The sequence below is a fragment of the Bacillus sp. 2D03 genome (assembly GCF_003946765.1).
In the GTDB taxonomy this organism is placed as follows: domain Bacteria; phylum Bacillota; class Bacilli; order Bacillales; family Bacillaceae_G; genus Bacillus_A; species Bacillus_A cereus.
Window position 1 is genome coordinate 230,686 of record NZ_RPSJ01000005.1, and the last position, 115,343, is coordinate 346,028.

The following is a 115,343-nucleotide window of genomic DNA, read 5'->3' on the forward strand; positions in this document are numbered from 1 at the left end:
AGCAAAAGAAGAATTAACAAAATTAGGTGTGAAACTTCCAGAGAAAGAGAAGCATGAAGATATATTTGCAGGATTAGATGAGGCAACAAAAACAAAAGCAAAAGCGATTTTAGACAATGAAAAGAAACAATTAGAGGCATTGAATGTTGATTTACCGCACCATAAGTTTTTTATGAAAAAAGATGAGAAATAATTGAATGAAGTCGTATCTTTCGTGTGGGCAACCGAAAGATACGTGAGAGGACCGATTTCTGTTAGCAGAAATCGGTCCCTTTTAATGATTTAATAAAATTTTTTTCATTGTTAGTATGTATCCGAAGACGCAGTAGAAGATTGCAAAACCGATAAACACTTCCGTATATTGATATTTACCCAATACGTAGAAGGAAACAGCTGGTATAATAGCTACCGCTAAAATGCTATAACCAGGATACTTGTGCCGATGCATGATAGCGAATAGAACAGAGAGAAACGTAGCGATGATACAAAAGACAGCAATCATTATTGGTGCACCTCCTAAATGGATTATACCATTTTTAGGGAAATAGAGAAGTTTTGTATCTTCTGTTATAATATAAGAAGATAAATATTTCCTATGTTATATAAAAAACATATTGATTTTTTCTAACAATTCAATATAATGAACAATAACTACAAAATTCGACATCAAGAAGTGATGATGAGGACACGATCAATTTTTTACGATTTCCAGAGAGGGAAGCCTTTGGCTGCGAGCTTCCTAATACGGAAAAATGGATTACCACCTCTGAACTGCAGCAGTGAACGAGCATCTAGTAATTGCTTGCCGGCAAAAACCGTTATTTAGACTTGAGAAATTGGTGAAGTGTGTTACTTTACGAATTGAAACAAGGGTGGAACCACGAATACAACACTCGTCCCTTTTTTAGGGAGGAGTGTTTTTTTATTTCATTTTTGCATCACACTAGGATTGGAAGGAGGATACGCAGCATGCATCATGATGAGAAGAACAAAATTGGTTTAACAGTAGCACTTTCTATCGTAGTAGGAACGATTATTGGATCTGGTGTGTTTATGAAACCAGGGAGCGTATTAGATTACTCGGGGAGTTCTAATATGGCCATTCTTGCTTGGGTAATTGGTGGTCTGTTGACGCTAGCAAGTGGTTTAACAGTTGCTGAAATTGGAGCGCAAATCCCGAAAAATGGTGGGTTGTATACGTATTTAGAGGAGATTTACGGAAGTTTTTTGGGATATTTATCAGGTTGGATGCAAACAATTGTTTATGGACCTGCTATTATCGGAACATTAGGTTTATACTTTAGTTCTTTAATGATTAATTTTTTCTATTTAGATAAAGTGTGGAATTTACCAATCGCAATTGGAACGGTTGTGTTCCTTGGCGTTGTAAATAGTATGGGAACAAAATACGGAGGTATCGTTCAAACAATCACGACAATTGGGAAGATGATTCCGATTGTGTTAATTGTTGTGCTAGGTTTCTGGAAAGGGAATAGCGATATTTTTAACGTAGTTGTGCCGATATCGGAAAATCAAAGTATCGGTATGGCAATTTTAGCAACGTTATTTGCTTATGACGGCTGGATTTTACTTGCTTCGATTGGTGGAGAAATGAAGAATCCAACAAAGTTATTACCGAAAGCAATGACAGTAGGGATTTTAATCGTAACGGCTGCTTACGTATTAATTAACTTGGCATTATTAAATGTATTACCAGCAGCGAAAATTGTAGACCTTGGAGAAAATGCAACAGCGACAGCTGCAGGCATGTTACTTGGAGAATATGGCGGAAAAATTATTAGTATCGGTATTATCGTTTCTATTTTCGGCTGTTTAAATGGAAAGATTTTAACGTTCCCACGTATCCCAATGTCTATGGCAGAGCGTGGACAACTTCCATTTTCTAAGTTTATTGCAAAGGAAAGTCCGAGATTTAAAACACCAGCAAATGCGATTACTGTTGAAATCATTTTAGGAATTATTTTAATGATTATTAGTGATCCAAATAAGCTGTCTGAGATTTCCGTATTCATTATTTATATTTTCTATGTAATGACGTTTATTGGTGTCTTCATTTTAAGAAAACGTAATAAGAATAAAGAGCGTGCATATAGTGTACCGTTATTCCCAATCGTACCAATCGTAGCGATTTTAGGTTCGTTCTTTGTAATTGGTAGTGCGATTATTAACGATCCAGTAAGTTGTTTCTTATCGATTGGAATTGTATTTACGGGACTTCCGGTGTATTGGTGTTTAAATAAGAAGAAAGAAACAGAATGATGAAAAGGTAGGCGTATTATACGCCTACCTTTTTTACTGTAAAAAAATTGTACTTGCGTCTATTTTCTGTTTTGGTTACTATAGTCGTAGTAACCAAAACAGAAAGCGTGGGGAAAGACTTGAATTTTCGTGTTTATATTTTAGCTATCGCGGCTTTTGTAGTCGGAACGGTTGAGCTAATTATAGGAGGAACGCTCGATTTAGTTGCCAATGATTTAGGAGTATCTATTAGTGCAGCTGGTCAGCTTATAACAATATTTTCGGTAGTATTTGCTTTGTCAGGTCCAGTTTTATTAGCTTTGACAGGGAAGTTTGAAAGAAAAACATTGTATGTTGGAGCATTATCGATTTTCTTAATCGGAAATATTATTTCGGCATTTAGTGTGAATTACGGAATGCTGATGTTCTCAAGGGTTATTTGTGCGGCGAGTGGTTCATTAATTATTGCACTATCGGTAACACTTGCTTCTAGTGTAGTAGAACCGCATTTTCGTGCGCGTGCAATTGGAATCATTTTTATGGGAATTAGTGGATCACTTGTGCTTGGAGTACCGCTTGGTCTTGTACTCGGAAATGCATACGGATGGCGTGCACCATTTGTATTAATTTCGGTATTAACAGTTATGGCAATTGCTTGTATTTCATTATTCTTAACGAAAGTACCACCGACATCGGTATTATCAATAAAAGAACAACTTGCTACTTTAAAAGATAAAAAAATTGTAAGTGCACAGTTAACATCATTTTTGTTTTTAACAGGGCATTTAACATTGTATGCATATTTAACACCGTTTTTAAAAGATGTCATGCATGTTGAAGCAAACTGGATTAGTGTGTTTTACTTTATTTTCGGAATCGCAGCAGTAATTGGTGGCGGCTTTGGTGGCTGGCTTGCTGATAAATGGGGATCGAAAAAAAGTATTATTTCCATCATTATCGTATTTGCGTGTGCAATATTCATACTGCCATTAATGACATTCTCATTCCCGCTCTTCATCATTATGATGGGACTTTGGAGTATGCTGAGCTGGGCGATTTCACCAGCGCAACAAAACTATTTAATTGAAATTGCACCAGAATCAGCTGGTATTCAGCAAAGTTTAAATAACTCTGCCCTTCACTTAGGAATTGCACTTGGTTCAACAGTAGGCGGAGTTGTTATCGAAAAATCATCTGTTATATATAATGCTTGGGTAGGCGGTGGCTTTATTGTATTAGCACTGCTTTGCGCGATTTTCTCGATTACGAGAGGACGCTCTACTCAGTTCGTGAAAGAAGAATCTATCGTTTGATAGGTTCTTTTTTTATTTGTAAAAAATTGCAGGTTTTAGTAGAAAGGTGGAGAATTTATATGTAGCGAGGTGATGTATATGTATACGAATTTTTCAATTATTGGTCTTCTAATTTCAATGCTCCCTTTGTTTCTTATTATTCTTGCACTTAGATGGGTTCGTTTCATCTATAAAAATTCAGAGAAACAGGTAGAGCAAAATGAGAAAATCATTGAGCTGTTGATGGAGATAAAGGAACAAAACGAAAAGGAGTCTAAGTGAAAAACTAGACTCCTTTTTATTATTTAATTAGTATCTTAATTTCATTAACAAACTCTTAATTTCCTCATCTTCCATAAAGAGGTCATGGTGTTTCTGGGTAATCTTTGCAAGTGCAACGTCATGATAGAAAAATTCTGTAAAGAACTTTACGAAAGGTTGTGACATTGTTTTCATCGCTTGCCATGACTCTTGTTCTACGCCAGCAAATAAAATTTCACGATCGTCAACGATGAGTAGCAAGTAGCGCTCTAATGCATTAGGTTCTTCAGCTGGGATTAGAAAATGCATGTTTTCTAAGTCTGTTTCTACTTCTCCAACAATAAGGGATTCAATTTGAACACCTTGTTTTGCTTTTTGTTCTAGTAAAGGAAGATATTCTAAAAGAGTATCATTCCAAGCTGAAATACGGATTGATTCTTTTGCACTTTCAATGAGTTCTTTACTTTGAACTCGAATAGAAGATTGCATCTTTAAGCTCCACACACGGTCATCTGTAAATGATTTTTTTGATATATTTGTTTCCAGTTCTTTAATATTTGATTGGAATTCTGTCGTTAATTTTTCAATTGCTAGCTTTAGTGGTAATGCTGTATACAGTTTTTTCTTTTCTGAAACAGAATCCATTACCATTCCTTTATCGATTAGGCGTGCTAGCACTTCATATATTTTTGCTTTTGGAACACCTGAATGCTTCACAATCGTTGTAGCATCTAATGGTTCATTGCTTGATACGACAACTTCGTAAGCTTGGCTTTCATATTGTGAGAAACCGAATTTTTGTAACATAGTTACCTCCGAACGAATGAGATTATATTTTAAGGATAATGAACTATTTGTTTTTGCACAAGTGGTAGTCCGTTTTCTAATTGTATTAAGGTGAGAATTAATTTCAATTTTTTAATTTTATCTATTATACTTAATATAATGATTAATAAGATTTAAATTTAATGCGAAGGGGATGCTTGGGGGAAGATGTTAAGAAGTTTACGATTAAAAATTGCGGTAGTGTTTTCAGTTCTTATTTCTATGATGTTCGTAATATTGGGTACAGCTGTGTATCAATTACAGAAAGAAAAGGAAGTGCGTTCCTTAGACGAGTATTCTCAAAATGCGATGGATCTTGTGACAGAGCAACTTACGACATTTGTTCAAAGAACGGATGAAGATATGGGGTATTACGCGAACAGTGAGATGATTCGTAATATGCTTCAAGGTGGGGTTACTCCAGAAGAGGAAGCGTTTTTAACGAAAGAGTTTGCAGAGTATAAAAAGAATCATCCTGGTATTTTAGATTTATATATTGGTACGAAAGATAAAAAAACATTAAGTGCCAATCTTGCTGAAGGTGGGCAAGTGCCAGAAGGATATGATCCAACGACAAGACCATGGTATAAAGATTCAGAGGCTGATGTAAAAAAGGTCCATTGGGGACAACCTTCTTATGAAATTGCAACAGGAAAGTTAAGTGTAGGTGTTTCTAAAGCAATTACAGCTCAAGATGGGTCTGTATTAGGCGTTGTTGCGATGGATGTATCGCTTGGGACGATTCAGAAGTTGCTTCACAATATTCAATACAATAATGACGGAGAAATGTTTATTATAAATGATAAAAATATGGCTCTTGTTTATCCAGAAAAGATAGGGAAAGATGTTTCTAAAGAGCCACTTATAAAAAGCTTAAATAAAGAGGTAACAAAATATGCGGTCACTACAATAAAAGGTGAAGATGTAGTTGTTTATAGTCAATCATTTGATACGATGAAATGGACGATAGGAATCTTTTATCCGAAAGAAACGATCGATGGGCTATTAAATAGTACAAGAAATACAGTTATTATAATGGCATGTATTAGTTTATTAGTTGGAATCGTAGCTTCCTACTTGTTCTCAAGAAGATTAGCAAGACCACTGCAACTATTAAAGAATCACGTGCAAAAAGTAGCAGAAGGCGATTTAACGCTGCGAATGAAAGTGACAAGTAAAGATGAAGTTGGAGAGTTGACTAAGCACTTTAATGATATGGTTGAACAAATGAATGAAATGGTAAGTAAAATTAAAAACAGCGTATCAACGGTACAACAATCAACGAATAGTTTACATTATTTAACGAACGAAACAGTAGCGGCTAGTAGAGAAGTTTCAGGAGCAATGGATGATGTGAGCGGAGGAGCTTCTACTCTTGCGAATAGTGTGGATGAAGTTTCAGCTCAGCTCGAGAATATGGCGGAGTCAGTGGAACAAATGAATAGCTCCGTTGGTGAAATAAAAGGAGTGGCTGGCAAAGCGGAAGAGGCATCTAAGCAAGGATTAAATACAATGAGGAATTTAATCCGTACGAGGGGACAATCATCTTCGATTGTTGTTCATACAGAAGAAGCATCGGATAAGTTAGAACAAAGAGTTGGATCGATTCAAAATGTTGTTGAACTTATAAAAGGCATTTCGGATCAAACAAATTTACTTGCTTTAAATGCATCGATTGAAGCTGCCCGTGCAGGTGAGCAAGGTAAGGGATTTGCGGTTGTTGCTGAAGAGGTGCGGAAATTAGCAGAACAATCAAAAGAGGCAACCGGAGAAATCACAACGATGATTGGTGATGTACAATTAGAAGTAAAAAGGGTTGTAGAAGTTGTAAGTAAATTGAAAGACATTGCAGATGTGCAAAATAAAGTGACGACAGAGGCGGAAATGGAGTTCCGCACAATTATGTCAGTCGTAAATACGATTAGTACTTCAGTTGAAAAAATTGTAGAAGAGGTACATAACATAGGTTACGAGCAGGGGGAAATTACAGCGGTAATGAATACAATTGCTGGTACGAGTCAAGAAAGTGCAGCTGTTTCTGAAGAGGTACATGCTGCAACGGAATCACAGGTGAATCATTTAGAAAAGGTAGCTCACACGATGGAAAGTTTGACAGAACATATGAGAGATTTAGAAAGATTAGTCGAGCAGTTTAAAGTGGAAGAGTAACATATTAGTAAAATGATGAGGATTTCGGTAAAATAGACAATGGATATATAAGAAACGATTATAGGAGGAAGACTACTATGGCAATTGTTGATGTATCGATTATTCCAGTAGGAACAGGTAATCCAAGTGTTAGTGAATATGTAGCAGAAGTACAAAAGGTGCTAGAGAAAAATGCGGATCGCGTGAAGTATCAATTAACACCGATGAATACAATTATTGAAGGAGATCTTCCTGTCATTCTAGAAGTAATTCAACAAATGCATGAAGTTCCATATACGAAAGGTGCACAGCGTGTTGCAACAACAATTCGTATCGATGATCGTCGTGATAAAGTAAGCACGATGGAAAAGAAATTAAACTCTGTTCGATCAAAATTATAAGGAAAAGCAGCGATTTTCGCTGCTTTTTTCATATAGGAGGTAGATAAGATGAGTGAAAAGTTTAATGAACAATTTGACGGGTTACTAGAAAAATACACGGAACTATTACTTGGAGAGAGCAATGAAGAGAGAAAAGAACAGGTGCAGAAGTGGGCACTGTATTCTTACATAGCGAAGACGATGCCGGCTTTAGTGAAGCATTGGAATGAGACATATCCTGATGCGAAAGAAGAGATGGTACAGTTAATTACAGATATTAAAAGGCTGAATGAAGAGAAGCGAAATGAGCAATAAAAAAACTTGAGGGAAATATAATCGTAAGTTTTCTGTATTAATATCCTTATATAATTTACATGGAGTATAAAGGATTTTATAGGCATGTCGAATATTTTCGACATGCCTATTTTATGCCTATTAAACTCCATTTTTCTAAATGTCGAAAAATATTTCAGGTATATTTATAAGCAGAAATATAGGTTTTTAAATGTTTTTATAGTATTTTATAAATTATCTAAATAATTATTTGTATCCAATAATTTTAAACAATGATATAATTTTGAAGAGGGGTAAAAAACAGATAAATTACAGTCATAGGGGTGAATTACATGGAACAATTAATGCGAAATTCGTTTCTTTTCTTATCTAAAAATAAAGCGCTAACAAAACTGGCTAAAAAGTACGGTTTACGCTTTGGTGCAGGTCGCTTCGTCGCAGGGGAGACGATTGAATTAGCGACAGCTGCCATTCAACAATTAAATAAGCAAGGTCTTTGCGTAACAATCGATTATTTAGGTGAATTCGTTGATAATGAAGCGGAAGCAAATGAAATGGCTAACCAATCGATTGAAGCGATCCGTGCAATTGGAAGAGAAGGTCTTGATTCGCAGCTTTCTTTAAAGATGACTTCTATGGGATTAGATATCTCTGATGAAATCGTAATGAACAATATGCGCCGTATTTTAGAAGCGGCGAAAGAAAATGGTGTGTTCGTTACCATTGATATGGAAGACTATACACGCTGTGGTAAAACAATTGATATCTTTAAACAATTAAAATCTGAATACGATAATATTGGTACTGTTATTCAAGCTTACCTATATCGTACAGAAAAAGATATTGAAGATTTAAATGCTTATAATCCGAATTTACGTCTTGTAAAAGGTGCTTATAAAGAACCTGAAGAAGTGGCGTTCCCAGACAAGAAAGATGTAGATGACAATTATAAAAAAATTATTAAAATGCACTTATTAAATGGAAATTATACTGCAATTGCTTCACATGACGAAGCGATTATTGAATATACAAAAAAACTTGCTGAAGAACACAATATTCCAAGGGATCAATTTGAATTCCAAATGTTATATGGTATTCGTAATGAGCGTCAACTTGAGCTAGTAAAAGAAGGATACAAAATGCGTGTTTACGTACCTTATGGAAACGACTGGTATGGATATTTCATGCGTCGTTTAGCAGAACGTCCAGCAAACGTTGCGTTCGTATTAAAAGGTATGGTTAAAAAATAACCAAGGAGAAAATACTCCTTGGTTATTTTAATTGCTGAAATGCATAATGTGCCATTTTCTTCGTATCAGGATATAGTTGCGCACGAGTAGAAGATAATACGACGTTAATGACGCGTTTACCGTCTTTTTCATCCACTGTTACGACTGTATATTTGCCAAGTGCTGATAGACCGCTTTTACTTCCAATCGCATATGGATCATCATATAGTTCTTCTCGTCCGTAGTTTGCGATGTTTGGAGAGCGTTCTGAAGTATGTAGAGTTGTACGTGTTGAATTCATATATTCTAAAACAACTGGATACTTTAATGCTTCTTTCGTAATAATAGCAATGTCATATGGCGATACTTTATTTCCAAGTGCATCAGCACCACTTGCGTTCTTGAAAGTCGCATGCTTTGTACCGAGTTCCTTCGCTCTAGCATTCATCATTTTCACAAATTCATTTTTTGATCCTGCGATATGTTCTGCAATTGATTCAGCTATTGGATCTGCACTAATGATAAGCATAAGTTTTAATGCCTCATCACGCTTTAATTTTTCTCCAGCACGAAGTTTAATTTTCTTACTTTGACTTTCTGTTTTAATTGCGTTTTCTGTAACTGTAATTTCTTCATCTTCTTTTACATTCTCTAGTAAAAGAAGGGTTGTCATCATTTTGGCTATACTAGCCGGATAAGAGCGTTCGTCTTCACGTTTCCCATACAAAATTTCACCTGTGTCTGCATCGATTGTAACTCCGTATTGCCCAGTAATATTAGGTTGATTAGCTCTTACAGATTGTTGCCTTTGTGCATAAGAGAAGAAAATCATCCCTGTAAATAGTGTGGCAATCATTACAATCATAACTATTGTTCGTTTCATTATAATTCCCTCATTTGTTACAAATAAATTGGGCAGAAAAAGCAGCCATTAATCATTATGCCACGTTCTCTGCCCAAAAATATAGCGTTATTTTTCGCCCATATTATGCTTTTTATATTGTTGGTTATTACCTTGACTTCCTTTTTCCACGCCGTGGTTATGCGGACCTGCGTTTCCAGTTACACTAGCTGCACTAATTCCAGCCTTTGAAGGGTTCTTCTTAAGTTTTGCCATATATATTCCTCCAGTTTCGTCAGATTATAAAAAGGGAAAGTGTATTTTAGTGAAGAAAATACATATATAGCATGGCCAAATGAAAGAAAAATATTTATTTCAGAAAATTTTATCAATAAATATATTGCGAAAATTTAAACAGTATCATATATTTATTAGTAGAGGCTCACTCATTGATTGCGACTTATGTCGAAAAATTGAATGAGCATTCATTCAAGAATAGGGGGAGAATTGGATGTTCCAAATTAAAAAGGCTGCTGTTCTAGGTTCAGGCGTAATGGGTTCGGGAATTGCGGCACACTTAGCTAATATTGGTATTCCGACATTATTGCTTGATATTGTACCACCTGCGCTTACGAAAGAAGAAGAAGCGAAGGGACTTACATTAGAACATAAAAGTGTGAGAAATCGTTTTAGTAATACGGCTGTGCAAAAACTATTAAAGCAAAAACCAGCTCCTCTGACAGTGAAAGGAAATCTAGCACTGATTGAAGCAGGTAACTTAGAAGATGATCTTGAGCGTCTAGCTGATGTAGATTGGATTATTGAAGTAGTAGTTGAAAACTTAGATATTAAAAAGAAATTATTTGAAAAAGTAGACGCTGTTCGTAAACCGGGCTCAATTGTAAGCTCGAATACGTCAGGCATTTCAGTTGAAAAAATGGCAGAAGGTCGTTCAGACGACTTCCAGAAACACTTCTTAGGCACACACTTTTTTAACCCACCACGATATTTAAAACTTCTAGAGGTAATACCGACGAAAGAAACAGATCCACAAGTATTAAGCTTCATGAAACTATTTGGCGAAGACGTTCTTGGAAAAGGCGTTGTTATCGCAAAAGATACACCAAACTTTATTGGAAACCGCATCGGTACGTACGGTTTACTTGTTACTCTTCAAGAGATGGTAAAACGCGGCTATAGCATTGGGGAAGTTGATTCTGTAACAGGCCCACTTATCGGTCGTCCGAAGAGCGCAACGTTCCGCACATTAGATGTTGTCGGTTTAGATACATTCGTACACGTTGCAAATAACGTATATGAAAATGTGCAAGAAGAAGAGCGTGATGTATTTAAAGTACCAGCTTTCATGCATGACATGCTTGATAAAAAATGGCTTGGAAGCAAAACAGGTCAAGGCTTCTTCTTAAAACAAGGAAAAGAAATTTTAGAACTAAATCCTGAAACGATGGAATATGAAGCGCGTAAAAAATTAAAAGCTGCATCCGTAGAGTTAAGTAAACAAGAAAAAGGATTAGCGAATAAATTGAAAGCGCTTGTATACGCAAAAGACCGCGCAGGAGAGTTGTTATGGAACATCATTACACCAACTCTTTTATACTCTGCAAAACTTCATAAAGAAATTGCTGACGATATCGTTGCAATTGACCAAGCGATGAAGTGGGGCTTCGGCTGGGAGCAAGGACCGTTTGAAGTGTGGGATGCAATCGGCGTTGAAAAATCTGTTCAAAAGATGGAAGAAAACGGCGTAGTTGTTCCTACTTGGGTGAAAGAAATGTTAGAGAAAGGTTTCACTACTTTCTATAAACATGATAACGGCGATAGCTACTATTACGATAATGGCGAATATAAGCTAATCGAGCGTAATAAAAAAGCAATTTCTCTTAAGCAATTAAAAGCGAAAAATGGTGTATTAAAGAAAAATAGCGGAGCGAGCTTAATTGATTTAGGCGACGGTATCCTTTGCTTAGAGTTCCATTCGAAGAGCAATGCAATCGGTATGGATATTACGCAAATGATTAACTACGCTGTTGATGAAGTAGAAAAGAATTATAAAGGTCTTGTTATCGGTAACCAATCGAAGAACTTCTGCGTTGGTGCGAACCTAGCAATGATCTTAATGGAAGCACAAGACGACAACTACTTTGAAATTGAGTGGGTTGTGAAAAACTTCCAAGATGCAATGACGAAAATTAAGTACTCTTCTAAGCCAGTTGTAGCAGCACCATATGGTATGACGCTTGGCGGAGGTACAGAAGTTTGCTTACCAGCAGCGAGCATTCAAGCTTCTAGTGAAACGTATATGGGCTTAGTAGAAGTTGGTGTTGGCTTAATCCCTGGCGGAGGCGGTAATAAAGAGCTATACATTAAACACTTAAACAAAATGGCAAACGGTGTAGAGTTTGATCTGCAAAAAGTTGCAAATAAAGTGTTCGAAACAGTCGCAATGGCGAAAGTTTCAACTTCAGGACAAGAAGCAGTTTCTCATAACTTCTTAGGTGATAAAGATGGTATTAGTGTGAATGGTGATCACTTACTATACGATGCGAAACAGAAAGCACTTGCTTTATATGAAGCTGGTTATAAAGCGCCGATCCGTAAAAAGATACCAGTTGTTGGGGAAACAGGATATGCAACTCTTGCACTTGGTGCGGAAGCAATGCATTTATCTGGTTACATTTCAGAGTACGATCTTCACATTGCTAAGAAACTTGCATATGTCATTGCGGGCGGAAAAGTGCCGTACGGAACAGAAGTTGATGAGCAATATTTATTAGATGTAGAACGTGAAGCATTTATTAGCTTAGTAAGTGAGATGAAATCACAAGCAAGAATGCAGCACATGCTTGTAAAAGGAAAGCCATTACGTAACTAATAACGAGGGGAGATATCGTTCATGAGAGAAGCTGTCATTGTTGCGGGAGCAAGAACACCAATTGGAAAAGCAAAGAGGGGTTCGTTAAAAACAGTTCGTCCTGACGATCTAGGGGCGTTAGTAGTAAAGGAAACGTTAAAGCGTGCAAATTATGAAGGACCAATCGATGATTTAATTTTCGGTTGTGCGATGCCAGAAGCAGAGCAAGGTTTAAATATGGCTCGTAATATCGGCGGATTAGCAGGACTTTCTTACGATGTTCCAGCTATTACGATTAACCGTTACTGTTCTTCAGGTTTACAAAGTATCGCTTACGGAGCTGAGCGTATTATGCTTGGTCACTCTGAAGCTGTATTATCAGGCGGAGCAGAATCAATGAGTTTAGTTCCAATGATGGGACACGTTGTTCGTCCGAATAGTCGCCTTGTAGAAGCGGCTCCAGAATATTATATGGGTATGGGACATACAGCAGAGCAAGTTGCTGTGAAATATGGAATTTCTCGTGAAGAGCAAGATGCATTTGCAGTAAGAAGTCATCAACGCGCTGCGAAAGCATTAGCTGCAGGAAACTTTGCTGATGAAACAGTATCTGTAGATGTGACGTTACGCTCGGTTGGATCAAACAATAAACTGCAAGAAGAAACAATCACTTTCGCACAAGACGAAGGTGTAAGAGCAGAGACAACGCTAGACATTTTAGGGAAATTACGTCCAGCATTTAACGTTCGCGGTTCTGTAACAGCTGGTAACTCTTCACAAATGAGTGATGGTGCAGCATCTGTACTATTAATGGATCGCGAAAAAGCAGTGAGCGATGGCATGAAGCCACTCGCGAAATTCCGTTCATTTGCAGTAGCTGGCGTACCACCAGAAGTAATGGGAATCGGTCCAATCGCTGCAATTCCGAAAGCGTTAAAACTAGCTGGTTTAGAGCTATCTGATATCGGCCTATTCGAACTAAATGAAGCATTCGCTTCACAATCAATCCAAGTTATTCGTGAACTTGGTTTAGATGAAGAAAAAGTAAACGTAAACGGCGGTGCAATCGCACTTGGACATCCACTTGGCTGTACAGGAGCAAAACTAACACTATCTCTTATTCACGAAATGAAACGCCGCAACGAACAATTCGGTATCGTAACAATGTGTATCGGCGGCGGAATGGGAGCAGCGGGAGTATTTGAATTACTATAAAAAAAGTGGAATCGGCTTGTTCAGAATGTGAGGGGGATGGAGCTTCAGACGTAGAGGCGCTCTTTGCCTCGTAGGAAGAAGCGAAGCCACCGAACATTCTAGCCGCTGGAACTGGACTATAAAAAAAGTGGAAGTGGCTTGCTCAGAACAGGAGGGCGTTGGAAGCCCTGACGAAGAGGCGCTTTTTGCCTCAAAGGAAGGGGTGAAACGACCGACTGTTCTAGCCACTGAAACTGGATTATAAAAAAAGAATGGAAGCAACAAAGGTTTATAAAAACAAAAGGGAGAGCCAGCTTCTTTCAAAAAGAGAGAAGCGGCTCATGAAAATATGAAGGAGGAAATTTTCATGGAAAAAACAGTAGGAAATGCGGTTAAAGGCGGTAGCTTTTTAGTAGATGAGATTACGATTGATCAAGTGTTTACGCCAGAAGATTTTTCATCTGAGCATAAAATGATTGCTAAAACGACAGAGGACTTTATCGTAAATGAAGTTCTTCCAGAGCTTGAATATTTAGAGCAACATGAGTTTGATCGTTCAGTTCGTCTTTTAAAAGAAGCTGGAGAACTTGGTTTATTAGGCGCTGACGTACCAGAAGAGTACGGCGGAATTGGTCTTGATAAAGTAAGCTCAGCGTTAATCGCAGAGAAATTCTCTCGCGCTGGTGGTTTTGCAATTACTCACGGTGCTCACGTAGGTATCGGATCTTTACCAATCGTATTATTCGGTAACGAAGAGCAAAAGAAAAAGTATTTACCATTACTTGCAACTGGTGAAAAATTAGCTGCATACGCATTAACAGAGCCAGGTTCAGGATCTGACGCATTAGGCGCAAAAACAACTGCACGTTTAAATGCAGAAGGTACACATTACGTATTAAACGGTGAAAAACAATGGATTACAAACTCTGCATTCGCTGACGTATTCGTTGTATATGCAAAAATAGATGGCGAGCACTTCTCAGCATTTATTGTAGAGAAAGACTACGCTGGCGTATCTACAAGCCCAGAAGAAAAGAAAATGGGTATTAAATGTTCTTCAACTCGTACGTTAATTTTAGAAGATGCGTTAGTACCGAAAGAAAACTTACTTGGTGAAATCGGTAAAGGTCATATTATCGCATTCAACATTTTAAATATCGGTCGTTATAAATTAGGTGTTGGTACAGTTGGATCTGCGAAACGTGCAGTAGAAATTTCAGCACAATATGCAAACCAACGTCAACAGTTCAAACAACCAATCGCTCGCTTCCCATTAATTCAAGAGAAACTTGCGAATATGGCAGCAAAAACATATGCAGCTGAAAGCTCTGTATATCGTACAGTAGGTTTATTCGAAAGCCGCATGAGCACATTATCTGAAGAAGAAGTAAAAGACGGTAAAGCAGTAGCAGCTTCTATCGCTGAATATGCAATCGAGTGCTCTTTAAACAAAGTATTCGGTTCTGAAGTATTAGACTATACAGTAGATGAAGGTGTTCAAATTCACGGTGGTTACGGATTTATGGCAGAATACGAGATTGAAAGAATGTACCGTGATTCTCGTATTAACCGTATTTTTGAAGGAACGAACGAAATTAACCGCCTAATCGTACCAGGTACGTTCTTACGTAAAGCGATGAAAGGTGAATTACCACTTCTTCAAAAAGCACAAAAATTACAAGAAGAGTTAATGATGATGATGCCAGAAGAAGTGGGTGATGAGCCATTAGCACTTCAAAAATATTTAGTAAGTAACGCGAAGAAAATCGGCTTAATGGTAGCTGGATTAGCAGCTCAAAAATATGGTAAAGCATTAGATAAAGAGCAAGAAATTCTTGTGAATATCGCTGACATCGTAAGCAACCTATACGCAATGGAATCAGCTGTTCTTCGTACAGAAAAAGCGATCAAAACAACTGGTCTTGAAAAGAATAAACAAAAAGTGTTATACACTGAAGTATTCTGCCAAGAAGCATTCAACGAAATTGAAGCAGATGCGAAAGAAACACTTATCGCAGTTGAAAACGGCGACATGCTGCGCATGATGTTATCATCATTACGTAAATTAACTCGCCACACACCACTTAACGTAATTCCGAAGAAACGTGAAATCGCTGCGAAAATTTTAGAAGATGAGCGTTACACAGTTTAATAGCTGTACAGAAAAGTAGTCGTATAAACGGCTGCTTTTCTTTTTTTTTGGAAAAAATGAAATTTTTAGTGACATAAAACTAATGACATTAGTATAATAAAACTAATAGTATTAGTTTTCGTGAAAAGGGAGATGGAAATATGAGAATGATACATGAACAAACGGTATATCAATTGTCATTTTTGCCAAGAGTGTTTCCTGTGAATTGTTACTTTGTGGAGGAAGAAGATGGTTTAACTTTAATTGATGCGGCTTTGCCATATAGCGCAAAAAGTATTTTACAGGCGGCTGAGAAAATAGGAAAACGAATTACTAAGATTGTATTAACACATGCGCATGATGATCACATAGGTGCATTAGACGCATTAAAGGAAGTACTCCCTCATGTTCCAGTCTATATTTCTAAGCGGGACGCAAAGCTGTTAGAAGGAGATACGACGTTACAAAAGGATGAACCAAATATACCGATAAAAGGCGGTGTACCTAAAAAGGTAAAAACGGTACCTGATGTTTTATTAGAAGATGGCGACCGAGTTGGATCGCTTCTTGCGATTATGACACCGGGACATACGCCAGGATCCATGTCGTTTCTTGATGTACGAAATAAAGCTCTTATTGTTGGGGATGCATTTCAAACAAGAGGAGGTATGGCTGTTTCGGGACAAATGAAATTTTGGTTTCCGTTTCCTGCGATGGCAACGTGGAGTAAAGAAATATCAGTACAAAGTGCAGAGAAGTTAAGCGAATATGAGCCTTCCTTGCTTGCGGCAGGACATGGGAAAATGATAAAGAATCCAGGCACTGCCATAGAGCTTGCTATTAAGGAAGCGAAACGGAATATAGAAAGTAAGAAAGAGGGTTAATTTATGTCACCGAGAATCGGACTTACATTACAGAAAATTGTAGAAACAGCTGCAGAAATTGCAGATGCAAATGGAATACAAGAAGTGACATTAGCTTCATTAGCGCAAAGGTTAGGGATACGTTCGCCCTCACTATATAATCATGTAAAAGGGTTACAAGATGTACGGAAAAATCTTGGTATTTACGGAATCAAACAGCTGCATAACAAACTGGAAGAAGCGGCCGAGGATAAACGTATGGATGAAGCAATTCATGCATTAGGAGAAGCGTATGTAGCATTTGTCCGAAAACATCCTGGACTATATGAAGCAACTTTTTTACGAGATGAAGAAGTAAGAAAAGCAGGTGACGGAATTGTAAAGCTTTGTCTTCAAGTATTACAACAGTATGGCTTCGAAGGAGAGAATGCACTTCATGCGACACGCGGATTCAGAAGTATTTGTCATGGATTTGCTTCGATTGAACAGCAAGGCGGATTTGGTTTGCCGTTAGATCTGGATACAAGTTTACATGTATTATTGGAAACGTTTATTAAAGGGTTACGTGAATAAGAAGCGAGGCAAACAAAAACCTTAGAAGTGATTCTAAGGTTTTTTAGTGCATATGATTCGAAAAGAGCGGTAGGCTTTTTCTCATTACATGATATTATTTAGCAGGTTTGAAAAATGTGTATATAGCTACGGAAAGGCAAACGAAAATAAAAGCAATAGGATCTTGATATGGACTAGGCTCAGAGCCCTTCTGGATTTCTGTAAGGAAGTCATGTGTTTTCATGTTCATTGCTCCTTTAACTAATAAGTTTTATATGATGCGAGGGTTATAGTGGATAGGGAGTATTTTTTGAAATTTCATATAATAATTATTGCATAGCAATTCTATTCCTAAAACTATAAAATATAAAGTTTTCATAATATGTAAAATTGCATATTATTCTTTTTGTAAAATTCGTTATATTATATTATATTTATATTTATATTTATATTTATATTTAAATTAAAGGATTTTAATGAGATAAATGAGAATAACTGGAGGGATACTGTGGGTAAAACAGTGTTAGAAGCGTATAGTGTGGAAAGAAAAATCGAGAATATAACATATAAAAATCTATTTGTAATGATAGCAATGATTATAGGGATTTCACTCCTAGGAGGATTATTTCTTGGTTTAGCCTTTGAGATTTATGGAGAAGAAGCATTAAGTACTAAATTAGAAGGATATTACTTACTCTTATTCGATGCAATTGTTGTTGCTATCGTTTTATTAGCTTATAAACCAGTTCTTCATTTTATTAAATACATTTGGGATGTATCCGTTTTGAAGAATGGGAAGACATATTTATATCTATTAATTGGTTTTATTATCATTGCAGTATCACAATATTTAATGTTACATGTGTTTAGTTTTGAAAGTGCAGCAGAACAAAAGGAACAATTAGGAGGTTTAGGACTTCAAAATAACATACAAAGTATTATATATGTGTTAAGTATTGCTATCATTACGCCGGTTAAAGAAGAAATTCTATTTCGAGGTATTTTATATCGATTTTTAGAAAAGAAATATAATTTTTTAGTTAGTATCATTATTTCTTCCTTCATTTTTGGAATTCTTCATGGAGGTCTTCTAATTACAGCAACGATTATGGGAATGGTATTTGCAATGTTATACAAAAAGACGCAATCTATTATACCTAGTATTATTTTACACATTGTATGGAACTTACTTGTGAGTATAAGTATGATTGTATCTCTATAAAAATAAATACATAACCAGTATAAAAGATGAATGGCTTAGCTATTCATCTTTTATTTTGTATGCACGTGAAAAAGTTAATTCATGTATACAATCAAAAAATAGCTAAATACTAACAGTGAACGAATAAAGAAAGGTAGGAGTATTCCATGCAAAATTTAACAGAGCTTGAAGTAGAAAACTTACGTCATTTAATTGGTGGACACGCAACAATTATTAACAAGTTGGAGCAGTATGCACAAACGTGTACAGATCCACAATTGAAACAAATGTTACAAAAGGATGCGCAAGATGCACGAAATACGAAACAGCAATTAATGACTTTCCTAGGATAGGAGGAAGCGGAAAATGAATGAAAAAGATATGGTAAATGATTATTTAGCAGGATTAAATGCAAGTTTAACAAGCTATGCAAATTATATTGCTCAGTCTGATAATGAGCAGTTACATCAAACGTTAATTCAAATTCGTAATCAAGATGAGATGCGCCAACGTAATATGTATGAGTACGCAAAGCAAAAAAGTTATTACAAACCGGCAGCACCTGCTAATCCAATGATTGTGCAGCAATTAAAAAGTCAATTAAGTGCGGAATAACGGGATGACAAAAAACGGGCGAATGAAGTCGCTCGTTTTTTGTTTTGAGCATGTCAATAAATATAAAATAAATATTTTTCCAGTTGTAACAAATATGACGAAAATGGAATATAACAATTCACAAAAAGGACAAATACTTTGTTCAATATTTCACAAAGTATCCATGGTTTCTATCGTGGGAACCTCTATAATTAGGAGTGTAAAGAGCAAAAGAAATAGATTATATGATCAATTAGGAGAGATTGCTATGAAAAGACATACAAGAAAAATTGCAATTATCGGTACTGGATTAGTTGGATCAAGTTGTGCGTATTCCATTGTAAATCAAGGAATTTGCGAAGAACTATTATTAATTGATATAAATCATGAACGTGCAGTTGGGGAAGCGATGGATTTATCACATTGCATTAACTTTACAAATACAAGAACAAAAGTATATGCAGGAAGCTATGAAGACTGCAAAGATATGGACATTGTTATTATTACAGCAGGGCCAGCACCAAAACCTGGACAAAGTCGCTTAGATACTTTAGGAGCGAGTGCGAAGATTATGGAAAGTGTTGTTGGCGGCGTAATGGAAAGTGGATTTGATGGTATTTTCTTACTTGCATCGAACCCAGTTGATATTATTACATATGAAGTGTGGAAATTATCTGGATTACCTAGAAATCGCGTAATCGGTACTGGTACATCATTAGATTCTTCTCGCTTAAGAACAATTTTATCTGAAATGCTACATGTAGACCCTCGTAGTATCCATGGGTATTCATTAGGAGAACATGGTGATTCTCAAATGGTTGCTTGGTCTCATGTAACTGTTGGTGGAAAGCCAGTTCTGCAAATTTTAGAAGAACAAAAAGAACGATTTGGTGAAATAGATTTAGATGAAATTGTTGAGAAGACTGCAAAAGCTGGCTGGGAAATTTATAAACGAAAAGGTACTACTTATTACGGAATTGGAAATTCTCTAGCATATATTGCGAGTTCAATCTTTAATGATGATCACCGTGTTATTGCTGTATCAGCCATTTTAGATGGTGAGTACGGTGAATATGATATTTGTACAGGAGTACCTGCTATTATTACTAGAGACGGTATAAGAGAAGTTGTAGAACTCAATTTAACAGAGGATGAAGAATCTCGATTCGCAAAATCAAACGATATTTTACGTGATTATATGAAAACAATTGGTTACTAACTTATAGAAGAAGGTGAAACGAATGAAGGAATATATAATGTCTCGTGTATTTAAAGCATCTGCTGGAATCGCACAAGGTATTTTCGTATCCCTCGGAATTGGTTTACTGATCGAAAATATAGGAAGAATTGTTGATATACCATTACTTATTACAATCGGAGTTGTTGCAAAATCCCTTATGGCACCGGCGATTGGTGCCGGCATTGCTTTTATGCTCGGTGCAAACGGTCTTGTAATCTTCTCGGCGATGGTAGCCGGAGCAATTGGTGCCGGATCCATTTCAATTACTGAAGCTGGTCTAATTATTAAAACAGGTGAGCCAATCGGTGCATTATTAACAGCAACTTTAGCTGTATATATTGGTAAACGTTTAAGCGGAAAAACTGCGTTAGATATGATGCTCGTTCCATTTGCAGCAATATTAGGTTCTGGTTTAGTTGGTATTTGGTTATCTCATAATATTACTCCTGTTTTAAATGCAGTTGGAGCGTTTATTAAAGATAGCTCAGCTGGTAGTCCGTTTATTGCTTCTATCGTCATTGCAGTAGTTTGGGGACTATTACTTATCTCTCCAGCTTCATCAGCTGCGTTAGCAATTGCACTTAGCTTAGACGGTGTTGCAGGTGGTGCTGCTCTTGCCGGATGCGTCGCTCAGTTTATCGGATTCTCTGTCATCTCAGCGAAAGAAAACAATTTAGGTGGCATATTAGCTCAAGCACTTTGTACTCCGAAAGTACAGTTGCCAAATATCACTAAAAACCCAATGATTCTCGTTCCAACTGTCGTCGCCAGTGCTATAGTCGGTCCAGTATCAGCATTAATTTTCCAACTGGAAGCAGGAAAGGAAATTGCAGGTCTTGGATTAAGTTCTCTTATCGCACCAATTAATTTAATTTCCAGCCAAGGGTGGGAAGTTCTCCCGGCGATGGTAATTACTTATATCGTCATTCCAGTAGCTGTTTCTTATATACTTTACATTGCTCTTAAAAAAGCAGGTCGTATTCACTCTGGTGATATGACTGTACCGCAATCTTAAGTTGAAAATCTCCTTACTAATAGATAAAAGCAGACTGAGAAGCCACAGTCTGCTTTTTTGTCATGCTACATTCTATGATTTTGTTTTACTGGAACTCTTATCGGTTCTTTGGCCAATAAGAGCTGAACGCCGAAGTAAAGTATACTTGCAAGCGTCATTCCAGAAACGGCATCTACAAAGGCATGCTGCTTCGTAAATAGCGTTGATAAAATAATAAGTGTACCGAAGAAAGTAAGGATGTAATATTCACAAGCATGCTGTTCTCTACGCTTAAAGGCAGCTAACATAATTACAAATGTAGTAAGAACGTGAATGCTAGGGAAACAGTTTACAGGTTGATCGATACTATAAATATAGCGAACTAGTTCAGAAAATACATCTGTCCCAACGACAGTCGGACGCGGTACAGTTGTTTGCCAAAAATAATAAATAGAAAAACAAGCAAGCTTTCCAAAAATAATACTACTTAAAGTGACATAATATTGCTTTCGGTCTGCAAAGCAGTAATAAATAAGTGCGCCGTATAAGTATGGAAACCAAAGTAAATAAGGAATAATAAATGCTTTTACAAATGGAATCCAATCATCTACTACAGTTGTAACGTCTACTGCGTGAACAGTCGATTTATTTAATACGTCGTAAAGGGGACTTACGAGTACGAGTAGAAGTATATAACTTAACGGAAGAAAAGATGAAAGTTTAAATTTCTTCATGTTGATCTCCTATGTTTAGTAATGTAAGTAAATTCAATTGATTATAATATAGAAACGTGAATTGGGCTATCGATTTTACTTACATTTTCTTGAATTAACCTTACGTTTTTGTCACTTGACTAAAAAGAAGGGAAGGGTGCTAAATGAAGCGTTTATCGTATTTCTTATTTTTTATATTGATATGCCTAGTCGGTGCTGGGTGTGCAAAGGATAAAGAAGGAGAGAAATTAGAATATAACGGAAGAGCACTCGTAATTGGAGTTGTTGGAGAAAAGCCGAAAGATACGTTTAGGAATGTAAAGTTTGAGGAAATGAAGTTAGAGGCACTGGAAAAGAAATCTAAGGAAGTGGATGGTTTTCTAATAATGAAAGATCACTTTCAAGAAGCCTCAACAGAGCAGTATAAAAATGTATTTTCATCGCTAAAGAAACCAGTGTTTTTTATCGGTTTACAAGATAAATCATATTCAATTTTTATTACAAAAGGGATAGAGTATAACAGTGCACGAAAAGATGTAAATGCGATGTATACGCAAGGTTTTGCGAATATCGGAAGTGGTGAAGGGCAACAATGGGCAATTGGTTTATCAAATGGTGGAAACACAGAAGAAAGTATTCATAATATGTATATCGTAGTATTTCAAACAATTGCAGATTATTTGAATAGATGATGAAGGAGCCTGTAAAAGAGGCTTCTTATTTTTTAAAATAAACGTTTGTTTAAGCTGTATGTTCGGTAGGAAGAAACCGATGTAACTCAAGGGTTAACAAAGAGAAATGGAGAATTAATCAAACGTTTGTTTAAGCTGTATGTTCGGTAGGAAGAAACTCCTGTAGTTCAAAGGTTAAGAAAGAAAAATGGAGAATTAATCAAACGCTTGTTTAAGATATATGTTTGGTGCAGAATCTAAAAAATTTATATATTTATTTTTTTCTTAACAAATGGCGGAAAAATAAGAAAAATTCGCAGGATTATTAAAAATTATCACGAAATAAGTAAAAGTTTAGCGAATAATGGTTTGAAATAATAAAACGTTTTCTATATGATAAAGGTAAAGGTTAGTAAAAAAGTAGGTGAATTTATGACAGTAACATTTTATTCATATCCAAAGTGTGGCACATGTCAAAAGGCAAAGAAATGGTTTGAGGCAAACGATGTAGCATATGAGATGATTCATATTGTTGAAAATCCACCATCAAAAGAAGATTTACGTAATTTACATGAAAAAAGTGAATTACCATTAAAAAAATTCTTTAATACAAGTGGAATGCGTTACCGTGAACTTGGTCTAAAAGATAAGTTGAAAGATGCAAGCGAAGACGAAATGTATGAGCTTTTAGCATCGGATGGCATGTTGATTAAACGTCCAATTGTAACAGATGGAACGAATGTAACACTTGGTTTTAACGAAGAGCAGTTTGAAAGTGTGTGGAAAAAGTACCAATAAGGTATTTTTACATAATTAATACATTCACTGGAGGTACAGTCATGAGCATTCCAAATAATTTACGTTACTCTGAAGAACACGAATGGGTAAAAACTGAAGGTAATGAAGTTGTTATCGGTATCACTCACTTTGCACAAGGTGAGCTAGGCGATATCGTATTCGTTGAACTTCCTGAAGTAGGTGCAACAATCGAAGCTGACGAGCCATTCGGAAGCGTAGAATCTGTTAAAACAGTTTCTGAGTTATACGCACCTGTAAGCGGTAAAGTTGTAGCAGTAAACGAAGAATTAAGTGACCAACCAGAACTTGTTAACGAATCTCCATACGAGGGTGCATGGATGGTTAAAGTTGAACTTTCTGATGCAAGCCAAGTTGAGAAGTTATTAACTGCAGAAAAATATGCAGAAATGACAAACCAAGACTAATTATAGTCGACTAAAGGACAGCCTTTGTGCTGTCCTTTTTTATTTTGTGTGAAATAATGAAATTCAAGTTATATGTAAATAAATAAGCTATTATGAGAAAAACTGTTTTGTGGTAAGGTTTCATAAGTCTTCACAATCTAAACGAGCCGCTTGCGCTTTTCATTGTCCAGCTCCAGCGGCTAGAACAGTCGGTCATTTCACTCCTTCACTTGAGGCAAAAGGCGCCTCAAGTGAAGGAGTTCGGGTGCCCTCCTGTTCTGAAAGAGCCGCTTGTGCTTTTCATTGTCCAGCTCCACCTCCTAGCCCTTCATGTCTAAGAACCTTCCGTACGAAGAAGACAAAAAGCGTCTTCTGTACGAAAGAACCTTAGCCAACAGGGCTAAACAGTCGGTTCTGCTTTTCTTTATGATCCAGCTCTAGCGGCTAGATTGTTCGGTGGCTTCGCTTCTTCCTGCAAGGCCAAAAGCGCCTTTACGTCAGAAGCTCCATCCCCCTCACAATCTGAATGAGCCGCTTCCGCTTTTCTTTGTGATCCAGCTCCAGCGGCTAGAACAGTCGGTCATTTCACTCCTTCACTTGAGGCAAAAAGCGCCTCTAGTTCAGGAGTTCCAATGTCCTCTTGTTCTGAGCAAGCCGCTTCCGCTTTTCTTTTGCAAAAATAAACAGGAAACAACATGAAAATAACGAATATACTATATACTAAGTTCAATGTTATATAGTATATGGTGATCGGGTGATGACATATGATTTATGTAGAAAAAGTCATTATTGTAGAAGGTACATCAGATAGAAGAAAGATTGAATCTATTATTCGTGAACCGGTGGAAATTGTTTGTACAAATGGTACAATTGGTTTGTCGAAAATGGATGAGCTCGTTGATCAGTTTTTTGATAAGGAAGTGTATGTGCTAGTGGATGCTGATGCTGCTGGAGAAAAGTTAAGGAAACAATTTCGAAAAGAATTTCCGCAAGCCGAGCATATCTATATTGATCGCTCGTACCGAGAAGTGGCAACTGCGCCATCTACACACTTAGCAAATGTATTATGGGGAGCCGACATTGACGTTTATACAGAATATTTACGGTAAGGAATGATAGAAGTGATTGATTGGACAGGAGCCGAAGCTACAGCCCTAATAGAGAACGAAGAAAAAACAGTATTATATGTATATACTCCAATGTGTGGAACATGCCAATTAGCAAAAAAGATGTTAACAGTCGTTGAGATGACAATTGAAGGCCTCAAAATTGGGATGTTAGATTTAAATTATGCTCCGTATTTAGCGAAAGAGTATGGGATTGAAAGTGTACCTTGTTTACTTGTTTTTGAAAATGGGAAACTGATGAAGAAGATATACGCATTTCATTCGGTTGAATATTTATATACGGAATTAAAGTAGGCGGCAAAATTTTTGCCGCCTCGACATATTTCTTGGGAAATATGTCGAGATGCAGGGTGGATACAGTATTTGTCGAGCGAAAATAACAGGATTGCTCTTTAGTGAGAGGGAATGGTATGTAATAGAAAGTGATATGAAGGATGTGATTTAGGATGAGATTATATTCTTTGCTTCAATCATTTGTAAATTACGCTAATGGTCAATATCATTTAGAACCGCTTTTAAGACAAGAGGAAAAAACTGTTAATTTTCGTTTTGGAGATGAAAGTTGTTCGTTACAAATTTCAAGAGATTATATAGAGCTGGTACATGAGGAAAGAGGAACGGAACAAATCATTTGCTTAGATGAAAAGGATATAGAACAATTGGTGAATGGAAATGTACGATTGCAAATGTTAATGAACGATGGACGTGTACAATATTCGGGAACGTATCGAACGATGTTATTAGTGGAATCGATGTTTCATATATGTAAACCGATGTCAGTAGGTGCTTAAAATTCTGAAGTTTCATTTTTTACGAAAATTTCTGTTGACATGGTGAGTGTATATTGATACAATTCAAGTCATAAAATATAGACAATTTAATAAATTTCAAATCAGACGAAAATTGAATCTGATTTCTCTTATCAAGAGAGGTGGAGGGACTGTGCCCTGTGAAGCCCGGCAACCGTCAACTTATGTTGAAATGGTGCCAATTCCTGCAAAGCGAATGCTTTGAGAGATGAGAGAGGGATAATGTTGTTATATACGCATATAAACCTTTCTGCTTCTCTAAAGCAGAAAGGTTTTTTTATTGTTTGAATGTGGAGGACATTCAAATAATAAAGGTAGTGATAACGGTGGACTACACGCATTAAACATAAAAAATTGCAGAGTCGACCTAAAATCTTTATGAAATCTAGCTCCAGCGGCTAGAACAGTCGGTCGTTTCATCCCTTCGTATGAGGCAAAAAGCGCCTCTACGTCAGGGATTCGGGCGTCCTCTTGTTCTAAACGAGCCGCTTGCGCTTTTTATTTAAAAAAGGGGTGAACATCATGATTCTATTAGAGAACGTAAAGAAAATATATAAGGCGAAAAGCGGTGATGTCACTGCTGTAGATAACGCCAATTTAAAAATAGACAAAGGTGAAATCTTTGGTGTTATCGGATATAGTGGCGCTGGAAAAAGTTCTTTAATCAGATTGTTTAATCAGTTAGAGAAACCGACTTCTGGCCAAATTACAATTGCGAATCGTGTTATATCAGCAATTACAGGAAGTGAACTTCGTAAGGCAAGGCAAGAAATCGGAATGATTTTTCAGCACTTTAACTTACTTTGGTCACGAACTGTACGTGAAAATATAGAGTTTCCACTTGAAATTGCAGGTGTTGATAAAGCGCAGAGAAGAAAACGTGTTGATGAATTAATTCATCTCGTTGGATTAGAAGGGAGAGGAGACGCGTACCCATCTCAGCTGAGCGGAGGACAAAAGCAACGCGTCGGGATTGCAAGAGCTTTAGCTAATAATCCACAAGTGCTTTTATGTGATGAAGCAACGTCAGCTCTTGATCCAGAAACGACAGATCAAATTTTGGATTTACTATTAGACATTAATAAGCGCCTTGGTTTAACAATTGTACTCATTACACATGAGATGCACGTGATTCGAAAGATATGTAACCGAGTAGCGGTAATGGAGAGAGGAAAGATTGTAGAAACAGGTCCAGTACTTGATGTATTCCGTAATCCGAAGCAAGATATTACGAAACGATTTGTACAGCAGTTAACAGATTCTGAAGATACAAATGAAACAATTGAAAGTTTAATTGAAAAATATCCAGATGGAAAAGTAATTCGTTTGCAGTTTATCGGTGAGGCTGTAGAAAGACCAGTGCTTCAACGATTAATGCAACGCAGTGATATAGAAGTTAGCATTTTGCAAGGAAATATTGCACAAACGAATAACGGTTCTTACGGTAGTTTAGTTGTTCATTTAAATGGTGAGGAAACAGCGATCCAGCAAGCAATAGAAGGAATTCATCAAGATCAAGTAGAGCTGGAGGTGATTGCACATGGATAAGTTACTCGCAAATGTTGATTGGAATCAAATGTTAGAAGCAACTGGTGAAACGTTATATATGACGGCAATCGCAGCTCTTGCGACATTTGTTTTAGGACTAATTTTAGGATTGTTACTCTTCATGACAGCGAAAGATAATTTATGGGAAAACAAATCAATTAATACGGTGATTGGAGCATTCGTAAATATATTCCGCTCTATACCGTTCATCATTTTAATTATTTTATTAATCCCATTCACAAAGATTCTTCTTGGAACAATTCTTGGAGCAAGTGCAGCTTTGCCGGCTTTAATTATTGGAGCGGCACCATTCTATGCGAGAATGGTTGAAATTGCACTTCGCGAAATTGATAAAGGTGTAATTGAAGCTTCAAAAGCAATGGGAGCAAAAACAAGCACAATTATTTTGAAAGTGTTAATTCCAGAATCATTACCAGCATTAGTATCTGGTATTACGGTTACGACAATTGCTTTAGTAGGCTATACAGCAATGGCGGGAGTTGTTGGTGCTGGTGGCCTTGGAACACTTGCTTACTTAGAAGGATTCCAGAGAGGGAATAACGATGTAACAATCGTTGCGACAATTTGTGTATTACTAGTTGTATTTTTAATCCAGTGGATTGGTGATAGTTTAACGACTCGAATAGATAAACGATAATAAAAACGGGAGGATATTTTAAATGAAAAAATTATTACTTACGGCACTTATTTCAACTTCAATTTTTGGGTTAGCTGCTTGTGGCGGGAAAGATAAAGATGAAAAGAAACTTGTTGTGGGTGCTTCTAACGTACCGCATGCTGAAATTTTAGAAAAAGCAAAACCGTTACTTGAGAAAAAAGGAATTGAATTAGAAGTGAAAAAATTCCAAGATTACGTGTTGCCAAATAAATCGTTAGCGGATAAGGAATTAGATGCAAACTATTTCCAGCACATTCCGTATTTAGAAAAAGAAATTAAAGATAAAAAATATGATTTTGAAATAGCAGGGAAAATTCATATTGAACCAATTGGTGTATACTCTCAAAAATATAAGAGCTTAAAAGAACTTCCAGACGGGGCGACAATCATTATGAGTAATTCCGTTACTGACCATGGACGTGGTTTAGCAATTTTACAAAAAGAAGGCATTTTAAAAATTAAAGACGGAGTAGATCCAGTTAGTGCAACTCCAAAAGATATTGCAGATAACCCGAAAAACTTAAAGTTCAAAACGGATATTGAGCCAGGTTTGTTACCACAAGTGTATAACAATAAAGAAGGCGACGCTGTTTTAATTAACTCAAACTATGCAATTGATGCAAAATTAAATCCAGAAAAAGATGCAATTGCAATTGAAGGTGATGATTCACCGTACGCAAACGTATTAGTGGTTCGTAAAGGTGATAAAGATAAAAAAGAGATTAAAGAGCTTGTAGAAGTATTGCATTCTAAAGAAATCGAAGACTTTATTAATAAAGAATATAAAGGGGCAGTTGTTCCTGTAAAAGAATAATTGCTGAAAAGGCTGGTGTATGCCAGCCTTTTTTATAACTACATAACTATAGGGGAGAAGGGGACATCATATGAAAAAGATTCTATTGTCAGTTGTTACAGCGCTGTCTGTATTTACATTAGCTGCTTGCGGAGGAAAAGAAGAGAATAAGCTTGTTGTTGGAGCCTCTAACGTGCCGCACGCTGTTATTCTAGAGAAGGCACAGCCAATATTAGAGAAAAAAGGCATTAAGTTAGAGATTAAAAAGTTCCAGGATTATGTACTGCCAAATAAAGCGTTAGCGGATAAAGAAATTGATGCGAACTACTTCCAGCATATTCCATACTTAGATAAAGAAATTCAAGAAAAGGGATATAAAATTGTAAACGCAGGAAAAATCCATTTAGAGCCGATGGGTATTTATTCTAAGAAATATAAAAGCTTAAAAGACTTACCAGATGGCGGAACAGTAATTATGAGTAATAACGTAGCGGAGCGTGGCCGTATGCTCGCATTATTACAAAAAGGAGGAGTTATTAAACTAAAAGATGGCGTAGATGTTGTTAAGGCAACAGTAAAAGATGTAGTCGAAAATCCGAAAAACTTAAAGTTTAAAACAGATGTAGAGCCTGGATTGTCACCAAAGCTGTATGAAAATAATGAAGGTGATGCTTTATTTATTAATTCAAACTATGCAATTGATGCAAAATTAAATCCAACAAAGGATGCAATTGCGATTGAAGGAGCAGACTCTCCATATGCAAACATCATTGCAGTTCGTAAAGGTGATGAGAAGAAAAAAGAAATTAAAGAGCTAGTAGAAGTGCTACATTCAAAAGAAATTCAAGATTTTATTAATAAAGAATATAAAGGTGCTGTACTTCCGGTAAGTGAATAATTATAAGGAAAGGATTGGAAAATTACCAGTCCTTTTTTCTTTATATAAATAAGAAGAAAGGTGTATCATAGAAAGATGCAAAGGAAATACTTATATACATTTGTGAAAAAACGGTTACTTTTTTTCGTCGTTTGCGATATCATTTTATTTGATATAAAATTAGAATGAGAATAAAATGAGAATATGAACGTTTTAGGAATTTTTAAAATGTATATATAGGATTAATGGAGGTATTGAGATGGCTGGTTCTACATTAACGGTTAAAGACTTACACGTATCAATTGATGGCAAAGAAATTTTAAAGGGTGTAAACCTTGAAGTAAAAGGTGGAGAAATCCACGCAATTATGGGACCTAACGGAACAGGTAAATCAACTTTATCTTCTGCAATTATGGGTCACCCAAAGTATGAAGTAACAGAAGGTAGCATCATCATCGACGGTGAAGATGTATTAGAAATGGAAGTAGATGAGCGCGCACAAGCGGGTCTATTCCTAGCAATGCAATATCCAAGTGAAATTAGCGGAGTAACAAACGCTGACTTCTTACGTTCTGCAATTAACGCACGTCGTGAAGAAGGCGATGAAATTTCTCTTATGAAATTTATCCGTACATTAGATAAAAACATGGAATTCCTAGAAATGGATCCAGAAATGGCACAACGTTACTTAAACGAAGGTTTCTCTGGTGGAGAGAAAAAACGTAACGAAATTCTTCAATTAATGATGATTGAGCCAAAAATCGCAATCTTAGATGAAATCGACTCAGGTCTTGATATCGATGCATTAAAAGTTGTATCTAAAGGTATTAACGAAATGCGCGGCGAAGAGTTCGGTTGCCTAATGATTACGCATTACCAACGTTTATTAAACTACATCACTCCAGACTTCGTTCACGTTATGATGAACGGTCGTATCGTTAAATCTGGTGGCCCTGAGCTTGCACAACGTCTAGAAGCTGAAGGTTACGACTGGATTAAAAAAGAATTAGGTATTGAAGACGAAACAACAGAGCAAGAAGCGTAAGAGAGGAGCATAAACATGACAATCGGTACATTACCTTTCGATCAAGAAACAATCCGTCAACGCGCAAGCGAAGTAAACGAAGCTGCTTGGTTGACTGAGTTCCGCTTACAAGCTCTTGCACAAGCAACTGAACTTCCAATGCCAACGCCTGATAAAACGAAAATTGACAAATGGGACTTTATCGGAAAAGGCGACGCTGCTAAGCAAGAGCCTGTAAGTTCTTTAACTGAACTTCCAGAAGCAGTGAAAAACTTAATCGATGAAAATAACAGCGTATTAGTGCAACGTACTGGTACAACTGCATTCGTTTCTTTAGCAGACGAAGCAAAAGAAAAAGGTGTTATTTTTACAGACATCGTAACAGCAGCAACTGAGCATGCTGAACTAGTACAAAAGTACTTAATGAAAGACGGCGTGAAAGTAGACGAGCATCGTCTAACTGCACTTCATGCTGCATTAATCAACGGCGGTGCATTCATATATGTTCCGAAAAACGTTGTTCTTGAAACTCCACTTCAAGCTGTATTCTTAGTAGACGGCGAAGAAGCTAACGTATATAACCACGTATTATTCGTAGCTGATGCGAACAGTACTGCAACTTATGTAGAAAACTACGTTGCAAATGAAAATGCTAAAGGTATTGCAAATATCGTAGCAGAAGTAATCGTGGAACAAGGCGCACAAGTGAAATTCGGTGCGGTTGATCTATTAGCAAAAGACGTAACAACTTACGTTAACCGCCGCGGCGTTGTAGGACGCGACGGCCGCATTGATTGGGCTCTAGGCCTTATGAATGACGGAAACACAATTTCAGAGAACGTTACAAACTTAATGGGCGACGGTTCATATGCTGATACGAAAACAGTAACAATTGGCCGTGGTAACCAAACACAAAACTTTACAACTAAAGTTGTTCACTTCGGTAAACATTCTGAAGGTTGGATTTTAAAACACGGTGTACAAAAAGATAGTGCAACATCTATCTTTAACGGAATTGGTAAAATTGAACACGGTGCATCTAAATCAAATGCACAACAATCTTCTCGCGTTCTTATGTTAGATGAAAAAGCACGCGGTGATGCAAACCCAATTCTTTTAATCGACGAAGATGATGTAATGGCAGGTCACGCAGCTTCAGTAGGTCGCGTAGATCCAATCCAACTATACTACTTGATGAGCCGTGGTATTCCAAAACGCGAAGCAGAACGTTTAGTCATCCATGGATTCTTAGCACCTGTAGTTAATGAGCTTCCAATTGAAGGAGTAAAGGCACAGCTTGTTGAGGTAATTGAAAGGAAAGTTCGCTAATGAATATTCATGAAATACGCAAACAGTTTCCAATTCTTGATCAAAAAGTGAACGGCAAACAACTTGTTTATTTCGATAGTGCAGCAACTTCTCAAAAACCAATTCAAGTCATTGAAACGTTAGAACGTTACTATAAAGAATATAATTCTAACGTGCATCGCGGTGTTCATACGCTCGGTACGAAAGCTACTGACGCGTATGAAGGTGCACGCGAGAAAGTTCGTAAGTTTATTAACGCGAAATCAATGGAAGAGATTATTTTCACGCGCGGAACGACAACTGCATTAAATACAGTAGCGGCTAGCTATGGTCTTGAAAATGTAAAAGAAGGCGATGAGATCGTTATTTCTTACATGGAGCACCATAGTAACATCATTCCGTGGCAACAAGTTGCGAAGAAAACTGGTGCAACTTTAAAATACCTTCCGCTTCAACCAGACGGTACAATTTCTTTAGAAGATGTTCGTCAAACAGTTACACCGAATACAAAAATCGTTTCTATTATGCAAGTTTCAAACGTGCTTGGAACGATTAACCCTGTAAAAGAAATCGGAGCAATCGCACACGAAAATGGCGCAATTATGGTCGTTGACGGTGCACAAAGTACACCTCATATGAAAGTGGATGTACAAGATTTGAACTGTGATTTCTACGCATTATCTGCTCATAAGATGTGTGGACCTACAGGCATCGGCGTATTATATGGTAAAAAAGAATTGCTGAACAATATGGAGCCAATTGAATTTGGCGGTGAAATGATTGATTTCGTAGATTTACAAGAATCTACGTGGAAAGAGCTTCCGTGGAAGTTCGAAGCAGGTACACCGATTATCGGTAATGCAATCGGACTTGGTGCGGCAATTGATTTCCTAGAAGAAATCGGTCTTCATAATATTGAAAAGCATGAACATGAATTAGCGCAATATGCTTTAGAAAGACTATCAGAAGTAGATGGCGTTACAATTTATGGTCCAAAGCATCGCGCTGGTCTTGTTACATTTAATATTGAAGACGTACATCCTCACGATGTAGCGACAGTATTAGATGTAGAAGGTATTGCGGTTCGCGCAGGACACCACTGTGCACAACCGCTTATGAAGTGGCTAAAAGCTTCTTCAACAGCACGTGCGAGCTTCTATTTATATAATACAAAAGAAGAAATTGATACATTTGTTGAATCGCTAATCAAGACAAAGGAGTATTTCACAAATGTCATTTAATAATTTAGATACGTTATATCGTCAAGTTATTATGGATCATTATAAGAATCCTCGTAACAATGGCGTGCTAGAAGATAGTGTTACAGTAAACTTGAACAATCCAACTTGCGGCGATCGTATTCAACTTACGATGAAAGTAGAAGAAGGTATTGTGCAAGAAGCGAAGTTTGAAGGAGAAGGATGTTCTATCTCAATGTCTTCAGCTTCCATGATGACACAAGCAGTAAAAGGTAAGAAAATTGAAGAGGCACTTCAGCTTTCTAAAATTTTCTCTGACATGATGCTAGGAAAAGAGTACGATGACAGCATCGATTTAGGAGATATTGAAGCATTACAAGGCGTATGCAAGTTCCCTGCACGTATTAAATGTGCAACATTAGCGTGGAAAGCGTTAGAAAAGGGCTTAAACGAAGAGAAGTAATGTTAAAGGTTCCTAAAAACGAGGTTATCTAAGGAGGGACACACCAACATGGCGAAGCAACTGCCAGATATCGGCGATTATAAATATGGTTTCAAAGACAAAGACGTTTCGATTTTCCGTGCTGGACGCGGTTTAACAAAAGAAATCGTTGAAGAAATTTCACGTATGAAAGAAGAACCACAGTGGATGTTAGACTTCCGTTTAAAATCACTGGATAAGTTCTACGAAATGCCAATGCCACAATGGGGCGGCGACTTAAACGACTTAGATTTCGATGAAATTACGTACTACGTAAAACCATCTGAGAAATCTGAGAAGTCTTGGGATGAAGTACCTGATGAAATTAAAGCAACATTTGATAAATTAGGTATTCCAGAAGCTGAGCAAAAATATTTAGCTGGTGTATCTGCACAGTACGAATCTGAAGTTGTATACCACAACATGAAAGAAGACCTAGAAGCTCTAGGAATCGTCTTCAAAGATACAGATAGCGCATTAAAAGAGAACGAAGATATTTTCCGTGAACATTTCGGAAAAGTAATCCCACCAACAGACAACAAATTCTCTGCATTAAACTCTGCAGTTTGGTCTGGTGGATCATTCATCTACGTTCCAAAAGGTGTTAAAGTTGATACACCACTTCAAGCGTATTTCCGTATTAACTCTGAAAATATGGGACAATTCGAGCGTACGCTTATCATCGTAGACGAAGGCGCACACGTACACTACGTAGAAGGTTGTACAGCACCTGTTTACACGACTAACTCACTTCACAGTGCGGTAGTAGAAATCATCATTAAAAAAGATGCATATTGCCGTTATACAACAATCCAAAACTGGGCGAACAACGTATACAACCTAGTTACAAAACGTGCGGTTTGTGAAGAAAACGCAACGATGGAGTGGATTGACGGTAACATCGGATCTAAATTAACGATGAAATACCCAGCAGTTATCTTAAAAGGCGAAGGCGCTCGTGGTTTAACATTATCTATCGCGATTGCCGGTAAAGGCCAACACCAAGATGCTGGTGCGAAAATGATTCACTTAGCACCAAACACGTCTTCAACAATCGTTTCTAAATCGATTGCGAAGCATGGTGGTAAAGTAACTTACCGTGGTATCGTACACTTCGGACCAAAAGCGAAAAACTCTCGCTCTAACATCGAGTGTGACACGTTAATCATGGATAACCAATCTACATCTGATACAATTCCTTACAACGAAATCAAAAACGATTACGTTTCACTTGAGCACGAAGCGAAAGTATCTAAAGTATCAGAAGAACAATTATTCTACCTAATGAGCCGCGGTATTTCTGAGCAAGAAGCTACAGAAATGATCGTAATGGGCTTCATCGAGCCATTCACTCGCGAACTTCCAATGGAATACGCAGTTGAAATGAACCGTCTAATCAAGTTTGAGATGGAAGGTTCTATTGGTTAAATAGAAATGCGGAGCCGACTGTTCAGACCCGTTGGCTAAGATTCTTTCGCACAGAAGATGCTTTTCATCTTCTAGTGCGGAAGGTTCTTAGACATGATGGTCTAGGAGGCAAAGCTGGATAATATATGTATGAAGAAAGCGCCCTGCTGTGCAGGGCGCTTTTTTGTTTTGCGGATTTGTCTTGGCTTGGGAGAGGGTACCCGGGTGGGTGTTCAGTTAAATATATCAGCGATTTTTCAAATATATCGACCATAACTCGGAATATATCAGCGATTATTTCAATATATCAACGTTTCGACAAGGAATATCGATTTGTCGACAAGATAAGACAAAAGAAAATCCTCACATACCCCAAACATTTTATAAGAACAGAGAACGACTAGGTTTAAGATAAAGATACTGACAAATCCACTTGAACAACCACCCACTGAATTCTCTATTAAACTTTTTGACAAATCCACCCCTCCCTCCACTATTTGGAATTCTTTCCTGCATTAGCAAAAGTTTCTCATATAAAAAGGACAATCTTTTGCTTTTTCTCACAATGCGAGTACAATGTAAAATAGCAAGAAAAGACGAAAAGTATTTACAGGATTATTGCGTACGCATAGCGTAAATGGCAGTAAGGAACTGAGGGGAGGTTTTTTCTCTGAATATAAATAAAGAAACAATCATCCATCTTTATCATACAAACGATATACATAGTCATTTTGAAAATTGGCCGCAAATTTCTCGGTTTGTTCTAGGGGAGAAAAAGCGAAGACAGGAAGCGGGAGAGACCGTCTTGACAGTTGATATCGGAGATCATGTGGATCGTTTTCATAGTATTTCGGAAGCGACAAATGGCCTTGGGAATACGAAGCTTTTGAATGAGGCGTTATATGATTATGTAACGATCGGAAATAATGAAGGCATTACGTTAGCGAAAGAGCATTTAAATCGGCTCTATGATGATGCTGGATTTGAAATACTTGTCGCAAATTTATTTGAAAAAGAAGGGGTACGTCCGTCATGGGCAAGGCCTTATAAATTGCATACAACGACGGATGGGATTACCATTGCTTTTATTGGATTAACGGTAGCTTATCCAGAGTTTTATCAGATGCTCGATTGGCATATTGAAGATCCCATTATTCATTTAGAGTCTATTTTAGAAGAAGTGAAAGATGAGGCTCATATTACGGTTGTCCTTTCTCACCTTGGAAAAAGTATGGATGAGTATATGGCAGAGCATTATGATATAGATGTTATTTTAGGAGCACATACGCATCATTTATTTGAGCGTGGTATTCTACTGAATAATACTTTACTTTGTTGTTGTGAAAAGTGGGGACGTTACGTTGGTCACGTGCAGCTTACTGTGGATATAGAGACGAAGAAATTGCTGAAAAAAGACGGTAGAGCGATTAAGACGGAACGGTTAGGTGCTTATAGCGAGCCGTTATCCACAATTGAAATACTGCAGGAAGAAAGTGAGCATATAATGGCAGAGTCTGTCGTTCATTTAAAAGAGTCATTACCGGTTGATTGGTTTCAGGAGACGCCGTTTTCTCACATGTTAGCAAGTGCGCTGAAAACATGGTGCAATGCAGAGATTGGCATGGTGAACGCTGGTGTACTTCTTGAAGGGGTAGAAGAGGGTGTTGTAACGCGCGGAGATATTCACAGAATTTGTCCACATCCAATTAATCCGTGTGCTTTGAAAGTTCCAGGAAAGATATTAAGAGAAGTTATTTTGAAAGCACGTAAGCCGAATATGGAGAATCTTGAGGTGAAAGGATTCGGATTTCGGGGAAAAGTGATGGGGAAAATGATTTACGCTGGTGTAGAAGTCATTCCAGATACGATTCCCGGGAATAAAATTTTACTCGAAGATGTATTAATTAACGGGGAATCGCTGGAATTAGATCGTATATATACAGTAGGAACGATTGATATGTTTACATTTGGCTACTTATACCCAGAGCTATCCACACTTTCTGACAAACAATATTATATGCCAGAACTACTTAGAGATGTGTTAACAGATATGTTAATAACTTATACATCTTCCGTTAAACTATAGGCTAGTTAACTTGTAACACTCATTTTTCTCTTGTCATACAGATAAGAAAGAGAGGAGTGTGAACTATGGTTAATGTGGAGCCAATTATAATTGATAATTATACGTTTATTGCAGTTAGCGTGAAACTTCCAAAGACGAATTTGCTAGCTGTAATGAGCGATAAAGGATATATTATGTGTGGTGCATTAGATGTAGGTCTTTTAAATGAGAGATTAGGTGATAGAGGAATTATTGCTGGCCGTGCGGTTGGTGTAAGAACGATTGAACAACTTCTTGAAGCACCGCTAGAATCAGTAACGATTGAAGCCGAAGCTTTAGGTATTACGACTGGCACAATCGGAAAAGAAGCATTATTAAAAATGAGATAAGCATATATCGTCCCTCCTTCTTGCATAGAAATGATATAAGAAGGAGGTTTTTTTATGAGTATATTTCGCTCGAAAAACTCGCGGTTTCGAAGGGGACCTATTGCCTTTCGGTATATACTGCTTATGTCGTTTATTCTTTTTGTTATATTACTTACGCAAGGGTTGTGGATTGTGAATAATAATATTCAGCCGACCTTAATTAAATATGGGGAAGTAGAGACACATAAAATGGCGACGGCAATTATGACGAAGGCAGTAAAGGATCGAATTAATGAAGGATTCGATGTAGATTCATTAATGAAAGTACAGAATGATAAAAACGGAAAAGTATCCACAATTAATTTAAATACAAAGCAAGTAAATGAAATCGTAACATCAACGACCACGTACATAGAAAAATATTTACAGCAAGTAGAACAAGGGAAGTTGAAGGAGCTAGGTATTTCTGAAAAAAACGGCGCGACTATGGCAGTTCCTTTTGGGCGTGTAACTGATAATGCACTTCTTGGTAATATAGGACCAGATATTCCGATTCATTTCACGCCAGTTGGACATGTGAATACAGATATTAAACAAAAAATTGAGCCGCATGGGATTAATACTACAGCGATTCAAATTGTTATGGAAATGGAAGTAACATTGCAAGTGATTATTCCATTTCATACGAAAGAGATAAAGGTGAAACAAAATGTTCCGATTGCGACGCGTATCGTTCAAGGGGAAGTGCCTACGTATTATGGAAGCGGAAGTGTTGCTGTACCTGATAAAAAGAAAACAGATAGTTAGTTGTAAATAAAGTGAAACTCGGCTCAGTCAGGCTTTTACTGGATAAAAAATAACCGTAGCAATGCAGCTACGGTTATCGTTTTGTATTTGCTCGTTCTTTGCGCTCCCAAAGGCTTAAATGCATGTATGGATCGAAGGCCCATTCTGTATAGCCATTGTCTTTATACATGCCAAAATGTAAGTGGGGCGGAAATTTTCCGGCTGTACCAGGAGGTCCATAACCAGTGCTACCAACAAATCCGATTACTTTCCCTGGCTCAACAATTTGTCCAAGCTGTATTTCTTTTGAGAACCCGCCTAAATGAGCGTAATAATGGTAATTGTTATGAAGGTCGCGAATACCAATGCGCCATCCACCAAGGCGGTTCCAACCTTTCGTTTCAATAATGCCATAGCAAGTTGATCTTACTGGCACGCCATATCCGGCAAAAATATCGGTTCCTTCATGAATCCTTCTGCCGCCAAAACTTCTTCCAGCGCCGAAAGTACTACGGTAGCTATGGTCACTACGGATCGGAAGAGGAAAAGCATTTCCTTCTAAATTAATACGTCCATAATGTTTATAAATTTGGGCGTATTCGCTAATTAAATCAACTGTTTTGGCACGTTTATAATATTCCCAGAGCATAATTTTAATACGGTCTTCTGACGTTCCTTGTTTCCTTAAAATAGTCGCTGCGGTATGCAGAAGATCACGGTCGCTATTTGCATTTGCAAATCCATCTTTGTCACCATCTAAACCTATTCCGCCAAATAGAGAAATTGTATGGGGGAGAGTATCGTTACTATTAATAGGTCCAGCCCATACTTCTGGTTTGAAATAAAGGGAAATGATGGCATCTGGTTTTTTCGGAATATCTTTTCTTACGCTCCGTATATTTCTTTCATATTGATCCATTGCAGCTAAGTAATACCATGGAATGCCTGAAGACTGCTCGGTTTCTTTATATAGTGCCATGCGCTTTTCGTATATGCTTTGCTGATTATCTTCACCGTAAGCGATGTTTTGGTGGAGAAGAAAACAAATAGAAAGCAAAAGAGAAATTTTTCGAAGCATGAAATAGACTCCTTTCACAACATCACTCTTTTTAGTGTGGGATATACGGAGTATTTCATTATAGGGAACGATTGGAAAAAATCTTAGAATCTTCATTTGAGCAAATCGCTTTCATACGTTAGAATAGATATGTTACATTGAAAGAAGCGAACACGGTAAACTATTTCATATTGTGCGGAGTTGATAACCATGACAAAACAAACAGAATATAAGCGCAAGCCCGAATGGTTGAAAATTAAGTTAAACACGAATGAAAACTATACAGGCTTAAAGAAAATGATGCGTTCTAAAAATCTTCATACCGTTTGTGAGGAAGCAAAATGTCCGAATATTCATGAATGCTGGGCTGTAAGAAAAACAGCAACATTTATGATTTTAGGTGCGGTTTGTACACGTGCTTGTCGTTTTTGTGCGGTTAAAACAGGCTTACCAACTGAGCTTGATTTACAAGAACCAGAACGCGTGGCAGATTCAGTAGTACAAATGGGCTTAAAGCACGTTGTTATAACAGCGGTTGCACGTGATGATTTAAAGGACGGGGGAGCAGCTGTTTTTGCTGAAACAGTACGAGCAGTACGTCGTAAAAATCCATTCACGTCTATCGAAGTATTACCATCTGATATGGGTGGAGTAGAAGAAAACTTAAAAATGTTAATGGATGCAAAACCAGATATTTTAAACCATAACATTGAAACAGTACGTCGATTATCTGACCGAGTTCGCGCTAGAGCAAAATATGAACGTTCATTAGAGTTTTTACGTCGAGCGAAAGAAATGCAGCCTGATATTCCAACTAAATCGAGCATTATGGTGGGCTTAGGTGAAACGAGAGAAGATTTAATTGAAGCAATGGATGACTTACGTGCAAACAATGTGGATATTTTAACTCTTGGGCAATACCTACAACCATCTAAGAAGCATTTACCAGTTCTTAAATATTACCCACCAGCAGAATTTGCAGAGCTTAAAGAAATTGCACTTAGCAAAGGATTTAGCCACTGTGAAGCTGGCCCACTTGTGCGTTCTTCTTACCATGCGGACGAGCAAGTACGTTCTGCAAAAGAAAAAACAGCAGAAGCTAAATAATGAAAAAAGAGAGCTAACGATTAGCTCTCTTTTTGTTTATACTCTAAAACGGTATTTGGACATGTTAATAAAATCTTTTTTAATTCTTCTGTGGATAATTCAATTGTAAATTCAGGTACACCAGGTGTAATTAAAATTTTATCGTACGTATAAATAGCGTTATCCACAATAATTGTTACATCGTGTGAATATCCGAAAGGAGCCACACATCCCGGCGTACAACCAGTTTTGTCTCGCAGTTCATCAGGAGAACAGAGAGATAACCGTTCTCCTGTTAGTTCTTTCATTTCTCCCCGGTTGAGTCTTGTGCCCTCTAACGTAAAAAATACGTAATAATCTCCAGACTTTGATTTTAAAAATAAGCTTTTACTTGGAGTGCCTTGTAAGCCGAGTCTCTCACGTACAATCCGATCTGTCTCATAATCGAGTACTGGTTCGTGTTCAAATTTTTCATAAGAAACATTTGTTTTATGTAGTAGAGCAAGTACATCTTCGTACATATGGAGTGATACCCCTTTCTATTATTAGTACAGTTTCTTCTCGTGGCGTCAACTGAATGTTTTGGAAAGGGATATTACTTGGACGATGCTTCCCATAAGCGTTTTATGATACATTGTTCGTCGATTGTAATTTCGTAAATATCAGGATTCGTTAAAGTTCTCCATTCATTAAAGCCAATCGTATGATCAAAATGCTTTAAAATGAGCGTAAGTAAATTGCCATGTGTAACAAGTAGTGTTGTCGTATGGTTTAATTGTAAAACGTCTTGAATAAGCGATATGGCACGGTCTGTTGCTTGTTTTGTTGACTCTCCGCCTGAAAAGGCAATATCTATATTTGTAAAAGTAGATTCTAGTTTTTGCATCCAATCATCCATTGGAACATTGCTCAATATGCGTTCAGTTAATCGTTCATCTTCTTGGATAGATAAGTTAGCTTGGAGCGCATAGGGCCGAATGGAATCGATAGCTCGGACAAATGGGCTTGAAATAATATGATCGATTTGTAGATGATTTTCTAAGAGGAATGTAGCAAGGGTATTTGCTTGGTCTTTTCCATCGGTCGTTAATTCAGCATCACGTTTTTGCCCAGTTGCTGAACAATGTCGTATTACAATAATTTTCTTCATAATTCATCCCCATCTTTCAAGTTGACGCTATATACTTCGACAAATGTGGAAATAATTCCTTTTTCTTGGAAAACGGCATATGGATTTAAATATGTGGAAAAGTAATGTGGATAATGAACATTTGAGGTGCAATCATGAATAAAATGATATGTATTGTAGTTAGTCTTTGTTTTTTTATACACTTGTCCACAACTTATGCAGAGTCGAATCAAAAAGTAAATTATCCAAGCAATCGAAATAAGTCATTTGTGAGTGAGGATATTTTTTATAAACAGTTAGATAAGAAAATCTATAAAGAATACAATAATGCAGCATATAGTGTTCGAAAAAAATCTTATTTAAAGAAGTGCCCGATGAAGAATTTTCTTTCCTACAAAAAACAGCCGTGGGTTTTCGGAGTAGTGTGATGCTTCAAGATTTTTTTGTTCATCCTGATCGCCAAGTTTATTTTTTCACTTCCTTTTCTCAAAATGAAGTAGAAGAGTTTCATAAATATATCGTTATAGATGCAGAAACAAAGAGGCAGCTGCAAGAAGGAAAAAGCTATCAGCATTGCGACAATCCATAAAAAATAAACCACCAATCGGTGGTTTATTTTTTACTCCGGTACACTCATTAATTTCGCTTTCATTTTGCGAATAAGAACGACAGCGCCAATTGTACAAAGAAGTGTAATTCCTTCTGCAACGAAGATATTGATTGTTTTTGTTTGGTAAAGTGCCGCGAAAAAGTCTACAAATGCGTGGAATAGTATAGCGTATACTAGGAAGATATATTTCTTCTGTTTTACTGCGTATAAAACAAGCATTGTAAAGGCGATTTGAAGCACGAGTGCCATAATTCTTTCTAAGCTACCAAGGAAGTATAAGTAGGCAGGTTGCTGAATTAACATGTCCTGTAAAATGCTCAGCTCGGGTTTTTGTTCAATCAGTCGAGCGAAGCTACCATCGTTAATAGAATTAGCAAAGATTAATGCTTGTAATGCAGAAAAACCGCCAATTAAAATAGATTCAATTCCGCCGTGACCAATTCCATAAGCGAAGCCATCTTTATATTCTAGATATTTTTTTAGTAAGAAGAAGAAGGCAACGAAGCGTCCTAATTCTTCAAAAATACCAGCAGTCAATCCGCCATAAATTGCGAAGACAAACGGATTTTCTAAAAATGGAGCGATTGTTGGATTACCGCGCATAAATAGGTGGAATGGTGTTTCAAGAATTTGGGTAAATCCGATAAAGATAAGAACACCAATGCCGACCACTTTCCAATTCATATTATATTTTTTACGGAAATAAACGAGTACAATAATTGGGACCAGAATCGAGACAATGAGTTGAAAGATGATGCTGGCAATTACAGTATTTGAAACCATACTTTCACCGCTTTCTAATATATGTACATATCTATTATGCATGAAATATAGGAGAGATGAAACTTTTTAAGATAAAATGAATTTACTTATTGACTCTAACGTTGCGTCATACTTTATCGTATGTATTAAGGGGGAGATACAAATGACAATGAGAGTAAAAGAAGTAGCTGATTTAGTTGGAATTAGTGTGCGCACACTGCATCATTACGATGAAATTGGGTTGTTAACCCCAGACGAGACGACAGAGTCTGGATATCGTCTGTATTCCAATGAAAATTTAGAGACATTGCAGCAAATTTTGTTTTTTAAAGAGCTTGGCTTCCCTTTGAAAAAAATTAAAGAGATTATCATGAGTCCATCATTTGATCGCGAAGAGGCACTACAGCTTCATAAGAAAATGCTTCTTGAAAAGCGTGCTAGATTAGATAAGGTGATTGCGACGATTGATAAAACAATTCAGCATACAAAAGGAGAGATTGAAATGACGAATAAAGAGAAATTTGAAGGATTCGATTTCAGCCATAACCCATATGAAGAAGAAGCACGGGAAAAATGGGGAGACGCAGCTGTAGATAAAGCGAACGAATATGCAAAAGGTATGTCAAAAGAGAACCAAGAGGAGTTTAATGCTATTTATAGAAATTTAGCAGCGCTTAGACACGGAGCACCAGATTCTAAAGAGGCACAAGAAGCAATCGGAGTGTGGTACGATTACTTGCAAAACTTCGGTGCATATTCATTAGATGCTTTTAAAGGACTCGGTCAAATGTATGTCGCTGATGAGCGCTTCATGAAAAATATCGATAAGTTTGGTGAGGGGTTAGCTCAGTTTATGTGTGATGCGATGGAGGTTTATGCGGATCGTAATAAAAAATAAAAAGTAAAACAGGTGGAGATTTTCTCCACCTGTTTTACTTTTTAATCATATCATTCAAAGTCTGATCTCCCGTATTGTTCAAATGAGGATTTTTACTCATTTCACGTTTTAGCATATCGAGGCTTTGCGTATATTCTGTATCATTTAATGCGCCAGATTGAAGACCTTGAATTTGGGAAATCAACTTTTGGTCTGTTGATACATATGCTTTATAATAGCGAGGGACGATGGACAAAGCAGCTCTATATACTTGATCTGCTACGAGTTTTGGATCCGTTGTGTTTGCACGGTATACAACAAATACTTCATCATCGGTAACGAGCGTAGCAGCGTTTGTAACGTCAGGAAGTTTGACTGTCATACTTGTAATCATTTCAGCAACTTTCTCACGGTTAATGGCTCCTACTTGTTTGTTAGATACTTCATGCTTTTGTTTAGATGAATAGCCGACTCTTGTGAGCCGTGTATTTGTATTTTCCGTATGATACATGTCGTTTTTATTGGAAACAAGAACACGGCTTCCTTCTTCACGTTCCATTTCAGCTTTGTTCGCTGATTGGCAGCCTGCAAATAAGGAAATAGTGAGAAGGGAAAGTAAAATTTGTTTTTTCACGATGTATCACCTCCTTCTCCATAGCATGTACTAATTTGCAATTTTTTGTATTTGAAATTGTTGGTTGTTATGCTTTGTGATACGATAAAAAGAAGAATGCTTAGAGAGGAAGTTAATGATGGAGCAAAAGCAAGAGATTCATGCTACGGTGAGCATTAATAATGTGCAGTACGAAGTAATTAAAAACTTTCGTGACGGTTTTAGTGAAGAAGCATTTAAAGAGCGCTATGCAGAAATTTTAAATAAATATGATTATATCGTTGGAGACTGGGGATATGAGCAACTTAGATTGCGCGGATTCTTTGATGATAGTAACCAACGTGCGACATATGATACGAAAATTAGTACGTTAACGGAGTATTTATACGAGTACTGTAACTTCGGTTGCGCACATTTCGTATTACGAAAAATGAAGAAATAAAAAAATCCTCTTACGATTGTAAGAGGATTTTTTGTATATTCTCATTTATAAACAAATCGAGATATGATCGCCTTCAGAAAGTATTGTATTTGGTTTCATTTGTTTTCCGTTCAATTGAATATCCCCGTTTTTAATTTTATCCACAATGAGTGTACGGCTCCAGTCGGAAATATATGTGGATAAGGCCTTATCTATTCGGTGGGAACCCAAAATGATGTCTAATACGATTGTGATTTCAGCTATGCCGTTTTCTTTATGTTGCATAATAGAAATAGTAGTTGTTTCGGCTTGATCTTGCTGCGTCATATCGACTGTTTCAACGTGATCAGTAAATGATTTATAAATACGCAGTTTTTGATTCCACGTATGATCTTTCGGACATTTATAAATGGCAAAGCGGTATATGTTTTTTCCGTTGGCGTTATGCCTACGAATATTCGTGTCAGTAAATAAGGTAGTGCGTCTGCAATTTTTACAATACTTTTCGATTGTGTTTTGCTCATTTTCATATAAACTCCAAGAAAGTTGTACTTTCTGCATTTTTCTTCACCTCTTATAGTAGTGGCAAAGAAACGTAATACAGCTATTTGGATGTCTTGTAGTATGAAGACATGAGAAAAAGACAAAAATAAAAGGAGGTTCCCTTAGGAACCTCCGTAAACATCATACTACAGATGCGTTACGTTCCTTTGTAATGGGAATGGGCAGACTACTCCCTTGAAAAAGCGTGGTGCTTTTTTGAGAGTAATGCTATCCAATTGCTGGTCCATTACAAAGTAAATGTTGGCATACGTAGATAACGTCCTTTCTATCCAAATAGATTTATTCTTAATTATAACATATTAGTTTGAAAATTAAAAATAATTACAATGAAAAAACACCAGCTAAAACAGCTGGTGCCTAAGATAAATTATATAAGTTCAAATAAAAATGAGCGTAGTTCTTCTGCAATTTCTTCAGTCATAGAAAATGCGTGCTCTAAGTAGCCTGGTTCGTTTAAATCGTCAGCGCCGATGATTGCAAATTTATTGCGCTGCATATCAAGGACAATTGTTTTACCGTAATGACGATCAGAGTATAAAAGCGCTAAATCGTGACGCTCATTTTCTCCCATAAAGCTAACGAAACGAGTTTTTGTAGCGACAGTATCGTCGTACAGAAAGAAACGTTCTTCCATACACATGGCTCCTTTATTAAATATCTAAGTTTAAGTGTGGTTTATGATCTAAATGGTGATGCGTTTTAATGAATCGTACTGTTCTTGTTTTGTAACGCATTACGATAGAGTATGTTTCAGCTAAATCTCCACCAAGGAATTTAACACCGTCTAATAACTCACCAGCAGATACACCAGTTGCTGAGAAGATTGCATCATCCCCAGATACTAAGTCATCTAACATAAGAAGTTGACGAGGATCTTCTAATCCCATTTCACGACAACGAGCTTCTTCTTCTTCGTTCATTGGAACTAAACGAGCTTGCATTTCACCTTCAAGGCACTTTAATGCTGCTGCAGAAATAACACCTTCTGGAGCTCCGCCAATACCTACGAATAAGTCGATACCCGTTCCAGGTAGTGCTGTTGCGATTGACGCACCAACATCACCGTCACCAAATAATTTTACGCGTGCACCTTTTGCACGAACACGGTCAATAATATCTTGATGACGTTCACGTTCTTGAACGATAACTGTTAGATCGCGAATCTTTTTATTGTTAGCTTCTGCTACAATTTCAATTGTTTTTTCAATTGGATCATCTAAGCTAATTTTACCAGCTGCTTTTGGACCAACCGCGATTTTTTCCATGTACATATCAGGAGCATGAAGAAGGTTCCCTTTGTCTGCGATTGCAATAACTGCCATTGCATTTGCAAGACCTTTTGCAACGATGTTTGTACCTTCTAATGGATCAACGGCGATGTCTACTTCTGGACCGTTACCTGTTCCTAGTTCTTCACCAATATACAACATCGGTGCTTCATCAAGTTCTCCTTCACCAATTACAACTGTACCTGCCATGTTTACTGAATCGAACATATCACGCATTGCTGTAGTTGCTGCATCATCTGCTTCATTTTTCTTTCCGCGGCCCATCCACTGTGCGGATGCTAGGGCTGCTGCTTCTGTTACACGGACAATTTCTAGTGCGAGTTCACGTTCCAAGATTCCATTCCTCCAATTTCAAAAATCATACAAATATAACTATAACAAATAACGGAGAAAAGGTGAATTCGAAAAATTGTCGATTTTTTCAGAAGAAAGCGTTACAATTAAAATGTAAATGCTTTAATTTCCAGGTAGGTGACATTCATGTATTTTGTAGACAGAAAGAAAATAGAACAAATGCTAGTATGTTTAGAACGAGCAACAAGTACATTTCAAGAGAAAAAGATATATGAAACCGAGTTTGAATTTTACGCATTAGAGCGCATAGCCCATCTTATTATTGATACTGTATTAGATGCCGGGAATGCGATGATTGATGGATTTATTATGCGCGATCCAGGAAGCTATGAAGATATTATTGATATTTTAATGGACGAGCGAGTGATAAGTGAAGAAGATGGACAAGGGATGAAAGAAATTATCCTTCTTCGAAAAATGCTTACGCAAGACTATATTCAAATGAATCATGATGAATTATATAAGACGATTCAAAAACATATTGCAGTGGTAGAGAAATACCCAGCAAATGTTCGCAGTTATTTAGAAAAGGAATTAGGACCTGTATCTGCATTTGTACCAGAATAATTATGCTTATAAGATCCCCAGAGAATGCCTTTTGGGGATCTTATATTATATGTGAGAAAGAAAAGGGAGAAGGGTGAAGTATGGGGGAAGCACGTACTACGAAAGACGAAATTGTACAATTGTTGAAAGTAAAGGGAGAGCACACGGTAGCGGAACTAGCTGACGTTTTAGAGATTACAGAAATGGCGATCCGAAGACATTTAAGTAATCTTGAGAAAGACGGACTTATTTATTCTAAGATGGTAAGGCAACATGTCGGAAGACCAACTTATTTGTATGGATTAAGTGAAAAGGGAGAAGATACATTCCCGAAAGAGTATAAGCAATTTGCGATTGATATGCTAGAAGATTTAGCTCGAATGGGTGATGAAAAAATACTTCGTTACGTTTTAAAAGAGAGAACGAAGCGAATGGAAGAACAGTTACAAAAGAGAGTGAGTAATCAAAAGAATTTAGCATATAAAGTGCAAGAGATAGCAGCTATGCAAGAGAAAAACGGTTATATGGTTCAAATAAAGAGAGATGGAGAGAATTCTTTCGTAATTGAAAAACAAAACTGTCCGTTAAAGGAAATTGCAGAGAGATTCCCGCAAGTATGCGAAGATGAAAAAGAGATGTATAAGCGTTTATTTGCAGGGGCAGATGTAAAGACGTTAGCAAATATGTGTGAGGGCGATTGTAGTTGTTCTTACCAAGTAAAAGAGAAAAAATGAACGTTATGGGGCGCTTTTAGGTAAAGCGTTTTTTTCTTTGGAAAAAGCGGGTAATATAAGAGTGGTATGATAAGGTGAGAACGTTAGCATAGAAGGAGAGACATAATCGATGTATAAAGGTTACTTAATTGACTTAGACGGTACGATGTATCGCGGAGAAGAACAAATTGAAGAGGCAAGCGACTTCGTAAAAGCATTAGGAGAGCGCGGCATTCCTTATTTATTCGTTACGAATAACTCAACGCGTAAACCAGAACAAGTGGCAGAAAAACTTGTTCGTTTCGATATTCCAGCGAAAGCAGAGCAAGTATTCACAACGAGTATGGCGACTGCGAACTTCATTTATGAACGTAAACAAGACGCAACTGTATATATGATTGGTGAAGAAGGCTTACACGATGCACTTGTGGAAAAAGGATTTGAACTTGTGGATGAAAATCCTGATTTCGTTGTTGTTGGTTTAGATCGTGACATCACATATGAAAAGTTAGCAAAAGCATGTCTTGCTGTGCGTAACGGCGCAACGTTTATTTCCACAAATGGAGACATTGCCATTCCGACTGAGCGCGGATTATTACCAGGTAACGGCTCATTAACATCAGTTGTAGCAGTATCAACAGGTGTGGATCCAATCTTTATCGGAAAACCAGAATCAATCATTATGGAACAAGCTTTAAAAGTACTTGGCATAGAAAAAAATGAAGCATTAATGGTTGGGGATAACTACGATACAGACATTTTAGCAGGAATAAATGCTGGCATGCATACCCTTCTTGTCCACACTGGAGTCACAACTGTGGAGAAGTTAACAGAATACGAAGTACAACCAACGCAAGTTGTGCATAACTTGACGGAGTGGATTGAGAAGATGTAATGAAGAAAGCTGTTCCAAACTTTGGAACAGCTTTTTTTCTAATATTTGCGGGCAGCCCGATTGGTGTGGGCTAACATTCAGTTGTGACTAGTGTCGATTTTTGTCGGTAAGTCGATATATTTGAAAAATCGCCGATATAATCTGAGTTGCGCCGATATATTTAGAAAATCGCTGATATAATCTGAGTTGCGCTGATATATTTAGAAAATCACTGATATAATTTTATTAGAACGCACGATTCACAACGTCTTTAACCTCTTCAAGATATTGTTTACGCACACTGTTATCCACAGAAGGAACACTTGTATAGAATGTATGCTCAATTGTTTCAATGCCTGTAAATTCAAAAATACCAACATCCGCTGTTTTCTTCATTGCATCAAACATGCCGCCTGCTGTGTATGCTTCTTTCGTATTGCCCATTGTAGATAATAACAATCCTTTTTTACCGCTTAATAACTTTTCAATGCCGTTTTCACCGTAAGCATAAGCAAATCCATGGCTAAACACACGGTCAACGTATCCTTTTAAAATAGCAGGAAGCCCCGCCCACCAAACTGGATAAATGAATGTAATGCTGTCAGCCCAAGAGATATGTTCTTGTTCTTTTTTAATATCTTCTGGTGTATTTCCTTGAGAAAATGAGATGAAATCGGAAGCGCCTAATACTGGATTAAAGTTTAATTCGTATAGATCGCGAACGCGTACTTCGTGACCTTTTCCTTCTAATTCACTTTTTACCGTTTCTAAAATCGCATGGTTGAAGCTTTCTGTATTCGGGTGTGCATAAACGATTACATGTTTCATTTTTCTTCCTCCTATTTGTGGATATGTGAATAGTTATTTGTATATATGTAACTATTATGGTTACTACCTTTATAGAAGTCAAGTAATACATATGTATGTATAAAAAGACGCCCGAAAATCGCCTTTTTATACCCCGCTCATACAAAGTACAAAAAAGACAAATAAAATAATGACAATACCAATGCCGAAGTTAAATACGAGAGTACTATCCATATATGTAGCCTCCTTGTTTGAAAGTAAAAAGCACTCTAGTTAAGAGTGCTTTTTTATTTTGAATCTACTTTATAACTTTTAGAAAGTGATGCATGCGTGTAATATTTACATTATTTTATGTATGCATACTTTGAAATGAGTAAGTCCTTGTGAGATATAGAAAAAAAGACACTCTTGGAGTGTCTTTTAAGATGACAAAATGTGCCAATTGCTTGAGGTTGATAAGACGCTAATTTCCGTGTTAACGCCTTTTCTTTAATCAAGAAGTGTAGCAACAGCGATTCAAATAAATTGTACCACTTGTTTAATTGTGGTGCGTATGCAATTGTGCATATTATGATCATGGGGTAGGTAATGAACTGTGAATAATTTGAAGTGATTTATTTACGATTTCTTCTGCGGCATATATGCCAATTGCGTCTGTTTTTAAAATATGAGGTTGTAAGTTATCATGCATTGCCCCTAACTCACCATGAAGTGGTGCGAAGGCATGGTTCGCCTTTTCAAGCATGCATAAATCAAGTAAAGAATCCCCAGCTGTAATAATCGTATCTATTTGCAAAATTTCTTTTATATATTGCACGGCGTCCCATTTGTTAATTGGTTTTGGTACAAAGTATAGCTTTCTGCCTTGAAGTGAATGATTCCAGCCTTGTTTGTCTAACCAGGAAGTAAAAGATGATAATTCATCATAAGGAATGTTCTCCCGTTTAATAATGCAATAATGGAATAGATCATCGGCTGTTTTTTGTGATATAACCCAATCTTTATGAGCTATTTGTCCAAATTCCTTTAGTATGTCGTTTCTCTCTATACATTCAGCCGATAGTCTTTCTTTTACTGTCCTGTTCCAAGTACCATCTTGTTTCCCGTTATGAAGGATATTACCACCATTACTTGTAATGGCGTATTCGGGAATGATTTCGTCTTGGAATAAAGCAATCCGCTGAAACTGCTCAATAGTTCTTGTTGTAACTGGGATGAAATGTGAGTGCAGTTGTAATTTTTTTAGTAGTGAAATGGTTTTATGTGATATGAAAGAAATTTCTTTCCCATCTAAAGTTTCAATGAGTTGAATTGATTCATCTTCTATAGGGGCACGAAACGATTTCCGGGAATAAATAAGCGTCTGATCAAGATCACTGGCGAAAATCATATCGTTTCCCTCTTAAGAGGCTTAATGAGCCCGCAACATGAATAAGCCATATTTTCATAGATTTCAATAGGGACATTCTTTTCTTTAGCGAGAAGTAAAATATGCTTTAAATCGGGATTGTTTTGCTTGCGTATTAAAATTTTCCACGGTATTCTCCGGAGTAATACGCGAGTTGTTTCACCGACTCCTGGTTTAATTAAGTTAATATCGTCAATTTCAAAGTGATTTTGGATAGACTGTATATCTTTTAATCCTTGCCAAGAGGGATTAGTGTAAGTTGAAGTAATATAACGTAATTGATTATCTATATGAGAATGAACAGAAGGGAATAAATCTGTTACCTCATCAACGAATAAATTTGATAAGTCTTCTTGTTCTAGCTCTTTATAATATTTAACACCATGAAAATCATTTGGACCGATATAGGTGTCATTTAGTACAGTGCGGCTAATGAGTCCAGAGACTGTTGCATTTAAGCAAGCGCTAGGAATAAGAAAATCTTCACGTGTACCGTAAATTGAAGTACAGTAACCGGGATCAGCAAGCACAGCCATACAATGAGAAATGTGTGTATTATTTCGTTCGTTAAATGTGTGTACTGCATATTCTAATTCTTTTTTTATTGCACCTTTCCCAGTCCACCCATCAATGAATTGAATTGTTTCTTTAGGGTGATGTTCCAAAATATAATGGAGTGCATTTTCATCAATACCGCGTCCGCGAACAATAGAAATACAATAGTGAGGTACATCAAGGTTGTATTGATAGCGTATGTAGCGTTTGATAAGAATGCCAATAGGTGTACCAGCACGAGCTAATGAAACGAGGATAAGGTTAGTTCCTTTAGCTTGTATAATCTGTTCGGCGACAACTCCAACAGCGATGGCTAGTTTGTGTTTGTATTGTTGAAGGGAAGAAAAGAATAAATCCATATATGCTTTAGATGGTTTATATTCCATTGGTAACATTTCGGAATAATGTGTGCCAGCTTGAATTGCTTGTTCTCTAGTTTCCGTGGAACTTTCTTTCATTAAATCACTAATATCTTTTAATAGAAAAATAGCATCATTTCGATTGTAACTACTAATATGAGAATTTACTTTTACCATAATTATCAACCTTCCTTTTCTATGCTATTTGAAAATGAGACGATATGAATAAAAGGAATAACTGTTTGTAACTGCTGTAGAAGAGGAGATAGGGCTTCTTCCCCTAAATCACGCTCAATGAAAACAAATACTTCATCGTAATCATGAGGTGAAATATTATAAAAGTAATTTGTAATAGTAGAATCTTCAGGACTTGGATATGAGAAATGATTATGAATGGCGTAGTTCACATCATTTGAAACAGGATGGATAGGGCTTCTTGTTGTAGATTGATATAAAATATTTTCACCCATTTCAGCAGCAATTTTCATTGGAATATACATAAATTCACCCGTTCCGAGACAGAGTGTTCGTTTTCCAATTCTTTCTCTTTTTAAAGTTTTTCCTGCTTCTTGGGCGAAAGAATGAATGTGCTTTTGTTCATATGCTGAAATGCCAAATCGCCCAGTATATTTTATATAATTTGATGTATAGGGTGATTTTGGGCAGGTAAGGGTATGTTTTTTGAAATCAGGTTTTGTTTCTTCAATTTGAATCTTTGTTTTTGCAATATTTAATGGTTGGCCAGTTGTATGAATACTGCCTTCTAATAAAGAAATAACATGAACCTTAATTTGAAGTTCTTCTTCTAATTGTTTAAATTGTTTTCTATTAGTATGAGAACGCCAGTCTAATAAAGAAGCAATTATATATTCTTCTCGTGGGAATTTATTTTGAATAGATCTAATAATATTTAATGCTGTTTTTCCTGTTGTCATCTCATCATCTACGAGAACAATTGGATTGTTGTTTTGAAAAAAGCTTTCATCTATATAACAACGGTGCGATGTTGCATGAGAATGTTCTTCCTCAAATGTAATGACAGATTCTAGGTGGGGTATCGATTCCCTAGTTGTATGTACATACTTTGCATTTTGAAAGCATTGAAACATAGAATGACCAAGTGATGTCGCTGTTTCAGCGAATCCGATGAACAAAACTTCTTCTTGCAGAGGATATTGATAACGAAATACTTCCTCTGGGATTTCATCAATTTCTAATGAAATGAGATTTAAAATTTCTTTTTGAAATGGATGAGAAATATTATGTAGTATTTCCATATATCTTGCAGCGAGAGCAACTCCACTTGATAGAGAGACTGCAGGTTTAGTAGGAAGATGCTTTCCAAGGATTGTACTCACAAATAAAAAACTACGTTTCTTATTTATTCTCGCAGCCATTTGAAAAAGATTGTCTAGCGCTAAATTATATGGATTATCACGTACTTCTACATGAACTTGTATATTATTTAAAACGTTATACGTGTTGCTTTGCATTTGCAATAAGGAGATCGGTGAATTGTTTGTTTTCATGTAGCACCCCGTAAATATTAGATTTTAAAATGGTTTTGCGAGCCCAGCCATAATGAGGTTTTACTTCATTCATTTTGTTAGAAAAACTGCTTTTTAGCACTCCATTATACGTATCTGCATTTTGTAAAATTAATCTCGCATCTAAATAATCTTCCATTGTGACAATGTGCATTGCCTGTACAACTTTAATATGAGATGGGTGAATAACTGTCTTTCCGATTAAGCCATTTGCATGGTCAAGTGATACCTCTTGAATAAGCCCTTCTTCATGATCATTAGAAAAATATTCCCATACACATCCTGAAATAATATATTCATTTGTTGCCCTTGAGAAAACGTTAATAATGTCTGAAATACAATCACGGACAACAGTAATATGATAGATAGGTGTGTATTTATTGCGCCGAATACTAAATATACTTGAAAAATCAGTAGCACCAATACGTACATTTAAGATGTAATCGTGATAAGAATCTAGTAAATCCTTTATTTGTAATAATGATTCTGCCCGTGTTTCCTTATACATAATTTCGGGTGATTCTAAAATCGGCATGCCATATAGCGATAATGAGTATAACTCGTTTATATATGCAAGCTGATCGATATAAGTCTTTCCGTTAATCGGTGTGAATTTTGGAAAGACAAAACCACATAAACAATGAACAGCACTACCTAATTCAGTAACAATCTTCTTCATTTGACTTGGCTGTCGAACTCTAATAAAAAGAAGTGGGATGTCTGCTTGATTTAGTATGTTGGCACTGACTAAGTTAGCGATTTGCTGTATTTGAACGACGATGTTTTGCTCTGCAAGTTTTACTTCCTCATCGCTGATAGCGTCCTCTAGACAAAGAATAATTGAGATAGCATCCACATGTTTCCTTCTAATTATATCTTCCGCAATCGTTTCTTTCGTGCCAGGAGTATATAGTGTGGCACCTAGTGCGTAAGCTAGTTGTTCTTTCTCTATATTTTTTGAAAAACCAAGAGGTTCTTTATAGAAAAAATTTTGCCGTTCTTCCGAGGAGAGATAAGAAAAGTAATTCAAATTGTCACCACCTTATTTGTAATGATTATGTTTAATCGTAACATAATAAGAAAAATCTTCCATAAAAATGAGGCGAGAAATTAAAAAAATATATTGAGAAAGATGAATTATAAGATGAATATCGAATATTGTTAATAGAAATATAATAGGGGGAAAGAGAAAGTGGATATACATAAATTAACAGAGGAAGAAGCAAATGAGATAAATACTTGGACGTACGAGGAACCATATAATTTATATAGTTTTTCAGGCGAGAAAGAAGTAATGGAAGAGCTATTAGATGGAACGTATTATGGCTGTTGTGATGATCAAGGAGACTTCATCGGTTATTTTTGTTTTGGAGCAAATGCACAAGTACCAGGTGGAAGAGATGCTCATTTATATGGTGGAGAAGATGTGATTGATATCGGACTTGGCATGAAGCCGGCGTTAACCGGGAAAGGAATGGGGAAAGAATTCTTCCAAGCTGGAATAGCGTTTGCCACGAAAGAGTTTAATGCAAAAATGTTTCGATTAAGCGTAGCGACATTTAATACAAGAGCGATTACGTTATATAAAAATATCGGATTTAAGCAAGGGCCTATTTTTTTGAGTCGCGGAAGAGAATTTATGCTGATGGAATATGAAAGACCGTCAGCATGAACCTGACGGCCTAGAAAACACTATTATTCTGAGTGCTCAGCTCGGTGCGCTAAACGGCTTGAAGCAGCGGCAGCGATTCCGCCAACGATATCATCAAGGAATGTATGCACCTTTCCAGTTGATTTATCATTTAAGTATTCTAAAATACCAGGTTTTAATTTATCAATATATCCAAAGTTCGTGAAACCGATAGAGCCGTACACATTCACGATAGAAAGTGCGATAACTTCATCAATTCCATATAAGCCTTCATCACGTTTTACAATATCTTGTAACGGTTCACTTAGCATTCCCTTTTCAGCAAGGACATCAAGCTCGATACCAGTAATCAGTGCGTTTTGTACTTCACGTTTTGATAGTACACGTTCTACATTGTAACGGCATTCTGACATCTCTAAATTTGGATGATATTTTTTTTGAAGAAAATGAACAAGTTCAGCAATATCGTCAATTGTTACACCGCGTTCTTGTAATAGTTTTAATGCTCTTTCTTGTAGTTGATTTGATTCTTTCATGTTTATCACCTTTTTTTCTTTTTAGTATTTGTATACGTTTCGTTGCTTTATCATGTGCATAGGAATGAAAGGCGAGCACAAGCTCATATATATAAAGAAAAACCATAGGTGGCGACTGCGATGATTCAGCATATTTATGAGCATTATCACATGCATGTTAAAGAATTAATCCCCCTTGGCCCCTATAAAAGCTTTTGGATTCGCAACAAAATTTATGTACTTGTTCCAATTGGAGAAATGGAGGAAGAAGTACTTGTAGAGATGAAAAAGCTCAGTGATTATATGAACCAGCAAGGGGATATAACTGTAGCGACTTTCGTTCCGACTATACACGGCTACTATGTAAGTGAGATAGAAGAACAAAATTACTGCTTATTAAAAGGTATGCGCACGTTAGAACGACATGCTATGTCATTAGGAAGTGAGCTTTCTATATTCCATAAACGAGGTGCATTCTTTCCAGAAGAAATTGAGCAATTAAGCCGAATTGGTGAATGGAAAGCGTTATGGGAAAAAAGGCTCGATCAATTAGAAAAGTTTTGGCAATCACAAGTGATGAACCACCCTTCAGATGTATTCGATCAATTGTTTATTGAATCCTTCCCGTATTACTTAGGAGTTGCAGAAAATGCCATTCAATATGTTGTCGATACAGAAATGGATGATACGCCGCAACTAACGGATGCAGCAACAATTTGCCAAGAACGATTCACACCTTTATTATGGCATCAAATGAAGCGGCTCAAACTCCCTTTTGATTGGGTATATGATCACCCGAGTCGAGATATTGCAGAATGGATCCGCCATATGACGATAGAAAAAAAGAAAGACTGGGAGCAAACAATCGTTCAATTTGTTACAGATTATGAACGGAATTATTCGCTATCCTCATTTGGCTGGCGCTTATTATTTGCAAGGCTCCTGTTCCCGCTTCATTATTTTGAAACGGTCGAACGATATTACCAAACTGGAAACGAAGAACAAAAAAGCATATATAGAGATCGCTTAGAAGCCATTTTACACGATGTGAACCGCTCAGAGCAATTTATGAAGCATTTTTATGGCTCACTTCGTTTACCAGTAGATAAGCTTGGGATTAGAAAATTAGATTGGTTATCTTAAAAATATAAAAAAGAGACCGAGTGAGGTCTCTTTTTTATATACCACAATTTTATGTAATACATTATGCCCCTACCTGCTGATCTGTACATATATTTAAAACGAATTGATGCCTTTCGAGCTTTTCATTTACTTTACCCAATAATTCTTGCTGAATTTCTTTAAATAAAAATTGATAGCTTGTATTCCATGTTGGTATAACGGATGAAAGGCCTAATAAATATTCTTTTTTCTTTTCTAGTTCTTGAATTGTTAAAAAAGTGTTCCCCATTTTTGGCATCTGTCGTCCCCCTATGTTTTTTACTTTATATGTGTGAACGATTCACTATATAGTATTAATTATCGCATTTTTTGAGAGGGATTTCCAATTTTGTTTTATGATGTTAACGGATAAATGTGATTTGAATAAAAAAAGGAGACCAAATTTGGTCTCCTTTTAGCAAGTGACTTTGAACGAGCCGCTAGATAATATCCAGCTCCAGCGGCTAGAACAGTCGGCCATTTCGCGCCTTCCTGTGAGGCAAAAAGCGCCTCTTCGTCAGGAGCTCCAATGACCTCCTGTTCTGAACGAGCCGCTTCCGCTTTTAATTAAAATACTTGTTCTACTTCGATAACGCCTGGTACTTCTTCAAGTAACGCGCGCTCGATACCAGCTTTTAGTGTGATTGTAGAACTTGGGCAGCTTCCGCATGCACCCATAAGGCGTAGTTTTACGATACCTTCTTCAATGTCTACTAATTCAACGTCTCCGCCATCGCGAAGTAAGAATGGACGTAATTTATCTAATACTTCTAATACTTGTTCTTGCATATGTGGGTTTTCCATTTTTATCGACTCCTTTCATCAGTTTTATTATAATCAAGATAGAGGGGAAAATCTATTTTTTCTCTTCTTGTTTTATTGTCGAAATTTTGTATCGTGTTTTTTCAGTATAGGGGTATGGAATAAGTTTGTAAAATGATGTGCTTATGTAATAAGACATCTGAATATACTGTTGGGACAAGAAGTGGGGGAGAAGAAATGGTTAATGTTCAAGTGTATGGGACGAAAGTAATTTGTGCGAGCTGCGTTGGAATGCCATCTTCAACAGAAACGTTTGAGTGGTTACAAGCGGCAATTGGTCGTAAATATGAAGGACAAGAAAATAAATTTAATTTCGAGTATATTGATTTCCAAGAAGAACAAGAAGATGCGGATAAAAAAGCATTCGCAGAGCGCGTAGTGGAAGAAGATTTATTTTATCCGGTCGTTCTTGTAAATGGAGAAATTGTTGGAGAAGGAAATCCTCGTTTGAAGGATGTTTACGAAGAAATCGAGAAATATTTATAAAACAAGAAGTCTTTGCGAATTTGCAAAGGCTTTTTTTATTGGAGGGATAGATATGAAAAATGGAGTGAAGCATGCGTTACCAACGGAAGTAGAGCAGTTAATGGAGCGGTACACAGTAGAATTAAAAGAAATTTTTTTGGATGAAAAAATAGTCGGGTTATATATTTACGGATCCATCGCACTAGGTGCATTTCATAAGGAAACGAGCGATGTTGATTTTGTTACAGTGATAAATGATTCCGTGAATGAAGCTGAAAAACAGCAGCTTGTGGAACTACATAAGAAACTTAGTGATAATACGCTAGGTAAAAGAATGGACGGTATGTATATTTCGCTTGCTGACTTAGGGAAATACAATGATGAAATGAACGAGTATGTGTATTGTGCAGATGGTAAAGCTAATGTTGGTCATTGGGACATTAATGCGGTCACATGGTGGACGTTGAAAAATCAAGGCATTACAGTTACCGGAAAAGAAGCAGAAGATCTTCCGCTGCAAATACAATGGAATGATGTAGTAAATACGATGAAATATAACGTAGAACAGTACTGGAGTGAAAAGGCGAAGAAGCCATATTTATTTTTTATAGAAGAGTGGGTAGAATCAGCTGTCGTTACGATGGGACGTATTTTATATACACTAGATCATAAAACAATCGTTTCAAAAGATAGAGGCTTGCAATACTTGTCAGAACGTTCAGCGGAAGAATGGGAGATTTTATTAAAAGAAGTAGCGAGAATACGACAGAGTCCAAAAGAAAAGCGAATGCTCTCAAGGTGGGGAAGGGCAGATATGACGAAGAGGTACTTACTGCATTTAATTGAGATGTGTAGAGAGAAATGGTAGGGAAGAAAATGGACAATACAGTGGGGTGTATTGTCTTTTTTTATGTTAAATTTGGTATATAATGGTTTAAAAAGTTTAATTATACTGGAGGGGATAGGATGAATATAGAATTAGCTACATATGAAGAAAAGAATGAACAAATGAGTATGCGCCAAGTAATTAGCATTCTATTAATTATTTTTGGGGTCATGCATGGAATTGGTTTTTTGAACCTTTTATATGATTCTTCCTTATACCCATGGTATGTAGATCATCTTATTCCACCTTTAACATTTCTTACTATTATTTTTATATATTCACCAGCAAGAAATCACTGTGTACAGTTAGTAAAATCAATACAGTTCAATAATTTTAAACATTATGTAACGATAGTAATGACGATGATCGTACTGCTTATATATCTTGCAGTATTAAATTTAGTTTTACCACATGGGCTTCGTGTGGATGAACCTAATATAGTAATAGAGCCTACTAAAAATGAAATTATTTTATACGTAGTTGTACTCACGATTTTCGCACCGGTTTGGGAAGAGCTTGTATTCCGAGGTATGTTTTTTATGAAATTATCTCAGCGCTTCTCTATACTTAGTAGTGCCGTTATAAGTGCTTCTATATTTACTTTAGGGCATCCCCTTACAGTAGGGAGTGTTTTATATATTTTTGGTGGCGGTATATGTTTAGCTTATACGTATAAGAAAACAAATAACTTACTCGTCCCATGGGGGATTCATTTATTAAATAATGCATTTTTTATATTAGTAAATTTTCAATTGTAAAAAGACGCCTTTTTGAAAATGGCGTCTTTCGTATTTTGTAGCAGATAGAAAAGACTTTACAAGTATTATGTAGAGGAAAGATAATAGAAAAAATATGTGTATGGGGGAAGATTATGAGTAAATATAAATTACATATAAATAGAGAACAATTATGGAAAGGATGCGTTTTAAATTCGATTGCCCATGCAATTAATGTAGCGCAGTGTCCAGATTTCTCACATGAAAGTTCATGGGACGGATTTAACTATAGTATGCAAGATACTCAAGGCGGACGAGGGACAATTACGTTTCATCCGAATTATACGATTGTATGTCTGCAAGATGTGAATAGCGAGAGAATAGATGAGTGGATTGATGCGGAAAATTACTTTGAAGGAGCACCTTCGGAAGTGATACATATTGCGAAAGAAGAAACTCTTCAATACATATTAGAAGAAGTAGAAGGTGAGACTGTACCTTTCATTACAACAGCATTTTGGATTGAGGATAGCGGTGCATATTCAATCGATTCATTTGAAGAGATGGAAGAGCATGGCGGATTTTTATTAGAAATCCCACTACTTGACCTGCAATCAGCAATAGAAAGATTAGAAGAAGAATATGAGCTGACAGAAGAGCAAATAGAGCTTTTACAACTCGTGTATGAGAGAAAAATTAAAAATCCAAACGAGGAAATTATGTTGTCTAAAGAAGAAGTGGCGATGATCGGAACGGATGATAGTGAAGGATTGGAAGTTAGTAAGGATTCTTTTGAAGAGATGAATATTACTTGGGCTTTGTAGGAGAGGATAAAATGTTTCCGATTGGTGAGCAGCCGAGGATTATAAAGGACTTGGAAAATGTTACTGCTAATTTAGAAGAATTAGCGATTGAGGGGAAAACAAAAAATATAGAACGACTAGCATCTTTACAAGTTAAGAAATTATGGGTTTTCGCAGTAAATCAAAAACAGTTTGAACATATTCTTTCGTATGCTCGTCCCGATATATTATATGTTTACGAAATGCGGGTAGAGGATTTAAGTGGCCTTCAGAAGTTATCAGATTTACAACAGTTGTATATGTGCTGGAATACAAAAGCGAAGACGTTATGGGATATCGCGTATAATAAAAAACTCAAATCCTTATTAATTGATGATTTTTCTAAGCTAGAAGATTTAAGTGCTTTAAGTAAGTGTCCGCAACTCAATACCTTTTACATGGGCGGTGGGATAAATACAGCAATGAAAGTACAAACTTTACAACCACTCGCTGCATTACAGAATTTAAAAAAACTTACTCTTATGAACTTAAAGGTTAAAGATGATTCGTTAGAACCTTTAATCCAATTGAAAAATTTACGAGAGTTAAGTTTATCTAATCAATTTAAGGTGGAAGAGTATGCAAAATTATCTGTAGCATTGCCATATACGAAATGTGAATTTTTCAGACCTTACGTATATATGAACGATGCAATAGAGGGAAAGAATATAATGGTGATTGGGAGAAGAAGACCAATCCTTAATTCGAAAACGGATATGGTAAAGATGCAAAAGTATGAAGAACAATTTAAAAAGTTACAAGAGGAATATAAAGCACTAGTAGACATATCAACTTCGTGAAAGAATACTTGCTCTTTTTCCTCGGTATTAAGATTTACAGCACAATGCAAATATTGCTGTAAATAGCGGTTAGCTTGTTCGTACTGTTTTAATTTGTAGAAAGAGAAACAAGTAAGAAGCAAGAATGCTTTTTCTTGTAATATTGGAACGACAGCTAGCACCGGAGTAATAGCGTGTATATTTGTTTTTGCTAAATTTTCATAAGACGCCCACACTTGAAACCAGTCGAAAATAGTAGAAAGGTAATTCGGAATGTTGATAGTTTCATGTGAAACATTATGCAATAACTGGTTCTGGTTCATATGTATAGGCTCTATTCTCTTTTGTAGAATGCAATCGAATATTGAAATGTTTTCTTGTATTTGTAACTGGTCTGTAATAAGCTGCGGGAGACCGAGCGGGTGAACTCCGATGTTTATATAAAAACTATCTTCAAACTGGCTTTTTTGTATGTTAATGAGCTTATAAAATCCGTTTTCAGCTTTGCAAAATGTATGTCTTTTTTTCTTAAATCCAAGTGGTTTTAAAGCAGCGTGCAAATTTGTAATGAAATTTTTCTCCTCTTTAGAGTGAGGCTTACTCTTCGTCATATTCGTACGTAGTTAAGTTTTGTAAGAAACTCTCGAAATTAGGTGCTAATTCAATAATTTGCTCCATCTCATTATCGATAAATATAACTGGAGGATTTTCAGCAGTATTGCGATAGTCTAATGCAATCCACGTATGTCCGTCCCCAGATAAAAGTACGAGATTCTCAGGCATTTCCCATTCCTGAATTAAATAACGGCTCTCTAAAATACTAGATTCATTTTCATCAAAAGAAATGCCATATAAGCCAGAAACATTAACGTGATCGTCTGCCCAAGAATTCGGCTCTGAAGTAGGGTGAGCATCAAGGCGCAGTGTTCCTCCGTTTTGTTCTTTTAGCAGGTTTATGTACGATTCTGGAAGCTTTACGTTCAGTGCATCTTCTGCTTTTTTTATTAGTTCGTCGTTTATAGGTGCTAGTTTTAAATAATCATCTTCTGTCCAAATTGTAGTCTTCATATCGGAACTCCTCAAATAATAGTTTTAAGAATCTTATGTCATATATTATAGTTAGTTTAAATGCCGAGCGATAGAGGGAGAAATAAAATATGGATGTATTTGAATACCTTGATCATGTAAATTCTAAAGAAGACTTATTGAAATTTCTTGTACACCTTCAAAAAGATTTTAAAGTGAATAAAGATGAATGGGAGAACATAGAGGTAGAGAATTATTTAGATGCATTACACGGTTGGTTAGGTGCTTATGAAGGTGTTTATATAAATCAAGGGGAGAAGCTTCCAGAAAATATTCCATGGAAGTTTATTGCCCAGATGTTGTTCGCAGCAGCTTATTATGAATAAAATGGAATTTCCGAAAAATGGAATGGAGAAACTATTATGATGAACCACAATAAAATTAAACAACTTTTAGCACACGTAGATCGTGCTGATGATAATGAAATTGAGCTAGAGTATGAATCTGAACCTATGACGATAGAATTGTTTAATAGTGAAGAAATAGAAGAAGGGCAACTTGGTTATAGTTTTGATGAAGAAGGACAAAGCTTAGTCGGGAATGAAGAAGGAGATTGGAAAGAAGGATGGATTGTAATAGGGATAGATTCATATCTTGGAGACCCGATTTTTGTAGATAGTAATGATGAGAATTGTCCAGTTTATACAGCTATGCACGGTGAGGGAGACTGGGAGCTGGAATGTATAGCGAAGCGTATAGAAGATATTATTGAGAAAGTGAAGGGGAATGTGCGAGAAATAAAATAGTATTTCAATGTGATTAAGAGGGAGGAAATGTAGTATATATTCACTAAAAAAGATGTATAAAAATGATTTTGATGCATCCTTTTTAGTGAATATATAAAATAATTAACTTAGTGTATTAAAGATATGATACATGATTATTTTAATATATTTAAAAGTAAAATGAAATAAGAAACGGATAATTGTCGGAATATATTCGATTTAAGTTCATTTTTATGAAATATGTGTACTTTTTGTTAGATTCCTTCATTTTGTGCATATACAATAAATGTATATAGAAATAAGAAAAGGATGATGTACGTGAAGGACACTGTTTTACAAGAAACGATTTCTCCACAAGAATTACATAAAGTTGTTCAAAAGAATACAGCTTATTATGACTTTAAGTGGGGTAAAGTAGAAAATCCAGCGCAAGGGAATACATGGAATTGGGTAGCCTTTTTCTTCCCAACTTTTTGGTTAGCTTATCGAAAAATGTATAAGTTATTTATTATATTTGCGTTATTGGCTATACCTAGTATAGTTATACCCCCTTTTATAGATATTCCAGATGGGATTTATGTAACATTTAATTTAGCTCTTCAATTAGGAATGATGATATTTACTGGATGGCAAGGAAACCGTTTATATTACAAGCATGCTGTTCGTGTTTTTCGTAAGGGAGAAGATTCGTCTGATCATGAGAAGGCGTATTTCTTACAATCAAAGGGTGGCGTGAGTATTGCTGGTATGATTGGTTTACAGGTTATAGTCGGGATTGTGTTTGGGTTAGCTGCGTTCGGGCTGTCCTTTTTACCAACTGAACCGAATATTAAAAACGTTGTTCGTTCAAGCGGTGAAGGGGTTACTTTAGAGATTATGACTGATAATCCAACTTGGAAGTTTGTTAAGAAAGAAAAAGATTATGACGTAGTAGAGTTTACTGGTTATGATTATACAGAGAAGAAAAACGTGAAAATTAAATTTGCTGTTTATTTCGATGAAGATTATTTCGAGTGGCAAGAGATATATGAAAATAATAAGAAGTTAAGTGAAGAAGAATTAGAAGAATATCAAATTTACATTGAAGAAAATAATTGGGGGTTCTAGAGGGAACTCGTTCATTTTGAAAAGAAGAATCTTGCGAAGGTTCTTCTTTTGTTTATTAGGGGGAGAGAAATGATTTCAGCATGAATAGAAGCTCTAATAGGATCTATTAGTTTAAGTACGGGTTTACACACGAAAAAGATTGATGTTAACATACGTTACTTGCAGCAGTATGAATGGTTTCGAATGACATATGAAGACGAGAAGTATCGAAAGTTATTTATTACGAACTACAAAGTTCGCTAAGGGTTTGATTGCTCGTAAAAAAATAAAAATGCACAACGAAGATTTTTAAAATTAGTGGAAGAGCAAATAGAAAAACGGCATACGAATTGAAATTTTGTAAAATACAATAAAAAATGAGAATTTGAGGTAGGGTTGTCAATAACGTGAGACTATGGCACTATAAAGAAATGCTATACAAATTTTATTTATCGAGATGTAAACATCAATTTTGATTTTTACGTATAAATAATGAACGGAGGAAATAAATTTATGGCTACTTTACCAAATTGTCCAAAATGTAATTCAGAATATACGTATGAGGATGGCGTTCTTTTCGTATGTCCAGAATGTGCTCATGAGTGGGGCCAAGAAGCAGAAGCTGAAAATAATGATGGTGCAAAAGTTGTAAAAGATGCGAACGGAAACGTTCTTCAAGATGGCGACGCTGTTACTGTTATTAAAGATTTAAAAGTAAAAGGAACTTCTTCAGTTGTGAAGATCGGTACGAAAGTAAAGAGTATCCGTCTAGTTGATGGCGATCACGATATCGATTGCAAAATCGACGGTTTCGGAGCTATGAAGTTAAAATCACAGTTCGTTAAGAAGGCATAAGTAAATAGAAGAGGAGGCGAATAGCCTCCTCTTTTTATTATGTCACTTTTTGTCGGTAAGTCGATATTTCGTACAAAATCGTTGATATATTCTGAGTTATGATAGATATATTTGAAAAATCGTTGATATATTGCAAGTTATGATAGATATATTGAAAAAATCGTTAATATAATTTCACTCACCGAGAACGATGCATCATTTACTGAGCGAAAGTTACGATTTACCTCGCATCATAGTCAACCTCTTTCAACTGACATCGCTTATTAAAGAACGTTTTATATCCAAGCTGTAAAAAGATAATGACAGCAAAGGCAGTACTTCCAGAAATACCGAGTATGATGGCGATTTGATATTGAATGGCTGTGAATGGTGATACACCGGATAATATTTGACCAGTCATCATGCCTGGTAAGCTTATAATTCCCATTCCGACCATAGAATTAATTGTTGGTAAAATAGCAGAGTCAAAAGCGTCTCGAATGAGCGGAGCAGCAGCTTCTTTCGGTGTTGCGCCGAGCATAAGTGCACCTTCAATTTGACCTCTTTGCGATTTCATATTGTTTAAGAACGTATTTGCACCAAGAGAAACACCAGTCATGGCATTCCCAACTAACATTCCTGTAATAGGGACGATATATTGCGGAGCATACCAAGGGTCATGACCGATAATAACAAAGATAAATAGTAGAAGTGGCCCAATTGATCCGGCGACCATGGAAAGGGCGGCTACTCGTTTTAATTCTTTAGACATTGGGATGTTAACCCGTTTATAAATATTAAAAATTGCAAAGGTAGTAATAGAAGTGATGAGAGCGATTGTATAAAATGGATTACTGTTTTCAAATACGTATGTAAGGACATATGCAACAAGTACGAGCTGAATCGTCATACGGAATGTTGCGAGCGCGATTTGTTTTTCGCGAGGTATTCCTTTTAATTTTACAAGTCCAATTAAAATAAGAATGAAAATATAGGCAGCTGCAAGTTGCCAAATTTGGAGTTCAATAATGCCCTTCAACTGAGAGCACTTCCTTTCTAGTTGCACCCTTTGTTTTGCTAATTTCAATAATATCGTCTGCAATTTCTTTTGGAAGTTGTTGCGAGTGTGTGATGAAGATAACTGTTTTTTTCTTTTTTCGTGCTAGTTCAGTAAATTGTTTCATAACGCGGCGTTCTGTATCACTGTCTAATGCTGAAGTGGGTTCATCTAATAAATAGACAGGCGGATCCATAAGTACGATACGTGCAAAGGCAAGTCTTTGTTTTTCACCGCCGGATAATGAGGAGGTGCTATCTTCTAATTGCTTGTCTAAGCTAACGGTTTGTAATGCACTCCGCAGGGCATCATCATTTGGAAATGGTTTTTCAGAAAGACGAAGTCCCATTAATAGGTTGTCTTTAACGGTTCCATCAAAAATAGGTGGAGTTTGCCCAAGCATAACTACGTCACGACGTAATTGAATAGGGTGATAATCAGAAATTAACTTTCCGTTATATTCAATTGTACCGGATGTTGGGGATTGTAAATCGTTTAACATGCGAAGTAATGTGCTTTTTCCGCTTCCGCTTTCACCGATAATACAAGTAATCTTTTCTTTTTGAATCTGTAAATAAGGAATGTGTAGTATATCTTTATATATAACGTCTTTTAATATAAACATAAATCGCTCCTTTCTGATTCTAGTTATATCGTATCAAAAAAAGAGGGGAAAATGGTTATAACGAACAACGTTTTTTCTTCGTCTTGAGTTTTATTAATAAGTTAAGTAAACGATCTAATTCTTGGCTGAAAGAAATCACTTTATCATGAGTGAATCCGTATCGTTCAACGAGATAGATTAACTCTTTCTTTTTCGCTTCTATTCGATTGTTTAGTTTCGATAAGTTCATAAGTGGAATGTAATGCCTCCTACAAAAGTATTTATCACATAAAAAATAAGACCGAATGAATTCGGTCTTAAAGGAAATAATAAAACAACTTACAAATAGCATACAATGTTTATCAATATTTTTTAATATGAAAATGAAAAATAAATCATTATAAATATTGAGAAAGATGTGTCTGATAATTTTTAAAAACTGATGCAAAGAGGCTGCCTACATAGTAGACAGCCTGTAAAGTATTAACCTTTATGATATTTGTACATCCAAAGAAGACCAGATTTTAATAATCTCGGTACACGTCCCATTAATGGTTGGTTTGCTAGTAAACCAAAGCCGTGCTTCTTACCAAGAGATCCTAGAACACCTTTTAATTTAATAACAGGTAGTTCATCCGGGAGTGGTTCATTATTCCAACGTTTTAATAATATTTGGACAATTTGTTCTCCTTGACCTTCAGCCAGTTGGGCAGATGGTGCATGTGGAAGTGCTGCGCAATCTCCTACAACGTAAACATGATCGTTATTTGGAATATTATGATATTTAGTTAAGACAACCCGTCCGCTACCATCTTGTTCAACTGGAAGGTTTCGAACAACTTCATTTGCTTGAATACCAGCTGTCCAGACGATTGCATCACATTCAAGTGGTTCATCGTGGTTGTAGACAATATTTGGTTCTACTTTTGTAATGTTAGAGTTTCGTATAATGTTAACTTTATGCTTTACAAACCATTCTTCTACGTATCTACTTAATTTCTCTGGATATGGGAATAAAATTCTATCTTTTCGATCAAATAAATAGATTTTTAAATCAGAACGGCTTTCACGAAGTTCACTTGCTACTTCAACGCCACTTAAGCCAGCACCAACGACAGCTACTGTTGCATTTGGTTCTAGACTATTTAATTGTTCATATGTCTTACGTGTTTGTTCAATTGATTGTAGACTATGTGTATATTCTCTAGCTCCAGGAACGTTATGATATTTATCTTCACAGCCAAGTCCGATAATTAAATCATCATATTGGATCGCTTCGCCGCCATCAAGATGAACAGCTTTTTCTTCGAGGTCAATATTTGTTACTGTGCCGTATTGAATATTGAGGCGTGGGTGTTCAGGAAACGGTATACGAATATGCGTTTCTGAAATAGTACCCGCAACTAATGCATAATATTCAGTTTTGAAGCAATGATATGGTACTTTGTCGATTAATGTCACTTGTACATCATCTGGAAGTTGGTTGCTTGGAAGTAGCCTTTGCAGAATTCTCATTCCACCGTAGCCGCCACCTAGTATTACGAGGTGTTTCATGATGGATTACCCCTTTTCTGTTGAAATATCCCCTAATCATAAAATTTTATATTAATAAAATATTTTGACTTTACTCAATCAAATTATATCGAATTTGTGAACAAATAACAATGCATGAATGAATACTCTGTTGTACAATAAGAAGAAAAGTAAACTGTTTTTCTTTTTAAGTTACTCTTTCATTGTAAGTAGCATGTTATATAGAAGAAATCATCTACTTTGAAGTGAAGTAATGAAGTAACTAAATAGTTTAGACTGTGTAACGAAAACAACAAGAAACAGCTTAGTTTTCTTCTTATAGATAAAGTGAAAAGGTAATTTGTTTTGTAGTACAGGGGGGAGAATTTTGATTAAACCATTAATTGAATTTTGTGTAGGTAACCTTGCAAGTGGTTCACAAGCAGCTCTAGAAAAATTAGAAAAAGATCCGAATTTAGATGTAATGGAGTATGGTTGTTTAGGATATTGTGGCATTTGTTTTGAAGGACCATTTGCACTTGTAAATGGTGAAGTTGTACAAGGTGCAACAGTAGAAGAGCTTGTTAATAATGTATATGAGTATTTGGATGAAAATCCAATGTTTTAAGGTGTTGCGAATTAGCAGCACCTTTTTCATTAGATAAAACTTTATTTCGTGGGGAAGACTAATACTGAGTATTAGTCTTCCCCAATCGAAAACAGTAGAATAAATAAAAAAAGGCCCTTTTTAGAAGGGCTTTTTTCTTACACAAATTGTGTAAGAGTGGCTCATCGCCAAACGTTGTCAAATATGAGAAACGGGGGACATTCATATTGTGTTCTAAAAGCATGCATTTTATACTTAACATAACAAATTATTTTTGGAGTGAATATAAATGAGCCAATTTTCTTTTACAAAAATGCATGGTCTTGGCAATAGTTATATATATGTAAATATGTTTGAAGAGCAAATTCCTGAAGAAGATTTAGCCCTTGTGGCCGAAAAGGTTTCAAATATTAATACTGGTATTGGAGCAGACGGGATGATTTTAATTTGCCCTTCAGACGTAGCTCCGGTGAAGATGCGTATGTTTAATAATGATGGTTCTGAAGGAAAGAGCTGTGGTAACGGTTTACGCTGCGTAGCGAAATATGCGTATGAGCATAAACTAGTAGAAGAAACAGTTTTCACAATTGAAACGTTAGCTGGTATTGTAACGGCTGAAGTAACAGTAGAAGCTGGTGTCGTGACATTAGCAAAAATCGATATGGGAGCACCGCGTCTAACACGTGCAGAAATACCGATGCTTGGTGAAGGTGAAACACCATTTATCCGTGAAAACTTCTTATACAATAATCATCGTTATGCATTTACAGCTGTTTCAATGGGAAATCCGCATGCGGTTATTTTTGTTGATGATGTAGAAAAAGCACCTCTTACAACACTTGGACCAGTTCTCGAGACACATGAAATGTTCCCAGAGCGAGTAAATGTTGAGTTTATCGAAATTTTGAATGATGACGAGATGAACTTCCGCGTTTGGGAACGTGGATCTGGTGTAACGCAAGCTTGCGGAACAGGAGCGTGCGCTGCAGTTGTAGCTGCTATTTTAAATGGAAAGATGGAACGTGGTAAGGAAATTACAGTCCATTTAGCTGGCGGCGATTTAATGATTGCGTGGACTGAAGAAGGAAACGTGTTGATGAAAGGACCTGCGGAAGTAATTTGCCGCGGAGTGTATGAGTACAAGATAGAAGCGTAAAGATGTATAATGGACTAAGAACAGAAAGGAAGGTGTATTTCATGATTGAAGTAACAGAACAAGCAGCTTTTCAAATTAAAGATATGTTAAAAGATGCTGAAGATGGAGAGAAGTATGTGCGCCTTGCTGTACACGGCGGCGGATGTAGCGGTCTTTCTTACGGCTTAGGATTTGAAGTAGAACCAAAAGAAGACGACACAGTTCTTGAGTTTTTCGGTGTTGAATTTGTTATCGATACAGAAAGTGCTCCAATTGTTAAAGGAGTAAAAATTGACTATAAACAATCTATGCTTGGCGGCGGATTCACAATCGACAATCCAAACGCAATCGCATCATGCGGATGTGGATCATCTTTCCGTACAGCATCGAATGCTGGTAAGCCAGAAGAGTGCTAAGTACGAAAAAGTGCGTCAAATCAACGTTTTTAGTACCGAGATATTAGCGTGAAATCTTTTCGCAAACATGAAGCGTATAGGGTGAGGATGGAGAATTGAGGGCGGTAGATAACGCTCGAAATTCGACCATACACAAGTAACTAAGTGTATCTACGTAACCCTACTGCGCATCTATAAGGATTAATAATACCGAGCCTTCTTGACGGTGAATTACAAAATTCATTCGTTGAGGGGGTTTTTTTATTGGCATTAAAACGTAAGAAGAAGCGAGCTGAGCGCACTACGCACAAGTCGTATCCTAAGATAACCTTACAGCAAGCTCTCGATATAGCGATAGCAGGTAAAAAAGCAGAGGGTCTGCGAGAACGAACGCTAACAGACTATATGAAGATGTGGGGCTATTTTACCGATTGGCTTGCAGAAAATTATTCCGATATAGAGTATGTTAACGAACTTACAGCAGATATTTTCCGTAACTATATTAATTATTTACAGTACGATGCCATACGTTACGATGGTCACAAGTTTATTACTAATCGAGAAGAAAGAGGGTTAAAAGAAACGACAATTAATATACGGCTGCGTACTTACCGCTCAATGTTGAATTACTTAGAGCGTGAAGAGTTAATAGAGTACAATCCGATGGACAACGTAAGATTGTTACGTCAAGACATAGACCTTACGAATTGTTTAACAGAGGATGAAGTAAAAGCGGTCTTAGCGCAACCTAATCAACGAGATTATGTAGGTTTTCGAGACTTTGTAATTATTAATTTGTTATTAGATAGCGGGTTACGTATTAATGAGGCTCTTAATTTACGAGTAGAAGAGATTGATTTTAAAACACGCTTTATAACGTTGACGGGTGAACGGAATAAAAACCGCAAACCTAGATACGTACCAATATCGGCATTTGTTGCGAAGCTCTTACTACAGCTTATCGAAGAGAATAGAGCGCATTTTAAAACAGACCGCATATTCCTTTCTTGTTTCGGTGAGTTACTAGGAGCGAACCATTTTAATAAGCGCTTAAAGTATTACGCAGAAAAGGCAGGTATTAAAGGTAAGAAGGTAACTGCGCATGTTTATCGTCATACATGGGCTAAAAATATGATTTTAAACGGCTGTGATCCATTTACATTACAGAAAATGGGCGGCTGGGCTGATATGCGAACAATGCGCAGATATATTCAAATGGATACAGAAGAAATACGTCGTAGTCATGACGATTTTTCACCAATAACAAAGTTCTATCAGAAAGCTACCAAAAGAGTTTACTAAAAAGAAGAAAGTCCCCAGCGCCAACTGGAGACTCAAAACATACACACATCTAAACTGAATACAGGACAAGCCGTATCAGTCCGATATCATCTAGCTTCATTCTATCGAAAAAATTCGAAGGGTGCAAGTTGTCTTTAGTGATGCCTTTTTTAGGCAGCTGCGGTAAGTCAAAAAGCGGAAGCCGTACCGCTATAAAAACGTAAAAGGATAGCTAGACCGCCGCAAACACTAGCGCTATACAACTCAACGCATATCATTCCCCGTGCGTCGTATAGGTCTAGGTGGTGACTGCCGTTAAAGGTCAGGGTGGAAATACGTTGTTACTACGGTAACAGGGTGTATCGAAAGATTTACGCACTATGGGACGTTTTGTAGTGTAGAAAGTCGATATGTGCGAAAGCACAAGGACGGGGAATGCGTTACTGAAACCTCACACAACGAGCCGACGCTAGTTGCTAACGCCTTACCTCTATTCGCATAGAAACTACGAAATTATGACGAAGTTTAAACTCTTCGTTATTTTTTTTATCTATGCGAAATAGGGGTTCAAACTGCGCCCAGCTTCCTACGACTGCCTCGCCTCTGCTAGTCGATGCGTCACCGATTGTCAATAGCATAAATTCGGTATTGAATGCCACTCCACTAGCGGAAGTTGGCTGAATATCGTAGGACACACAGGCGCTATAAGAGGTAGAGGGCTGATTTGAAGGTATATAACTTAAATAATATAGCAACGACAAAATAGAGATAAACGAAAATGAAACGGAAGAATAAGATCACAAAGGAAACGCACTATTTATTTAATAATTGGAGGAGTACGAAATGAAAGAAATTACATTGAAATTAAATCGAAAACAGCAACTAGCGGTTATTTGTTCGCTAACATCAGCGCTAGTGAAGATGTCGCCACTTACCGAGGAGAAGTATGATATTAATACGATATTAAAAGAGAATGCTAAGTTACTTAGTAAAGAAGGCGTGGGGGCAAATTATAATGATATGATTAGCGACGCTTACGAAACACTCGACGAAGTCATGGAAGAATTAGCGAAGGAATTCATTAAACATAAGAGTAAGGGAGCGATATCCTAAAGGCTACGATATACGATAAAATAAAAACAAGATATATCGGAAGGCGGGGAATTTGTATGGGCGAAGATAAAGTATCTTTAATTATGTTAGCGGTATTAACAGTGGCTCTAGTATTTGTTGGTGTATCGTCTAAGTTCGATAGCCTTGTTGTTGATATTATCGCCGTATTATTCCTATTGATATCTACTGCGATAGGTGCAGCGATTGTAACAGAACGTCGCAGGAAACGCAGAAAGAATATACGATAAGTGAGACAGCGGGTAAGTTGGATGAGAGTTAACGTGAATTATCGGGAGTACAGTTGGTAATTAAGTGACTACAGAGAGGCGAAAATGAGTGCTGTTAAATAGTGCGAAAAATTGTAATGTAGAGAAGCTGTTTTTTGTGAACTAGAAATGCGTCAAAAACACTTTGTAAAAAATGAAAGAAAAAAGTTTTTCAGAAGATGAACGAAAAAGGGCACGCAGGAGGTGCGTTGAAAATGAAGCGGAGAAATGTGCATAAAATGGTTGTGCTAAGGAGGTGAGTTACGTATAATAAAGTTATCGCTATAGTGATACAACTTGTATCGCTTTGCTAATAGGTTGACTGACAGTCAATTTTTTTTAATATCAATTTTGTCAAAATGACAAATTCTGATGCTAAAGTTTCTTATCGGAAAAAATTTTAAGCTAGATGTTCGCAAAAAGAGAACTTTTACGGATTCTACGGATATTTTTTTTCAATATAAGGCTACTTAGAGTAAACTTTAGGTAGGTTTCGTTAAAGTGAATTGTATTATTTTTTTACTTATAGGTTTCCTGAGAGGAAACTTTGCTACTAAGTTAAAAATGAAGGCAACTTATGACCGTAAAGTAAACGATGTGTTTACTCCATATTTAAAAAACATAAACCATAGAAAAAGCTCCTCGGTGCTACCAACACTGAGAAGCTAATAAATAATAAATGCTATTTTTTGGTGAGAATATTTACTAGTAGGTTAAGAACTCCGAACACTACAGTAAAGATCACAGTTAAAACTGCACACAAAGCGATAACTGTTTGTAAATCCATTCTCTCACCACCTTTCTTAGATGATGAGCTTATTACGTACTACCAATACGTATTAGGCTTTTTGTCGTTAAATCATGACTCTATTATACCGATTTATAGAGTTCAAGGCTACATTTATTTGGACGATTTGCCATAAAAATCATAATTTAATAGATTTGTATTTTTCTCTACTAATTTAAAAACGTAATAGAGTCCGTTAGAAGTACGGACATTAAAAAAACGGGGCTACCTTAACCAGCAGCCTCGTTTATAATTCTTTCACTACATTGTAAGTCTGGTATGCTTTTCGTAGCGCTTCGATTTTTATGTCACTTTTAAGCTATTGCCTCAAAAGCAAACTCTTCTTGCGCTAAAGCTATTGTCTTAGGTCCTACTCCTTTAATATTGCTTAGGAGTTCTAGTGTTAATTCTCCTTCTTTGACTCTCAATTTTATTATCTCTTTTGCTGTATTACGTGAAATCCCTAGTAAGCTTTCGAGTTCATCTAAACTTGCTGTGTTAATGTTTAACTTATCTTGTTTAGTTTGTATTGAAGGGTCAAGATATTTCAAAATATCAGCCACCATTAAATATGTATGAAATACAGTTTTAACGGCTTCTTCTCTTTCTAAGCCTGCATGAACTCCTTTATTACTTAACTTGTGTACACGCTGAAGATAAATCCCTAGAATATCGACATGTGCCTTCGCCAAGTCCTTGTTGGATTTGCTTTCAATAGATTTATCCATGAACGCCCATAATCTGTTAATATATTGAGTTTTGCCTAATTTTCTTCCGTTTACCTCTTCATCTATTGGTGGAAATAGTTCATCTGCTAAACCCTCGATAAACCTTCTACATGTAGTTAGTGCTTGTGACCATTCTTCGGGGTTATCAGTTGATACAGATTTAAATGCGAGCATTAATTGTTCAGCTAATTCTGGGTTTAAATCAAGTAATCTATCGTCTACTTCATTTTTTAAAATATCAAAAGCCGTTTGCGCACTGTCTGTGTAAGCAATTTTTGTGTAAAGTGCCGTCACTTTTTCATGCGCTACTCTCTTAACATAACTAATATGAGTAATTAAGCTACTTTTATGAAATGTACCATCGTTCCAACGCTTTAATCGAACTAAGTCATTATATCTTTCCTCAATAAAACCGATTCCTTTATAACCGCCTCCACGTATATTCAATTTTATATTTAGTTCCTCTAAAGAGAAATGGAGTTCATCTTTTAATCCTTTTGCCTCTAGGTCATCTATAATTCTGTAAGATTCTTCTAATGAATCACCTGAGAGTCTTCCATCCTCTCCATGTTCTCTAAATAACGTTACAAACTTTATTAAATCTGTTGTATATTGTTTATTTCCTAATTGGATTTCACACCAAATAACAGTATCTTTATCATCCAAAATTTTAGCAGCACGAGATAGTTTTTGCACTCCTGTTAAAACACTTCCTTTTTGATTCTCTAATTGATCTAGAGACTCTTCAAGTAGTTTTATTACATCATTTTTCATTTTAGTTCCCATGACATAAATCCCTCCAAATACCCTCACTGATATATCCTAATTTTAACATCTTTAAAGAAAACAGAACAGCGAGCCTAGTACTTCTTTGATAAAATATGTCTTAATCACTTGTACTTGCGTATACTTCCTGTTTCGAAGGGGACGTTCGGCTGGTGATATGTATTGTATAACGTTGAGAATACGCTTATTTGTTCAGTTTTGTTAATTATACGAGAAAAGAGACATGGAAAAGCGGTAGTAGAAGTAAAGTCTAAGAATGAGAAAAGGCGGAAGGTATGTCGCATAGTGTCGATGTTTATTAATTATGCATAAACATTTCGTTGGCGCTAACCTCAATGTAAACTCGGGTAACCTTAGCGCTGAAATAGTGAATCCCTTGCGACTGTAGTGTTTACGATGATTTACGTCTAACTCCAATGATTACAACAATTTACAAAATAAGCGATGTCACGGGGGAAAATGTCGTCAGATTGGCGTGTGTGAGGCGCTGTGAATAGCGGCTATCCACCTGCTGCTCGTTCTGCTGGAGGGAGGTCTTGAAACTCAGGGGGGGTTAGTCTTTACGTACCTAAAAATAAAAAAGACACCGCCAATTACTGCGCCGCCTCTCTTTTCTTCTTATAACGTTGTATTGTCGATACTGATAGCCCTGTCATCTGCGCCACTTTACGAATAGAGTTATCTTTCAATAACATCATAGCTGTATCTATCTGCGCTTTTGCTATAGTTGGACGCCCTTCTCGGAAATCAGCTTTTTGTCTAGCTGCGGCTTTTCCTTCTTGTGTACGTTCTACAATCATATCTCTTTCAAATTCAGCGAACGCAGCGAATACATTAAACATTAGCTTACCTGCTGCGGTACTTCTATCAATAGTGCCGAGGTTTAACACGTTAACAATTACGCCTCGCTCGTATAATTCTGTTACAAGTTCTATCGCATCTTTTGTTGAACGTGCAAAGCGGTCTAGCTTCGTAACTACTAGCGTATCACCTTCGCCAATCTTATCCATTAATTCGATAAACTGCGGTCTTTCCTTCGTTGTTCCCGTAAACTTCTCAGAATAAATAACTTCGCATCCTGCATTATGTAACGCCTCTTCTTGTACTTCTAATTTTTGACCTACTGTACTAACACGTGCGTACCCATATACTGTCATATGTTATCATCCTTTTCTATTTATTCTGCGTTGAATAAAGAATACATGTTTTGAATACATTTCGTGTGCCTATCTTATCACATTGTAAAAGTGTATTCAATACTCGAAAGAAAAGAATACGATATTTGTTTTACCCACTATCACACCTGCATACGAATACCCTTGTACATGCCTTCTCATTAATACACCACTACACATAGCCGCACCTATTCGACCAACACACCGCACTATAGACCAATATCCCGATACCATAGCCGACGTAACAGCCCGCACTATACTGACATACACAGGCGTTATATGTCACGCTATTTCTATCTATGTTACTTAATGCGTATAGTCACAACGCTAGGCACATCACAGGATACAGGAGACACATCTATATACCAGCAGGCTAACACGTCACAGCGTACCAGTACGGCACACAGCATCGCTATAGGTATCGTATGGTATGTAGTCATGCAGTATTGCTGCGCTCTTTCATTTTATGATCTTTCTTTAATTCTTTAATTGAAACGCATTGAGTTCGTGAAGTTCTTCGTTGTCTTTCTTGCTTCGTTCTTTGTTTCGATTGAGCTGCGAAGTCTAGCGAAGTTAATTGTAATTAAATAAAAGATAATTAAAGTTGTTTCTTCGTTGTGCTTCATTTGATTGAAACGCATTGAAAGTTATTGAATGTTATCGAAGTTGTTTTCCTTTGTTTGTTTTCTGCGCCTGAAATTGAAGGGAAGGAAAGTAGCGCTTGTTTGTGGTGGCTAGCGTTTGGTTTGAGCGAAGACAAGCCACGGCGTCACGGTGTCACACCCAATCGAAAAAGCTTCATCCCCCCATGCCGCCACCAATAACCCCAGCAGCAGCCGTACTAAAACTACGAATACAAAAATTGAACTCAGGGCGTAACAGTCGCTAACACCTAACGCATGCCTCTAGCACATTACCTATCGAAGCACTTCGAATCTCAGCGCAGTCATTAGTGCCGTCCTCACGTTTACCTGAGTCTCTCTATAATGCCGTAATCCTCACATCTAAAAAAATTCGTATGCAAAATTCTAAACTCAATGTGTCTATATTATCGCAGCAAGATACCAATACAGCGACTTTAGTGCGCCTATGAAAACGAGAAGATAAAACGCAGCACAACTTAATTTAATAGAATCGCCCTTTTTTCGACTGCTGGCGCACTTATACATACGAAGGCGTTAAAAATTAATTTTAAAAAATTTCGCAGAAGCTAGCCAATTACAGACATGAGCTGCACCTATTTCGGTGTGAGGGTTAAAACGATAAAAGATATATCGGCGCTTCGCTCCGAGTGATTCGCATTAGCTCTCACATCAATTATTACTGCGTAGGATCTTTTTTAATTAAACGCATTACCCACAACGTTAATCGGCGACGTTAAGGAAGCCGTGACGCTATGTATTTGCTGCGTCAAAAGATGTTTCGTTATCCACACAGATAACAGAGTACTTTGATAGGCGAATCTGTTTACATCGCTTGCGGCTCTAAGGTTGAAGTCGATTTTCGAAGGTGTCAAATAAGTGACAAATTCAGAGACGAAGGTGTCAAATAAGTGACAAGTTTACATCCGATTACACCAAATAAGGGGGAAACACAATGAAGAAAACAGGCAATCTATTCGAAGAGGTAAGCGCCATTGTACACGGCAGCTCAATCGAAGGACTAACAGAAGCACAGCAAACAGTATTAAAACAGGCGGTAGCAATCGCAGAGGCTCAAAGAGTACGCACACAAGCAGAACTAGATGCGATTCGATACAAAGAGTCACGTAAGGAAGATACACGTCGCTTCGTAATGGTTAATGGAAACGAGGGCGAGCGATATAGTCATGTCACATTAAATCAGCTCGGCGCATTCTTCAAATTATCATTATACCTGCAAATGAATGCGGGTGGTTTATTAATGCACGATACTGGGCGAGGTAAGTACGGCATTCGACCGTTAACAACAAAGGATATGCAGAAACTACTAAAGCGAGGTAAGAAATCGACTCTTAAAGCGCTAGAAGAATTAGAAAAGATCGGTGCGGTCATTCGTGATAACTCGCAGCGCCCAACGCTCTACTATATAAACGAGGATTTAGTAAGATGCGGAAACACTGGCGGCGCATTCGTCAACTTTACGAAGGTGTACAAAGAAGAAGCAAAACAACTTCTATCGAAACTATCAGACCGACAAGCGGGCGCTATCTTCAAACTAATGCCATACGCACATAAGGATACATATGTATTATGCAAGAATCCGCAAGAGTTCGAGCCGTCAAACGTAGAGATTCTAAATTCTTGTGATATAGCGAAGATTTTAGGTATTGCAAGCAACTCGACACGCAACCTATTATCAACGCTTATTAATGGCGGAGCAATGATATCGGTAAGCGGTGCGAAGACTGGCGTTAAGGGGCGGGGTTACGTAATCAGTCCGTATGTATGCGATAGAGGTGTATTAAATAACCCGCTAGAAAGTGAGATTAAGAGATTATACCTTCAATTCACGGACACAAAGGGGTAAAAAAGAGTCACTACGAAAAAACTTTAAAAAAGTTTCGTGGAACTATACAAGAAAACCACTGGCAGCCGTACATATAGGTGAGGGAGATAGTACCCTTGTCTGAAGCAGCTTTATGCCAAAAGTACTCGGGCGCTAACACTAAGTTTGTTGGCGCCACCTTATGTTATCTACAAATAAGTAGAGGGACATCTCTAGTTATTTTTTTACATATTAACCATATAAATTATACGCAGATATAGGAGGCGATAGGAATGAACGCTGCAACAATCCGCTTTACACGACAACTACTAGATTTAACTCAAACTGAGTTCGGAGATATGGTGGGAGTCAATCAGCTCGCAGTAACTCGATGGGAGAATAATTTACAAAGCCCAAATAAAGATAGCGTGAGAAGAATACGAACGGCATTAGGTGACGAGGTTCTTGCGAAAATAGATGCATTCATGTACGAGCAGGAGCTAAAAGCGCTAAAAGATTCAGTTAGGGCGCAAGTAGCCGTACGAACTATAAATAAAAAAAAGACGGTAGTAAAAAGGGGAAGGGGAGAGCTAAACAATGATTAACAACGTAATTCAAACAAACCGCCCACTAGTGAAGGCTGATATTAAAAACTATCGTGGCTACTCTTTATTAGTAACCCACATCTATGATAAAGGGTGTACAGTCGGAAAAGTAATAACACCGATGAAAGAAGTCAAGAGTATAGCTGGAAAAATCTCAGAAGTAGTAGAAAAAAGTTGCGAGAGAGAAAAGCCAACCGCATACGACTTACATACCTGTAATGCCGATATTTACAAAGCTTCGTTATCTAGTCTATATGCGAAGCCTCAAATGAAGTCAAAATCAGCATGTGAAGAGTGTGCTGTAATTATGCATGACTTTGCCGTAATAGCGGCACTAAATGATCTTTAATTTAAAGAACTAAGGGGTGATACAAATGCGTCCATTAATGGTATGCAACGTTCACGAACTGTGGGGTCGTTCTTTCTTATGTGCTTATGTCTATCGTAACAACGAATTACTCGCACAGATTACAGCACCGTTAGAAGAAAAGCCACTAGTCGAGAAGCTACGGGAAATCGTGTGGTGTAACTGCGACGACCTGCCTAGTTTTGATATATGGACAAGCACAGAAGATATCTACCTTGCATGTTTAGGGGAAACCGATATTACGGGACACTACAAAACAAAGGAAGATACGAGTGAAACGTTTAGGCACGTAGAAGATGAGCGGACACAAACCGCTTTAATAGATGTTTATGAATTAAAAGATCCGAACGAGATAACACAAATAAAACAAATACCGAAGTGGCGCACAATATTAACCGAGTGGCTGCGTAAAGGTATCAAACTACTAGAGGGGGAAACGAAAAATGGGTAAATACAAAGTAGAGTGGAAATTACACGAGGAATTTAAGAAACAGGATAAAAAGGCACTGGAGTTTATCGCAGAGTATCAACAAAAAGTACAAGCTGCGAAAGAAAATGTAACGGCTGCTACGGTGGCGTATGAGGCTATCTTACAGCGAGAGTTCGCAGGTGAAGAGGTAGCAGCGGAGAAACAAGAGGCATTAGATAACATCGACAAGGGACGAGCTGCGGTAAAAGTAGCTGAAGAAGAACATAGTAAGGCGAATGACTACGCTAACGAGCATTTAAGAGGGAAAATCACGCTAGAGGATTTAACAGCCGACTGGAACGGTAATATGCGCCCGTCAATTCGTGGCAACGAGTTTGCTGATATTAAACAACGAGCGCACGAAGGATTAAAAGCATATTACGAAGCGGTACAAGACTTAATAGCTTTAGAGAATGCATGTTCAGCGGCTCTAAGCGATAGTGGTATCGGTGAAAGGTTACAACGACATAGAAGCCATAATGGATATACGGTGCTGCATGAGCCTGCAAGTATCTGGGACTTCGTAAAAATTCACCCAACAGAAGCGGACTGGTACAACATTACAAATTACAGAAAAGTACCAGCGAAATATAGAAACTAAGGAGGAACTAAGGTGCAAAATATTAACGTAATGCGCAGTGAAATAAGCGCCAAACTACGAAACAATGAAAAACTTACACGAGAAGACGTAACCGCAGCGGCACAGGTCGCACAACGCTCGCAGCACATGAGCGACAAGGTACAATATGTACATGTAAAGGCGGCATACAATGCGCAAGGGCAGAGTGCAGAATAAAAACAGATAGCACAGAAAGGAGGGGCAAACGAAATGCGAAAAGATTATAAAACATTCGACGACCTAAATGATGCTTTCATTGCAGGAGGCGGAACGGGCAAAAAGGGTTAACGAAACTAGGTGATGGGGTTGCCGCTAAGGCAGCTCTCTCTTAAATACAGAATCCTACTCATGAAGAATTAATGGACGCTATTCTATGTTGTGGTATTCAGAAATGCGATGCGGATTTATATAAGCAGCGTAAACATTAATAGGGTTTTAGGGAAGACACGGAGGTTAATACCTCGTGTCTTTTTTTATGTAAAAAATATACAACAAGGGGGAAACTAAATGGCAGGAGCAGCAAATGCGGGTGAGGTACGGGCTAGGCTCGTCCTCGATAACTCGCAGTTTAGACAAGGGGTACAACAAGCCCGAAACGACATGCGAGGGTTAGGACAAGGTGCTACATCAACGGCGCAAGGTATGTCGCAGTTAGCTACAGCTAGTGCGGTAGTAGGTACGACAATGGTAGCGGCTATCGGCGCAAGTGTCGGAGCAGCAGCGAACTTTGAGCAAGGAATGGCTCGTGTAAAGGCGATTAGTAATGCGACAGATAGCGAGTTCGCAGCACTATCACAAACAGCGAAAGACCTCGGAGCAAGTACGCAGTTTAGTGCGACACAAGCAGCGGAAGGACTTTCTTTCCTATCAATGGCAGGCTTTAAAGCACAGGACAGTATCGACGCATTACCCGCAGTACTTAACTTAGCGGCAGCGGGACAACTGGATTTAGGACGAAGTGCGGATATCGTTTCTAACATCATGACTGGGTTCGGAATCTCGGCGAATGATACAGGACACGCCGTAGACGTACTTACGAAAACAATGACGAGCGCAAACACCGACTTACCAATGTTAGGTGACGCTATGAAGTACGTAGCGCCAGTAGCAGCAAGTTTAGGTATTTCGATGGAAGATACAGCGACAGCAGTAGCGAAAATGTCCGACGCAGGTATTCAAGGTTCGATGGCAGGTACGGCATTACGTGCAGCATTACTACAGTTAAACAGTCCAGTAGGTGCAGCAGAGAAAGAGTTCGAAAAGCTAGGTCTTAGCGTTAAAGATGCGAACGGAAATATGCTTCCGTTACCCGAGATCATCGGACGAGTAAACGAGAAGACAAAGGACATGACGGACTCACAGAAAACGGCTACAGCAGCCCACTTAGTAGGTACAGAGGCAGCGAGTGGATTCGTAGCCCTATTAAAAGTCGGTGAAGAAGGTCTTCGTAGTTATTCGAAAGGGCTAGAAGACAGCGCAGGCACAGCCGAGCGAGTAGCGAAGATTCAGCAGGACACTTTAAAAGGCGCATGGGATCAACTTACTTCGGCGGCAGAAGGTCTAGCTATCGGAATCGGTGAAAAGATGCTTCCAGCATTCACAGCAGTAACGAAGGGCGCAACAAAGTTCATTGATGTATTAGCAGGCTTAGACCCGCAAATGGTAAGCGCAGGTTTAGCCGCAGCGGGCACGGCAGCAGGTGTAGCGTTGTTTGCGGTAGGTGTTACTAAAGCTATTACAGCGGTACGTGCGCTTAGTGTAGCTCTAATAAGTAACCCAGCTACAGCATGGATTGCGGGTATCTCAGTAGCAGTAGGTGCGTTAACGGGTGTTCTCGTTGGTGCAAAAAAGGAAACCGAAGAGTTTAAAGAGGTATCTTTCGATACTTATAAATCGCTAGACCAACAGAGCGAAGGGTTAAAAAGTACGGCAGACGAGTATGATAATCTTCGAAGTAAGGTGAATCTAAGCAACGAAGAGCTTTTAAAATACCGCAGCTTACAGCAGGACTTAGAACGTGCAACAGACCCAAGAGCTAAACAAGAAATCCAACAGGCACTAGATGCGCTTATACAAAAGAGCGGTGCAAATAACGACCAAATTCAAAAGACTATCGAGCTTTCGGATAAGGTTATAGAACAAGCACCGGGGACAGCTCGCTCGTTCAACGATAGAGGGCAAGCCATCGCTACAAGTACAGAGGCTGCACGCCAGTATGTAGAGGAGTTAAACAAGGCGAAAGAAGCAGAGCTAGAGCTACAGAAAGCTAATGCTATGAAAAATCTACATAAAGACTTAACAACATACAAGGATTCGATAAAGACAGTAAATGACCTTATCGACGATACACCAAACAAAGTTAAAAAAGTAGAAGAGGCGCAATCTAACCTTGCTACTCGTGAGGAAGTCTTGGCAAAGGTGCGACAGAACGGGTCAGAAAGACAAATAGCATTACAGCAGCAAATCGTAGATAAAGCCAAAGATCAGCTAAATACATCTAAGCAAGAGTTACAAGAGCATAAGGCGAAAATCTACTCGAAACAAGCAGAAGTAAGTTTAGCAGAACAAGCGTTACAAAAGGGGAACGCATCATTCGACCAAATTTCAGCTATTAAAATGGCGCAAGCGGGCATTAACTACGAAAAGGGTAAGGAAATCGAAGCAATCGACGCAGCTATTGCGGGAGAGCAAGAAAAGATTAACAAACTCAACGAAGTTAAGAGTGCGAATGGTGATTTAAGTGAAGAGCAACAAAAGCAGTTAGACGCAGCTAACCAAAATGTAAGCAAGTATGGAGAGTTAAAGGGCGCTATCGAACAAAATAAAAGCGAACAAGAAAACTTCAATATGACAGTACGTGATGGTAAGCGAGAGGCAGGCGAACTACAAGAGGTTTTAGATAAACCTGTTGATAAAAAGGTTAATGCGGAGACTGAAGGTGCTAAAGAAGAGGTCAGCATCTTAGACAGACTCGCAGAGCTAGAGAAGACGAAGAAGGTTAACGCAGACACTTCGCAAGCCGACGGCAAGATAGATAACACGAATGCGAAAGCCGAGGAAGGTAAGACGAAGCCGCTAGACCTTAATCCGACTGTAGCTAACGCTAAGATTCTCGACACGAATCTAAAAGCCGAAGAGAAGAAAGTTAAGCCTATCGACGGAAACCCAACGCTAGCAAACGCCAAAATTCAAGAGGTTAACAAAGGCGTCGAAGCATCGAAAACAAAGCCTATACTCGGCAACCCTATCGACGCTTTCGCAAAGATAAATGAAACGAACAAGAAGGCGGAAGAGAAGAAAACTAAACCAATTCTAGGCGACAATACAAATGCGCTCACAAAGATTTCAGAAGCGGATTTAAAAGCGCTAGAAGAGAAAACAAAGAAAATAGATGCGGAAACAGGCGGCGCAATGTCTAAGGTACTAGAACTTAGCCGTGAAGCATCGAAATCGGAAGAGAAAAACGTATTCGTTAAGGTATGGGAATCCGTATTCGGTAGTAAAGACAAGCGACATAATGGCGGTACTGTAAACTCTATTAGACCTAAGTATCATAATGGAGGTTCACCTGTCGCACAACGTCCTAACCGTCCGAAGTTCGATGAAGTAGATGTACGATTACTCAAAAACGAAATGGTATTAACACAAGCGCAGCAAGCGAATCTATTCAACATGATTCGAACGTTCAACGGTGGTAAGGCTATGAGCGCAATTAAGGAGCAAAGCCAAATCGAAGGCGGCGGAACTACTATCAGTAACCACTTCGAAATTAACGGAATGCAAGTTCGAGAGGAAGCCGATGTACAAAGAATCGCAGAGGAATTGGCGAGATTACAGCGCCAAAAACAACGAGCAAGGGGGATTTAACGAGAAGTGAAATTGAGGTAGCGGATTTAAGTCTGCGCCTCTTTTTTAATGAAATTATGCATATGTAGTTATTTCGCATTTTGCGAAACATTATAATTAAAAAGGACATCGAAAAGAAAGAGGAATAAAGATGAATTTAGAATCTATATTAGAAGAATTAAAACATAATAGAGTGGCGATAGTAGCAAAAAAAGTTGGGATAAGTCACAAGAGGTTATCGAAGGCTCTCAGAGCAGCTGGTTACGATTATAAGCGCAATTTAGGTTGGCATTTTGCGGCAGCGGGTGAGCCACCTTTGAAAGCGGATATCCGAGAATTTATATTAAATACTGATGGTGTACAGGCGGAAGCTACAAGCAATACCCTTACGGAAGATGAAGTGAATACATTACGAAAACTCATAAATGAATGGAGGACGCCTAACGACGTAGTTAATGAAATCTCACAACAAAAGGAGAAAGTTTCGAAATCTAGTGATTCTCAGAACAATACGACTCTGTTTCATTCGTTGTATATGCGTATTAGAGAAAGTGGAGCGAAAGAAAAGGTTAGCAGGACGGTGAATCTCGACAAGGAGACATGTTCGCAATTAGGTACTTTCGAAGATGTGCATCGATTAAATCGTGATGATATTATAGAGGCTGCGCTTCGTGAGTTCTTTGAGAAGTATAAGGCGCAATAATTGTAAGGGAAAATGGGCGTAAGATTTTATAATCTGTGCCTTTTTTATATGAGTGAGTGCAGAAAGGTACGCCGAGATTCGCATTTTAAGGCGATTATAATTGAATTAACGTATTTAGTGTGCGTCCAAATGCACTCTATGTTGTTTTGCGCAGAGTACGAACGGTACGAAAAGTACTAGAAAGGCGCATGAATACAGGATTTCTTTTATAAAATTAGATATATTTTTACTTGTCATTGTGGCAGAGTTTGGGTATGATGGAATTAACGTAATAGACCGTTAAGTAAGAGCGGTATTATTAACCTTTAGAGCGAAAAACAACCATGCTATATGCGTGTAAACATTGATATTATCGCATTTTAATGTGCGTTAAACTGACCGTATAATTCACAATCGACAATCCAAACGCAATCGCATCATGCGGATGTGGATCATCTTTCCGTACAGCATCGAATGCTGGTAAGCCAGAAGAGTGCTAAGTTTTTAGCCAAAAAAGAAAAGACCTTTTTAGCGATGGAATAAAATCGTTAGAAAGGTCTTTTCTTTTTGCGTTAAAACAGAAAATGCATGTAAAGTTACTTTAGATTTTAATTTAAATGTTATTATATATGGTATATATGATTAATGCTGTGAATTCGAGATTCATATTGTTCATTTTAAGATAAGATTATGTAGAAAAAATGTAAATGATTAGCAAAAATATACTATTTATTAGTTATATTTAATGTTAATATTTGTAACGAAGATGATTGGGGATTATGTTCGGACTAGTTGTAAATGCATCGGTTATTACTAATAGGTAGATTTATGCAGCACGATTGGTTCAACTAATAATCAGTGGGGAAGAAGAAAACCCCCCACTGATTAAAGTTTCACTTTATACAAAAAAGGTGCATGAGCGAGAAGGCTATAGCAAATTGTATAGAACTGAATAGTTCCGTATTAATTAAAATACGTTGATTACTAGATATAAAAAAACACCGGGGGGATTAGAGTGAAGTCATTTAAGAGAGTACTTATAGTAGGGATGGCGTTGACTACAGTATCGATTTTGGGAGCTTGTTCTAGCGATACAGACGTATTAACAAAAGCAGGAGCAAAGCAACCAGCGAAGGCGGAAGGTGAAGTACTAAAAGATCAGAAGAAAACACCTATGACTACGAGCAAACGTGAAAGTATTAAAAATGAGGATGCACCATCATCACAAAAGCGTTATATTTCTCATGATGAATTTCAACAGATTGAGGAAGGTATGACGTATACGGATATTCTTAATACGATTGACTATGGTGGTGAGAACATAAAACATTATAATAACCATGAAAAACGCGTATTTTATACTGAAAAAGATACGGATGGTACATATGAAATTATGGTTGAATTAAATACATATGGTTATGTTGTAAATATTGAACGTACTGCTATAAAGGATGAAGATAAAGATACAGATAAAGAGAATCAGGTATTTACGAAACGTAGTGAAGAGCCTGTAAAGGAATATGAAGAAAAAAACGATCGTGTACCGTGGTATAAAGATGTAAATAACAATTCGGCAGCAGTAAGTTACAATCATTATTTGAAAATCAAAAAAGGTATGGCCGCGAATCAGGTAAAAGCTGCAATTGGACAGCCACATGTGATTGAGAAATATAAATCTTATTCAGTATATGACTATACTGGTTATGGTGGAGAAGGATCATTACGTGTAATCTTTGAACCGAATGGAACTGTTACGGATGTAGTGGAAGACGGTTTACCACGATAATAAATTAGTTACGGGAAGAATTGTAGTAAAGTTGTCTTTGATTTTATAAAGTTTTTGGGAGCATCTCCGAATATAGGTGAAAAAATAATTCTCTTAGCTATGTTAACTACAGTATTAGTATTTACCGAAGTTTCTTCCAAATTCAATAGCGTTATCGTGGATGTTGTTGTCGTATTATCTTTGTTGATATATACCGCAGTAGGGCAGCAATTGTAACTGGACGTAAAAGGACGCGGAGGAGTAGCAGCCTCCTTTTGAAAGAAGGAGGAAAATATGATGGAGGATATTCTTGAATTCATAAGGAGATACGTAATTAAACCTGTTATTAGTTTAGTAAGATATCTTGTAATAGAGATTATAATTGAAGGCATAATAGAAGGCGTAATAAACGGTATAAGGAAATTACGTGATAAGTGGCAGAATTGGCGTGAAAGACGTTATTGGTGGTAGTGTAGCTGATGAGCGTGCGAAACAAAAACGTTATACAGAAATTTAATGTAATGACAATTTCTAAAGTGAAGAAATAATTATTATCTTACAAAAGTGTAATGTTCATGTCATGTTTTTGAATTTCTTCTTTAAGCTCCGGGCTTTAAGATAAGAATATAAGAAAAAACATATGAGGTGAAGGAAATGAAAAGATATATTGCACTGTTTAGTATTTTAGTTGTATTCGCAAGCCTTTTAGTTGGTTGTGATATTAATCGTTTAGGAAAAGATGAGTATTACGTTCAAGTTACAGCTGATGGAATTGAAAAAAATGAGAAGTTTGATAACGGAGAGCCACATAAATATTTCGAGTATAAATTAAAAGGATTCGATAAAGACGGTAAAGAGAAAGAATTAGAATTCATAGCTCAAAAAAATCTTCGTAAAGAAGCATTCCTACGCGTATACCACTCAGATAAAAAAGGTGTAACAGCTTGGGAAGAAGTGAAAAAAGACGAGCTCCCAGCGAAAGTGAAAGAAAAACTAAGTGTGAAATAAGACAGATAAAAAGGAATTGACGAACAGGGTCAATTCCTTTTTTTGTTTTCAAATTCTTCTTCTGAAATGACTTTAAATCCGTGTCTTTTAAATAAAGCAGTTGTCACTCCGAAACCAGTTTGCTTATTACCGTTAAATTCTCCAGTGTAAATCGTAGAACTACCACAAGATGGGCTGCGTTCTTTTAAAATAATATATTCTGGGTGTAAATCTTTAATTTGTTCTAATGCTTTATAAGCACCATTTACGAAAGCTGCTGTGACATCTTCACCATTTTTTGTTATCACTTTCGCTTTTCCGTCTAAAACGTCGTCGCCATTCCCGCCAATAATTTCAGCGGAAGGACGAGGTGTTGGTAGTCCTCCTAATACTTCAGGGCAAATGAGGACTGTATCTTCTTTTTGCAGAAGCTCCTCTATTTTTGAAACGAGATTGTCATTCCCGTCATAACGGCAAGCAATCCCACCTAAACAAGCGCTAATTACGATCATATTTTCATCTCCATTAAAAAATATTAACTATCACGCCAATTTCGCTTCCTGCCTCTTACTTATAAATGAGGTGATATAAATGGGAAGCTTATATAATTTAATGAAACCATATAGTGAATTTCGAAGTAAAGAAGAGTTTAATACATATCAAAAACAAGTTTTGAAGTGCTACCGATTTCAATTGAATAAAACTGATTCTATCATTATTCATTTTTTAGGAAAATATGCGGTGAATGAGAAACAAAAAACAGTAGGGGTTGCTTGTCCATTAATGGGGACGATTGCGACGAATGTTGGAAAGAGTATTCGTACAGTACGCCGTTCAATTGCAAAGTTAGAGGAACTAGGAATTATAAAGCGTGTTGCAACAAAAGAAAGGCATAAACGCGGCGGGTATAGTGCAAACTTATATGTATTTCTTACATCTGCGATTGACCGCATGGATGACCGTATGAAAATGTCCGCTTGTAAAACTGAGGATAATGCAACTGGCTGTAGTAAAAATGAGCAAAAAATTGCTGGGGAAACAATTCTTTCTAAAAACATTTCGCAAATAAAAGAGAAAAGAAAAGGAACGTATGAGCTTGATGAGACGTATTCCCGTCATGATATACCGAAGCCTTTTATATACGCACTGGTGCCGATGACGAGTAATCCGAAGAAAATTAATATATTTTGGAGTAAGGTCAAGCTTGCGTATAAAAAGAGTGGGTTATTAGAACAAGGTGTTTTACTAGAGCAAATATTAGCTGACGAAGAAGTGTATGGAAATTTAATTTGGCGCGTGAAAAGTGTTGTAAGAGCATATAAATATGGGGAAATTCGTAAAGACATTGGGGCACTTTTATACAGTACAGTGCGAGATTTATTTTTAGAGGTTGGATTAGAATGGGGAGCAGCATTAAGGAGAAGTAAGGGAATATCACTATTTGATCCATTCAAAAAAGAGCCATGCGTATAATACATGACTCTAAGTGGCTAATCGAACTTCCTTACAACTGGAACACGAATCGCTACAAATAGTACGAAGACGATAACAGCTATTGCACCACTTTTCATAACGGTTACGATTGGAATTCCCATTGCAAGTGCAAGTGATGTGAATGCATAAGAGAGCGGGATAAAGCCCATTGATGATAGCATAAGTAAACTCATTACGCGTCCCATCATTTCTTCTTTTACTGTCGATTGAATCATTGCCATAAGCGGTACAATCGCCATTGCGATTGTAATACCATAAAACATGCCGGCTAATAGTGCTTGCCAAAGTACGGTGCTAAAGTTGATGGCTAAGAAGAATATACCAGACAATAGCATCATGATAATACAAAATAGACCGCGTCTACGATTAATATTTTTTAAACCTACAATGATAGCACCGATTGCCATTCCGCCACCTACAGATGCTTCTAAGTAACTAAACTGGAGCGAATCACCATGCAGAACGTTTTTAACAAAAAGCGGGAAACCAACTTGCATCGGGCCGATTAAAAATAAGTTTAAAAAAGCGCTACAAATAAGGAAAGTTGAAAGGAATGGCGATTCCTTTACATATAAGATTCCTTCTTTAATGGAAGTGAACATACCTTTATCTGTATCTTTTTGTTCTGGCATCGTAAATTGTATTTTTTGAACGAGTATGGCAGCGAAAATTAGTAATAAAATCGTAATGGAAAAGATTGTCTCATAGTTCGTAAATTTAATGAGAATACCACCAAGTACAGGGCCTAAGATGACCGATGCTTGGTTCGTCATTTGTGTAAGTGAATTTGCTTGTGTTAACCGGCTTTTTTCTACCAATTCCGGTAAGATAGATCCATCTGCTGACCAGAAGAAAGCATCAGCAAGTCCAAAGAATAAAGCGAATAAAGCAAATGTATATAGTGTTACATCACCGACAATGAACCATGTGAGAATGGTTGCGACAAGAATCGCTCGAATGATATTGGAGTAAAACATAATGTTTTTTTTCGGGAATTTATCAGCTACAGCGCCGCCGACAATCATAAAAATAAGCCTTGGAACACTAAGGGCTACGAAAACAATACCGAGTGAAGCTTCAAGGTTTAATGTTTTTGCTATGTACCACGTTTGTGAAAAAGTAAAAAAGGCTAAAGCAAAGCTTGAAAAAAGAGTAGCTGCCCAAAGAAAAAGGAAATTCGTATTTTTTAATAACGGTTTTCCGCTTCCTTCTAAAGCAGTTTTATTTTGTTGTAGTTCCTCCATATTGCTTCCTTTCTATGTGACGAATTTAAACTAAAAAACTTATTAACAATCGTTTTATACAGTTTCTAATATTTCTATACTGCACTTTCTCATTGTAGACAATAATAATGAATTTGCCCAGTAGCTATTTAACGACAAAAAAAGATGCCGAATGGGCATCTTTTTTTAGGCTAACGCAATATAAATATCCAATTGAACGTTGTTTGGATCTAACGCTCTTTCATCGTAAAGCTCAAAGTCTGTTGTGAAGGCACGTTTATTTTCTTTCGACCATTTCCAAATATATTCCCAAGCTTCACAAACGACTTCAGCAACTGGTCCCTTTCTTGTTGTAAATACCGCATATGTAGCGGCAGGTATTGTTAAAGTTGTCATATTTTCAGGAACGTCTTCTAATGAAGAAACTGGCATACCGATTGTAAATGTATATGTACCAGTTTCATCTGATTCGTAGTTTGAGTAGAAAGCGAATGTTTCTTTCGTTTGTTGATTTGGGATGTGATGCATCATTTGTTCTTGAAAGTATCGGTTCCAAAGTTGTGGAATGTTTCCTTCAGTAGATGCCTCTTTTTCATTAGTCGTCGTAACCGAAACGCCGATTGCGTGGAAAGCTTCTTTTTTTACGATAATAGGTTCGTGTAGCATAAAAAATTCCTCCTTCTTTTAAAAAAAGAACGTTTGTTCTTGTTTTAATATAACATATTTTTACATGTAACGGTTGTTATTTTTAGAAAATTTTAATCATAAAAAACAAACTGAAAATAACTAAAAAATGGTAAATTTTCTATTGTATGTATAAATAGGATGAGGAGTATGTTAAAATTTTTAAGTATCCTTTAACTGTTATATAAACCTATACAGCACGGTGTTTTTACTATATTAAAAGTATGGTAAAGGTTTGTATAAGTGTCCGGTATATATGCTATTTTTGATAAATTAAAATAGTAATATTCTATGAGATTTATATTGTTGACATTTGGATTTCAACGATACATTTTCGTAGGTCGGATTGTTGTGAGTGGATATATATTGCTATGTATTCGGCTACTAAATGAAAGGGTTACTGAAATTAAGTAGACGGATAGCAAGTATATAGAAAGGAGAAAGGTAGAAAATATGAAGCAAGTATTGAAGTGTTTTAATGTCGTAACAATGATTACACTTCTCCTATCCATCATATTGCCTTCGCCCAGTGCTTTTGCTACAGAGATAAATAAAAAAAGCTGGGATGAGTTACAAGGAAATGATGTGAAAATTAAGGCAGAGAAAGTGAATGCTGAAATGTATAGGGGAGAAGTAGCTGAGAGGGAGCACGTATTTCAATATACGATTGAAAATACGGGAGATAAACCAATTCAAGAATTGGTGATTAAGCAAAATAATGATAATGAAATTATTTTTCTTCCTCAATCTGTGAAAGTAAACGGAGAGAAGTTACCTGAAAATAAGATAGGTGATTTCTATATAGAGGAAAAAGATAAGGGAGGAAAGCTTCTTTCTTCTAATCTTAAAATTCGAGATTTAAAATCATACGAAAAAATGACTGTGTTAATAAAAGCTAGTCGCACGCAGCATTTTAATAAAGAGTTCAAACAAAAAATTAGTGTGCAAAAAGATCAAGTGCAAATAGGAAACATGTCTGTAGATGTTGAAGGGATTCCTTCTGAAGACAAGGTTGAAGCGAATGCCGATGATGAGGCTGACAGTAGTAAGAAAGAAGTCGGATCAATAACTAATTCAAAAACTAAAGAAGTGGATGGAAAATTAAAAGTATCTGTAGAAGATAAAAATACATCTACACAAAAAACAGAAATAGAGAAGGTAAAACAACCTGAAGCTGAAAAGCAACTAGAAAAAGAGGAAAAGCAATCACCTTTAGCAGTAAAGCAGAGTGATGCAGAAGTACAAGCTGCATCAGAAAATGCTTCGAAGGTTCAAATCCAAACAGGAGATAAACAAGGATTTGGAGACCCGTTGTATTCTACAATTGCTCCTGGTAATTTAGTACAGACTGGTAATGTGACGCTTGGTTTGACATCTGATCATTATGGCAGACAAAGTATGGGTTATAAAACGAATAAAATGACTGTGGACGTTGATAACGATGATAGTACTTTTAATTCGTCAACAGGTGCATTTCCTAACATTCCTGCTGGAAGTAAAGTGAAAAAGGCTTACTTATTCTGGACAGCAGCAATGGGGTTACCAGGAAATATTGCTGATAGAAAGGTTACTGAGGATCAAGTAAGGCAACCAGTCAAAATGAAGATGGGAAATAAAGAATATGCAGAGGTAAGTGCTGATAGCATACGAAAAGCTGATTATTTACCTTATATTTCCAATTACTCAGGTAGTGGTGCTGGATATGTAGCGTATGCAGATGTAACAAATGTAGTTGCACAACAAGGGATTTCTCAAACGTTGACAGTTGCGAATGTGCCACAAATTAAAGATGTAACAGGGAGCGGCTATTACTGGGGTAACTGGAATCTTATATTAGTTTATGAAAACTATAAAGAAACAGTAAAAGACATGAAGATTTGGGAAGGGCTAGTCTCTCAAAAAAGTACAGCCTGGACAGATATTAGTGTTAATAAAATAAACACACCAAAAGAAGGCGCTTTTAAGGCAAAATTTAGTTATTTTTCATCGCAAGGTGATCCAGCTGATAATGATGGATATGCCTATGATTATGGAGAGTATGATTTTGGGTTAGGGTATCAAAAGTTTAAAAATATTAAAGGTAAAGATAATGATGTTAATGACTCATCTATGACAGAAGTACAAGTAGATGGTACTAACGAATTTGTTACGAAAAAATACCCAGGATATAATCCAGATTGGACAAATTCTTTCAGTACAGATATTCATACGTATCACCTTGAAGGACCCACTCAAGTGAAAAATGATTTAAAAGAAGCAAAAATGCGTTTTAGAGCATATGGTGGTGGCGGTGATATTTACGTATTAAATAACGCTACATTCGTTACAGAACATAATGCTCCAAACTTACAAGTTGATAAAAAGGCATTAGATAGTGCCGGAAAAGAAATTAAGGACGTTAAAGCTGGTGAAGAGTTTACGTATCAAATTGAAGTGAAAAATGATACGAAAAATAACCAAGCACCGGTATCGAATGTAAAGGGATTTGATAAGTTAGATGATCGTTTAGAGTATGTCCCGGGATCCATTCAATATGTTACTGGAAGCAATAAAGGACAAAAAACAGATGATGCAAACGATGATGAAGCAGAGTTTGTAAATAATCAAATTGATTTCCGTGTTGGTGAAGGTGCAGATGCTAAAAACGGTGGTGTTTTAAAGCCAGGTGAAAGTACCGTTATTACATTCAAAGTAAAAGTGAAAGATTCTGTACAATCAGATACAACAGTAACAAATGTCGTTGTTGTAAAGGGACAAGATAGTGCCGAGATAAAGTATGAAACTGAGGACGATGCAAATGTTACGGTTACTACCCCAAAAGAAGTTCCAGGGGAAATAGAGGCGAGAAAAATAGCTTCCAATAAAACACCGAAGTTAGGTGATGAGGTAGAGTATCGTATTACATTTAAAAATAAGACAAAAGATGGACGTCTAGATGTATTGACGATTGAAGACGAATTACCAAGTAGTCTTGAATACGTGAAAGATAGTTTGAAAGCCGAAGGTGTAAAACCAGAGCCAGTAGAGCTGAAGTTTGAAAATGGCAAAGTAATTGCAAAGTATCCAGAAATTATGGATATGGAAGAAAGAAGTATCGTCTTTAAAACAAAAGTAAAAGAAACTGCAAAAATTGGTGAAGAAATTGTTAACAAAGCAACCGTTAGTGATAAAACAAATCCACCAAAGGATCTAGAAGAGAAGATTACACCACAGCATAAGGCCGGTAAAATTGATGCAAAGAAAAAAGCAACAAATAAGAAGCCGAAGCTAGGAGAAGAATTTGAATATCAAATTAGCTTTAAAAATACGGTGGAAAACGGAAAACTAGATGCAGTTACAATAGAAGATGAAATTCCAGCTAACTTAGAATTTGTTCAAGGCAGTGAGAGGGCTGAAGGTACTGAACCAAATCCAGTAGAGTTAAAAGTAGAAAATGGTAAGGTAATCGCAAAATATCCAGAGATTACGGATACAAAAGAGCGAAGCATCGCCTTTAAAGTGAAAGTAAAAGAAGAGGCAAAAGCGGGAGAAACGATTGTTAATAAAGCAGTTGTGAGTGAGCCAAATGGACAGTCTGAGCATCCAGAAGAAAAGATTACGCCGAATTATAAATACGGTAAAGTGGATGTAGAAAAAAACGTAACGAATCAAACACCAAAACTAGGAGAAGAAGTGGAATACCGAATTACATTTTATAATACGGTAGAAAACGGAAAACTAGAAACGGTGCTAGTAGAAGATACACTACCAAAAGGTGTTGAATACGTGAAAGATAGTTTGAAAGCTGAAGGTATAAAACCAGAGCCAGTAGAACTAAAAGTGGAAGATGGCAAAGTAATGGCCAAGTATCCAGAGATTATGGATACAGAAAAAAGAAGTATTGTTTTTAAAGTGAAAGTAAAAGATTCGGCAAAGGTAGGGGAGGCAATTGTAAATAAAGCAATTGCAAAAGATCCGAAAAATGAGCCTGTTGAATCGAAGGTTGTTATTACACCGCAAAGTAAAAAAGGTGAAATTGCTGCTACAAAGGTAGTTAATAATAAGAAGCCGAAGTTAGGTGAAGAAATCGAGTACCGCATTAGTTTTCATAATACGGTTGAGAACGGAAAACTAGAAACGGTGCGAGTGGAAGATACAATTCCAAAAGGTCTTGAATATGTAGAAAATAGCATCAAGGCCGAAGGAGAAGAACCTGGACCAGTAGAATTAGCTGTTGAAAATGGGATAGTCAAAGCTAAGTATATCGATATTATGGATATGAAAGAAAGAAGTATCGTCTTTAAAGTAAAGGTGAAGGAAGAAGTAAAAGTAGATAAAGAGATTGTCAATAAAGCAATTGTTGATGATACGAAAAATCCACCGATTGAACCGGAGGAAAGAATTACTCCGCAACATAAGGATGGAATAATTGATTCGAAGAAGACAGTAGATAATCCATCACCAAAACTAGGAGAAGAAGTAGAATACCGAATTAGCTTTAAGAACACCGTAGAAAACGGAAAACTAGAAAAGGTAATAATAGAGGATACAATTCCTAACGGTTTAGAGTATGTAAAAGGCAGTGAAAAGGCTGAAGGTGATAAACCAGCTCCATTAAAGTTAAGTGTGAAAGATGGAAAAGTTATTGCTGAATACGACAATATTACGGATATGAAAGAAAGAAGTATTGTCTTTAAGGTAAAGGTGAAGGAAGAAGCGGAAGTGGGGAAGGAAATCATCAATAAGGCAATTGTTGATGATATGAAAGATCCGAAAGAACCAGAAGCGAAAATTACACCATTACACAAAGATGGAAAAATTAAAGCGAAAAAAATCGTAAATAATGAAACACCGAAGTTAGGAGAAGAAGTAGAATACCGAATTAGTATGAAAAATACGGTAAAGAACGGAAAGCTAACAGACGTGACAGTAGAGGATACTTTACCAGAAGGTTTAGAGTATGTAGAAAATAGTTTGAAAGCAGAAGGTGCCGGAATAGATTCAGTAGAGCTGAAATTTGAAAACGGTAAAGTAATGGCAAAATATCCAGAAATTATGGATACAGAAGAAAGAAGTATCGTTTTTAAAGTGAAAGTAAAAGAAGAAGTAAAAGTCGGTAAAAAAATCATTAATAAAGCAACTATTGATGATTCGCAAAATAAGCCAGTTAATCCGACAGCGGAAATTACTCCTCAGTATAAAGATGGAAAACTTGAAGCAAAAAAGACAGTAAATAATGAAACGCCGAAGTTAGGAGAAGAAGTGGAATACCGAATCAACTTTAAAAATACGGTAGAACATGGAAAGCTAACAGAGGTAAAAATAGAAGATGATTTACCAAATGGATTAGAGTATGTGAAAGATAGTTTAAAAGTAGAAGGTTCTAAGCCAGATCCAGTGGAATTAAAATTTGAAAACGGTAAGGTAATGGCAAAGTATCCAGAGATTACAGATACAAAAGAGAGAAGTATTACCTTTAAAGTGAAAGTAAAAGGTAAAGTGAGCGATTCAATTGTTAATGAAGCGATTGTGAGCGATACGAAACATCCGCCAGAAACACCGACAGCAGAAATTATTCCGCAACATAAAGACGGAAAAGTGAAAGCGAAGAAGACGGTAAATAATGAAACGCCGAAGTTAGGAGAAGAAGTAGAATACCGAATTAGTTTTAAAAACACGGTAGAAGACGGAAAACTAGCAGAGGTGAAAATAGAAGATACTTTACCAGAAGGTTTAGAGTATGTAGAAAACAGTGTGAAAGCAGAAGGTACTAAGCCGGATCCAGTAGAATGGAAAATGGAAAATGGTAAGGTAATGGCGAAGTATCCAGAGATTACGGACACAGAAGAAAGAAGTATCACTTTTAAAGTGAAAGTAAAGGAAGAAGTGAAAGTCGGTAAAAAAATCGTCAACAAAGCAATTGTTGATGATACGAAAAATGAACCAGAAACACCGACGGCAGAAATTACTCCGCAGCATAAAGACGGAAAAGTGGAAGCGAAGAAGACGGTAAATAATGAAACGCCGAAGTTAGGAGAAGAAGTAGAATACCGAATTAGTTTTAAAAATACGGTAGAAAACGGAAAGCTAGCAGAGGTGAAATTAGAAGACGATTTACCAAATGGATTAGAGTATGTGAAAGATAGTTTACGAGCGGAAGGTACTAAGCCGGATCCAGTAGAACTGAAAGTGAAAGATGGAAAAGTAATCGCCAAATATCCAGAGATTACGGATACAGAAGAAAGAAGTATCGTCTTTAAAGCGAAAGTAAAAGAAGAATTTAAAGTTGGTGAAGGCCTTGTCAATAAAGTAGTTGTTGATGATACAAAAGATCCAACAACTTCAGAAGTAACAATTACGCCAGAATATAAAGACGGTAAGCTTAAAGCAGAGAAATTTGTAAACAATAAAAAACCGAAATTAGGAGAAGAAATAGAATACCGAATTAGTTTTAAAAATACGGTAGAAAACGGAAAACTAGTAGAGGTTAAAGTAGAAGATGAAATTCCAGCTGGATTAGAGTATGTAGAGAACAGTTTACAAGCAGAAGGATCTAAGCCTAGTCCGGTAGAATTGAAATTTGAAAACGGTAAGGTAATGGCAAAGTATCTAGAAATTATGGATACAAAAGAAAGAAGTATTATCTTTAAAGTGAGAGTAAAAGAAGAGGCAGAAATAGGCAAGGAGATTGTTAATAAAGCAATCGTAGTAGATACAAAAAATGAGCCCGAAGAGCCTCATGTGGAAATTACTCCGCAATATAAAGATGGTAAAATTGCTGCGCAGAAAGTGGCGAATAATCATAAACCGAAACTAGGAGAAGAAGTAGAATACCGAATTAGTTTTAAAAACACGGTAGAAAACGGAAAACTAGCAGAGGTAAATATAAAGGATGCATTACCAAATGGTTTAGAGTATGTGGAAGGCAGTATCACGGCAGAAGGTTCTAAACCGAAACCAGTAGAGCTACATGTGAAAAATAATAAGGTAATGGCAAAATATCCAGCTATTACAGATACAGAGGAAAGAAGCATTGTCTTTAAAGCGAAGGTAAAAGAAAGCGCAAAAGTGGGGGAAGAAATCGTAAATGAGGCAATTGTGGATGATACAAAGAATCTGCCAGAAGAGCCTTATGTACCGATTACACCACAGTATAAAGATGGTAAAATTGAGGCAAGAAAAGAAGTAAGTAACCATGAACCGAAGTTAGGTGAGGAAATCGAATATCGAATTATTTTTAATAACACGGTGAAAGATGGAAAACTAGCAGAGGTAAAAATAGAAGATGAAATTCCAGCTGGATTAGAGTTTGTAGAAGGAAGCGAAAAAGCTGAAGGTGAAGAGCCAAAACCAGTGGAGTTGAAAGTAGAAAATGGCAAGGTAATGGCAAAGTATTCAGAGATTATGGATACGCAAGAAAGAAGTATTGTCTTTAAAGTGAAGGTAAAAGATTCGGTTACAATAGGGAAGGACATTACAAATAAAGCGATTATCCATGTTGATGATCCGAACCATCCAGTAATTGATCCGACAGCAAAAATTACAACACAATATAAAGATGGTAAAATTGCTGCTCATAAAAAGGTGAATAATCATAAACCGAAGCTAGGTGAAGAAATCGAATATCGAATTTCATTTAATAATACGGTGAAAGATGGAAAACTGGCAGAGGTTAAAATTGAGGATGAAATTCCGTTTGGTTTAGAGTATGTGAAAGATAGTCTAAAAGCAGAAGGTGATAAGCCGTCCCCAGTAGAGTTGAAAGAAGAAGCTGGTAAGGTTAGTGCGAAGTATGAAAATATCACTGACATGAAAGAAAGAAGCATTATCTTTAAAGTGAAGGTGAAAGATTCCGTTAAAGTGGACAAGGCAATTGTAAATAAAGCAATTGTTGATGATACAAAAAATCCACCAGAGCGACCAGAAGTAGATATTACACCGCAGCATAAAGATGGTAAATTTAAAGCTAATAAAAAGGTAAGTAAAAAAGATCCAAAGCTAGGAGAAGAAGTAGAGTACCGAATTAGTTTTAAAAATACGGTAGAAAACGGAAAACTAGCAGAAGTGAAAATTGAGGATCAACTACCAAATGGATTAGAGTATGTGAAGGATAGTTTAAAAGCAGAAGGTAATGAACCAAATCCGGTAGAGTTAAAAGAAGAAGCTGGAAAAATTACAGCGAAGTATGAAAATATTACTGATACAGCTGAGCGTAGCATTATCTTTAAGGTAAAAGTAACAGAAGCAGTAAAAGTCGGGAAGAAAATCGTGAATACGGCAATTGTGGATGATGATAATCCGAAGAATCCTCCGCAAAAACCAGAAGCGATTATTACACCGGAGTATAAGAATGGAAAAATAAAAGCTGAGAAAACAGTAAATAACCCAGCTCCAAAATTAGGAGAAGAAGTAGAGTATCGAATTACGTTCCGTAACGTAGTTGAGCACGGAAAATTAGCGAAGGTGAAAATTAAGGATGAATTACCAAACAGTTTAGAGTTTGTAGAAGGTAGCGAAAGAGCTGAGGGGGATAATCCAAAACCGTTGCATGTAAAAGTGAAAAACGGCACAGTACTCGCAGAATATCCAGAAATTACGGATACGAAAGAAAGAAGTATCGTCTTTAAAGCGAAAGTGAAAGAAAAAGCTAAAATTGGCGAAGCGATTGTGAATACGGCGGTTGTGGAAGATACTATAAATCCACCAGAGAAACCGAATGTCGCGATACAACCTCAACATAAAGAGGGTGTATTACAAGCTGAAAAGACTGTGAGTAACCATGAACCGAAGTTAGGAGAAGAAGTAGAATATCGAATTAGTTTTGAAAATACGGTAGAAAACGGCAAACTAACTGAGGTAAAAGTAGAGGACGAAATTCCAGCTGGTTTAGAATACGTACAGGATAGTATAAAGTCTGATGGGCCGGAACCAAATCCAGTAGAACTTAAAGTTGAGAATGGAAAAGTAATAGCAAAGTATCCAGAAATTACGGATACGAAAAAAAGAAGTATCATCTTTAAAGTGAAAGTACAAGAAACGGTACAAGTAGGAAAAGAAATTATAAACAAGGCGGTTGTGGATGATAATAATCCGACAAATCCACCAGTTGAGTCACTTATACCAATTACACCTCAATATAAAGATGGGAAACTAGAGGCAAGGAAAGAAGTAAGTAACCATGAACCAAAGCTAGGGGAAGAAATCGAATATCGAATTACTTTTAACGGCACAGTAGATGGCGGGAAGTTAGTTGATGTAAAGATTGAAGATGAAATTCCGTCTGGTTTAGAGTATGTGAAAGAAAGTCTGGAGGCCGTAGGTGATAAGCCTGTACCAACAGAACTTAAAGTCGAGAATGGAAAAGTAACAGTGAAGTATCCAGAAATTACGGATACGAAAGAAAGAAGTATCATCTTTAAAGTAAAGGTAAAAGAATCAGTAAAAGTTGGAGAGGAAATAACAAATAAAGCGATCATTCATGTAGATGATCCAAATCATCCAGTTATGGAACCGACAGCGACAATAAAGCCAGAATATAAAGATGGTAAGTTAAAAGCGACGAAGACAGTAAATAATAAAGAACCGAAGCTAGGAGAAGAAGTAGAATACCGAATTAGTTTCAAAAATACGGTAGAAAACGGTAAACTAGCAGAGGTAAAGGTAGAAGATGAAATTCCAGCCGGTTTAGAGTACGTGCAAGATAGCATTAGATTTGAAGGGGCTGAACAAAATCCAATAGAGTTAAAAATGGAGTTTGGAAAAGTAATAGCAAAGTATCTAGAAATTACAGATACGAAAGAACGTAGTATTATTTTTAAAGTGAAGGTAAAAGCAGCACCAAGTAAAGGGATAACAAATAGAGCGGTAGTGGACGATAAAATAAATCCACCACTTGAGCCTACAGTTACAATTTTACCGAAAACAAAAGAAGATCTTAAGATACCAGAAGAGCCGAAGGAACCAGAAGTGAAACCGGAAGAGCCGAAAGAACCGAAAGAACCAGAAGTGAAACCGGAAGAGCCGAAAGAACCGAAAGAACCAGAAGTGAAACCGGAAGAGCCGAAAGAACCGAAGGAACCAGAAGTGAAGCCGGAAGAGCCGAAAGAACCGAAAGAGCCGAAAGAACCGAAGGAACCAGAAGTGAAGCCGGAAGAGCCGAAAGAACCGAAAGAACCGAAGGAACCAGAAGTGAAGCCGGAAGAGCCGAAAGAACCGAAGGAACCAGAAGTGAAGCCGGAAGAGCCGAAAGAACCGAAAGAACCGAAAGAACCGAAAGAACCGAAAGAACCGAAAGAACCGAAGGAACCAGAAGTGAAACCGGAAGAGCCGAAAGAACCAGAAGTGAAACCGGAGGATCCGAAAGAACCAAAAGAACCAGAAGTGAAGCCGGAAGAACCGAAAGAGCCGAAGGAACCAGAAGTGAAACCGGAGGATCCGAAAGAGCCGAAAGATCTGAAGAAACCAGAAGTGAAACCGGAGAAACCGGAAGTAAGACTGGAAAAGTTAATTAAAGAACCGCAAGTAAAAGTAGAAAAAGAATTACCGAAAACAGGGGCAGCACATTCATGGATGATGTCAGTTGGTGCGGGAATTTCATTCTTAGTTGGCGGAGTATTATTCGTATTAGGTAGAAGAAGAAAACAATAATTTTTTAGACGAAAAGCACACTGAGTTCGATAGTTTATTGGACTCAGTGTGCTTTTATGTTATATAAAAGGAAAGCTCCTTCCACGTATGGAAGGAGCTTTATTTTTGCATATTAAAACATACTTGAGCTATGCATCGGTTGAAGTTTTGCATTTGGATCGAAGTAAGCTTTTGCATTGTTTACTGCTGTCGGTGCTTCGCCAAATCCACAAGCGATAAGTTTTACTTTTCCTTCATATGTACAAATGTCACCAGCAGCGTAAATGCCAGGAATATTTGTTTCCATTTTTGAATTTACAAGGATGCTGTTTTTTTGTATATCTAAGCCCCAGTTTTTAATTGGGCCAAGAGAAGAAACGAAGCCGTAGTTTACGATTACGTCATCAACATCGATTATAATTTTTTCCTCCGTTTTTACATGTTGAAGAACGACTTGTTCAATCTTGTCATCACCAATGAGTTCTACTGGAACGTATGGTGTACTTACTTCTGCACGAGAATTCATTAAGCTTTCTACGCTATGTTCATGCGCACGGAATTTATCACGACGATGAACGATTGTAACTTTTTCAGCGATCGGTTCTAACATCATTGTCCAGTCTACTGCTGAGTCGCCACCGCCAAATACTACGACGCGCTTACCAGCAAATTTATTCATATCATCAACGAAATAATGTAAGTTTTTCTTTTCGTATTTCGCTGTACCTTCTAATTCTAAGCGGCGTGGTTGGAAAGCACCATTGCCAGCAGTAATAATAACTGATTTAGAATAGTGAGTTTGCTTATTCGTAACAATTTTAAATATACCGTCAGCTTGTTTCTCAAGCGTATCGACAGCTTCTTCTAAACAAACAGTTGGATCAAATTTCTTCATTTGCTCTTTTAAGTTATCAACTAATTCTTGTGCGCGCACTTTTGGAAATCCAGCCACATCATAAATGTATTTTTCAGGGTAGAGTGCGGATAATTGTCCGCCAAGTTGAGGTAAGCTTTCAATGATTTTTACACTTGCTTGTCTCATACCGCCATAAAATGCTGTGAACAGTCCCGTTGGACCACCACCAATAATTGTTATGTCGTAAACTTTTTGATTTTCTGCCACTTTCATTCCCCCTATAGATGGAATTTTGATATTGATTTCATATATTGTTCATATGTACACGAAAATCCTGCAAATGATGATACTTTCAAATAAATGATAGCATATTTGAGTTCATAATACTTCTGAAAACGACTGAATTGTGTGTAAGTTTTCGCATAGGTTCTTTTTTATTGTATAAAATATACAGAAAGGAAAATACATGAAAAAAAGGCTAAAAAACCCTTGAAAACGCTATGTTATTTTAAAATATTGATAATTCTCCAGACGCTTGAATTCTGGAATAAAACCGACTAATATAGGGAAGTATTATGTTAAATTTCTATGACAAAATTCGTACGATTTTTTGACTGCGTTTTGTTATGATATAGAATGTGATAAATTCCACATTCTTGACAAATAGAGTTTTTAGTACTTGGTATTATTTTTCATTACTATTATATAAAGAAAAGGGTTGTGATTTGGTGAAGACTCCAAAAATCGTAGTTTTAGGTGCAGGTTATGGCGGGATGATTACGACTGTTCGTCTGCAAAAAGCATTATCTGTAAATGAAGCTGAAATTACGCTAGTAAACAACAACAGCTATCACTACCAAGCGACTTGGTTACATGAGAGCGCAGCTGGTACATTACAAGATGAAAAAATCTGTCTAGATATTCAAGACGTTATTGATACAAATAAAGTGAACTTTGTACAAGACACAGTAGTAGAAATTAAAGCTGCTGAAAAACGCATTATCTTAAAAGATGGCGAGTTAGAGTATGATTACTTAGTAATTGGTCTTGGTTTCGAATCAGAAACATTCGGAATTACAGGATTAAAAGAGCATGCATTCTCAATCGCTAACATTAATGCAACTCGTGAAATTCGTGAGCATATGGAAGCTAGTTTCTCTAAATATGCAACTGAACAACGCGATGAGTTAGTAACAATCGTTGTTGGTGGTGCTGGATTTACTGGTATCGAGTACGTAGGTGAGCTTGCAAACCGTGTTCCTGAACTTTGCAAAGAGTATAATGTACCACGTGAAAAAGCACGTATCATCTGTGTAGAAGCTGCTCCAACAGCACTTCCAGGTTTCGATCCAGCGTTAGTAGAATACGCTGTAAAACAACTTGAGAAAAAAGGTGTAGAATTCCGCATCGGTACAGCAATTAAAGAAGCAACTGAAGAAGGTATTATCGTTGCGAATGGCGATGACACTGAATTAATTAAGTCTGAAACAGTAGTTTGGGCTGCAGGTGTTCGTGGTAATGGTATTGTGGAAGAGTCTGGCTTTGAAGCGATGCGCGGACGTGTAAAAGTTGATGAGTACATGCACGCTCCAGGATACGAAGATGTATTCATGGTTGGTGACGCAGCGTTAATCATTAATGAAGAAATTAACCGTCCTTACCCACCAACAGCACAAATTGCAATTCAACAAGGTTACAATATTGCACACAACTTAACTGTATTAGTTCGTGGCAAGGGCGAAATGAAGAAATTCGCATTCGATAATAAAGGATCTGTATGTTCTTTAGGTCATGACGATGCAATGGGCGTTGTTATGGGTAAAAAGTTAACAGGTTGGAAAGCTTCCTTCATGAAGAAAGTAATCGATAACCGTTACCTATTCTTATTAGGTGGACCTTTATTAGTTCTTAAAAAAGGTAAATTAAAGTTCTTTTAATATATAGTAGAAAAAGCAGAAACGGCTAAGAGCTGTTTCTGCTTTTTTCATATTAAAAATATAGTATAATATATAAAAAAGAAAGAATATTCTGTCCGTTCTGATGGAGGAGGTTATTACATCATGGAGAAACGAGGGAAGGTATGGCTAGCTGTTAGTGGTTTAGTAGCTACAAAAGATGGTAGGTGGCTATTTGTTAAGAAGAAATACAGTGGATTAAAAGGGAAATGGTCTTTACCGGCTGGTTTTGTAAATGAAGGTGAGACGGTTGATGAAGCTGTGAAACGCGAAGTGTTAGAAGAGACAGGCATTGTCGCTCATGTGAAGGGGATTATTGGTGTTCGATCGGGTGTTATTCGTAATGAGATTAGTGATAATATGATTATTTTCCTTTTGGAACCTGAAGGAGAAAATATTATTGTACAGGAGAAAGAATTGTCTGAAGTGGCGTTCTTACATCCGGATAAGATTGTAGACGATCCGAATACGTCTGTGCTTATTAAATATTTGTTAGAAGGAAGATCAGAACTACATCTTGAAGTGGACAAAACATTAAATCCAGGTGAACCATTTGGTTATACAGCTTATCACGTATTTACGGCACGTGCGAAGGAGAGGGGAAAAGAGTGAGTATACCGGTACTACTTATTTCAATGATGTTATTCTTTATTTTGTTCTTTGGAATTGGATTTTTACTCAACATGATTTTGCGAGCTACTTGGGTAATGGTTATTGTGTATCCGATTGTTTGTATGCTTATTATTAATAAAGCGAGTATGTGGGATTATTTTTCAAAACCGAAAGAAACATTTTCTTCATTTGGGACAAGTGTATCGCACTTAGGACAAGCAGACGTATTTATTCTATCTACTGGATTAGTAGGGGCTGCTTTAGCAGGAGTCGTAATCAAGAAACTTCGGAAAAGCGGATATCAAATGTTTTAATCTCCAATTAAGTTGGAGATTATTTTTTTTGCATATTCCTTCATCGTATAGGGAATGATTAACGATGAAGGAGTGTGGAATATAAAAATGTTAAAACGATATTGTATTCGCATTATGATGACTTGTTTACTTGCAATTGCATTATGCGTAACATGGAATGCTTTCACAGGAGTTTCTTTATTAGAGATTGTAAAGATATATGAAGGAATGAGTGCAAAAGAAGTACATGCAGCAGAAGTTAAGAGAAATGTTGCTCCGAGTAAAGAAGTGATAAATGCTTTAGAGCAGGCAAACGACTGGTCTAAATATCGTTCAATTGAAATGACTGCAACAGGTTATACATCGGGGATTGAGTCAACTGGTAAGAGGCCAGGGCATCCAGAGTATGGTATTACATATTCAGGTGTCAAAGTGAAAAGGGATTTATATTCCACAATTGCTGCGGACTTACGCGTATTCCCGATTGGAACAATTCTCTTCGTGCCAGGTTACGGGTATGGTGTAGTAGCTGATAAGGGCGGCGCAATAAAAGGAAACCGTCTTGATCTATATTATGATACGGTGAAAGATGTTTATAGCCAATGGGGTAAGAAAAAAGTAAATGTGTACGTAGTAAAAGTAGGAAATGGTAAGTTTACAGAAGAAGAGTTAACGATGTTAAATCAAGACGAAACGATGCAAGTGTTTCGTGGTCAATATTTAAATCAAAGATAGTCTAGTCGTAATTACGCTAGACTTTTTTTCTTGGCTTATTTCATGATAGAGGAGATTTTGGATCTGCGATTTTACACGCCATATAACTGTAGTTAGAATTATCGCATTTTATCGAAAATAAAGTTATAATGGTGGTAGAGAAATTTAGGGGGTCTGAACATGTTTCAAGTACAAAAAGAATTAGCAGGTCATGAAGCGGTAATTGTTGCTTTATTTGAAGAAGAGAAAATGAGTAGTTTTGTACAAGAACTGGACAAAGCGTTTGAAGGGCAATTACAAGTTTTACTAGAAGAGAAAGAATTATCTACGAAGAAAAAGGCCATTTCGAAAGTATATAGCTTAGGGAAAACAAATGTGAAACGTTATTACTTTGTTGGTTTAGGAAAGAAAGAATCTTACACGACAGAAACGTTACGTGCGGCTCTTGGTAAGGCGTTTAAAACACTGCAAGCAGCAAAAGTACAAGATGCAGCAATCTTACTTGATTCTTTCGTAACAGAGAAATTAGACGCGATTGATGTCGCTCATATTGCGGCAGAGGTACAAGGCCTTGGTACATATGAGTTACAAACGTATAAATCAGATAAAAAGGATCGTGTAGAGTTAGAGAAGTTCACGGCTATTACAGCGGAAGATGCACAAGAAATTGAAGCAGCATTAACAGTTGGCTACGTACATGGACGTGCAACAAATTCAGCTCGTACACTTGTAAATATGCCGCCAAACGTATTAACAGCGACAAAGCTTGCTGAGTATGCTGTTGAATTAGCGGAGAAGTATGATATGGACTATAAAGTTCTTGAGAAAGAAGAGATGGAAGACCTTGGTATGGGTGCGTTACTTGCAGTAAACCAAGGTAGTGTAGAGCCACCAAAAATGATCGCTCTTATTTATAAAGGAAAAGAAGAGTGGAGAGATGTCATTGGGTTCGTTGGAAAAGGTATTACATACGATACAGGTGGTTATTCTTTAAAACCACGTGAAGGCATGGTTGGTATGAAAGGTGATATGGGCGGTGCAGCTGCTGTATTAGGTGCGATGGAAATTATCGGTGAACTTCGCCCAGAACAAAATGTGATCGCTGTTATTCCTTCAACTGATAACGTTGTAAGTGGTACGGCATTTAAGCCAGACGATGTAATCACATCTATGAGCGGAAAAACAATTGAAGTATTAAATACGGATGCAGAAGGTCGTCTAGCTTTAGCTGACGGTATTACGTATGCGAAAAAACTTGGTGCAAACTACCTTGTTGATGTTGCAACATTAACAGGCGGTGTAATTGTTGCACTTGGAAACTATACGACAGGCGCAATGACAAATAATGAAGAGTTATTTGAGCAAGTGCTAGAGGCTTCTATGGAAACAGATGAGCCAATTTGGCAACTACCGATTTTTGATCGTGATAAAGAACGTGTGAGAAACAGTAAGTTTGCTGATTTAAATAACTCACCAGGCCGTGAAGGACATGCGGTTATGGCAGGTGCATTCCTAGGCGAATTCGCTGAAGATACACCATGGGTACACTTAGATATCGCTGGAACATCAGAAACAAAAGGTGCGCACGACTTAGGTCCAGCTGGAGCAACTGGCGCAATGGTACGTACACTTGCAACACTTGTGGAGCGTTTTGGAGAAGAATAATTTTTTGAAGAAAAGGCTGTCTCAAATTTTTGAGGCAGCCTTTTTTTATTGGTATAGTAGAACCATTTGTTGGTAATTGGATATAACTTCGTTTGTCACTACGCTGTTGAAAAATGTGTTTATAAAGAAATCGTATACAAAACCCCATTTAAAGCAAAAGAAGTACGGCCCGTTTCTTCAGAGACAACTAATATAAGTGCATCACTCTTTTCTGATAAGCCAATTGCAGCTCTGTGACGTGTTCCTAGCTCAGGATCAACTTCTGTACTTTTCGTTAAAGGAAGAATATTAGCAGCTGAGACAATATGATTATTTTTTACGAGAACGGCACCGTCATGAAGAGGGTTACCTGGATAAAATATTGATTCGAGTAATGGCGCAGTTAAATGAGCGTTTAATGTCGTTCCAGTTTGAATGAAAGCTTCAAGCGTCTCGTTTCGTTCCACGACGATAAGAGCACCATGTTTTCTGGCGCTTAAATGTTGGATAGCTGTCGTAATAAAAGATGAACTTTCCGTATAAGGTGATAAATATGCCTGAATATAGTATGTAGCTGCCAATGTTTGTACATTTGCTAACATATGATGAATATCTTCCATTTTGCATAAAATACATTCGTCTTCTTTATCGATTGCGTTCCTCATAATCGATAGTTCTTTTTCAGCAATTTCAATCATTTGCTTTGTTTGTATTTTGAGCTCTTCTGACAAGCCCCATTCGTGCATAATCCTCATTCCCTTTAGTGGAGTATTTAACAATAGTGTATACAAATATTCCTAGTAAAATCCTGTTAGATTTTATAAAATATTGAGATACAGCATGTTTTTTTCATATAATAAAGGTATGACGAGCGAGAGGAGAGAGAAGAATGAATTGGAAACAAGAATTTAGTCGCTGGCTTTCTTACGCACAATTAGATGCAGAATTAAAAGAACAGCTAGAAAATATGAAGCAAGATGAGAAGAAAATCGAGGATAGCTTTTATAAAAATCTAGAGTTTGGCACAGGTGGTATGCGTGGTGAACTTGGTGCTGGTACGAACCGTTTAAACGTATATACAGTTCGTAAAGCAACAAAAGGATTAGCAAGCTTTATCGAAAAGTTAGGTGAGGAAGCGAAAAAACGCGGTGTTGTTGTAGCCTATGATTCTCGTCATAAATCACCTGAGTTTGCAATGGAAGTTGCTGCTACACTTGGTGCACGTGGTATCACAACATATGTGTTTGAAAGCTTACGTCCAACGCCAGTACTTTCTTTCGCAGTTCGTCATTTACATACAGTAAGTGGAATCGTTCTTACGGCAAGCCATAATCCGCCTGAATATAACGGATACAAAGTATACGGTGAAGATGGTGGACAGTTACCTCCAAAAGAGGCAGATGAGTTAATTAGCTACGTAAATGCAGTAGAAGATGAATTAACAGTTGAAGTCGCTGATGTAGAGCAATTAAAAGCTGACGGTTTATTACATATTATTGGACAAGAAGTAGATGATGCATATGCTGCAGAATTGAACAATGTCATCATTAATAAAGAAATGGTGGAAAAGGTCGGTAAAGACTTAAAAATCGTCTTTACACCATTACACGGAACATCAAATATTTCTGTACGCCGTGGTTTAAAAGAAGTTGGATTTACAGATGTAACAGTTGTAAAAGAACAAGAGTTACCAGATCCAAACTTCTCTACAGTAAAATCACCGAACCCAGAGGAGCACGCAGCGTTTGAGTATGCAATTCGTGACGGTGAAAAGGTAGGCGCAGATGTATTAATCGCAACTGATCCTGACGCAGACCGCCTTGGTGTAGCAGTGCGTAATCATAATGGTGAGTTCCAAGTATTAACAGGAAACCAAACAGGTGCATTAATGCTTGATTACTTACTATCTCAAAAGAAAGAAAACGGAACGCTTCCAGAGAACGGTGTCGTATTAAAAACAATCGTAACGTCTGAAATTGGTCGTACAATTGCAAAAGCATACGGTTTAGATACAGTTGATACGCTAACTGGATTTAAATTTATCGGTGAGAAAATTAGACAGTATGAAGAAAGTGGACAATATGAATTCCAATTCGGTTATGAGGAAAGCTATGGTTATTTAATCCGCCCATTCTGCCGTGATAAAGATGCAGTACAATCTGTTCTATTTGCATGTGAAGTAGCTGCATACTACAAATCACAAGGGAAAACGTTATATGACGGTCTATTAGAAGTATTTGAGAAGTACGGCTTCTTCCGTGAAGACCTTGTATCGTTAACGTTAAAAGGAAAAGATGGAGCGGAAAAAATCCAAGAGATGATGGCAAAGTTCCGTGAGAATCCTCCGAAAGAAGTGGCGGGCTTAACAGTCGTAGCAGTTGAAGACTATAAAGCAAGCGTTGTTACATCTTTACAAGATGGACATAAAGAAGAGATTCACTTACCGAAATCAAATGTGTTAAAATATCAATTAGAGGATGGTTCATGGTTCTGCCTACGTCCATCTGGAACTGAGCCGAAGATTAAGTTTTACTTTGGTGTGAAAGATAGTTCTTTACAAAATAGTGAACAAAAGTTACTTACTATTAAAGAAGACATTATGAATCGTTTATAATACAAAGTAATTTTAAGTAGTAAGGAACAAAAGGGAGCGAAATCTCCCTTTTGTTTTATGTAGGAAATGCTTGCTATTGATTCCGACAGGAGAGAGGGTATTTTGTGATGAAAAAAGTAAGAAAAGCGATAATCCCAGCAGCTGGATTAGGAACACGTTTTTTACCAGCAACGAAAGCAATGCCGAAAGAAATGTTACCGATAGTAGATAAACCAACGATCCAATACATTGTAGAAGAAGCAGTGAAATCGGGTATCGAAGATATTATTATCGTTACTGGTAAAACAAAGCGTTCTATTGAAGATCATTTTGATAATGCATTTGAACTAGAACAAAACTTATTAGAGAAGAAAAAATATGAGTTGCTTGAAAAAGTACAAGCTTCTTCAAAAATGGTAGATATTCATTACATCCGTCAAAAAGAGCCGAAGGGACTAGGACATGCTGTTTGGTGTGCGCGTAAATTCATTGGTGATGAGCCGTTTGCAGTGTTACTAGGTGATGATATTGTCCAAGCTGAGAAACCATGTTTACGTCAATTAATGGATGAGTATGAAAAAACACTTTCTTCTGTTATTGGTGTACAAACTGTTCCAGAGTCGGAAACACATCGCTATGGAATTATCGATCCATTAGAACAAGAAGGTCGTCGTTACCAAGTTCGCAATTTCGTTGAGAAACCAGCACAAGGTACAGCTCCTTCAAACTTAGCGATTATGGGGCGCTACATTTTAACGCCTGAAATCTTTATGTTCTTAGAACAGCAACATGTCGGTGCTGGTGGTGAAATTCAGTTAACAGATGCAATCCAAAGCTTAAATGAAATCCAACGTGTATTTGCCTACGATTTCGAAGGAAAGCGCTACGACGTAGGTGAAAAGCTAGGATTCGTTCAAACGACAATCGAAATGGCTCTGCAACACCCAGAATTACGTGATGACATGGTTGCGATGATGAAGAAAATTTTAGAAGAACAAGCGAATCAAGAGTCTTAATAAAAAATGAGTTATTTCAGTATACTGAAATAACTCATTTTTTTATTATGAAATCGTCGAATGAGAATGCTGATAAGCAGAACGACGCACAGCATAATATATGCGAGGTGCGATAATAGCACCGATAATTGTAAATGCAATATCTTTTACTGCGAACCACATCATAATCATCCAAGCAGCTTTATAGCTCATATTACCGCCCATAAAGAGATTGACTGCCCCGTACATGTAAGTAGTACCGATTATATAAGTTAAAATAATTCCTGTGAAAGAGGCAATTGCAAATGTAATGAATGTTGGTCTTTCTTTTTGTTCTACTAGTTTTCCGGATACGTAAGCAACGATAATAAATGCGATAATAAAACCACCAGTAGGATCTAACAGTGCTCCAAATCCAGCTTTGAAGTTAGCGAAGATTGGTGCGCCGGCTACGCCAACGAGCATATATACAGTCATGGATAAGGCACCAAGTCTACTTCCAAGAAGAAGACCTGCTAAAATTGCGAAAAATGGTTGCATAGATAATGGGATGCCTGCTACTTGAAGGAATGGTGCCCAAGATACAATATTTGCACCGATTGCCATAAGAGCAACGAACATGGCAGCTAATGCTAAATCTAAAACATGAAATCTTCTCATAATGTTAACCTCCTGTTGTTTTTAGGTTAACATTATCGTAGCGAAAATATTTACTTGTTGTCAATCAAAATATTTTGATAAGAAGGCTTTAAATAGTCTCTTAGCAACGTATATGGAATACGAAATTGCGGAATTCCACTTGAATAGGGAGCAATCTCATATAAAGGGAAATAAATGACGAGATTGTCTGGCTCTAAAAAGAAGTGAAATTTTTTCATACTCATTACTTTTTCAGTTGCATCAGGAAAATAAATGCTTTCATTTTGTTTAATTTGTCGTACAATCTCCGCACGGATTACATCTTTATATTTATCCTTTTGTTGAAATAAATCGTCTAAGTGCAGTACCTTTTTTACGTTTAAATCGAATGTATTTGCCTTCCACGTATAAAGACCGTGTGCTCCGCCAGTATATTGATAGTAATTCACATATAGGCTAAGAAAAGGTGGTTTGTTTAAAGAGACTTTATAATCAACATTTGCTACGTACGGATGAAATGGTGTACTAGATCCTTCTGTCTCTTTATAATATTTTTTTGCTTCTTTTTCTAATTTGTTTTTAAATTTGTCAGTGGATTTTTTGTAGTATAAATTGAGTTTATTTTGAAATTTAGAGTCAGAAAAGTTGTGAAAAGAAGGCCTATTTATTTGATATTCTATATAAGGTTTCTTACCTTTTTGTGTTACAGTCTTAACATCGATTGTCAGGTTAGATGCTTTGGCTGTTATTGCACAATTTGGTACAATAGTCAGCAAGGAGAACATAAGCAGTAATATACAAAATTTCTGTTTCATTTAGGTGAAGCCTCCTTATATATGTGTTATAAGTAGTTTGAAAATAAATAGGTAAAATTATACATTTAATTAAAGTAAGAGAAGGGGGAAGCGATATGGCAAAAACTTTAATGGATTCACTTGGAATTGAGTTGTTAGAGATGACAGAAGACAAGGTGGTTGCTACGATGCCCGTTGATGAGCGTACGCATCAGCCATTTGGATTTTTACATGGTGGTGCATCGGTTGCATTAGCAGAAACAGTGGCAAGTGTTGGTTCATATAATTTAATTGATCAAGAAAAATGTATTTGTTTCGGATTAGAAATTAATGCGAACCACATTCGCTCAAAGAAAGATGGAATTGTAACAGCGATTGGAACACCAATACATAGAGGACAATCGACAATGGTTTGGGATGTTCGCATTATTGATGAAAATGATGATTTACTATGTATATCAAGATGTACAGTAGCAATTAAAGAAAAACGTGAAAAATAAAAAAGAGGCGCTCTTATGAGCAGCCTCTTTTTCTTATAATTAGAACTGGATTTTCTTCTCTAAGAAACCTTTTAGTTCGCTAATTGGCATACGAACTTGTTCCATTGTGTCACGGTCACGTACTGTAACAGCTTTGTCTTCAACTGAGTCGAAGTCGTATGTGATACAGAATGGTGTACCGATTTCGTCTTGACGACGGTAACGTTTACCGATAGAACCAGTTTCATCAAAGTCTACCATGAAGTCTTTAGCTAATTCTGCGAATACTTCAGTAGCACCTTCAGATAGCTTTTTAGATAATGGTAAGATAGCTGCTTTGTATGGTGCTAAAGCAGGGTGGAAACGAAGAACTGTACGAGAATCGTTTTCTAATTGCTCTTCTTCATATGCATCACATAAGAATGCTAATGTTACGCGGTCTGCGCCTAAAGATGGCTCGATGCAGTATGGTACGTAACGCTCATTCGTTTGTGGATCGATATAGTTAAAGTCTTCGTTTGAGTGTTCCATGTGACGTTTTAAGTCGAAGTCTGTACGAGATGCAACGCCCCAAAGTTCGCCCCAACCGAATGGGAATTTGAATTCAATGTCAGTTGTTGCATTACTGTAGTGAGATAACTCTTCTTCACCGTGGTCACGAAGACGCATGCTCTCTTCAGACATACCAAGTGAAAGTAACCAGTTTTTACAAGTTTCACGCCAGAATGCGAACCACTCTAAATCTTCACCAGGCTTACAGAAGAATTCAAGTTCCATTTGTTCGAATTCACGTGTACGGAATGTGAAGTTACCAGGCGTGATTTCGTTACGGAAACTCTTACCGATTTGGCCGATACCAAATGGAAGCTTTTTACGCATAGAGCGTTGAACGTTTTTGAAGTTTACGAAAATACCTTGTGCTGTTTCAGGACGAAGGAAGATTTCGTTTGTGCTAGACTCTGTAACACCTTGGAATGTTTTAAACATTAAGTTGAACTGACGGATTTCAGTAAATTCTTCACTACCGCAATCAGGACATTTTACTTCATGTTCTTTCATTAAGTCAGCCATTTGGTCGAAAGTAAGACCGTCAACAACCATTTCGATGCCTTTTGCATCTAAAGCATCCTCAATTAATTTGTCAG

General features: G+C 37.0%; 115 protein-coding genes, 6 pseudogenes, 1 riboswitch and 1 other annotated feature (2 of these 123 only partly in view). Of the genes and pseudogenes, 84 read left to right on the plus strand and 37 right to left on the minus strand.

Features of this window, described 5'->3' with window-relative positions:
• Positions 1-193: the end of a hypothetical protein gene (locus EBQ15_RS13960; RefSeq protein WP_000730878.1), read on the plus strand. It extends 623 nt beyond the left edge of the window; only the last 193 of its 816 coding nucleotides appear in the window; its start codon lies beyond the left edge, outside the window; its stop codon occupies positions 191-193.
• Between the two features lie 81 nt (positions 194-274).
• Here the strand turns inward: EBQ15_RS13960 and EBQ15_RS13965 are convergent, their stop codons facing one another.
• Positions 275-502: a hypothetical protein gene (locus EBQ15_RS13965; protein ID WP_000562238.1), complete on the minus strand. Its 228-nt coding sequence runs from the start codon at positions 500-502 to the stop codon at positions 275-277.
• 165 nt (positions 503-667) lie between these two features.
• Positions 668-904, plus strand: a binding site (T-box leader).
• Positions 905-969: 65 nt separating this feature from the next.
• Between EBQ15_RS13965 and EBQ15_RS13970 the strand changes: the two genes are divergently transcribed.
• The 3 genes from EBQ15_RS13970 (at position 970) to EBQ15_RS13980 (ending at position 3,833) form a co-directional block, all read left to right on the plus strand.
• The gene (locus EBQ15_RS13970) at positions 970-2,280 is read left to right on the plus strand and encodes an APC family permease (protein ID WP_000546303.1); all 1,311 of its coding nucleotides are present in this window, start codon (positions 970-972) and stop codon (positions 2,278-2,280) included.
• Positions 2,281-2,387: 107 nt separating this feature from the next.
• A complete protein-coding gene (locus EBQ15_RS13975) occupies positions 2,388-3,572 on the plus strand; it encodes an MFS transporter (protein ID WP_002001400.1) in 1,185 nt (394 codons plus the stop codon).
• A 78-nt stretch (positions 3,573-3,650) separates the two neighbouring features.
• Positions 3,651-3,833, plus strand: coding sequence for a hypothetical protein (locus EBQ15_RS13980; RefSeq protein WP_000288473.1), 183 nt, complete (start codon positions 3,651-3,653; stop codon positions 3,831-3,833).
• Between the two features lie 27 nt (positions 3,834-3,860).
• Here the strand turns inward: EBQ15_RS13980 and EBQ15_RS13985 are convergent, their stop codons facing one another.
• A complete protein-coding gene (locus tag EBQ15_RS13985; protein WP_000939479.1) occupies positions 3,861-4,619 on the minus strand; it encodes a TrmB family transcriptional regulator in 759 nt (252 codons plus the stop codon).
• A 243-nt stretch (positions 4,620-4,862) separates the two neighbouring features.
• Between EBQ15_RS13985 and EBQ15_RS32040 the strand changes: the two are divergent.
• The 5 genes and pseudogenes from EBQ15_RS32040 to EBQ15_RS14005 all read left to right on the plus strand — a co-directional run.
• Positions 4,863-5,858 (plus strand): annotated as a pseudogene (locus tag EBQ15_RS32040) (cache domain-containing protein); the annotation flags it as partial.
• 123 nt (positions 5,859-5,981) lie between these two features.
• Positions 5,982-6,806, plus strand: coding sequence for a methyl-accepting chemotaxis protein (locus tag EBQ15_RS32045; protein WP_419762012.1), 825 nt, complete (start codon positions 5,982-5,984; stop codon positions 6,804-6,806).
• A 77-nt stretch (positions 6,807-6,883) separates the two neighbouring features.
• Positions 6,884-7,186 (plus strand): MTH1187 family thiamine-binding protein, encoded by a 303-nt coding sequence (locus EBQ15_RS13995; protein WP_001018860.1) that lies wholly within the window; start codon positions 6,884-6,886, stop codon positions 7,184-7,186.
• Positions 7,187-7,234: 48 nt separating this feature from the next.
• Complete coding sequence (locus tag EBQ15_RS14000) at positions 7,235-7,480, plus strand: YusU family protein (protein ID WP_001290594.1); 246 nt, start codon at positions 7,235-7,237, stop codon at positions 7,478-7,480.
• Between the two features lie 311 nt (positions 7,481-7,791).
• Entirely contained in the window at positions 7,792-8,709 is a 918-nt protein-coding gene (locus tag EBQ15_RS14005; protein WP_000436785.1) for a proline dehydrogenase family protein, read from the plus strand.
• 22 nt (positions 8,710-8,731) lie between these two features.
• Here EBQ15_RS14005 and EBQ15_RS14010 read toward each other — a convergent pair whose 3' ends face one another.
• Together EBQ15_RS14010 and EBQ15_RS14015 are read right to left on the minus strand one after the other, a co-directional pair.
• On the minus strand, positions 8,732-9,571 hold the full coding sequence (locus tag EBQ15_RS14010) for a D-alanyl-D-alanine carboxypeptidase family protein (protein ID WP_000831485.1): 840 nt from the start codon (positions 9,569-9,571) through the stop codon (positions 8,732-8,734).
• An 87-nt stretch (positions 9,572-9,658) separates the two neighbouring features.
• Positions 9,659-9,805, minus strand: a complete 147-nt coding sequence (locus EBQ15_RS14015) for a YuzL family protein (protein WP_001096345.1) — start codon at positions 9,803-9,805, stop codon at positions 9,659-9,661.
• A 235-nt stretch (positions 9,806-10,040) separates the two neighbouring features.
• On the opposite strand from EBQ15_RS14015, the gene EBQ15_RS14020 reads away from it, so the two are divergent.
• The 10 genes from EBQ15_RS14020 (at position 10,041) to EBQ15_RS14065 (ending at position 21,191) form a co-directional block, all read left to right on the plus strand.
• Positions 10,041-12,422 (plus strand): 3-hydroxyacyl-CoA dehydrogenase/enoyl-CoA hydratase family protein, encoded by a 2,382-nt coding sequence (locus tag EBQ15_RS14020; protein WP_000486375.1) that lies wholly within the window; start codon positions 10,041-10,043, stop codon positions 12,420-12,422.
• 21 nt (positions 12,423-12,443) lie between these two features.
• Positions 12,444-13,616, plus strand: a complete 1,173-nt coding sequence (locus EBQ15_RS14025; protein ID WP_001206333.1) for an acetyl-CoA C-acetyltransferase — start codon at positions 12,444-12,446, stop codon at positions 13,614-13,616.
• 346 nt (positions 13,617-13,962) lie between these two features.
• Entirely contained in the window at positions 13,963-15,747 is a 1,785-nt protein-coding gene (locus EBQ15_RS14030) for an acyl-CoA dehydrogenase family protein (RefSeq protein ID WP_000416290.1), read from the plus strand.
• Between the two features lie 140 nt (positions 15,748-15,887).
• Positions 15,888-16,610, plus strand: coding sequence for an MBL fold metallo-hydrolase (locus EBQ15_RS14035; protein ID WP_001242350.1), 723 nt, complete (start codon positions 15,888-15,890; stop codon positions 16,608-16,610).
• A gap of 3 nt (positions 16,611-16,613) precedes the next feature.
• Positions 16,614-17,162, plus strand: a complete 549-nt coding sequence (locus tag EBQ15_RS14040; RefSeq protein WP_000074922.1) for a TetR/AcrR family transcriptional regulator — start codon at positions 16,614-16,616, stop codon at positions 17,160-17,162.
• A gap of 487 nt (positions 17,163-17,649) precedes the next feature.
• Complete coding sequence (locus tag EBQ15_RS14045; protein ID WP_000520912.1) at positions 17,650-18,363, plus strand: CPBP family intramembrane glutamic endopeptidase; 714 nt, start codon at positions 17,650-17,652, stop codon at positions 18,361-18,363.
• Between the two features lie 146 nt (positions 18,364-18,509).
• A complete protein-coding gene (locus EBQ15_RS14050) occupies positions 18,510-18,695 on the plus strand; it encodes a hypothetical protein (protein WP_001180555.1) in 186 nt (61 codons plus the stop codon).
• Positions 18,696-18,708: 13 nt separating this feature from the next.
• A complete protein-coding gene (locus EBQ15_RS14055; protein WP_001002987.1) occupies positions 18,709-18,957 on the plus strand; it encodes a spore coat protein in 249 nt (82 codons plus the stop codon).
• A gap of 247 nt (positions 18,958-19,204) precedes the next feature.
• Positions 19,205-20,155, plus strand: a complete 951-nt coding sequence (locus EBQ15_RS14060) for an L-lactate dehydrogenase (RefSeq protein WP_000820652.1) — start codon at positions 19,205-19,207, stop codon at positions 20,153-20,155.
• A 22-nt stretch (positions 20,156-20,177) separates the two neighbouring features.
• Entirely contained in the window at positions 20,178-21,191 is a 1,014-nt protein-coding gene (locus EBQ15_RS14065) for a PTS sugar transporter subunit IIC (protein ID WP_000666172.1), read from the plus strand.
• Between the two features lie 65 nt (positions 21,192-21,256).
• On the opposite strand, the gene EBQ15_RS14070 is transcribed toward EBQ15_RS14065, so the two are convergent.
• Positions 21,257-21,904 carry a phosphatase PAP2 family protein gene (locus EBQ15_RS14070; protein ID WP_000713761.1) on the minus strand — a complete coding sequence of 216 codons (648 nt, stop codon included), beginning with the start codon at positions 21,902-21,904 and terminating at the stop codon, positions 21,257-21,259.
• Positions 21,905-22,047: 143 nt separating this feature from the next.
• Between EBQ15_RS14070 and EBQ15_RS14075 the strand changes: the two genes are divergently transcribed.
• The 18 genes from EBQ15_RS14075 (at position 22,048) to yunB (ending at position 38,248) form a co-directional block, all read left to right on the plus strand.
• Positions 22,048-22,575 (plus strand): hypothetical protein, encoded by a 528-nt coding sequence (locus tag EBQ15_RS14075; protein WP_000826876.1) that lies wholly within the window; start codon positions 22,048-22,050, stop codon positions 22,573-22,575.
• A 411-nt stretch (positions 22,576-22,986) separates the two neighbouring features.
• Positions 22,987-23,352: an arsenate reductase family protein gene (locus EBQ15_RS14080; protein ID WP_000218968.1), complete on the plus strand. Its 366-nt coding sequence runs from the start codon at positions 22,987-22,989 to the stop codon at positions 23,350-23,352.
• A gap of 41 nt (positions 23,353-23,393) precedes the next feature.
• Positions 23,394-23,777: a glycine cleavage system protein GcvH gene (gcvH, locus tag EBQ15_RS14085; RefSeq protein WP_000026896.1), complete on the plus strand. Its 384-nt coding sequence runs from the start codon at positions 23,394-23,396 to the stop codon at positions 23,775-23,777.
• A gap of 743 nt (positions 23,778-24,520) precedes the next feature.
• Entirely contained in the window at positions 24,521-24,865 is a 345-nt protein-coding gene (locus tag EBQ15_RS14090; protein ID WP_000640867.1) for a toprim domain-containing protein, read from the plus strand.
• A gap of 3 nt (positions 24,866-24,868) precedes the next feature.
• Positions 24,869-25,177, plus strand: coding sequence for a thioredoxin family protein (locus tag EBQ15_RS14095; RefSeq protein ID WP_002001388.1), 309 nt, complete (start codon positions 24,869-24,871; stop codon positions 25,175-25,177).
• Positions 25,178-25,329: 152 nt separating this feature from the next.
• Positions 25,330-25,674 carry a hypothetical protein gene (locus EBQ15_RS14100; protein WP_001242139.1) on the plus strand — a complete coding sequence of 115 codons (345 nt, stop codon included), beginning with the start codon at positions 25,330-25,332 and terminating at the stop codon, positions 25,672-25,674.
• A gap of 125 nt (positions 25,675-25,799) precedes the next feature.
• Positions 25,800-25,907: riboswitch (SAM riboswitch) on the plus strand.
• 307 nt (positions 25,908-26,214) lie between these two features.
• Positions 26,215-27,240 (plus strand): methionine ABC transporter ATP-binding protein, encoded by a 1,026-nt coding sequence (locus tag EBQ15_RS14105; protein WP_000601767.1) that lies wholly within the window; start codon positions 26,215-26,217, stop codon positions 27,238-27,240.
• Positions 27,233-27,898, plus strand: a complete 666-nt coding sequence (locus EBQ15_RS14110) for a methionine ABC transporter permease (RefSeq protein WP_000359401.1) — start codon at positions 27,233-27,235, stop codon at positions 27,896-27,898. Before EBQ15_RS14105 ends, EBQ15_RS14110 begins: the two co-directional genes overlap by 8 nt.
• Positions 27,899-27,920: 22 nt before the next feature.
• On the plus strand, positions 27,921-28,733 hold the full coding sequence (metQ, locus tag EBQ15_RS14115; protein ID WP_000735097.1) for a methionine ABC transporter substrate-binding lipoprotein MetQ: 813 nt from the start codon (positions 27,921-27,923) through the stop codon (positions 28,731-28,733).
• A 70-nt stretch (positions 28,734-28,803) separates the two neighbouring features.
• The gene (metQ, locus tag EBQ15_RS14120) at positions 28,804-29,610 is read left to right on the plus strand and encodes a methionine ABC transporter substrate-binding lipoprotein MetQ (protein WP_000722399.1); all 807 of its coding nucleotides are present in this window, start codon (positions 28,804-28,806) and stop codon (positions 29,608-29,610) included.
• Positions 29,611-29,848: 238 nt separating this feature from the next.
• Positions 29,849-30,634: a Fe-S cluster assembly ATPase SufC gene (gene sufC / locus EBQ15_RS14125; RefSeq protein ID WP_000929160.1), complete on the plus strand. Its 786-nt coding sequence runs from the start codon at positions 29,849-29,851 to the stop codon at positions 30,632-30,634.
• A 15-nt stretch (positions 30,635-30,649) separates the two neighbouring features.
• Positions 30,650-31,942 carry a Fe-S cluster assembly protein SufD gene (gene sufD, locus EBQ15_RS14130; RefSeq protein ID WP_000152164.1) on the plus strand — a complete coding sequence of 431 codons (1,293 nt, stop codon included), beginning with the start codon at positions 30,650-30,652 and terminating at the stop codon, positions 31,940-31,942.
• Positions 31,942-33,162: a cysteine desulfurase SufS gene (sufS, locus tag EBQ15_RS14135; protein WP_001020769.1), complete on the plus strand. Its 1,221-nt coding sequence runs from the start codon at positions 31,942-31,944 to the stop codon at positions 33,160-33,162. The genes sufD and sufS overlap by 1 nt, the downstream gene beginning before the upstream one ends.
• Positions 33,152-33,583, plus strand: a complete 432-nt coding sequence (sufU, locus tag EBQ15_RS14140) for a Fe-S cluster assembly sulfur transfer protein SufU (protein ID WP_000009526.1) — start codon at positions 33,152-33,154, stop codon at positions 33,581-33,583. The genes sufS and sufU overlap by 11 nt, the downstream gene beginning before the upstream one ends.
• A gap of 48 nt (positions 33,584-33,631) precedes the next feature.
• The gene (sufB, locus tag EBQ15_RS14145; protein WP_001118827.1) at positions 33,632-35,029 is read left to right on the plus strand and encodes a Fe-S cluster assembly protein SufB; all 1,398 of its coding nucleotides are present in this window, start codon (positions 33,632-33,634) and stop codon (positions 35,027-35,029) included.
• A 673-nt stretch (positions 35,030-35,702) separates the two neighbouring features.
• Positions 35,703-37,094, plus strand: a complete 1,392-nt coding sequence (locus tag EBQ15_RS14155) for a bifunctional metallophosphatase/5'-nucleotidase (protein ID WP_082186610.1) — start codon at positions 35,703-35,705, stop codon at positions 37,092-37,094.
• A gap of 65 nt (positions 37,095-37,159) precedes the next feature.
• Positions 37,160-37,462, plus strand: coding sequence for a YunC family protein (locus EBQ15_RS14160; RefSeq protein ID WP_000248470.1), 303 nt, complete (start codon positions 37,160-37,162; stop codon positions 37,460-37,462).
• Between the two features lie 54 nt (positions 37,463-37,516).
• Entirely contained in the window at positions 37,517-38,248 is a 732-nt protein-coding gene (yunB, locus tag EBQ15_RS14165) for a sporulation protein YunB (RefSeq protein WP_000021805.1), read from the plus strand.
• Positions 38,249-38,321: 73 nt separating this feature from the next.
• On the opposite strand, the gene EBQ15_RS14170 is transcribed toward yunB, so the two are convergent.
• Positions 38,322-39,305, minus strand: a complete 984-nt coding sequence (locus tag EBQ15_RS14170) for a M23 family metallopeptidase (RefSeq protein WP_000944688.1) — start codon at positions 39,303-39,305, stop codon at positions 38,322-38,324.
• 189 nt (positions 39,306-39,494) lie between these two features.
• On the opposite strand from EBQ15_RS14170, the gene lipA reads away from it, so the two are divergent.
• Positions 39,495-40,391, plus strand: coding sequence for a lipoyl synthase (gene lipA / locus EBQ15_RS14175; protein WP_000166372.1), 897 nt, complete (start codon positions 39,495-39,497; stop codon positions 40,389-40,391).
• A 20-nt stretch (positions 40,392-40,411) separates the two neighbouring features.
• Here lipA and EBQ15_RS14180 read toward each other — a convergent pair whose 3' ends face one another.
• Together EBQ15_RS14180 and EBQ15_RS14185 are read right to left on the minus strand one after the other, a co-directional pair.
• Positions 40,412-40,891, minus strand: a complete 480-nt coding sequence (locus EBQ15_RS14180; protein ID WP_000272747.1) for a YbaK/EbsC family protein — start codon at positions 40,889-40,891, stop codon at positions 40,412-40,414.
• A gap of 74 nt (positions 40,892-40,965) precedes the next feature.
• Positions 40,966-41,520: a histidine phosphatase family protein gene (locus tag EBQ15_RS14185; protein ID WP_000721049.1), complete on the minus strand. Its 555-nt coding sequence runs from the start codon at positions 41,518-41,520 to the stop codon at positions 40,966-40,968.
• 134 nt (positions 41,521-41,654) lie between these two features.
• Between EBQ15_RS14185 and EBQ15_RS14190 the strand changes: the two are divergent.
• Positions 41,655-42,088 (plus strand): annotated as a pseudogene (locus EBQ15_RS14190) (hypothetical protein).
• A 30-nt stretch (positions 42,089-42,118) separates the two neighbouring features.
• Here EBQ15_RS14190 and EBQ15_RS14195 read toward each other — a convergent pair.
• Positions 42,119-42,934 (minus strand): YhfC family intramembrane metalloprotease, encoded by an 816-nt coding sequence (locus tag EBQ15_RS14195; RefSeq protein WP_033683531.1) that lies wholly within the window; start codon positions 42,932-42,934, stop codon positions 42,119-42,121.
• 100 nt (positions 42,935-43,034) lie between these two features.
• On the opposite strand from EBQ15_RS14195, the gene EBQ15_RS14200 reads away from it, so the two are divergent.
• Complete coding sequence (locus EBQ15_RS14200; RefSeq protein WP_000178773.1) at positions 43,035-43,769, plus strand: MerR family transcriptional regulator; 735 nt, start codon at positions 43,035-43,037, stop codon at positions 43,767-43,769.
• Positions 43,770-43,803: 34 nt separating this feature from the next.
• On the opposite strand, the gene EBQ15_RS14205 is transcribed toward EBQ15_RS14200, so the two are convergent.
• Positions 43,804-44,382, minus strand: coding sequence for a YhcN/YlaJ family sporulation lipoprotein (locus EBQ15_RS14205; protein ID WP_000744128.1), 579 nt, complete (start codon positions 44,380-44,382; stop codon positions 43,804-43,806).
• 118 nt (positions 44,383-44,500) lie between these two features.
• On the opposite strand from EBQ15_RS14205, the gene EBQ15_RS14210 reads away from it, so the two are divergent.
• Positions 44,501-44,803: a YutD family protein gene (locus tag EBQ15_RS14210; RefSeq protein WP_000435942.1), complete on the plus strand. Its 303-nt coding sequence runs from the start codon at positions 44,501-44,503 to the stop codon at positions 44,801-44,803.
• Positions 44,804-44,848: 45 nt separating this feature from the next.
• Here EBQ15_RS14210 and EBQ15_RS14215 read toward each other — a convergent pair whose 3' ends face one another.
• From EBQ15_RS14215 to glpX, 3 genes are all read right to left on the minus strand, one after another.
• On the minus strand, positions 44,849-45,343 hold the full coding sequence (locus EBQ15_RS14215) for a hypothetical protein (RefSeq protein WP_001174573.1): 495 nt from the start codon (positions 45,341-45,343) through the stop codon (positions 44,849-44,851).
• A 370-nt stretch (positions 45,344-45,713) separates the two neighbouring features.
• A complete protein-coding gene (locus EBQ15_RS14220; protein ID WP_000392606.1) occupies positions 45,714-45,980 on the minus strand; it encodes a DUF3055 domain-containing protein in 267 nt (88 codons plus the stop codon).
• A 16-nt stretch (positions 45,981-45,996) separates the two neighbouring features.
• Positions 45,997-46,968 carry a class II fructose-bisphosphatase gene (glpX, locus tag EBQ15_RS14225; protein WP_000439090.1) on the minus strand — a complete coding sequence of 324 codons (972 nt, stop codon included), beginning with the start codon at positions 46,966-46,968 and terminating at the stop codon, positions 45,997-45,999.
• 147 nt (positions 46,969-47,115) lie between these two features.
• On the opposite strand from glpX, the gene EBQ15_RS14230 reads away from it, so the two are divergent.
• From EBQ15_RS14230 to EBQ15_RS14240, 3 genes are all read left to right on the plus strand, one after another.
• Complete coding sequence (locus tag EBQ15_RS14230) at positions 47,116-47,556, plus strand: DUF86 domain-containing protein (protein ID WP_000274008.1); 441 nt, start codon at positions 47,116-47,118, stop codon at positions 47,554-47,556.
• Positions 47,557-47,636: 80 nt separating this feature from the next.
• Positions 47,637-48,269 carry a helix-turn-helix transcriptional regulator gene (locus tag EBQ15_RS14235; RefSeq protein WP_000503346.1) on the plus strand — a complete coding sequence of 211 codons (633 nt, stop codon included), beginning with the start codon at positions 47,637-47,639 and terminating at the stop codon, positions 48,267-48,269.
• Positions 48,270-48,378: 109 nt separating this feature from the next.
• On the plus strand, positions 48,379-49,143 hold the full coding sequence (locus tag EBQ15_RS14240; RefSeq protein ID WP_000276467.1) for a TIGR01457 family HAD-type hydrolase: 765 nt from the start codon (positions 48,379-48,381) through the stop codon (positions 49,141-49,143).
• Positions 49,144-49,368: 225 nt separating this feature from the next.
• Here EBQ15_RS14240 and EBQ15_RS14245 read toward each other — a convergent pair whose 3' ends face one another.
• From EBQ15_RS14245 to EBQ15_RS14270, 5 genes are all read right to left on the minus strand, one after another.
• Positions 49,369-49,950, minus strand: coding sequence for an NAD(P)H-dependent oxidoreductase (locus tag EBQ15_RS14245; protein ID WP_000683447.1), 582 nt, complete (start codon positions 49,948-49,950; stop codon positions 49,369-49,371).
• Positions 49,951-50,503: 553 nt separating this feature from the next.
• On the minus strand, positions 50,504-51,319 hold the full coding sequence (locus EBQ15_RS14255; protein WP_000575376.1) for an HAD family hydrolase: 816 nt from the start codon (positions 51,317-51,319) through the stop codon (positions 50,504-50,506).
• A complete protein-coding gene (locus EBQ15_RS14260; protein ID WP_000241509.1) occupies positions 51,316-52,428 on the minus strand; it encodes a cysteine protease StiP family protein in 1,113 nt (370 codons plus the stop codon). The genes EBQ15_RS14255 and EBQ15_RS14260 overlap by 4 nt, the downstream gene beginning before the upstream one ends.
• 5 nt (positions 52,429-52,433) lie before the next feature.
• A complete protein-coding gene (locus EBQ15_RS14265; protein ID WP_000856288.1) occupies positions 52,434-53,780 on the minus strand; it encodes a phosphoribosyltransferase family protein in 1,347 nt (448 codons plus the stop codon).
• Positions 53,725-54,828: an HpcH/HpaI aldolase/citrate lyase family protein gene (locus tag EBQ15_RS14270; RefSeq protein WP_001106076.1), complete on the minus strand. Its 1,104-nt coding sequence runs from the start codon at positions 54,826-54,828 to the stop codon at positions 53,725-53,727. The genes EBQ15_RS14265 and EBQ15_RS14270 overlap by 56 nt, the downstream gene beginning before the upstream one ends.
• A 162-nt stretch (positions 54,829-54,990) precedes the next feature.
• On the opposite strand from EBQ15_RS14270, the gene EBQ15_RS14275 reads away from it, so the two are divergent.
• Complete coding sequence (locus tag EBQ15_RS14275) at positions 54,991-55,470, plus strand: GNAT family N-acetyltransferase (protein ID WP_000351145.1); 480 nt, start codon at positions 54,991-54,993, stop codon at positions 55,468-55,470.
• 23 nt (positions 55,471-55,493) lie between these two features.
• Here EBQ15_RS14275 and EBQ15_RS14280 read toward each other — a convergent pair whose 3' ends face one another.
• The gene (locus tag EBQ15_RS14280) at positions 55,494-55,985 is read right to left on the minus strand and encodes a phosphatidylglycerophosphatase A family protein (protein WP_000665094.1); all 492 of its coding nucleotides are present in this window, start codon (positions 55,983-55,985) and stop codon (positions 55,494-55,496) included.
• Positions 55,986-56,105: 120 nt separating this feature from the next.
• On the opposite strand from EBQ15_RS14280, the gene yutH reads away from it, so the two are divergent.
• Positions 56,106-57,107, plus strand: coding sequence for a spore coat putative kinase YutH (gene yutH / locus EBQ15_RS14285; RefSeq protein ID WP_000614217.1), 1,002 nt, complete (start codon positions 56,106-56,108; stop codon positions 57,105-57,107).
• 61 nt (positions 57,108-57,168) lie between these two features.
• Here yutH and EBQ15_RS14290 read toward each other — a convergent pair whose 3' ends face one another.
• Both EBQ15_RS14290 and EBQ15_RS14295 read right to left on the minus strand, forming a co-directional pair.
• Positions 57,169-57,384, minus strand: coding sequence for a hypothetical protein (locus tag EBQ15_RS14290; RefSeq protein WP_001125498.1), 216 nt, complete (start codon positions 57,382-57,384; stop codon positions 57,169-57,171).
• Between the two features lie 308 nt (positions 57,385-57,692).
• Positions 57,693-57,929, minus strand: coding sequence for a NifU family protein (locus EBQ15_RS14295; protein WP_000431159.1), 237 nt, complete (start codon positions 57,927-57,929; stop codon positions 57,693-57,695).
• Between the two features lie 195 nt (positions 57,930-58,124).
• On the opposite strand from EBQ15_RS14295, the gene EBQ15_RS14300 reads away from it, so the two are divergent.
• From EBQ15_RS14300 to EBQ15_RS14320, 5 genes are all read left to right on the plus strand, one after another.
• Positions 58,125-58,433, plus strand: coding sequence for a YuzD family protein (locus tag EBQ15_RS14300; protein ID WP_000248588.1), 309 nt, complete (start codon positions 58,125-58,127; stop codon positions 58,431-58,433).
• Between the two features lie 52 nt (positions 58,434-58,485).
• Positions 58,486-59,280: a nucleotidyltransferase domain-containing protein gene (locus tag EBQ15_RS14305; RefSeq protein WP_002001371.1), complete on the plus strand. Its 795-nt coding sequence runs from the start codon at positions 58,486-58,488 to the stop codon at positions 59,278-59,280.
• Between the two features lie 98 nt (positions 59,281-59,378).
• A complete protein-coding gene (locus EBQ15_RS14310; RefSeq protein WP_001019403.1) occupies positions 59,379-60,056 on the plus strand; it encodes a CPBP family intramembrane glutamic endopeptidase in 678 nt (225 codons plus the stop codon).
• Positions 60,057-60,169: 113 nt separating this feature from the next.
• Positions 60,170-60,838 carry a hypothetical protein gene (locus EBQ15_RS14315; RefSeq protein ID WP_000049714.1) on the plus strand — a complete coding sequence of 223 codons (669 nt, stop codon included), beginning with the start codon at positions 60,170-60,172 and terminating at the stop codon, positions 60,836-60,838.
• Between the two features lie 11 nt (positions 60,839-60,849).
• On the plus strand, positions 60,850-61,656 hold the full coding sequence (locus EBQ15_RS14320) for a leucine-rich repeat domain-containing protein (RefSeq protein ID WP_000483953.1): 807 nt from the start codon (positions 60,850-60,852) through the stop codon (positions 61,654-61,656).
• On the opposite strand, the pseudogene EBQ15_RS14325 reads toward EBQ15_RS14320, so the two are convergent.
• A pseudogene (locus tag EBQ15_RS14325) lies at positions 61,617-62,246 on the minus strand (DUF4304 domain-containing protein); the annotation flags it as partial. The gene EBQ15_RS14320 and the pseudogene EBQ15_RS14325 sit on opposite strands and share 40 nt — an antisense overlap.
• The gene (locus tag EBQ15_RS14330) at positions 62,233-62,703 is read right to left on the minus strand and encodes an SMI1/KNR4 family protein (RefSeq protein WP_002001370.1); all 471 of its coding nucleotides are present in this window, start codon (positions 62,701-62,703) and stop codon (positions 62,233-62,235) included. The pseudogene EBQ15_RS14325 and the gene EBQ15_RS14330, both read right to left, overlap by 14 nt.
• An 89-nt stretch (positions 62,704-62,792) precedes the next feature.
• Between EBQ15_RS14330 and EBQ15_RS14335 the strand changes: the two genes are divergently transcribed.
• The 5 genes and pseudogenes from EBQ15_RS14335 to phnA all read left to right on the plus strand — a co-directional run bounded on the left by EBQ15_RS14335 (position 62,793) and on the right by phnA (position 65,387).
• The gene (locus tag EBQ15_RS14335; RefSeq protein ID WP_000382290.1) at positions 62,793-63,047 is read left to right on the plus strand and encodes a DUF7660 family protein; all 255 of its coding nucleotides are present in this window, start codon (positions 62,793-62,795) and stop codon (positions 63,045-63,047) included.
• Positions 63,048-63,083: 36 nt separating this feature from the next.
• Complete coding sequence (locus EBQ15_RS14340) at positions 63,084-63,467, plus strand: hypothetical protein (RefSeq protein WP_000980938.1); 384 nt, start codon at positions 63,084-63,086, stop codon at positions 63,465-63,467.
• Positions 63,468-63,755: 288 nt separating this feature from the next.
• Positions 63,756-64,553: a DUF2628 domain-containing protein gene (locus tag EBQ15_RS14345; protein WP_002001368.1), complete on the plus strand. Its 798-nt coding sequence runs from the start codon at positions 63,756-63,758 to the stop codon at positions 64,551-64,553.
• A gap of 84 nt (positions 64,554-64,637) precedes the next feature.
• Positions 64,638-64,886 (plus strand): annotated as a pseudogene (locus EBQ15_RS31610) (hypothetical protein).
• A gap of 159 nt (positions 64,887-65,045) precedes the next feature.
• On the plus strand, positions 65,046-65,387 hold the full coding sequence (gene phnA / locus EBQ15_RS14350; protein ID WP_000212737.1) for an alkylphosphonate utilization operon protein PhnA: 342 nt from the start codon (positions 65,046-65,048) through the stop codon (positions 65,385-65,387).
• A 220-nt stretch (positions 65,388-65,607) separates the two neighbouring features.
• Here the strand turns inward: phnA and EBQ15_RS14355 are convergent, their stop codons facing one another.
• The 4 genes from EBQ15_RS14355 to EBQ15_RS14370 form a co-directional block, all read right to left on the minus strand.
• Entirely contained in the window at positions 65,608-66,405 is a 798-nt protein-coding gene (locus EBQ15_RS14355; protein ID WP_000676009.1) for an ABC transporter permease, read from the minus strand.
• Positions 66,389-67,048 (minus strand): ABC transporter ATP-binding protein, encoded by a 660-nt coding sequence (locus EBQ15_RS14360; RefSeq protein ID WP_000470262.1) that lies wholly within the window; start codon positions 67,046-67,048, stop codon positions 66,389-66,391. The genes EBQ15_RS14355 and EBQ15_RS14360 overlap by 17 nt, the downstream gene beginning before the upstream one ends.
• A gap of 55 nt (positions 67,049-67,103) precedes the next feature.
• Positions 67,104-67,277 carry an aspartyl-phosphate phosphatase Spo0E family protein gene (locus EBQ15_RS14365; RefSeq protein WP_001054089.1) on the minus strand — a complete coding sequence of 58 codons (174 nt, stop codon included), beginning with the start codon at positions 67,275-67,277 and terminating at the stop codon, positions 67,104-67,106.
• Positions 67,278-67,510: 233 nt separating this feature from the next.
• Complete coding sequence (locus tag EBQ15_RS14370) at positions 67,511-68,581, minus strand: NAD(P)/FAD-dependent oxidoreductase (protein ID WP_000682077.1); 1,071 nt, start codon at positions 68,579-68,581, stop codon at positions 67,511-67,513.
• 346 nt (positions 68,582-68,927) lie between these two features.
• On the opposite strand from EBQ15_RS14370, the gene EBQ15_RS14375 reads away from it, so the two are divergent.
• From EBQ15_RS14375 to EBQ15_RS14400, 6 genes are all read left to right on the plus strand, one after another.
• Complete coding sequence (locus EBQ15_RS14375; RefSeq protein ID WP_000595026.1) at positions 68,928-69,167, plus strand: YuzB family protein; 240 nt, start codon at positions 68,928-68,930, stop codon at positions 69,165-69,167.
• A gap of 268 nt (positions 69,168-69,435) precedes the next feature.
• Entirely contained in the window at positions 69,436-70,302 is an 867-nt protein-coding gene (gene dapF, locus EBQ15_RS14380) for a diaminopimelate epimerase (RefSeq protein ID WP_000077391.1), read from the plus strand.
• A gap of 41 nt (positions 70,303-70,343) precedes the next feature.
• Entirely contained in the window at positions 70,344-70,697 is a 354-nt protein-coding gene (locus tag EBQ15_RS14385) for a HesB/IscA family protein (protein ID WP_000573825.1), read from the plus strand.
• A gap of 243 nt (positions 70,698-70,940) precedes the next feature.
• Positions 70,941-71,978, plus strand: coding sequence for a tyrosine-type recombinase/integrase (locus EBQ15_RS14390; protein ID WP_001185537.1), 1,038 nt, complete (start codon positions 70,941-70,943; stop codon positions 71,976-71,978).
• 822 nt (positions 71,979-72,800) lie between these two features.
• On the plus strand, positions 72,801-73,070 hold the full coding sequence (locus EBQ15_RS14395) for a hypothetical protein (protein WP_000659214.1): 270 nt from the start codon (positions 72,801-72,803) through the stop codon (positions 73,068-73,070).
• A gap of 56 nt (positions 73,071-73,126) precedes the next feature.
• Complete coding sequence (locus EBQ15_RS14400) at positions 73,127-73,318, plus strand: hypothetical protein (RefSeq protein WP_000503423.1); 192 nt, start codon at positions 73,127-73,129, stop codon at positions 73,316-73,318.
• Positions 73,319-74,437: 1,119 nt separating this feature from the next.
• Here the strand turns inward: EBQ15_RS14400 and EBQ15_RS14405 are convergent.
• Positions 74,438-75,637 (minus strand): ComEA family DNA-binding protein, encoded by a 1,200-nt coding sequence (locus tag EBQ15_RS14405; protein ID WP_000536879.1) that lies wholly within the window; start codon positions 75,635-75,637, stop codon positions 74,438-74,440.
• A gap of 593 nt (positions 75,638-76,230) precedes the next feature.
• A complete protein-coding gene (locus EBQ15_RS14410) occupies positions 76,231-76,794 on the minus strand; it encodes a recombinase family protein (protein ID WP_000219450.1) in 564 nt (187 codons plus the stop codon).
• Positions 76,795-78,408: 1,614 nt separating this feature from the next.
• Here EBQ15_RS14410 and EBQ15_RS14415 point away from each other — a divergent pair.
• The 12 genes and pseudogenes from EBQ15_RS14415 to EBQ15_RS14475 all read left to right on the plus strand — a co-directional run bounded on the left by EBQ15_RS14415 (position 78,409) and on the right by EBQ15_RS14475 (position 88,639).
• Positions 78,409-79,320: a hypothetical protein gene (locus EBQ15_RS14415; RefSeq protein WP_000750748.1), complete on the plus strand. Its 912-nt coding sequence runs from the start codon at positions 78,409-78,411 to the stop codon at positions 79,318-79,320.
• Between the two features lie 251 nt (positions 79,321-79,571).
• Positions 79,572-79,883 carry a helix-turn-helix domain-containing protein gene (locus EBQ15_RS14420; RefSeq protein ID WP_000990555.1) on the plus strand — a complete coding sequence of 104 codons (312 nt, stop codon included), beginning with the start codon at positions 79,572-79,574 and terminating at the stop codon, positions 79,881-79,883.
• Positions 79,876-80,232 carry a hypothetical protein gene (locus EBQ15_RS14425; protein ID WP_000609554.1) on the plus strand — a complete coding sequence of 119 codons (357 nt, stop codon included), beginning with the start codon at positions 79,876-79,878 and terminating at the stop codon, positions 80,230-80,232. The genes EBQ15_RS14420 and EBQ15_RS14425 overlap by 8 nt, the downstream gene beginning before the upstream one ends.
• A gap of 37 nt (positions 80,233-80,269) precedes the next feature.
• Complete coding sequence (locus tag EBQ15_RS14430) at positions 80,270-80,701, plus strand: hypothetical protein (RefSeq protein WP_232292415.1); 432 nt, start codon at positions 80,270-80,272, stop codon at positions 80,699-80,701.
• Positions 80,694-81,320, plus strand: coding sequence for a hypothetical protein (locus tag EBQ15_RS14435; protein WP_000521595.1), 627 nt, complete (start codon positions 80,694-80,696; stop codon positions 81,318-81,320). The genes EBQ15_RS14430 and EBQ15_RS14435 overlap by 8 nt, the downstream gene beginning before the upstream one ends.
• A 12-nt stretch (positions 81,321-81,332) precedes the next feature.
• Positions 81,333-81,515, plus strand: coding sequence for a hypothetical protein (locus EBQ15_RS14440; protein ID WP_001179662.1), 183 nt, complete (start codon positions 81,333-81,335; stop codon positions 81,513-81,515).
• A 330-nt stretch (positions 81,516-81,845) separates the two neighbouring features.
• Positions 81,846-85,205, plus strand: a complete 3,360-nt coding sequence (locus tag EBQ15_RS14445) for a phage tail tape measure protein (RefSeq protein WP_000896468.1) — start codon at positions 81,846-81,848, stop codon at positions 85,203-85,205.
• 130 nt (positions 85,206-85,335) lie between these two features.
• On the plus strand, positions 85,336-85,887 hold the full coding sequence (locus EBQ15_RS14450; protein ID WP_001047626.1) for a hypothetical protein: 552 nt from the start codon (positions 85,336-85,338) through the stop codon (positions 85,885-85,887).
• Between the two features lie 386 nt (positions 85,888-86,273).
• A pseudogene (locus tag EBQ15_RS14455) lies at positions 86,274-86,366 on the plus strand (iron-sulfur cluster assembly accessory protein); the annotation flags it as partial.
• A gap of 515 nt (positions 86,367-86,881) precedes the next feature.
• Positions 86,882-87,652 (plus strand): hypothetical protein, encoded by a 771-nt coding sequence (locus EBQ15_RS14460; RefSeq protein WP_000834601.1) that lies wholly within the window; start codon positions 86,882-86,884, stop codon positions 87,650-87,652.
• Positions 87,653-88,061: 409 nt separating this feature from the next.
• Positions 88,062-88,145: pseudogene (locus EBQ15_RS31880) on the plus strand (methyltransferase); the annotation flags it as partial.
• Between the two features lie 140 nt (positions 88,146-88,285).
• Positions 88,286-88,639, plus strand: coding sequence for a YxeA family protein (locus EBQ15_RS14475; RefSeq protein WP_000833122.1), 354 nt, complete (start codon positions 88,286-88,288; stop codon positions 88,637-88,639).
• A gap of 29 nt (positions 88,640-88,668) precedes the next feature.
• On the opposite strand, the gene EBQ15_RS14480 is transcribed toward EBQ15_RS14475, so the two are convergent.
• Positions 88,669-89,130 carry a 2-thiouracil desulfurase family protein gene (locus EBQ15_RS14480; protein WP_000635484.1) on the minus strand — a complete coding sequence of 154 codons (462 nt, stop codon included), beginning with the start codon at positions 89,128-89,130 and terminating at the stop codon, positions 88,669-88,671.
• A 79-nt stretch (positions 89,131-89,209) separates the two neighbouring features.
• Between EBQ15_RS14480 and EBQ15_RS14485 the strand changes: the two genes are divergently transcribed.
• Positions 89,210-90,091, plus strand: a complete 882-nt coding sequence (locus EBQ15_RS14485; protein WP_000535261.1) for a helix-turn-helix domain-containing protein — start codon at positions 89,210-89,212, stop codon at positions 90,089-90,091.
• Positions 90,092-90,108: 17 nt separating this feature from the next.
• Here the strand turns inward: EBQ15_RS14485 and EBQ15_RS14490 are convergent, their stop codons facing one another.
• Positions 90,109-91,356, minus strand: a complete 1,248-nt coding sequence (locus EBQ15_RS14490; RefSeq protein WP_000391928.1) for an MFS transporter — start codon at positions 91,354-91,356, stop codon at positions 90,109-90,111.
• Between the two features lie 165 nt (positions 91,357-91,521).
• Positions 91,522-92,001, minus strand: a complete 480-nt coding sequence (locus EBQ15_RS14495; RefSeq protein ID WP_000902160.1) for a GyrI-like domain-containing protein — start codon at positions 91,999-92,001, stop codon at positions 91,522-91,524.
• 471 nt (positions 92,002-92,472) lie between these two features.
• On the opposite strand from EBQ15_RS14495, the gene EBQ15_RS14500 reads away from it, so the two are divergent.
• On the plus strand, positions 92,473-102,645 hold the full coding sequence (locus EBQ15_RS14500; protein ID WP_125653115.1) for an isopeptide-forming domain-containing fimbrial protein: 10,173 nt from the start codon (positions 92,473-92,475) through the stop codon (positions 102,643-102,645).
• Between the two features lie 112 nt (positions 102,646-102,757).
• Here the strand turns inward: EBQ15_RS14500 and EBQ15_RS14505 are convergent, their stop codons facing one another.
• Positions 102,758-103,747: an NAD(P)/FAD-dependent oxidoreductase gene (locus EBQ15_RS14505; protein ID WP_000829774.1), complete on the minus strand. Its 990-nt coding sequence runs from the start codon at positions 103,745-103,747 to the stop codon at positions 102,758-102,760.
• Between the two features lie 461 nt (positions 103,748-104,208).
• On the opposite strand from EBQ15_RS14505, the gene EBQ15_RS14510 reads away from it, so the two are divergent.
• From EBQ15_RS14510 to pepA, 5 genes are all read left to right on the plus strand, one after another.
• Positions 104,209-105,417, plus strand: a complete 1,209-nt coding sequence (locus tag EBQ15_RS14510; RefSeq protein ID WP_000856612.1) for an NAD(P)/FAD-dependent oxidoreductase — start codon at positions 104,209-104,211, stop codon at positions 105,415-105,417.
• Between the two features lie 123 nt (positions 105,418-105,540).
• Complete coding sequence (locus EBQ15_RS14515) at positions 105,541-106,047, plus strand: NUDIX hydrolase (protein WP_000415321.1); 507 nt, start codon at positions 105,541-105,543, stop codon at positions 106,045-106,047.
• Complete coding sequence (locus EBQ15_RS14520) at positions 106,044-106,361, plus strand: YuiB family protein (RefSeq protein WP_000027016.1); 318 nt, start codon at positions 106,044-106,046, stop codon at positions 106,359-106,361. Before EBQ15_RS14515 ends, EBQ15_RS14520 begins: the two co-directional genes overlap by 4 nt.
• Positions 106,362-106,448: 87 nt before the next feature.
• On the plus strand, positions 106,449-107,075 hold the full coding sequence (locus EBQ15_RS14525) for a 3D domain-containing protein (RefSeq protein WP_000920099.1): 627 nt from the start codon (positions 106,449-106,451) through the stop codon (positions 107,073-107,075).
• A gap of 159 nt (positions 107,076-107,234) precedes the next feature.
• On the plus strand, positions 107,235-108,719 hold the full coding sequence (gene pepA / locus EBQ15_RS14530) for a cytosol aminopeptidase (RefSeq protein ID WP_000487956.1): 1,485 nt from the start codon (positions 107,235-107,237) through the stop codon (positions 108,717-108,719).
• Between the two features lie 119 nt (positions 108,720-108,838).
• Here the strand turns inward: pepA and cdaS are convergent, their stop codons facing one another.
• The gene (gene cdaS / locus EBQ15_RS14535) at positions 108,839-109,444 is read right to left on the minus strand and encodes a sporulation-specific diadenylate cyclase CdaS (RefSeq protein WP_000545251.1); all 606 of its coding nucleotides are present in this window, start codon (positions 109,442-109,444) and stop codon (positions 108,839-108,841) included.
• 143 nt (positions 109,445-109,587) lie between these two features.
• Between cdaS and EBQ15_RS14540 the strand changes: the two genes are divergently transcribed.
• Both EBQ15_RS14540 and galU read left to right on the plus strand, forming a co-directional pair.
• Positions 109,588-111,312 carry a phospho-sugar mutase gene (locus EBQ15_RS14540; RefSeq protein WP_001104216.1) on the plus strand — a complete coding sequence of 575 codons (1,725 nt, stop codon included), beginning with the start codon at positions 109,588-109,590 and terminating at the stop codon, positions 111,310-111,312.
• 107 nt (positions 111,313-111,419) lie between these two features.
• Complete coding sequence (galU, locus tag EBQ15_RS14545) at positions 111,420-112,307, plus strand: UTP--glucose-1-phosphate uridylyltransferase GalU (RefSeq protein WP_002097988.1); 888 nt, start codon at positions 111,420-111,422, stop codon at positions 112,305-112,307.
• A 45-nt stretch (positions 112,308-112,352) separates the two neighbouring features.
• On the opposite strand, the gene EBQ15_RS14550 is transcribed toward galU, so the two are convergent.
• A complete protein-coding gene (locus EBQ15_RS14550; protein ID WP_001252163.1) occupies positions 112,353-112,946 on the minus strand; it encodes a biotin transporter BioY in 594 nt (197 codons plus the stop codon).
• 50 nt (positions 112,947-112,996) lie between these two features.
• Entirely contained in the window at positions 112,997-113,740 is a 744-nt protein-coding gene (locus tag EBQ15_RS14555) for a DUF3298 and DUF4163 domain-containing protein (RefSeq protein WP_000810331.1), read from the minus strand.
• Positions 113,741-113,835: 95 nt separating this feature from the next.
• Here EBQ15_RS14555 and EBQ15_RS14560 point away from each other — a divergent pair, with 95 nt between their 5' ends.
• On the plus strand, positions 113,836-114,219 hold the full coding sequence (locus EBQ15_RS14560) for a hotdog fold thioesterase (protein WP_001140612.1): 384 nt from the start codon (positions 113,836-113,838) through the stop codon (positions 114,217-114,219).
• A gap of 39 nt (positions 114,220-114,258) precedes the next feature.
• Here EBQ15_RS14560 and EBQ15_RS14565 read toward each other — a convergent pair whose 3' ends face one another.
• Positions 114,259-115,343, minus strand: partial view of a glycine--tRNA ligase gene (locus EBQ15_RS14565; protein WP_000287147.1) — the 3' portion only. The gene runs 292 nt beyond the window's last position; only the last 1,085 of its 1,377 coding nucleotides appear in the window; the start codon falls outside the window, past its right edge — the gene reads right to left on this strand; its stop codon occupies positions 114,259-114,261.

Bases quoted from the DNA above. Each gene is read 5' to 3' on its own strand.
- EBQ15_RS14010 (WP_000831485.1), bottom strand. From the start codon at position 9,571: ATGAAACGAACAATAGTTATGATTGTAATGATTGCCACACTATTTACA.
- EBQ15_RS14180 (WP_000272747.1), bottom strand. From the start codon at position 40,891: ATGTACGAAGATGTACTTGCTCTACTACATAAAACAAATGTTTCTTAT.
- EBQ15_RS14170 (WP_000944688.1), bottom strand. From the start codon at position 39,305: ATGCTTCGAAAAATTTCTCTTTTGCTTTCTATTTGTTTTCTTCTCCAC.
- sufU (WP_000009526.1), top strand. From the start codon at position 33,152: ATGTCATTTAATAATTTAGATACGTTATATCGTCAAGTTATTATGGAT.
- EBQ15_RS14215 (WP_001174573.1), bottom strand. From the start codon at position 45,343: ATGCAGAAAGTACAACTTTCTTGGAGTTTATATGAAAATGAGCAAAAC.
- EBQ15_RS14315 (WP_000049714.1), top strand. From the start codon at position 60,170: ATGAGTAAATATAAATTACATATAAATAGAGAACAATTATGGAAAGGA.
- EBQ15_RS14185 (WP_000721049.1), bottom strand. From the start codon at position 41,520: ATGAAGAAAATTATTGTAATACGACATTGTTCAGCAACTGGGCAAAAA.
- yutH (WP_000614217.1), top strand. From the start codon at position 56,106: ATGATTCAGCATATTTATGAGCATTATCACATGCATGTTAAAGAATTA.
- EBQ15_RS14280 (WP_000665094.1), bottom strand. From the start codon at position 55,985: ATGAAAGAATCAAATCAACTACAAGAAAGAGCATTAAAACTATTACAA.
- EBQ15_RS32045 (WP_419762012.1), top strand. From the start codon at position 5,982: ATGGATGATGTGAGCGGAGGAGCTTCTACTCTTGCGAATAGTGTGGAT.
- EBQ15_RS13980 (WP_000288473.1), top strand. From the start codon at position 3,651: ATGTATACGAATTTTTCAATTATTGGTCTTCTAATTTCAATGCTCCCT.
- EBQ15_RS14195 (WP_033683531.1), bottom strand. From the start codon at position 42,934: ATGCATAATAGATATGTACATATATTAGAAAGCGGTGAAAGTATGGTT.
- EBQ15_RS14245 (WP_000683447.1), bottom strand. From the start codon at position 49,950: ATGAAACATGTAATCGTTTATGCACACCCGAATACAGAAAGCTTCAAC.
- EBQ15_RS14020 (WP_000486375.1), top strand. From the start codon at position 10,041: ATGTTCCAAATTAAAAAGGCTGCTGTTCTAGGTTCAGGCGTAATGGGT.
- EBQ15_RS14495 (WP_000902160.1), bottom strand. From the start codon at position 92,001: ATGCTACACGAACCTATTATCGTAAAAAAAGAAGCTTTCCACGCAATC.
- EBQ15_RS14370 (WP_000682077.1), bottom strand. From the start codon at position 68,581: ATGAAACACCTCGTAATACTAGGTGGCGGCTACGGTGGAATGAGAATT.
- EBQ15_RS14210 (WP_000435942.1), top strand. From the start codon at position 44,501: ATGGAGCAAAAGCAAGAGATTCATGCTACGGTGAGCATTAATAATGTG.
- EBQ15_RS14490 (WP_000391928.1), bottom strand. From the start codon at position 91,356: ATGGAGGAACTACAACAAAATAAAACTGCTTTAGAAGGAAGCGGAAAA.
- EBQ15_RS14450 (WP_001047626.1), top strand. From the start codon at position 85,336: ATGAATTTAGAATCTATATTAGAAGAATTAAAACATAATAGAGTGGCG.
- EBQ15_RS14295 (WP_000431159.1), bottom strand. From the start codon at position 57,929: ATGGAAAACCCACATATGCAAGAACAAGTATTAGAAGTATTAGATAAA.
- EBQ15_RS14160 (WP_000248470.1), top strand. From the start codon at position 37,160: ATGGTTAATGTGGAGCCAATTATAATTGATAATTATACGTTTATTGCA.
- EBQ15_RS14005 (WP_000436785.1), top strand. From the start codon at position 7,792: ATGGAACAATTAATGCGAAATTCGTTTCTTTTCTTATCTAAAAATAAA.
- EBQ15_RS14335 (WP_000382290.1), top strand. From the start codon at position 62,793: ATGGATGTATTTGAATACCTTGATCATGTAAATTCTAAAGAAGACTTA.
- EBQ15_RS14035 (WP_001242350.1), top strand. From the start codon at position 15,888: ATGAGAATGATACATGAACAAACGGTATATCAATTGTCATTTTTGCCA.
- EBQ15_RS14305 (WP_002001371.1), top strand. From the start codon at position 58,486: ATGAAAAATGGAGTGAAGCATGCGTTACCAACGGAAGTAGAGCAGTTA.
- EBQ15_RS14555 (WP_000810331.1), bottom strand. From the start codon at position 113,740: ATGAAACAGAAATTTTGTATATTACTGCTTATGTTCTCCTTGCTGACT.
- EBQ15_RS14265 (WP_000856288.1), bottom strand. From the start codon at position 53,780: ATGAAAACAAACAATTCACCGATCTCCTTATTGCAAATGCAAAGCAAC.
- EBQ15_RS14405 (WP_000536879.1), bottom strand. From the start codon at position 75,637: ATGGGAACTAAAATGAAAAATGATGTAATAAAACTACTTGAAGAGTCT.
- EBQ15_RS14515 (WP_000415321.1), top strand. From the start codon at position 105,541: ATGGAGAAACGAGGGAAGGTATGGCTAGCTGTTAGTGGTTTAGTAGCT.
- dapF (WP_000077391.1), top strand. From the start codon at position 69,436: ATGAGCCAATTTTCTTTTACAAAAATGCATGGTCTTGGCAATAGTTAT.
- EBQ15_RS14015 (WP_001096345.1), bottom strand. From the start codon at position 9,805: ATGGCAAAACTTAAGAAGAACCCTTCAAAGGCTGGAATTAGTGCAGCT.
- gcvH (WP_000026896.1), top strand. From the start codon at position 23,394: ATGAGCATTCCAAATAATTTACGTTACTCTGAAGAACACGAATGGGTA.
- lipA (WP_000166372.1), top strand. From the start codon at position 39,495: ATGACAAAACAAACAGAATATAAGCGCAAGCCCGAATGGTTGAAAATT.
- galU (WP_002097988.1), top strand. From the start codon at position 111,420: ATGAAAAAAGTAAGAAAAGCGATAATCCCAGCAGCTGGATTAGGAACA.
- EBQ15_RS14200 (WP_000178773.1), top strand. From the start codon at position 43,035: ATGACAATGAGAGTAAAAGAAGTAGCTGATTTAGTTGGAATTAGTGTG.
- EBQ15_RS14500 (WP_125653115.1), top strand. From the start codon at position 92,473: ATGAAGCAAGTATTGAAGTGTTTTAATGTCGTAACAATGATTACACTT.
- EBQ15_RS14055 (WP_001002987.1), top strand. From the start codon at position 18,709: ATGAATGAAAAAGATATGGTAAATGATTATTTAGCAGGATTAAATGCA.
- EBQ15_RS14080 (WP_000218968.1), top strand. From the start codon at position 22,987: ATGACAGTAACATTTTATTCATATCCAAAGTGTGGCACATGTCAAAAG.
- EBQ15_RS14475 (WP_000833122.1), top strand. From the start codon at position 88,286: ATGAAAAGATATATTGCACTGTTTAGTATTTTAGTTGTATTCGCAAGC.
- EBQ15_RS14345 (WP_002001368.1), top strand. From the start codon at position 63,756: ATGATGTACGTGAAGGACACTGTTTTACAAGAAACGATTTCTCCACAA.
- EBQ15_RS14040 (WP_000074922.1), top strand. From the start codon at position 16,614: ATGTCACCGAGAATCGGACTTACATTACAGAAAATTGTAGAAACAGCT.
- EBQ15_RS14110 (WP_000359401.1), top strand. From the start codon at position 27,233: ATGGATAAGTTACTCGCAAATGTTGATTGGAATCAAATGTTAGAAGCA.
- EBQ15_RS14420 (WP_000990555.1), top strand. From the start codon at position 79,572: ATGAACGCTGCAACAATCCGCTTTACACGACAACTACTAGATTTAACT.
- pepA (WP_000487956.1), top strand. From the start codon at position 107,235: ATGTTTCAAGTACAAAAAGAATTAGCAGGTCATGAAGCGGTAATTGTT.
- metQ (WP_000722399.1), top strand. From the start codon at position 28,804: ATGAAAAAGATTCTATTGTCAGTTGTTACAGCGCTGTCTGTATTTACA.
- EBQ15_RS14330 (WP_002001370.1), bottom strand. From the start codon at position 62,703: ATGAAGACTACAATTTGGACAGAAGATGATTATTTAAAACTAGCACCT.
- EBQ15_RS14240 (WP_000276467.1), top strand. From the start codon at position 48,379: ATGTATAAAGGTTACTTAATTGACTTAGACGGTACGATGTATCGCGGA.
- phnA (WP_000212737.1), top strand. From the start codon at position 65,046: ATGGCTACTTTACCAAATTGTCCAAAATGTAATTCAGAATATACGTAT.
- EBQ15_RS14430 (WP_232292415.1), top strand. From the start codon at position 80,270: ATGGTATGCAACGTTCACGAACTGTGGGGTCGTTCTTTCTTATGTGCT.
- sufC (WP_000929160.1), top strand. From the start codon at position 29,849: ATGGCTGGTTCTACATTAACGGTTAAAGACTTACACGTATCAATTGAT.
- EBQ15_RS14255 (WP_000575376.1), bottom strand. From the start codon at position 51,319: ATGATTTTCGCCAGTGATCTTGATCAGACGCTTATTTATTCCCGGAAA.
- cdaS (WP_000545251.1), bottom strand. From the start codon at position 109,444: ATGCACGAATGGGGCTTGTCAGAAGAGCTCAAAATACAAACAAAGCAA.
- EBQ15_RS14480 (WP_000635484.1), bottom strand. From the start codon at position 89,130: ATGATCGTAATTAGCGCTTGTTTAGGTGGGATTGCTTGCCGTTATGAC.
- EBQ15_RS14075 (WP_000826876.1), top strand. From the start codon at position 22,048: ATGAAGCGTTTATCGTATTTCTTATTTTTTATATTGATATGCCTAGTC.
- EBQ15_RS14395 (WP_000659214.1), top strand. From the start codon at position 72,801: ATGAAAGAAATTACATTGAAATTAAATCGAAAACAGCAACTAGCGGTT.
- EBQ15_RS14100 (WP_001242139.1), top strand. From the start codon at position 25,330: ATGAGATTATATTCTTTGCTTCAATCATTTGTAAATTACGCTAATGGT.
- EBQ15_RS14260 (WP_000241509.1), bottom strand. From the start codon at position 52,428: ATGGTAAAAGTAAATTCTCATATTAGTAGTTACAATCGAAATGATGCT.
- EBQ15_RS14415 (WP_000750748.1), top strand. From the start codon at position 78,409: ATGAAGAAAACAGGCAATCTATTCGAAGAGGTAAGCGCCATTGTACAC.
- EBQ15_RS14525 (WP_000920099.1), top strand. From the start codon at position 106,449: ATGTTAAAACGATATTGTATTCGCATTATGATGACTTGTTTACTTGCA.
- EBQ15_RS13985 (WP_000939479.1), bottom strand. From the start codon at position 4,619: ATGTTACAAAAATTCGGTTTCTCACAATATGAAAGCCAAGCTTACGAA.
- EBQ15_RS14425 (WP_000609554.1), top strand. From the start codon at position 79,876: ATGATTAACAACGTAATTCAAACAAACCGCCCACTAGTGAAGGCTGAT.
- EBQ15_RS14340 (WP_000980938.1), top strand. From the start codon at position 63,084: ATGATGAACCACAATAAAATTAAACAACTTTTAGCACACGTAGATCGT.
- sufS (WP_001020769.1), top strand. From the start codon at position 31,942: ATGAATATTCATGAAATACGCAAACAGTTTCCAATTCTTGATCAAAAA.
- EBQ15_RS14560 (WP_001140612.1), top strand. From the start codon at position 113,836: ATGGCAAAAACTTTAATGGATTCACTTGGAATTGAGTTGTTAGAGATG.
- EBQ15_RS14235 (WP_000503346.1), top strand. From the start codon at position 47,637: ATGGGGGAAGCACGTACTACGAAAGACGAAATTGTACAATTGTTGAAA.
- EBQ15_RS14400 (WP_000503423.1), top strand. From the start codon at position 73,127: ATGGGCGAAGATAAAGTATCTTTAATTATGTTAGCGGTATTAACAGTG.
- EBQ15_RS14310 (WP_001019403.1), top strand. From the start codon at position 59,379: ATGAATATAGAATTAGCTACATATGAAGAAAAGAATGAACAAATGAGT.
- EBQ15_RS14095 (WP_002001388.1), top strand. From the start codon at position 24,869: ATGATAGAAGTGATTGATTGGACAGGAGCCGAAGCTACAGCCCTAATA.
- EBQ15_RS14385 (WP_000573825.1), top strand. From the start codon at position 70,344: ATGATTGAAGTAACAGAACAAGCAGCTTTTCAAATTAAAGATATGTTA.
- EBQ15_RS14360 (WP_000470262.1), bottom strand. From the start codon at position 67,048: ATGTTTATATTAAAAGACGTTATATATAAAGATATACTACACATTCCT.
- EBQ15_RS14540 (WP_001104216.1), top strand. From the start codon at position 109,588: ATGAATTGGAAACAAGAATTTAGTCGCTGGCTTTCTTACGCACAATTA.
- EBQ15_RS14300 (WP_000248588.1), top strand. From the start codon at position 58,125: ATGGTTAATGTTCAAGTGTATGGGACGAAAGTAATTTGTGCGAGCTGC.
- EBQ15_RS14550 (WP_001252163.1), bottom strand. From the start codon at position 112,946: ATGAGAAGATTTCATGTTTTAGATTTAGCATTAGCTGCCATGTTCGTT.
- EBQ15_RS14000 (WP_001290594.1), top strand. From the start codon at position 7,235: ATGAGTGAAAAGTTTAATGAACAATTTGACGGGTTACTAGAAAAATAC.
- EBQ15_RS14030 (WP_000416290.1), top strand. From the start codon at position 13,963: ATGGAAAAAACAGTAGGAAATGCGGTTAAAGGCGGTAGCTTTTTAGTA.
- EBQ15_RS14410 (WP_000219450.1), bottom strand. From the start codon at position 76,794: ATGACAGTATATGGGTACGCACGTGTTAGTACAGTAGGTCAAAAATTA.
- EBQ15_RS14290 (WP_001125498.1), bottom strand. From the start codon at position 57,384: ATGCCAAAAATGGGGAACACTTTTTTAACAATTCAAGAACTAGAAAAG.
- EBQ15_RS14105 (WP_000601767.1), top strand. From the start codon at position 26,215: ATGATTCTATTAGAGAACGTAAAGAAAATATATAAGGCGAAAAGCGGT.
- EBQ15_RS13970 (WP_000546303.1), top strand. From the start codon at position 970: ATGCATCATGATGAGAAGAACAAAATTGGTTTAACAGTAGCACTTTCT.
- EBQ15_RS14065 (WP_000666172.1), top strand. From the start codon at position 20,178: ATGAAGGAATATATAATGTCTCGTGTATTTAAAGCATCTGCTGGAATC.
- EBQ15_RS14220 (WP_000392606.1), bottom strand. From the start codon at position 45,980: ATGGAAGAACGTTTCTTTCTGTACGACGATACTGTCGCTACAAAAACT.
- EBQ15_RS13995 (WP_001018860.1), top strand. From the start codon at position 6,884: ATGGCAATTGTTGATGTATCGATTATTCCAGTAGGAACAGGTAATCCA.
- EBQ15_RS14090 (WP_000640867.1), top strand. From the start codon at position 24,521: ATGATTTATGTAGAAAAAGTCATTATTGTAGAAGGTACATCAGATAGA.
- EBQ15_RS14025 (WP_001206333.1), top strand. From the start codon at position 12,444: ATGAGAGAAGCTGTCATTGTTGCGGGAGCAAGAACACCAATTGGAAAA.
- EBQ15_RS13965 (WP_000562238.1), bottom strand. From the start codon at position 502: ATGATTGCTGTCTTTTGTATCATCGCTACGTTTCTCTCTGTTCTATTC.
- EBQ15_RS14070 (WP_000713761.1), bottom strand. From the start codon at position 21,904: ATGAAGAAATTTAAACTTTCATCTTTTCTTCCGTTAAGTTATATACTT.
- yunB (WP_000021805.1), top strand. From the start codon at position 37,517: ATGAGTATATTTCGCTCGAAAAACTCGCGGTTTCGAAGGGGACCTATT.
- sufB (WP_001118827.1), top strand. From the start codon at position 33,632: ATGGCGAAGCAACTGCCAGATATCGGCGATTATAAATATGGTTTCAAA.
- EBQ15_RS14230 (WP_000274008.1), top strand. From the start codon at position 47,116: ATGTATTTTGTAGACAGAAAGAAAATAGAACAAATGCTAGTATGTTTA.
- EBQ15_RS14050 (WP_001180555.1), top strand. From the start codon at position 18,510: ATGCAAAATTTAACAGAGCTTGAAGTAGAAAACTTACGTCATTTAATT.
- EBQ15_RS14485 (WP_000535261.1), top strand. From the start codon at position 89,210: ATGGGAAGCTTATATAATTTAATGAAACCATATAGTGAATTTCGAAGT.
- EBQ15_RS14365 (WP_001054089.1), bottom strand. From the start codon at position 67,277: ATGAACTTATCGAAACTAAACAATCGAATAGAAGCGAAAAAGAAAGAG.
- EBQ15_RS14445 (WP_000896468.1), top strand. From the start codon at position 81,846: ATGGCAGGAGCAGCAAATGCGGGTGAGGTACGGGCTAGGCTCGTCCTC.
- EBQ15_RS14060 (WP_000820652.1), top strand. From the start codon at position 19,205: ATGAAAAGACATACAAGAAAAATTGCAATTATCGGTACTGGATTAGTT.
- metQ (WP_000735097.1), top strand. From the start codon at position 27,921: ATGAAAAAATTATTACTTACGGCACTTATTTCAACTTCAATTTTTGGG.
- EBQ15_RS14320 (WP_000483953.1), top strand. From the start codon at position 60,850: ATGTTTCCGATTGGTGAGCAGCCGAGGATTATAAAGGACTTGGAAAAT.
- EBQ15_RS14435 (WP_000521595.1), top strand. From the start codon at position 80,694: ATGGGTAAATACAAAGTAGAGTGGAAATTACACGAGGAATTTAAGAAA.
- sufD (WP_000152164.1), top strand. From the start codon at position 30,650: ATGACAATCGGTACATTACCTTTCGATCAAGAAACAATCCGTCAACGC.